The sequence below is a fragment of the Pseudodonghicola sp. genome (assembly GCF_048268305.1).
Lineage (GTDB): Bacteria > Pseudomonadota > Alphaproteobacteria > Rhodobacterales > Rhodobacteraceae > Pseudodonghicola.
On sequence record NZ_JBLWVT010000003.1, the window covers coordinates 113,524 to 220,849 of the forward strand.

Consider the following 107,326-nt stretch of genomic DNA (forward strand, 5'->3'; position numbering starts at 1 on the left):
GGTGGCGCTGGTCTCTCTCGGCACTTTCGCGCTGGGGGTGGGGGCGGCCTGGTTGGTGACGATGACGCGGTTTCCCGGCGTCCGGGTGCTGGAGGTGGCGCTGGTGCTGCCGATGGCCTTCCCCTCCTATGTGCTGGCCTATGCCTATACCTATATCCTCGATTACCCGGGAATCGTGCAGGCGAGCCTGCGCGAGGTGACTGGCTGGGGCGCGCGTGATTATTGGTTCCCCGAGATCCGCTCGACCGGCGGTGCGGCGACCATGCTGATCCTGGTGCTTTATCCTTACGTCTATCTTCTGGCGCGGGCGGCCTTCCTGCAGCAAAGCTCGGGCGCCTTTCTGGCGGCGCGGACGCTGGGGCATAGCGCCTGGTCGGCCTTCTGGCGGGTCAGCCTGCCGATGGCGCGGCCGGCGATCGCCGGCGGCGTGCTCTTGGCGGTGATGGAAACGATCGCGGATTTCGGCACCTCGGCCTATTTCGGGGTGCAGACCTTCGCCACCGGGATTTACACCAGCTGGTTCACCATGGCCGACCGGGCGGCGGCGGCGCAACTGGCGCTGTGCCTGCTGGCCTTTGCCCTGGCTCTGGCGGTGGCCGAACGCAGCAGCCGCGGCGCGGCACGCTATCACGGCGCCGGCAAGCGGCACATGAAGATGCCGCCGGAACCGCTGCGCGGCCTGCGCGCGGTGCTGGCCTTCGGGCTCTGTGCTCTGCCGGTGCTGCTGGGCTTTGCCCTGCCGGCGGTGGTGCTGGCGGTGATGGGGCTCGACGGGCAGCAGGATTTGCTGAGCCATCGCTATCTGCGCTTCATCCATAATTCGCTGACCTTGGCGGGGGTGGCGGCGGCGGTGACGGTCTGCGCGGCGATCGTCGTCGGGTTCTATCAGCGGCTCAAGCCGGGGCGGTGGTCGACTGCGACGGTCTATCTGGCGCGGCTGGGATATGCGGTGCCGGGCGGGGTGATCGCGGTGGGGCTGATGGTGCCCTTCGCCGCCTTCGACAACACGCTCGACGCCTGGATGCGCGAAACCTTCGATATCTCCACCGGGCTGCTGGTCACCGGCTCGATCTGGCTGCTGATCGCGGCCTATATGGTGCGGTTCCTGGCCGGGGCGCTCAGCGCCTATGAGGGCGGGCAGAGCACGGTGCACGCCAATATGGACGCCGCCGCCCGCTCGCTGGGGGAAACGCCGCTGGGCACGCTCAGGCGGATCCATCTGCCGATCCTGACGCCGAGTCTGTTGACGGCGCTGCTGATCGTCTTTGTCGATGTGATGAAGGAACTTCCGGCGACGCTGATCATGCGGCCATTCAATTACGACACGCTGGCGGTGCAGGCCTATCGGCTGGCCTCGGACGAACGGCTGGAGGGCGCCGCGGTGCCCTCGCTGGTGATCGCGGCGATCGGGCTGCTGCCGGTGATCCTGATCTGTCGCCAGGTCGGTCGGCGGAGCTGATCCGAGCTGGGCTGGGGGCGCTGCCCCCCGGCCTGCGGCCTCCCCCCGGAGTATTTTTGCAAAGAAGAAGGGCGGCGGCAGGCCGCTTGTCCGGGTGATGTCTTCTTCTCTGTCAAAATACTCTCGCCGAAGGCATGAGGCGCCGCCCGTTTCGGGGCGGCGCCTCAATCAGGTCCGATTATTGGCAGGGATTACTTCCAGCCGACTTCGTCGAAGATTTTCTGCGCCTCGGGGATCTGCTTGGCCACGACCGAGAGGTCGATGTCGTCGGGCTTGAAGAAGCCGAGCGCGGCGACGCTGGGCGGCAGGCCGACGCCGGGCACCGCCGGGTATTCGTCATTGCCGGCCGAGAAGTATTTCTGCGCCGAATCGCTGGCCAGATATTCCAGGAACTTGATCGCATTCTCGCGGTTCGGGGCGTTCACCGCGACGCCGGCGCCGGAGAGGTTCATATGCGCGCCATAGCTGTTCTGGTTCGGGAAGACCCAGCCGATCACATCGAGATGGTCGCTGACGCCCTCGACATTGGTGCGGATGGTGCGCGCGAAGTAATAGGTATTGGCCACCGCGATTTCGCATTCGCCCGAGGCCAGGCCGCGGAGCTGGTCGGTGTCGCCGCCCTGGGGCGCACGCGCCATGTTGTCGACCACGCCCTGGGCCCATTCCTTGGCCTTCTCGGGGCCGTCATGGGTGATGATCGCCGCCAGCAGCGTCTGGTTGTAGGTGCTGGTCGAGGAGCGGATGCAGACCATGCCCTTGTATTTCGGATCGGCCAGATCCTCATAGGTCTGGGGCGGCTCGGTCACGTCCTTCTTGTTGTAGAAGATCACCCGGGCGCGCTGGGTGAAGCCGAACCATTCGTTGTCCTTGTCCTGCAGATAGCCGGGGATTCGCGCCTCGAGCAGGGGGCTGTCGATCGGTTGCAGGACACCGGCATCCTTGGCGCGTTCCAGCCGCGAGGTGTCGACCGTCAGAATCACGTCGGCGGGGGAATTGCGCCCCTCTGCCTTGATTCTGGCGATCAGCTCGTCCGCCTTGCCCTCGATGCGGTTGACGGTGATGCCGGTGGCCGCTTCGAAATCGGAATAGAGCCGTTCGTCGGTGTCATAGTGGCGCGAGGAATAGATGTTCACGTCGCCGCCAGCGATGACGGCGGGGGCCGTTGCCGCCAATAGGGCGGTGGCGGCGCAGGTCAGGGAAAGTTTTTTCATGTCAGAGAGCCTCCTTCTTCCGAATCCGGGGGGCTGGCCCGGTTCCGACAGAAATAAGTGATTCTGACGCGGCGGCAATGCAAACTTGAGTGTTTTTATCGGAAAACTTGACTGTCGGCTGGGAATCGCCGGCGCCAAAACAAAACCGCGCCCGAAGGGGCGCGGTTTCGAATGGATCGTGATCGTCCTGCGTCGTCGCTCAGCCCTGACGGGCTTTATAGCGACGCTGGGTTTTGTTGATCACATAAACCCGGCCTTTGCGACGCACGACCCGGCAATCGCGATGCCGGTTTTTCAGCGAGCGGAGCGAGTTCTTGACCTTCATGGCCTGTCTCCTGTCCTGCGGCGCGGGCCAGCGCCAGTGATTACGGGGCCCCAGTTTCCCGAGACGATGAATTCATGGTGGGCGGTACAAGGTTCGAACTTGTGACCCCTACGATGTCAACGTAGTGCTCTACCGCTGAGCTAACCGCCCATGAATGCCTGCGCTTGTCGTTGTCCCCACTTTCATATGGTGTCCCATAATCAAATGGGGCGCGGAAATCCGCGCCGGTAGCGGGTCTATAATCAGACTCGTCGGGGTGATCAAGGGCTTTTGACAAAGGATTCTGCAAGCTATGTTTCCCGGAGTGAGGAACATTGATGTCGAACCCTGCTTTTTTTCTGTTTCCGCCGGCCCGGCTCCTGTCCAGCGTCGTTTTCGCCTCGCCTCACAGCGGTAGTGAATACCCCGAGGGATTCTTGCGCGCCTCGGTGCTGGACCGACAGGCGATCCGATCATCCGAGGATGCTTTCGTCGACAGGCTGTTCGATTGCGTTCCCGATTTCGGCGCACCGCTGCTTTGCGCGCGGGTGCCGCGGGCCTTTGTCGATCTGAATCGCAGCCCTGACGAGCTTGATCCGGCGCTGATCGACGGGGTGCGGCGGCACGGCCACAATCCGCGTGTGGCCTCCGGGCTCGGGGTGATTCCACGGGTGGTGTCGAACGGGCGGGCGATCTATCGCGGGAAATTGCCGATGAGCGAGGCGCGCTCGCGGCTCGAGATGTATTGGCGCCCCTATCACGCGGCGCTGCAGGATTTGCTGGATCAGGCGCATCATCGGTTCGGCGAGGCGATTCTGGTTGATTGCCATTCGATGCCGCATGAGGCGATGGATGGAATCGCACGCAGTGGCGGCGGCCGGCCCGAGATCGTTCTGGGTGACCGCTTCGGTGCCGCCGCCGATCCGCAGATCGTGGAGCGGGTCGAGGCCGCCTTTGCCGCGGCCGGTCTGGTGGTGTCGCGCAACACGCCCTTCGCTGGCGCCTATGTCACCCAGGCCTATGGCCGGCCGTCGCGGCGGCAGCATGCCATTCAGATCGAGATCGACCGTTCGCTTTACATGGACGAGCGGCGAATCGAGCCGAACGCGAATTTTGATGCGTTCCGGGCATTGCTGCGCGGGGTTGCCGCCGAGATCGCGGCGATTGGTTGTCAGGATTTGCCCCTGGCCGCCGAATAGCGGCTCAGCGCAGGGCGCGGCCCTTGCGAATCGCATCCTTGCCGAAGCGGCGGCGAATCTCGTCGGTGGCGCGTTCGGCATTGCTGCGCTGGGTGGCGGCCGGATCCAGCAGATCGCCTGACAGGGCAGCGCGCGACTCCGGGCAGAGTTCGGCGATGCCGACGCCCAGCAGGCGATAGGGGGCGGCGTCGCCGCGATGGTCGAACAGGTCGCGGGCGGTGCGATAGATGGTGTCGGCCATCTGGGTGGGTTCGAACAGGGCATGACGGCGGGTCAGCAGCGAATGGTTGGCGCGTTTCAGCTTCAGCACCACCACGCGCCCGGCGAGCCCCTTGGCCTTGGCCCGGTCCGAGACCTTTTCGGACAGCCGCCAGAGGTGGCCGTCGAGGATATCGGGATCGGCGGTGTCTTCGTCGAAGGTGGTTTCGCTTGAAATCGACTTGATCGGCGCATGGGCGATGACGCGGCGGCGGTCATCGCCGCGCGCCAGGTGATAGAGCCGGTCGCCCATGGCGCCGAATCGAGCATGCAAGTCGCGCTGATCCCAGCGCAGCAGGTCGGCGAAGCTGCGGATGCCGGCGCGGTCGAGCGAGGCCTGGGCAGCGGGGCCGATGCCCCAGATCAGCCGCACCGGCTTGTCGCGGAGGAAATCCGCCGTCTCGGCCTTGCCGATCACCGAAAACCCGCGCGGTTTGTCGAGATCGGAGGCCACCTTGGCCAGGAATTTGTTGTGGCTGAGACCGATCGAGCCGGAGATTCCCAGCTCGTCCCGCATGCGCTTGATCAACCTGGCCAGCATCACCGCCGGCGGCGCCCCGTGCAGCTTCGTGGTGCCGGAGAGATCCATGAAGGCCTCGTCCAGCGACAGCGGTTCGACGTCGGGCGTCAGTTCTTCCATCATCGCACGGATGCCGCGGGAGACTTCGGCATAGACCTCCATCCGGGGGTGGATCACCACCGCCTCGGGGCAGAGCTTGAGCGCCTGGAACATCGGCATGGCCGAGCGCACGCCGCGGATGCGCGCCACATAGCAGGCGGTTGAGACCACGCCGCGCTTGCCGCCGCCGATGATCACCGGCTTGTCGGCCAGCGCCGGATTGTCGCGTTTTTCGACGCTGGCATAGAAGGCATCGCAATCCATATGGGCGATGGTCAGGTCGAACAGTTCGGGGTGCGCGACCACGCGGCGGCTGCCGCAGGCGGGGCAGCGCGGGCCGGTGTCGAACCGGGTCAGGCAATCACGGCAGAGCGAGGGCATGGGGCAAGGGCTGGCGAAAGGGGGCAGAGCTGCATATCTAGTCTGTGAGACAATGAGCAGAATAGGGCGGAAGGGAGCGACAGTCATCATGACAAACCAGGATGCGCCCCTGTTCGGCGGTTTTGCGGGATCGAAACTGGCGCTGTTTCTCGGCTCCGACCTGTTGGTGATCCTGCGCGACGACAAGCCTGACATTCCCTGGCCCGGCTATTGGGATCTGCCGGGAGGCGGCCGCGAGGGGGAGGAAACCCCGATCGACTGCGCCCTGCGCGAGACGCAGGAAGAGGTCGGGCTGAGTCTGGCGCCCGAAGACGTGACCTGGGGCACCAGCTATCTCAGGCCGAACGGGCGGGTCTGGTTCTTTGCCGCGCATCTGCCCGCCCTTCGGGTCGACCAGGTGCGGCTTGGCGACGAGGGACAGGAGTGGCGGCTGATGGCGCCGCGCGACTATTGCGCCCATCCGCTGGCGGTGCCGCATTTCGCAGAGCAGCTCTCTCACTATCTCGCGCTTGGGAGGGGGTGACCCGGGGTTTTCCACCCCCTGGTCGGAAAGACCCCCCGCTGCTGAGGCGGGGGGAGGTAACGAACCACAGGAAGAAGACGGTTCGTCGGGGAGTGTCTCGGGATTTAGACTCGCTCAAGATCGGCGATCTGGGAAGTGTGGAAACTCACATATTGAAAACAGATGTTTAACATGTGCTTTTTGGGGCACATCCAGAAGCTGAGCTGCCGTCACGGAAGCTCAGCCGATAGCCGGAAAGGGCGCGCGGCTTAGAGCGTGGCCAATTCGTCGACGATGGCCTGGGCGGCAGCGCGCGGGTCGGGAGCCTGCCAGATCGGGCGGCCGACCACGATATGATCGGCGCCGGCGGAAACCGCGCTGGCGGGGGTGGCGACACGCTTTTGATCGCCAAGGGCGGCTCCGGTCGGGCGCACACCGGGGGTGACGATCAGCCGGCCTGCCGCCTCGGGCAGGGCGCGGATCATCGCGGCTTCCTGCGGGCTGGCGATGACGCCATCTGCCCCGGCGTCAAAAGCGCGGGCGGCGCGTTCGGCCACCAGTTCGGGAATGTCGCCGGCGCGGATCAGCCCCTCGTCAAGGTCGGCGCGGTCGAGCGAGGTCAGGATGGTGACAGCGAGGATCTTCAGATCCTTGCCGGCAGCGCCTTCCTTGGCGGCGCGCACCACATGCGGATCGCCGTGGACGGTGAGGAAATCCAGATCGAATTGCGCAAGGCCCCGTACCGCGGCCTCGACCGTGGCGCCGATGTCGAACAGTTTCATGTCCAGAAAGACGCGCTTGCCCTGTTCGGCGATCAGCTCGTTGGCAAGCCCGAGCCCGCCGCCGGTCAGCATCCCCAGCCCGATCTTGTAGAAGCTGACGGCGTCGCCCAGCTTTTCGGTCAGTGCCAGGGCCTGTAGGGCGTTCGGCACGTCAAGGGCGACAATCAGGCGGTCGTCGGACATCGGGGCTCTCCTTTGCGGCTGCGCGGCCTCTCTATGCCGCGCAGGCCCTTGGGACAAGAGCCGCGAGAGTGCCCGAGACGCTGCCCGTGCCGGTTCCGCGATCAGGCGGCGAGTGGGAGGGGGTTGGCGAGCGGCGGGAGTTCGAAGTGGGCCTGGCCACTGCGGAATTCCGGCATCCGGCGCAGCTGGCGCAGCGCGTCGTAGGTCAGCGCGAAATCGCGGTCTTCGTCACCGGCGCCGCCGGGCAGGGCGGCGGAGCAGAACAGAACGACAAAGCGGTCGGCGAAGGCGATCCCGACATTGGCGGTGTGCAGGCCGCGGGCGGCGTCAAAGGACAGGCATGAAATCTCGATATCGGTGATCTGCATCGCTTTGCCTCGGAGATTCAGAGTTTGACTGTTATGATGGTGTCGCCATCCTCGTGCCTAAATCGAGCGAGAATATGGCAAGGTGCGGGGTTTCTCGGGGCAGTCCGATAACTGGTTGGCAGGATAGTCAAAATCCTTGTTCACGAGGTCTTGAACTGCTGTCGGGGCATCCCAAATTGGAGGGCAAGGCCCAATAGATGGCGTGCCGCGAAGCGGGCGCCGACACCACGGGCGCTTGAAAAAGGAGAGATTCATGGACTTGAACAAGTTCACTGAGCGTGCACGCGGTTTTGTGCAGGCAGCGCAGACGATCGCGATGCGCGAAGGGCACCAGCGGCTGGTGCCGGAACATCTGCTCAAAGCATTGATGGATGATGATCAGGGGCTGGCAAGCAATCTGATCGCCCGCGCCGGTGGGGAACCTGCCCGCGTGGTCGAATCTGTCGAAGCTGCGCTGAAGAAGATGCCGAAGGTCAGCGGTGACGCCGGCCAGGTCTATCTTGACGGCCAGACCGCCAAGGTGCTGGACGAGGCCGAGCAGATCGCCAAGAAGGCCGGCGACAGCTATGTGCCGGTCGAACGGGTGCTGATGGCGCTCTGCATGGTGAAATCCGCCGCCAAGGAGGCGCTGGACGCCGGCGGGGTGACCGCGCAGAAGCTGAACGAGGCGATCAACGATATTCGCAAGGGCCGCACCGCCGATACCGCCAATGCGGAAGAAGGCTATGAGGCGCTGAAGAAATATGCCCGCGACCTGACCGAGGCCGCCGAACAGGGCAAGATCGACCCGATCATCGGCCGGGACGAGGAAATCCGCCGCTCGATGCAGGTGCTGTCGCGCCGCACCAAGAACAACCCGGTGCTGATCGGGGAGCCGGGTGTCGGTAAGACCGCTATCGCCGAGGGGCTCGCGCTGCGCATCGTCAACGGTGACGTGCCGGAATCGCTGCGCAACAAGAAGCTGCTGGCGCTGGACATGGGGGCGCTGATCGCCGGGGCGAAGTACCGCGGTGAGTTCGAGGAACGGCTGAAAGCCATCCTGAGCGAAATCGAGGCTGCCGCCGGTCAGGTCATCCTGTTCATCGACGAGATGCACACGCTGGTCGGTGCCGGGAAAAGCGATGGCGCGATGGACGCGGCCAACCTGATCAAGCCTGCGCTTGCCCGGGGGGAGCTGCACTGTATCGGTGCCACCACGCTCGACGAATACCGCAAATATGTCGAAAAGGACGCGGCCCTTGCCCGCCGGTTCCAGCCGGTGATGGTCGAGGAACCGACGGTCGAGGACACCATTTCGATCCTGCGCGGCATCAAGGAGAAATACGAACTCCACCACGGGGTGCGGATTTCCGACTCGGCGCTGGTGGCGGCGGCGACGCTGTCGCATCGCTATATCACCGACCGGTTCCTGCCGGACAAGGCCATCGACCTGGTGGACGAGGCGGCCAGCCGTCTGCGGATGGAAGTCGACAGCAAGCCCGAAGAGCTGGACCAGATCGACCGGCATATCCTGCAGCTTCAGATCGAAGCCGAGGCGCTGAAGAAGGAAGACGATACCGCCTCGAAGGACCGGCTTGAACGGCTCGAGAAGGAGCTGTCGGACCTGCAGGAGCGTTCGGCCGGGCTGACCGCGCAATGGCAGGCGGAACGTGACAAGCTGGCCTCCTCGCGTGAGCTGAAGGAACAGCTTGACCGTGCCCGCGCCGATCTGGATATCGCCAAACGGAACGGTGATCTCGCCAAGGCGGGGGAACTCTCCTATGGGGTCATCCCGCAGCTTGAAAAGCAGCTGTCCGAGACCGATGGCGTCGAGGGTGACGGCAAGATGGTCGAAGAGGCCGTGCGGCCGGAACAGATCGCCGCTGTGGTCGAACGCTGGACCGGGATCCCGACCTCGAAGATGCTTGAGGGCGAGCGTGAAAAGCTCCTCAAGATGGAAGAGGAACTGCACAAGCGCGTCATCGGTCAGGATGCCGCCGTTCGGGCCGTCGCCAATGCGGTGCGCCGGGCGCGGGCCGGTCTGAACGACGAAAGCCGGCCGCTGGGCTCCTTCCTGTTCCTCGGGCCGACCGGCGTCGGTAAGACCGAGCTGACCAAGGCGGTGGCCGAATATCTCTTTGACGACGACACCGCGATGGTCCGCATCGACATGTCGGAGTTCATGGAGAAACACGCGGTCGCCCGTCTGATCGGCGCGCCTCCGGGCTATGTCGGTTATGACGAAGGCGGTGTGCTGACCGAAGCGGTGCGGCGCCGGCCCTATCAGGTCGTGCTGTTCGACGAGGTTGAAAAGGCCCATCCGGATGTTTTCAACGTGCTGTTGCAGGTGCTTGATGACGGGGTGCTGACCGATGGTCAGGGCCGCAAGGTCGACTTCAAGCAGACGCTGATCGTGTTGACCTCGAACCTCGGCTCGCAGGCGCTGAGCATGCTGCCCGAAGGGGCCAGCAGCGAAGAGGCCAAGGTCGATGTGATGGACGCGGTGCGGGCGCATTTCCGTCCCGAGTTCCTGAACCGTCTGGACGAGACGATCATCTTCGATCGGTTGAGCCGGGCGAATATGGACGGCATCGTCAGCATCCAGCTCTTGCGGCTGCAGAAACGCTTGGCGGCGCGGAAGATCTCGCTGCAGCTGGACGAGTCGGCGAAAACCTGGCTGGCGGACGAAGGCTATGATCCGGTGTTCGGCGCGCGGCCGCTGAAACGGGTGATCCAGAACGCCTTGCAGAACCCGCTGGCCGAGTTGCTGCTGTCGGGCGAGGTAATGGATGGCGACACCATCCCGGTCACCGCCGGCCCCGCCGGGCTGATCATCGGCGATCGGCTGAGCGGCGGCAGCGCCGCCAAGCCCGAGGACGTCGTGCTGCACTAAGGACCTGGATGGTCTGAACATTTCGGAAAGGCCCGTCAGAGATGGCGGGCCTTTTCTGTTCGAGGGGGCACAGCAGAGATTGACGCCTTTCCGGGGGCAGTCCCTGATCGCGAGCGGCTCAGCCGAGGCGTTGCAGCCCTTTGGCGGCGCGAATCTGGCCGACCTCGATGTCCCTGCGGTTCAGCAGCAGCGGCGACATCCGTTTGATCGCCGCCGGATGGCCGGGGTCGAGCACGCCAAGCGTCACCAGAAGCGTCGCAATCGCCGCCTCGCTGGCGCGGCTGGCGCCGTCGATGATTTTCAGGGCGACACCCAGCTTCTTTTCCGGGACAATGGCGACAAAGACGCCTTCGGCCCCGGTCTTGACCGCAACCCGGCCCTCCATCGCGCGCATCAGCTCGGTGCAGGCCCGGCCCTCGCCGGCGACCAGATCGGGGTGCGCCATCATCGCCGCGACCAGTTGCTGCGCCGCCTGGCTTTGGGTGTCGTTGCGGTCCTGGGCCGAGGCGAACCAGGCCATGGCGCGGGCCAGCCCCACAAGCGTGGTCTGGAAATTCGGGGCGGAACAGCCGTCAATCCCATAGCCGGGGCTGGTGGCGCCGGTCACCTCTTCGAAAGCCTCGCGCACGGCGCGCTGCACCGGGTGGTCGATCTCGACATACTCCGGGCCGGCGCGCAGATGCTGCGACAGGGTCAGGAACCCGCAATGCTTGCCGGAACAGTTGTTGTGATACTGGCAGGGCGCGTCATAGCCGCGAATCAGCGCATAGCGCGCCTCCTGGTCGTCGGGCATCTGCGGGCCGCAGCGGAAGTCATCGTCGCCCAGCTCCAGATCCCTGAGCCAGGCGCGGACCCGGCTGGTGTGGATCTCGGCCCCGTTGTGCGAGGCGCAGGCAAGCGCAAGCCGCTCGGAACTCAGCCCATAGGCCGCGGCGGCGCCAGAGGTCACCAGCGGCAGGGCCTGGATCATCTTGCAGGAACTGCGGGGATAGATCAGCGCCTCGGGATCGCCCCAGGCCTGCACGATCTGGCCGCTGTCATCGCAGATCACCGCATGCCCCAGGTGCAGGCTTTCGAGCAGATCGGCGCGCCAGATTTCTGCCATGGGAACTGGGTTGATCATGTGACGCTCCGCCAAAATGTAACTTTTTGCTTGGGAATACGGCGAATTTCTGCCAATCGCCCTTTCGCACGTGGCGCAAGTTACGTTACTGTGCCTAAGTCGGCAAGCAATGGCTGCGCGTGGGATAGACGGTTCAAAAGGCCGCGGGCGCGCCAGAGCAATTGAGGTAAAAGGACAGTCTGGAGGCTGGACAAATGGGATCGAAACACGCCCGTATCATCGCGGGTCTGTTCTTGGCCACAATGGCCACATTCGCTGGAACACTGCCCGCCGCCGCGCAGGATCAAAGCACCAATCGGGTCGCCGCCAAGACCGATTGGAGTGTTTTCGTCGAGAAAGACCCGAAAGAATGCTGGAGCGTTTCGGCGCCCAAGGAAACGGTCAACACGCGGGATGGCCGCGTGGTTGCGGCGCGGCGTGGTGATATTCTGCTGTTCGTGTTCTTCCGCCCCGCGGCGGGTGTGACGGGGCAGGTGACCTTCACCGGCGGCTATCCCTTTGCTCAGGGATCGACCGTGAACCTGACCGTTGGCGATGAGCAGTTCGAACTGTTCACCGAAGGCGAATGGGCCTGGCCGGCGAGCGAGGCGGATGATGCCAAGATCATCGCGGCGATGAAGCGCGGCGCCAATGCGGTGCTGACGGCGCGGTCGGGACGTGGCACGCAGACCAAGGATACCTTCTCGTTGCAGGGGTTCACCGCTGCGCTCGAGGATGCTCAGGGGCGCTGCAAGTAAGCCCTGCGGGCGGATCGGCGACATGGGGCGCTCGTGCAATTGCGCGGGCGAAATCTTTTTGATTCTGGCGTAAAACCCTATATAGGGGCGATCTGCCCGGAAAATCCGTTCCCGTAACCGCGAAAGCCGTGTCCATGTCCTCTGTTTCCCCATCCGCAAGCGCGCCGATCACCCAGGACGTGATGACCATCCCCCGCAAGCTGCCGGAGGCCGGTCTGACCAATCTGGTGGGGATGACCCGCGATCAGATGCGTGTCGCCCTGATCGAGGCCGGCACGCCGGAGAAGCAGGCGAAGATGCGGGTCGGCCAGATCTGGCAATGGATTTATCAATGGGGCGTGCGCGATTTCGCGCAGATGACCAATCTGGCCAAGCCCTACCGCGCCCTGCTGGCGGAAAATTTCACCATCGAGATCCCCGAGGTCGTCAGCCGCCAGGTCAGCCAGGACGGTACCCGCAAATATCTGGTGCGCATCGCCGGCGGGCACGAGGTCGAGGTGGTCTATATCCCGGAAGAGGATCGCGGCACCCTCTGCGTCTCGTCTCAGGTGGGCTGCACGCTGACCTGTTCCTTCTGCCATACCGGCACGCAAAAGCTGGTGCGCAACCTGACCGCCGGCGAGATCATCGGCCAGGTGATGATGGCGCGCGACGATCTGGGCGAATGGCCGGTGCCCGGCGCGCCCAAGGATGAAACGCGGCTGCTCTCCAATATCGTGCTGATGGGGATGGGCGAGCCGCTCTATAACTTCGACAACGTGCGCGACGCGATGAAGATCGCGATGGATCCGGAGGGCATTCAGCTGTCCCGCCGGCGCATCACCCTGTCGACATCCGGCGTCGTCCCCGAGATCGCCCGCACGGCAGAGGAAATCGGCTGTCAGCTTGCCATTTCCTTCCACGCCACGACCGACGAGACCCGCGACGTTCTGGTCCCGATCAACAAGCGCTGGAAGATCGACGAACTTTTGAACGCGCTGGCGACCTATCCCAAGGTGTCCAATTCGGAACGGATCACCTTCGAATACGTGATGCTGAACGGGGTGAACGATACTGACGAGGACGCGCATCGGCTGATCAAGCTGATCAAGGATCACGGGATTCCGGCCAAGATCAACCTGATCCCCTTCAACGAATGGCCGGGCGCGCCTTACAAGCGGTCATCGAACAATCGCATCCGGGCCTTTGCCGACATCATCTACAAGGCTGGCTATGCCAGCCCGATTCGCACGCCGCGGGGCGAGGACATCATGGCCGCCTGCGGTCAGCTCAAATCGGCGACCGAACGCGCCCGCAAGTCGCGAAAGCAGATCGAGGCTGAGGCCGGGATCGCCAAGTAGGCCCTGGTATTGCCGTGCCTTCGGGGACGATCCCGAAGGCTGCCCCCAAAATTCCCCATTCTCGGTGCAATTAAGCCGCCATCAACAATCAGTTTCCATACTGCAAACAGTAGCAAGCGTAGAGGAAACGATTATGGCACAGGTTATTTGCCGCATGACCCCGGTCGAGGCCCCGGTTCTGGAGCTTTTGATGCGGGAACGCGAAAAGGCTTTGAGCCCGCGGGAATGGAAATTCCGGCTGATGGGCTATGGCTATGCGATCACCGATGTGGCGGGGCGCCAGATGGTGACCAAGCTGCCGCAGAACACCGAGCTGGGCTTTCTGCCGACGCAGCTTCACTGAGGCCACGTCGGCCGATCCGGGGCAGAGGCTTGGGGCTCAGCTCCGCCCGGGGATTTCGCTGCGCGCCGGCGCCGGTTCCCAGCTCTCGATCAGTTCGGCGGCTTCGGCCGCAGTGTCGACAAAGCGGAAAAGGCTTAGATCCTGGGGCGAAATGGTGCCGGCGTCGGCCAGCGCCTCCCAGTTGATGACCTTTTCCCAGAAGGCGCGGCCGAACAGCAGGAAGGGCACGCGCTCCATCCGGCCGGTCTGGATCAGGGTCAGAGATTCGAACATCTCATCCAGGGTGCCGAAGCCGCCGGGGAAGATGCAGATCGCCCGCGCCCGCATCAGGAAGTGCATCTTGCGGATCGCGAAATAGTGGAAATTGAAGGTCAGCTCGGGCGTAACGTACTGATTGGGCGCCTGTTCGTGCGGCAACACGATGCCGAGCCCGACAGAGATGCCGCCGGCGTCGGCGGCACCGCGATTGCCGGCCTCCATCACGCCGGGGCCGCCGCCGGTGGTCACCACGAATTCGCGGTTCTTCGTGGCGATGGATTTCAGGGTCATCAGCCGGGCGAATTCGCGCGCCTCGTCATAGAACGCCGACAGCTCGGCCAGGGTCTTGGTCCGGGCGGTGTGCTTTTGCGCCGGTTCCGGAATCCGGGCGCCGCCGAACAGCACGATGGTGCTTTCGATCTGGCGTTCGGTCAGCAGCAGTTCGGGCTTCAGCAGTTCGAGCTGCAGCCGCACCGGGCGCAGTTCGTCGCGAAGCAGAAAGTCGTCATCGGCAAAGGCCAGGCGGTAGGACGGCGACCGGCTTTGCGCGGTATCGGGGATCTGCTGGGTGGTGGTCCGGTCGCTGTTGGCGTCGCGGAATACGCTGATGCGGTCTTCGCTCATAAACTTGTCCAATATGGAAAAACGCCCAAGGATTAGCCGTTTCGCGACCCGAACGCCAGTGGCGGCGCCGGGCGCACCGGGGGCGGCGCTGGTCTGTGGCGGCAATATCGTGCCGGACCTGCCGGGCTGGGCGATGCGAAATCCGGTTCACCCCGGCCCGCTCTGGCGGTAGAAGGCGGGGAACCAATTGTAACGGAGTTTCCCCATGACCGCCCCCAAACCCGTTGTGCTGTGTATTCTGGATGGCTGGGGTCTTTCTGACGAGGTCGAAAACAATGCGCCGGCCCAGGCCCGGACGCCCAATTTCGACGCGATCATGTCGAAGGGGCCGCATGCGACGCTGATCACCTATGGCCCCGATGTGGGCCTGCCGACCGGTCAGATGGGCAATTCGGAAGTGGGCCACACCAATATCGGCGCCGGCCGGGTGGTGGCGATGGACCTGGGGCAGATCGACCTGTCGATCGAGGATGGCTCGTTCTTCGAGAACGACGCGCTTCTGGCCTTCATCGCCAAGCTGAAGGCCACCGGGGGCACCGCGCATCTGATGGGGCTGGTGTCGGATGGTGGGGTGCACGGGCACCTGAACCATATCGCCGCCGCCGCTCGCACCATTGCCGCCAATGGCGTGCCGGTGGCGCTGCATGCGGTGACCGATGGCCGCGACGTGGCGCCGAAATCGGCCTTTGAGTACATGCGTGAGCTTGAGGAGCATCTGCCCGAGGGGGCCCGTATCGTCACGGTGATCGGGCGGTATTATGCGATGGACCGCGATAATCGCTGGGGCCGGGTCTCCGAGGCCTATAACGCCATGGTCAAGGGCGAGGGGCGGCATGCCGCCTCGGCCCATACGGCGATTGACCAGGCCTATGAACATGGCGAGACCGATGAATTCATCGGCGCCACGGTGGTGGGCGATTACCAGGGGGCCAAGGATGGCGACGGCTTCTTCTGCCTGAACTTCCGCGCCGACCGCGCCCGCGAGATCCTGCGCGCCATCGGCGAGCCGGGCTTTGCCGAATTCGACACCGGCGTGCGGCCGAAGTGGGCGGCGCTGCTGGGCATGGTCGAATATTCGCTGCAGCATAATGCCTATTTCGATACGGTTTTCCCCAAGCGCGACATCGTCAACACGCTGGGTTCTTGGGTGGCGCAGCAGGGGTTGCGCCAGTTCCGCCTGGCCGAGACCGAGAAATATCCGCATGTCACCTTCTTCCTGAACGGTGGCACCGAGGCACCCGAAGAGGGCGAGGATCGCTTCATGCCGAAATCGCCCGATGTGGCGACCTATGATCTCAAGCCCGAGATGTCTTCGGTCGAGGTGACCGACAAGCTGGTCGAGGCGATCGGGGAGGGCTATGATCTGATCGTGGTGAACTATGCCAACCCGGATATGGTCGGTCACACCGGCGATCTGCAGGCGGCGATCAAGGCCTGCGAGGCGGTCGACACCGGCCTGGGGCGGGCGATTGCGGCATTGGAAAAGGCCGGCGGCGCGATGATCGTGACGGCCGACCACGGCAATTGCGAACAGATGTGGGATCCCGAGACCAAGGGGCCGCATACCGCCCATACGCTGAACCTGGTGCCGGTGGCCCTGGTCGGTGGGCCGGTGGGGGCCAAGCTGCATAACGGCCGGCTGGCGGATCTGGCGCCCACCCTGCTTGAGCTGATGGGCCTGCCGCAACCCGCAGAGATGACTGGGAAAAGCCTGCTGGAATGAGATTGCTCCGCCGCCTCAGCGCCACTGCCTTCGCCGCTGCCCTCTGGGCCGGCGTGGCCGTGGCCGGGGGGGCGGAGGATCCGGCCGCCGCGGCGCGCGCGGCCTCGGAGCAGTTGCAGAAGGCGGCGCTGGCGCTGCAAGGGGCGGTTGACGCCCGCGACCGGGTCAAGGCGCTGACCGATACGGTGCGCGCCTATGAGGCGGGGCTTGAGGCGATGCGCGACGGGCTGCGCCGCGCCGCCATCCGCGAGGCGCAGCTGAGCCGGCGACTGCAGGCGCGCGAGGGCGATATCGCCCAGCTCATGGGCGTGCTGCTGACCATCGAAACATCGCCGCCGCCGGTGCTGATGCTGCATCCGCAGGGCCCCGTGGGCAGCGCCCGCTCGGCCATGATCCTGGCCGAGGTAACGCCCGAGCTAAACACCCAGGCGCAGATCCTGCGCCAGGATCTGGAAGAGGTGCAGACCCTGCGCGTGCTGCAGCAAAGCGCCGCTAAGACCCTGGAGCAGGGGTTGTCCGGGGTGCAGCAGGCCCGGGCCGAGCTGAGCCAGGCGATCGCCGATCGCACCGATCTGCCGCGCCGCTTCACCGCCGATCCGATCCGCACCGCGATCCTGATCTCCTCGACCGAAACGCTCGACGGTTTCGCCAGCGGGCTGTCAGAGATGTCGGACAAGCCGATTGCCGAAAGCGACAGCGATATCTCGGATCAGAAGGGCGATCTGCCGATGCCGGTGCTGGGGGTGATCCTGCATAAGGCCGGAACTCCCGACGCCGCCGGCATCAAGCGGCCGGGCATCGTGGTCGGCACCCGCCCGCGCGCGCTGGTGACCAGCCCGGCGGCGGCGACGATTCGCTATCGCGGCCCCTTGCTCGACCTCGGCAATGTGGTGATTCTGGAGCCTCAGCCCGATATGCTGATCATCCTTTCCGGCCTGGCCGAGGTCTATGGCGAGGCGGGGCAGGTGATCCCGGCGGGAACCCCTGTCGGGCTGATGGGCGGCGCGGTCCCCGAAATCGGGGGGATTTTGTCACTAAGCGGTGATGGCTCTGGCGCTGAGCGTTCGGAAACGCTCTATATAGAGGTCAGAGAGGGCGGTAGCCCGGTGGATCCTGAAACATGGTTCCGGACCGACAAGGATGGATGACTGCATATGAGAAAGTTCGTGATGGCCGCGCTGGGCGGCACGGTGGCCGGCATCGTCGCGACCACGCAGGTGGCCGGGCCGCTGCTGGCCGAGGAAAGCGCGCGCAGCTCGAACGTCTACGAACAGCTCGATCTGTTCGGTGACATTTTCGAACGCATCCGCTCGCAATATGTCGAGCCGGTGGATGATACCAAGCTGATCGAGGCGGCGATCAACGGCATGCTGACCTCGCTCGATCCGCATTCGAGCTATCTATCGCCAGATGATGCCGCCGCGATGCGGGTGCAGACCCGCGGCGAATTCGGCGGTTTGGGCATCGAGGTCACCCAGCAAGACGGCTACGTCAAGGTGGTCTCGCCGATGGATGGCACCCCGGCGGCCCAGGCCGGCATCGAGGCTGGCGATTTCATCACCCATGTGAACGGTGAAAGCGTGCTGGGGCTGACGCTGGACCAGGCGGTCGAGATGATGCGCGGGCCGGTCGGCTCGGAAATCGTCATCACCGTGGTCCGCGAGGGCGAGGAAGAACCCTTCGATGTCACCATCACCCGCGATACCATCAAGCTGACCGCCGTGCGCGCCCGGACCGAGGGCAGTTCGGTGGTTCTGCGCGTGACCACCTTCAACGATCAGACCACGCCGAACCTGGAATCCGGGCTGGCCGAGCAGATCAAGGCCGCCGGTGGCATCGACAAGATCAACGGCATCGTGCTCGACCTGCGCAACAACCCCGGCGGGCTGTTGAACCAGGCGATCAAGGTGTCGGATTCCTTCCTCGACAGCGGTGAGATCGTCTCGACCCGCGGTCGCAACCCTGCGGATGGCGAACGGTTCAATGCCACGCCCGGCGATCTGGCCGAGGGCAAGCCGATCGTGGTGCTGATCAACGGCGGCTCTGCCTCGGCTTCGGAAATCGTCGCCGGCGCGCTGCAGGATCATCACCGCGCCATCGTGGTGGGCACCAAGAGCTTCGGCAAGGGGTCGGTGCAGACCGTGATGCCGCTGAGGGGCGACGGGGCCATGCGGCTGACCACGGCGCGCTATTACACCCCCTCGGGGCGGTCGATTCAGGCCCTGGGCGTGTCGCCCGATATCGTGGTCGAACAGCCCCGCCGCGCCGCCGAACCCGCGACCGAGGATCCGACCCGGCCCCGCGCCCGGTCCGAGGCCGATCTGCGTGGCCGGCTGACCAACGACAGCCTGACCGAGGATGAGATCCGCCAGATCGAAGCCGATCGCGCCAAGGCCGAGGCCGCCGCACGGCTGCGCGACGAGGATTACCAGCTCGCCTATGCGATCGACATCCTCAAGGGGCTGTCGGTGATCTCGACCGAAAACACGGGTCAGTGATCTGCGGGCGGCGCGACTGATCCGCGCGGCGCTGGTTTCGTCCTGCGCCGCCTGTCTCTTCGCCACCGCAGCGGTGGCGGAGGTGATCGCCGTGCCGGGCCCCGCGGGCCCGTTGCGCGGGGAGGCGTTGCTGCCCGACAATCCGCGGGCCGCGGTGGTGATCATCCCGGGATCGGGACCGGTTGATCGCGATGGCAACAGCCCGCAGGGGGTGCGCTCCGACAGTTACCGGCTGCTGGCCGAGGCGCTGGGGGCGCAGGGCATCAGCACCGTGCGCATTGACAAGCGTGGCATGTTTGACAGCGCCGCCGCGCTGCCGGATGCCGACTCGGCGACCATCGCCGGCTATGCCGAGGATGCCGGCAAATGGGCCGGGGCCCTGGCCGCACGCAGCGGCCAGTCCTGTTCCTGGCTTGCCGGCCACAGCGAAGGCGGGCTGGTGGCCCTGGTGGCCGCCGCCGCGGATGATGCGGCCGAGGCGGTGACCCCGGTCTGCGGGCTGATCCTATTGGCGACACCGGGGCGGCCGATCGGCGTCCTGATGCGCGAACAGATACGCGCCAACCCCGCCAATGCGCCCTTCGAGGTCGAGCTGGACAGCGCCATCGGCGTGCTGGAGCAGGGGGCGATGATCGACCCCGAAACGCTCAGCCCGCCGCTCAGGCCGCTGTTCCGGGCCGGGCTGCAAAGCTACATGATCCAGCTTTTCGCCTATGATCCGGCCAAGCTGGCCCAGAGGGTGCAATTGCCGGTGCTGATCGTGCAGGGCGGGCGCGACCTGCAGGTGGGCGCGGTCGATGCCGATGCGCTGGCGCAGGCGATGCCGCAGGCCAACCGGCTCGATCTGCCGCAGATGACGCACATGCTGAAGACCGATCAGCCGGACCAGCCGTTCGCCACCTATACCGATCCCAGCCTGCCGCTGGTGCCAGAGGTGGCGGCGGCGATCAGCGATTTCATCGCCATTCCGCGGGACTGATCACATCGTTTCAAGACAATGGCGGCGGAAGGCGCGTTTGAGCATATCAAGCTCGGCGCGCAGCAGCTCCACCTCGGCGCGCAGATCGTCGGTGGCGATCTCGCCGGCGATCAGGGTGAAGTCGCCCAGTTTCACGTCGGTGGCGCCGTCACGGATCAGCACGGTATGGACGCCATCGGCCACCGCCTCCTCGGGGACCGGCACGATCAGATCCCAGCTTCCGGGCGCCTCGCTCTCACGCAGCTCGATCCCGTCGACCGGGCGGTCCAGATAGGTGACCCGCACGTCGGGGCGGGCACCGCTGGCCTTGGCGCCGGTCAGCCGGCCTTCCCAGCGGCGGTTGCGCATGCTGATCTTGGTCAGGGTCAGATCGCTCATCGCTCGCGCTCCTAAATCGCGGCCCGGCGGCGCCGGGAGAATGTCAGATCGCGGATCACCACTTGGTTCATCTCGGGGGCCTCGAAGATCAGGTCGAGCCAGATTTTTTCGATCCGTTTTTCGTTCAGCCGGGAATAGGCAAGGTCGAATTCCACCTTCACCTCCTCCTCGTTCAGCGGCAATTCCCGCACGATCTGTTCGGTATTGGGCCCGTGCTTGATGTTCAGCCGGGCGAAGATCTCCAGCGGTTTCTCGGCTTCGATGATGGCGCCGACCCGCAGGATGTGATCGCGCGTCAGCCCGAGGGTGGCCTCGGTCGGCAGGTCCATCACCAGCGACAGGAAGGACCCGTCGAAGCTGAACACATCGAGCCGGAGCCCATAGGCCGCGAGATCCGCCTCCCGCGTGTTGCGCAATTGGCGCAGGGTCAGTTCGGAATAGCTGCAATCGTGAAACAGCGTCACCTCGCTGCCCAGCATCGACTGGCTTTTGACCGAACTCAGCCCCGGCACCGGCAGCGGGCCGCGCCAGAGTTCGGGCCGCCAGGCCCAGTCGGTGCCATGCGGGCGGGGGAAATAGGAGGTGCCGATATGTGGCAGCGCCAGCCGGCCGTCGGCAACATGGATCAGCCGGTCCAGATGCGTGCGCAATTCGCGCGCGCGGTTGCGCTCAAGCCGGAGCTGGGGCAGCGGCATATCCTGAGCGTCGCGCGCGGCATGTCGCCAGCGGCGCAGGAGGCGCGCAAAACCCATCCGATCCAGCAGTCTGCCCATGTCCGGTTCCCTTGCCCGGTATATGTCGGGCCTACTCGTCATTGGTGCTAGTTTATCGAAAGGCACGGATCGAAATAAACCGGCAATTGTCTCTGACACCGAAATAATTTTTAGCCCGGAGGTTGCTTCCGGCGCTTGGCCGCGGCCGGGGCGGCGGTCTTCTCGACCGGCGCGCGGCTCCTTGGTCGCAGCGGCGCGGGGCGGGGTTTCGTCGGCGAGGCTGGCGCCGCGGCTGAGGGGCTGGCAGCGCGGGTGCGGTTGGCGACGGAGGCCAGAAGATCGGCGGCTTCATGTCCCAGCGGCGGGGCGGTGCTGGGAACATAGATCGCCAGCGCCACCAGTTGGCCGTTCAGCGCAAAGGCACCGCGCCAATGTTCTCCGGCCAGTGCCGAGGCGGCGCCGGGATCCTCGGCCAACCGGACAAGCGACAGGTTCCCATCGCGCCGGGTCTCGATCACCTTGGAGGGGGCGACCGACTGGCGCAGATCGGCCAGCGTCGGCGGGGTGTCGTCCGCGCCCATCGGCGCCGTGGTCACGGTGATCAGCGCCAGCCTGCGGTTCGAGAAGAGCCCATGCACCCCGAGCGTGTCACAGCGCGCCATCAGGGCAAAGCCGCCGCGGGGGGTGTTCCTGAGCGATTTGCGATCAATGCAATAGCCCGGCGGTGCGGTCGCCTGAACCTTGCCTTGCGGCCCCTGTGCGAGGGTGGCGCTGGACAGCTCGGTCGAGCCGCCGGTCGGGGGCAGCCCATCGGTGCAGCCGACCAGGACCCCCAGCACCAGGGCCGTCAGCGTGGCCTTGTACCGCGTCCGGCTCATGTACCCTGGTCACCGCGGCGGCGCCCGCAGGCGAGAGGATCGGACCGCGGGGGGAACCGGCGGCCGGAGGCGATCGACCTGTCGAACGGGCGGTGGCGCATTGCATTCCTTTCAGGAAAGGGACGCAATGGGGATAGCCTCGCCATCCGCGTGGGACAAGTCCGAACCGAACCGCCCGGTTTCCGCGGAGCCTTGTCATCTTGGGCGCCAATGCGTACCGTCACACGACGCGCGGTGCCCGGGGCTGCCCGCAGCGTGAGCGACGTACTGGTGCCCCTGGGGCACATCGGGCACAAGGGCCGGGTGATGGAACCCAACCTGTTTTCATTTATCTGGAAGTACTCCAAACGCCAGCAGCTTTGGCTTCTGGTGCTGACGCTGGTGTCGTTTCCCTTCCTCTATCTCTCGCTGGAGATCCCGAAGAAGATCATCAACGACGCCATTGGTGCGCAAGCCGAGCAAATTGATCTCTACGGCTTTTCGTTCAGCCAGGTGGAATATCTGCTGCTGCTGTGTTTCGCCTTCTTCGCTGCGGTGCTGGTCGGCGGGTTGATGAAGATGCACATCAACACTCTGAAGGGCGTTCTGGCCGAACGGATGCTGCGACGGCTGCGGTATCAGTTGATCAGCCGGATGCTGCGTTTTCCCAAGCCCTATTTCCGCACCACCAGCCAGGGCGAGCTGGTGTCGATGATCACCTCGGAGGCTGAGCCGATGGGGGGGCTGATGGGGGACGCCATGGCCCAACCCGTGTTCCAGTTCGGTCAGATGATGACGATCATCTTCTTCCTGTTCATGCAGAGCTTCTGGTTCGGCATTGCCTCGGTCGCGCTGATCCCCCTGCAGGCCTGGCTGATCCCGATGCTGCAGCGGCAGATCAACCTGATGAACAAGGAACGCATCGTGCAGGTGCGCAAGCTGTCGACCGAGATCGGCGAAACCGCCGCCGGCATCACCGACCTGCGTGTCAACGGTGGCTGGCGCTATCGGCTGGCGCTGTTCACCGAACGGTTGGGCAAGCTGTTCGAGATCCGGTTCCGGATCTATCAGAAAAAGTACTTCATGAAGTTCCTCAACAACATGATCGGCCATCTGACGCCCTTCATGTATTATTCCGCCGGCGGTTATCTGGCGATCCAGGGGCAGATCACCGTGGGGGCGCTGGTGGCGGCCCTGTCGGCCTACAAGGATCTGTCCAGCCCGTGGAAGGAACTGCTGGACTACTACAATTCGGTGCAGGACATGTCGCTGCGCTGGGAGGTGGTGACCGAACGCTTCGCGCCGAAGAACATGATCCCGGAGGATCTGTTCGAGGGCGAGCCCTCCTCGATCCCGCATCTCTACGGCACTATCGAACTGCGCGATGTCACGGTTCGAGACCCGGACGGCAATATCGTGCTGGAGAATATCAGCCTGACCATCCCGCCGAAATCGCGGGTGGCGATTCAATGTGCCAAGCCGACCGAGCGGACCGCCCTGGCCGAGCTCTTGCTGCGCGAGACCCTGCCGTCGAGCGGGGAGGTCGTCATCGCCGGTCACCCGCTCAATACGCTGCATCAGGCGGTGATCGCGGCGCGGATCGGCTATGCCAATTCACATCCCTATCTGTTCGACGGCACCCTGGGCGACAATCTGCTGATGCCGCTCAGGACGCGGCCGCATCTGCCGCCACATGCCGGCCTGTCCCGCGCGATGGTCGAGGCGGGGCGGGCTGGCAACAGCACTGATCCGCTGGATGCCGATTGGGTCGATCCCGAGATCGCCGGGCTGTCCGACGGGGCCGAGGTGCGCGACTGGTGGTTCAAGCTGGTCGAGGCGATGGGGGTCGACGAATCGATGTTCCGCCGCACGCTGCGATCCAGTTTCGATCCGATGCAGCACCCGACGCTTGCCCATGAGATCGTGGCGCTGCGCCCCGAGATCGCGGCGCGGCTGCGGGAAAAGGGGCTGGACGAGGCAGTGTTCCGATTTGACCCCGATCAGTTCAATCCGGCGATGCCGCTGGCCGGCAACCTGCTGTTTGCCGCGCCGGTCCATGACGTCACCCCCGAGGCGCTGGCCCATGACGCCCGCTTCCTGCAGATGCTGGATGACGAGGGGCTGACCGAAGCGGCCATCGCGATCTCGATCGGGGTGATCGACACGCTGAACCGGACCTTCGGGCGCGATGGCACCCATCACCCGCTGTTCCGCCGTCTGGGCCTGGACGAAGAGCTTTATCACCGGGTGTCGGACATCGCGGCGCGGCGCAATTCGCGGCGGGGCAAGCGGCTGTCGCAGCAGGATCGCGCCATGCTGCTGATCGTGCCCTTCATGCTGACAGCGGAACAGATCGGCCCGGATTTCCCCGAGGAGTACAAGGAAAAGCTGTTGGCGATCCGCCGGGCCCGAGGCGCGGAACTGCGTGAGAAGCTTAGCGACCGCTTCACTCCGGTGGCTCCGGATCGTTATCTGCCGCGGCTCACGGTGACCGAGAACGCGATCTATGGCCGGATGTCGCTGATGGCCGGTGCCCGCCGCGACGAGATCGAGGATGTTGTCGCCGAGGTCCTGAGCGAACATAATCTGCGCCACAAGATCTCTGCCATCATCTATGATCTTCAGGCCGGTCTGGGCGGCACCAATCTGGCGCCGGTGTTTCAGGAGCGTACCGCCTTCACCCGCGCCGGCATCAAGCGGCCCGATATCCTGATCATGGATAATGTCCTGGCCAGCCACAATTCCGCCAGCCGGTTGCGCACCCGCCAGCATCTGCGCGAATTGCTGCCCGGTTCGACCATACTGTTCATGGAGACGAGGTTCGAAAACCCCTCGGCCTATGATCTGTTCGTCGAGATTCGCAACGGTCGGATCGACGGTGCTGCCCGGGCGGTCGTCGCGGCGGGAGAGGGGGCCGGCGACGATCTGAGCCGCAAGATGGCCATCCTGTCGACCAATGATCTGCTGGCGCGGCTCAACCTGCGCAACCGGCGTCTGCTGGCCTTTTCCGCGCAATGGTACGACGCCGCCGCCGGGCAGGTGGTGTTTTCCCACAATCAGAAGGCGGATGCGGTCTATCTCTGCTTGGAAGGGCTGGCCGAACTGCGTTGGCCCGGCGCCGATCGCGACCGGGTGGCGCCGGTTTCCTCGGTGCGGCCGGGGCGGTTGATCGGCGATCTCGCCGTGATCACCCAGGACAAGCGGTTTCTCGATCTGGTGGCGGTGGAGCCGACCAAGTTCCTGCGCATCGGGGCCGAGGAATTCCGCGCGGTGATCGAAAACGACGCCTCGGTGGCCTTGGCGCTGCTCGAGGCGGTGGCGGCGCATCTGACCGGGGCCACCGAATTGTTGCAACGGGCCAAGCTCAACCTGGCCGACTATGCCGGCCCGCCGGCTGGGCCATTGTCGCCGGCGAAGATGAACGAGTATTTCGATGACTGAACGATTCTCGCCGCCGGCCTATGCCGCGCATGACCGGCTGGTCGCCCCGGTCCGCCCCCGGTCCGAACTCTGGCGGCTGTTGCTGGGCGTGGTGCTGATCACCATGATCATCTTCGGGCTGAACACGGTTCTGCACAGCCTGGTGCGCGCGCTGGCCCCGGCGGCCTGGTATGCCGATCTGTTCTCGGGCCACCGGCCCGGGCCGACCCTGCTGTTGCTGGCGAGCTTCGGCTTCATGACACTGGCGACGATGGCAACCGTCAGCCTGTTGCAGCAACGCCCGCCGCTCGCCGTGCTGGGGCCGCTCGGCCTGGTCGTGCGGCAGTTCTGGCAGGTGCTGCGGCTGTTGCTGATCCTGGGATTGGCGATGCTGCTGCTGCCACCCTATGACGTCGGCGCGCCGCTGATTCCCAATCTGTCCCTTGGCCATTGGCTGCTGCTGCTGCCCCTGTCGCTGTTGGCCATCCTGATCCAGACCAGCGCCGAAGAGGTTTTGTTCCGCGGCTATCTGCAGCAGAGCCTGGCGGCACGGTTCTCTAGCCCGCTGATCTGGATGGTGATCCCCTCGGCGCTTTTCGCCCTGGGTCACTACACACCGACCGAAGCCGGGGCGAATGCCGGGCTGATCGTGCTTTGGGCGGCGGTGTTTGGTCTGCTGATGGCGGATCTGACGGCGCGGGCGGGCTCTCTCGGTCCGGCGATCGCGGTGCATTTCTTCAACAACATCACCGCGCTGCTGTTTACCGCCTCGCCCGAGGCGCTGAACGGGCTGGCGCTTTACCTGCTGCCCTTCTCGATGAGCGGCACCGATCTGGCCCGCGGTTGGCTGGCGGTGGACTTCGCGATGCTCTTTATCTCATGGCTGGTGGCGCGGCTCGCGATCAGGCGTTGATTGCATTTGCCGCTCGGCGGGCTTATCTCAGGCCGCGAAACCGCATTTGCGGTTGCTGATGCGCATACTTCCCTGCGAGAGAGGCCCGACATGAACTGGATCACCAATTACGTCCGCCCCCGGATCAATTCGATCTTCTCGCGCCGGGAGATGCCGGAAAATCTCTGGCAGAAGTGCGATGAATGCGGAACCATGCTGTTCCACCGCGAACTCTCGGACAACCTGAATGTCTGCACCAATTGCGGTCACCACATGGCGATCAGCCCGCGGGCCCGGTTCAAGGCGCTGTTCGACGGCGGCATCTTCACCGAGATCGCAGTGCCCGAACCGGTTGCCGACCCGCTGCAATTCCGCGACCAGAAGAAATATCCCGACCGCATGAAGGCGGCGCAACGCGCCACTGGCGAGAAGGAGGCGATGCTGGTCGCCAAGGGCGAGATCGGCCGCACCCCGATCATCGCGGCCGGGCAGGATTTCGCCTTCATGGCCGGTTCGATGGGGATGTATGTCGGCAATGCGATCATCGCCGCCGCCGAGACGGCAGTAAAATTGAAATGCCCGCTGATCCTGTTTTCCGCCGCCGGTGGGGCACGGATGCAGGAAGGTATCCTCAGCCTGATGCAGATGCCGCGCACCACCGTGGCGGTACAGATGCTGAAGGAAGCCGGGCTGCCCTATATCGTGGTGCTGACCCATCCGACCACCGGCGGGGTGACCGCCTCTTACGCCATGCTGGGCGATGTCCAGATCGCCGAGCCGAATGCGCTGATCTGTTTTGCCGGCCCGCGGGTGATCGAACAGACCATCCGTGAAAAGCTGCCCGAAGGGTTCCAGCGCGCCGAATACCTGCTTGATCACGGTATGCTCGACCGGGTCACCCCGCGCACCGAGCTGCGCGAGGAGCTGATCTCGATCACCCGGATGCTGCTGGGTCTGCCGCCGGTGATCCGCGGCGATCTGCCCGCCCCCACCGAAGAGGACAAGGCGCCGGCCGGTGCCAAGGCCGCGGCGGAGAAATCCGGGAAGGCCGGCGCAAAGGCCGACAAACCCGCCAAGGCCGCGAAGTCCAAATAACGCCCGCGAAGCGACCCGATCTGCCGGGGCGTCCCGCGCCCGGCGCCAACAGGAGACGTGAGAATGGCCTACACCCTTGTGCAATTCGACTTTCCCTATGCCGGCCCCTGGGGCGCCGATATGACGGCCGCCATGGGTGATCTGGCCCAGGACATCGCCGGCGAAGACGGGCTGGTCTGGAAGATCTGGACCGAGAACCAGGCCACCGGCCGCGCTGGCGGCATCTATGTCTTCGAAACCCCCGAGGCCGCCGCAGCCTATACCGAGAAACACTCGGCCCGGCTGGGCGCCTTCGGCATCACCGGCATCAACGCGCTGAGCTTCGATGTGAACGACGCGCTTTCCGCAATCACCCGCGCGCCGTTCTGAGGCGCCTTCAGGCCAACGACAATGCAATCCCAGAACCGGGCCCAAGACCGGGCGACATCTGATGTCATCCTTGACCGGATGATGGCGCTGCATCCGAAGATCATCGACCTGACGCTCGACCGCGTCTGGCGGCTACTGGCCGCGCTCGACAATCCGCAGGATCGACTGCCGCCGGTGATCCATGTCGCCGGCACCAACGGCAAGGGCTCGACCCAGGCGATGATCCGCGCCGGGCTGGAGGGGGCGGGGCTGGTGGCCCATGCCTATACCTCGCCGCATCTGGCGCGGTTCCACGAACGCATCCGCGTCGCCGGAGAACTGATCTCGGAGCCGGCGCTGAGCGCGGTGCTGGACGAATGCTATGCCGCCAACGATGGTGGCAGCATTACCTATTTCGAAATCACCACCTGCGCGGCGCTCTTGGCCTTCGCCCGCACGCCGGCCGATTACACCCTGCTCGAGGTCGGTCTGGGCGGGCGGCTTGACGCTACCAATGTGATCGCCAAGCCGGCGCTGACCATCATCACCCCGGTGTCGATCGACCACGAGGCCTTTCTGGGCGATACGCTCGCCAAGATCGCCTTTGAAAAGGCCGGGATCCTCAAGCGTGGCGTGCCCTGCGTCGTCGGCCCGCAGGAGGAGGAGGCGATGGAGGTGATCGAGGCGCAGGCGGCCAGGCTCGGCGCGCCGCTGATCGCCCATGGCCAGCACTGGCATGTCCAGCGCGAAGGCGACCGGCTGATCTATCAGGACGAACGGGGGCTGCTGGATCTGCCGCTGCCGAACCTGCCCGGGGCGCATCAGCTGCAGAACGCCGGTGCGGCGCTGGCGGCGCTGCGCCATCTGGGGCTGGGGGAAGAGGCCTGCGAGGCTGCGGTAACCCGCGCCTATTGGCCGGCGCGGCTGCAGCGGCTGAAGACCGGCCCGCTGGTCGAGGCGGCGCCGGGGGCGGAGCTCTGGCTCGACGGCGGCCATAACCCGGCGGCCGGGATCGTGCTCGGCGCGCATCTGCAAAACCTGCCGAAACGACCGACGCATCTGATCTGCGGCATGCTCAACACCAAGGACGTGAAGGGCTATCTGCGCCCGCTGGCGGGCCAGGCGCAAACGCTGACCGCGGTGTCCATCCCGGGTGAGGCCAACACGCTTTCGGCCGAGGAGACCGCCGCCGCCGCCAATGCCGTGGGGCTGGAGGCCGGAACCGCGCCGAGCGTGCTCGATGCGGTGGAACGGATCGTCGCGGCGGAACCGCAGGCGCGTATCCTGATCTGTGGCTCGCTCTATCTCGCCGGCAACATCCTGCGCGAAAACGGCTAGGCGGCTTCTGCCGCTCTTCGCCAGAGGCTCATCGCGCTAGGGCCTTGTTCTTTGCTGAAATGTTCCCGCCAGAGGCCACGCCCGCAGGGCGCCTCCGGCGCGATCACCGCGGCCAGGGCGGTGATGGAAAGGCCGGGGCTCAGTCCAGCGTCTGGCCCCAGTCCTTGTCCTGCATCTCGCGCAGCCGGCTGGCGGTGCGTTCGAATTCGAAGACGCCCTCACCCTCGACATAGAGCATCTCGGGCTCGGCGGCGGCCGAGCAGATCAGCTTCACATGCGCCTCGTAAAGCGCGTCGATCAGGGTGACGAATCGCTTCGCCTCGTTGAAATTTGACCGCGACAGCAGCGGGATGTCTTCGAGGATCAGCAGCTTCACCGCCTGGGCGATGGCCAGATAGTCGCCGGGGCCCAGGTAATGGGCACAGAGATCATAGAACCGCGCCCGGGCGATGCCGTTGCTATAGGCCGGCAGCTTGACCTCGCGCCCCTTGACCTCAAGCACCAGCTCGGCGCCGGGGCCGCCGGCCAGATCGTCCCAGATCGCCTGGATGGCGGCATGGGCTTCGGTGCCGTTCGGAGTGAAATAGACCGGCGATCCGGCCAGCCGGTTCTGCCGGTAATCCTTGGGGCTGACCAGCTCGTGCACCACCATCTTGTCCTTGATGATGGCGATGAAGGGCAGGAACAGCTGCCGGTTCAGCCCGTTCTTGTAAAGATCATCCGGAAGCCGGTTCGAGGTGGTGACGATCACCACCCCGGCATCGAACAGCATCTGGAACAGGCGCCCGACCACCATGGCGTCGGTGATATCGGTGATCTGCATCTCGTCGAAGGCCAGCACCTTGACGCTGTCGATCACCGCCTGGGCCGCCGGCGCCAGCGCGTCGGCGATTTCCTTCTTGCGCGCCTCGTGCATGGCGGCGTGGATTTCCTGCATGAAGGCATGGAAATGCACCCGCCGCACCGGCACATCGCCGAGTGATTCGACGAAGAGATCCATCAGCATCGACTTGCCGCGCCCGACGCCCCCCCAGAGGTAGAGCCCCTTGGGCGGCGGCGGTGCCTTGCGGAACAGCCCCCGCTTGACCGGCTTCGCCAGCGCGGCGCGGATGCGTTCGAATTCGGGCAGGACGGCCTCCTGCGCGCTGTCGTGGTGCAGCGAGCCTTCGGCGATGCGGGACTGGTAGAGGGCAAAGATATCGGACATGGCCCGAGCCATAGCGCGGCGCTGCGGCATTGAAAAGCGCCGAGACGGTCGTGAAGGGGATGGACGCTGCGATGGTATCAGCGCTGGTGATGCCACGTCTCACATTTCCTCGATTGAACTCGATGCGGCGATGGCTAATCTGCCCGAACTCTTGCAGGAGGAGATCTCATGACCCGCCGCTTTGACGGTCTGACCCCGGTTCTGGTGGTCAGTTGTATCATCATCACCGTCAGTTTCGCGGTGCGTGCCTCTTTCGGGGTGTTCCAAATCCCGGTGGCCGAGGAATTCGGCTGGGCCCGGTCCGAGTTTTCGCTGGCCATCGCCATCCAGAACCTGGCCTGGGGGATCGGCCAGCCGATCTTCGGCGCCATCGCCGAGAAGATCGGCGACCGCAAGGCGATCTTCATGGGTGCCCTGATCTATGCCGCCGGCATGGTGCTGACCGCCGGGTCGACCACGCCGATCGAACATCAGCTCTATGCCTGGCTGGTCGGCTTCGGCATCGCCGGCACCGGCTTCGGGGTGATCCTGGCGGTGGTGGGGCGTGCCGCGCCCGACGACAAGCGGTCGATGGCTCTGGCGATCGCCACGGCGGCGGGCAGCTTTGGCCAGATGGTCGGCGCCCCGGTGGCGGAATGGTTGCTGAGCTTCCTGAGCTGGCAGTCCACCTTTGTCGTCTTCGCGGCGGCGATCGTGGCGCTGGTGCTGGCCTTGCCCTTCCTGCACGCGCCCGTCGCCGGGCATGGCGCCGGGGCAGAGGAGAGCATGGGGGCGATCCTGATGAAGGCGCTGCGCGATCCCTCCTATACGCTGATCTTTCTGGGCTTCTTCAGCTGTGGCTATCAGCTGGGCTTCATCACCGCCCATTTCCCCGCCTTCGTGACCGAACTGTGCGGCCCGATCGCGCCGGGCGGGCTGCTGCACGGGCTTGGCATCACCTCGACCTCGGCGCTTGGCGCGGTGGCGATTTCGCTGATCGGCGCCGCCAATGTGGGCGGCACTCTGCTGGCCGGCTGGGCGGGCAAGTATTACTCCAAGAAATACCTGCTGTCGGCGATCTATCTGGGGCGGACCATCGTGTCGGCCGCCTTCATCCTGTCGCCGATCACCCCGGGGTCGGTTCTGCTGTTCTCGGTGGCGATGGGGGCGATGTGGCTGGCGACCGTGCCGCTGACCTCGGGTCTGATCGCCCATATCTACGGGCTCAGATACATGGGGACGCTCTATGGCATCGTCTTCTTCAGCCATCAGCTCGGCAGCTTCCTGGGCGTCTGGCTGGGCGGGCGGATGTATGACGTCTTCGGCGATTACACCTTTGTCTGGTGGATCGGTGTCGGCGTCGGCGCCTTCAGCGCGCTGGTGCATCTGCCGGTGAAGGAGCGCCCCTTGGAGCTGCGCGCGCTGGCCTGAGGCAAAAGCAACTAGGGCGGACCGAGGCCCGCCCTACGTTCTGCTAAGCTACAGGCGCGGTTATCGCGCCGCTTCCCAGCGATCGAGGATATAGCGGCTGGTCATCAGATCCAGATGCGCGCCACCGCCGTTCTTGAACAGGGTGATCTCGTCTTCCTTGCCCTGCTCGAAGGCGTCGAGCTGGTAGAAATCGGCCAGGATATCGGCCTCGGTGATCACGCCCTCGTCCAGTGGGGTCTGGATCTCGCCGATATGGCCGATGGTGGTGTCGCGGCTGTCGACATAGATTTTCGCCCGCCGCAACGCCTCGTCATCGGTTTCGCGCATGTCGGGGCGATAGGCGCCGATCAGGTTCAGGTGCTGCCCCGGGCGCAGCCATTCGCCCCGGATCATGGGCTCCGACGACATGGTTGCCGAGACGATGATATCGGCGCCGCGCACCCCGGCTTCGAGATCGGGGGCCAGATCGACGGTGCCGATCTGCTTGGCCAGGGCCTCGGCCTTTGCAAGCGTCCGGTTCCAGACCGAAATCTTCGCATCCGGAAAAGCCTCGGCGAAGGCATCGCAAAGCGACCGGCCGACGGTGCCGGCGCCGCAGATCAGGATGCGTTCACTGTCGGGTCGGGCCAGGCGCCGCGCCGCCAGCAGGCTGTCGCCGGCGGTCTTCCATTTGGTGACCAGATGGAAGTCCACCAGCGCCTCGAGCTGGCCGTCGAGATCCGAGAACAGCGTCACCGCCCCATTGACCATCGGCGTGCCGTGGTCGGGATTGCGGGGAAAGACCGTGGCGGTCTTGACCAGGCTGCCAAGCCCGTCGATCCAGGCCGCCCGCGACAACAGCGTATCGGGGTCGCGATAGAGAAAGGTATCGCCGATCTCGGCCTTGGGCAGGGTGTGGCCATCGGCCAGCGCCTGCGTCAGCTCCAGCCAGTCCAGCAGCTTTTCGCCCTCGTCAAAGGGGATGATGGGGATATTCGTGCTCATTGCGCCTCCTCCTCGGTCAGCAAGCCGGTCGCGACAAGCCGATCCGCCCAGCCGTCGGGCCCGGTGAAAAGATGGGTCTGCCAGCCGCGCGCCTCGGCCGCGGCGATATTGTCGGGCCGGTCATCGGTGAACAGCAGCGCCCCGGCTGCCACGCCGCAATCGTCCTCGACCATCTGATAGATCTGCGGATCGGGTTTGATCACCCCCATGTGACCCGAGATATAGGGGCGGTCGAATTCCAGCAGGAAGGGATAATGCGTGGCGGCATAGTCAAAGCTCTGAATCCCGAAGTTGGTGAGCGAGAAGACCGGCACCCCCTTGGCCCTGAGCGCCCTGAGCAGCCGCACCGACCGGTCGATCGCCGGAGTGGCGAGTTCGATCCAATGATCATGCCACATGCGGATTTCATCGCGCCACTCCGGATAGGCCTCGGCGGTGGCATAGATGGTTTCGGTGAAATGATGGCCCATGTCGACCTTGTCGTTCATGCCATGCAGATCGACCGCGGCGAACATCGCGCGGCGGCGATCCTCGCCGATCGCCGCGTCATAGAAACGTTCCGGTTGCCATTCGATCAGCACATTGCCGATGTCGAAAATCACGGCCTGAGGTTGCATTCTTGCGGTCCCTTCCCGCCGGGAAAATTCTGAATTTTCCCGGCAAATTCCCTCGAAGAAATCTGCGGCCTAGGACGGACGCCCGGCCGCTCTGATCTCCCGTTCCAGCGCGTCCAGAAAACGGGAGCGGTCGGCCTTTGTAAAGCCGCGCCCGCCACCGCCCGCGCCCAGCGGATTGGCGGCGCGCAGATCCGCCATCAGATCGCGCATGGCCAGTTGCTGGCCGATATTCGCCTCGGTGAAGGCCTCGCCATTATGGCGCAGCACCCGGGCCCCGGCGGCGACGCATTTGGCCGCCAGCGGGATGTCCCCGGTCACCACCACATCGCCCGGACCGCAGCGGTCGGCAATCCATTTGTCCGCCTCATCGGCGCCTTCGGCCACGATCACCGTCTCGACCAGCGGATTTTGCGGCGGTCGCAATCCACCGTTCGACACCAGATACATCTTCACCCGGTGCCGGGTCGCCACGCGCTCGGCCTCGGTCTTCACCGGGCAGGCATCGGCGTCGATGTAGAGCGCGGTCATCGCCGGTCAGGCCCAGAGCGCGCTGGCGTGGAAGGTCACGTGATCCTCCATGAAGGAGGAGACGAAGAAATAGCTGTGATCATAGCCCTTCTGCATGCGGAAGGTGGCCTCCTGCCGGCGCGCGGCGAGCGCCTCGGCCAGCGTTTCGGGCTTGAGCAGATCGAGGAACTGATCGCTCCCCCCCTGGTCGATCAGCACCGGCCCGTCAAAGCCTGTCTCGCGCATCATCAGGCTGGCGTCATGACCCGCCCAGGCGGTTTCGTCGGCCCCCAGATAGGCCGTCAGCTGCTTGCGGCCCCAGTCCGACCCGGCGGGATGGGCGATCGGCGCGAAGGCCGAGACCGAGCGGAACCGGCCCGGCAGCGCCATCGCCAGGGTCAGGGCGCCATGGCCGCCCATCGAATGGCCGGTGATCGCCTGCCGCTCGGGGTCGATGGCGAAATTGGCGTCGATCAGCCGCGGCAGCTCTTCGGCCACATAGTCCCACATGCGGAAATGCGGCGCCCAGGGCGCTTGCGTGGCATTGACATAGAACCCCGCGCCCTGGCCCAGATCATAGGCCGGATCGTCGGCCACTCCCTCACCGCGCGGCGAGGTGTCGGGAAAGACCAGCGCGATGCCCTGTTCGGCGGCCCAGCCCTGGGCGCCGGCCTTGGTCATGGCGTTCTCATGGGTGCAGGTCAGCCCGGAGAGATACCAGAGCACCGGCACCGGGCCGTCCTGCGCCTCCTGCGGCAGGAAAAGGCCAAAGGTCATGTCGCAGTCGCAGGCCTCGGACCTGTGCCTGTAGACGCCTTGCACGCCACCGAAGGCGGTATTCTCGGACAGGGTTTCCATGGTCGTTCGCTCCCGTATCGGTTTGTCTCTGGCTATCGGTCGGGGAGGCTTGCGTAAAGGGCGGGCGTCATTTTTCGCGTCTCCTGCCCCGGCCTCTTCTTCTCGGCAAAAATACGGCGGGGTCCGGGGCAGCGCCCCGGTCCGGCAGGGGACACACTCGCGGCGCCCCGGGCCTCAGCCGGTGATCAGCGAAATCACCACGGGGACCGAGACGATGCTGACAAGGGTCGAAATCAGGATCGCGGCCGAGGCACGATGCGGCGCGGCGTTATAGTGCTGGGCAATCATATAGACGTTGCTGGCCACCGGCAGGGCGGCGGCGGTGATCACCACGGTGGCGGCGAAAGGGTCGAGCGGGAAGATCACCAGCACTGCCAGTGCCACGGCGGCCGGGTGCAGCACCAGCTTGCAGAAGGACAGCCAGCCAGCGATCTGCAGCCGTTCGGCGGATTTCCCGGCAAGCGAGGCACCGATGGCGAAGAGCGCGCCCGGGGTGGCGGCGCCACCGAGGATCGACAGGAAATCGTTCAACGGCTGGGGCACCGGCAGCGCCTGCGCCGACCAGATCATGCCGGCGACCATCGAGACGATCATCGGATTGCGCAGCAGTCCCAGCCCCATCGCCTTGAGGGTCGACAGCTTCACCCGCCCGTCGCGGGCGCCGTTGATCAGCATCACCACCAGCGAGGAGAAGACCAGAAAATCAACGATCAGCACCAGCATCAGCGGCCCGACGGCGCCGGGCCCCAGCAGCATGGTCAGCATCGGCAGGCCGAGAAAGCCGGTATTGCCGATCACCGCGCATTGCGCCTCGATCGCGGTGGTGGGGAGGTCCTGACGGCGCAGCAGCGCGACCAGGGTGGCCAGCAGATAGATCGCCGCGGTGCCGCAGAAATAGCCGAGCATCAGCCTGAGGTCGAGAATTTCGGCCAGCGGCAAGTTGGCGACGACCCGGAAGATCAGCGCCGAGAGCGGAAAGAAGAAAATGAACTTGGTCAGATAGGCGGTCGCGTCCTGGCTGATGAAGCGGCTCCGCCCGGCCCAATAGCCAAGGCCGATAATGGCGAAAAAGGGCAGGGTTCTGAGGAAGATATCGACCATGTCCAATCGGTAGCGATTGACGGGCGGGGCCGCAAGCGGCTCAGCCGCTGCCGATCAGGATGCCAGCCCCCAGAACCAATGCGCCGCCCAGCACGACCTGGATTGCCGCCCGGAAGAACGGCGTCTCCATATAGCGTTTCTGGATCCAGGCGATCGCCCAGAGTTCGCAGAAGACCACGGTGAAGGCGATGATGGTGGCGGTCCAGAAATGCGGGATCAGATAGGGCATGGCATGGCCCAGCCCCCCCACCGCCGTCATCACGCCAGAGGCAAGCCCGCGTTTCAGCGGCGAGCCGCGGCCCGAAAGCTGGCCATCGTCCGAAGCGGCTTCGGTGAAGCCCATGGAGATCCCCGCCCCGACCGAGGCGGCGAGACCGACCAGGAAGGTCGTGGTGGTGCTCTGGGTGGCGAAGGCGGTGGCGAAGATCGGCGCGAGCGTCGAGACCGAGCCGTCCATCAGCCCCGCCAGCCCGGGTTGCACCCAGGTCAGCACGAATTGGCGGTGGGAGACGATTTCCTCGTCATGGCGACTATCGTCGTCGAGATATTCCTCGGCCAGCTTGCCGGCCAGCGCCTCGTGCTTGGCCTCGGCGGCGGCGAGATCGCCCAGAAGCTTGCGGGTCGAGGCGTCGGTGCAGCGCTTGGCGGCGTTGACATAGAAGGTCTCGGCCTCCTGTTCCATCATCACCGTCTCTTCGCGGATCCGCTCGATGCCCAGATTTTCAACAAGCCAGATCGGACGTCGCGTATAATATCCCGCCACATGTTCGCGCCGGATCAGCGGGATGGTGTCGCCGAAGCGTTCCTTGTGCAGCGCGATCAGCCGTTGCCGATGGCCGTCCTCTTCCTTGGCCATGCCGTCGAACATCTTGGCCGAGGCGGGGTATTCGGCGCGCAAACGCTCGGCATAGCCACGATAGATGCGTGCATCGTCCTCTTCCGAGGAAATCGCCAAGGCCAGAATTTCCTGTTCGCTCAGATCTCGGAACCGTTTTCGAGAGAAGAACTGCATCTGCCTGCCTCTGATTTAGATTGATTCTAACTACTGTCTGTAGAAGAGCTTCGCAAGTTGCGGAATTCACGTCCCTGTTGCGTGTGAACCGGTCGGTTTATATCACTGAACAGGGTGATGAGGGAGTAGATGATGAGCGATGCCTCCGAAGTTGTGCGGACCGGCCGAAAATTCGATCAGGTTCTGGCCGGCGCGCGCGAGGTCTTCATGGCCGACGGTTTCGAAGGGGCGAGCGTCGATGACATCGCCCGGGTGGCCGGCGTGTCGAAGGCGACGCTTTACAGCTATTTCCCCGACAAGCGGTTGCTGTTCATGGAGGTGGTGACCAATGAATGCAACCTGATGGCACAGCGGGCGCTGGACCATCTGGACACCTCGCGCCCCCCGCGCGAAATCCTGGCCACCGCGGCGCTGCATATCGTGAAGTCGCTGCTGTCGGAATTCTCTCAACGGGTGTTTCGCATCTGTCTGGCCGAACGCGACCGGTTCCCGGAGCTGGGCAGCGCCTTTTATGCCTGCGGCCCCGAAATGGGGGTCAAGCGGTTGAGCGATTATCTGGCCCAGGCGGTGGAGCATGGTACGCTGGTGATCGACAACGTGTCGATGGCGGCCGAGCAGTTCACCGAGCTTTGCAAGTCACGGCTCTGGGCGCGGGCGATGTTCGGGGTGCAGACCGACTTCTCCGATGCCGAGATCGAAGAGGTGGTCGCCGGCGCCGTCGACATGTTCATGGCCCGATACGGCGCCTGAGCGCGGCGGTCAGTCGATCCGCCGCACCAGAAGCTGATTGCCCTCGCCTGCCTTGGTCTCGAAACGCTTCAGTTCCTTGATCAGGTCCGAGAGCTTTCTCTTGCCATAGCTGCGGGTATCGAAATCCGGATTGGCGGCCGCGATGTACTGGCCGATCTGGCCTAGCGAAAACCATTCGTCCTCCTGGTCGATCGCATCCATGGCACGGGTCACCAGCTTGGTGGGATCCTCAAGCTCGGCGGGCGCCTCGCTGCTGGTTTGCGGCTCGGTCGGGAGCGGGGCGACATCGCGGGGCGAACTGGGTTTGGCCGGCTTCGGTTTGGGTTTCGCGGCCTCGGGCAACAGGTTCTCGACATAGATGAACCGCTTGCAGGCCTTGACGAAGGCGGCGGGCGTCTTGCGCATGCCCATGCCATAGACGTCCAACCCCTGTTCGCGGACGCGGCTGGCCAGCCGGGTGAAATCGCTGTCCGAGGAAATCAGCACGAAACCGTCGAACCGGCCCGAATGCAGGATGTCCATGGCGTCGATCACCAACGCGATATCGCTGGAATTCTTGCCGGTGGTATTGGCGAATTGCTGATGCGGGATGATCGCGAACGAGGCCAGCTTGTCCTTGCTCCAGCCCTGTGGGCCGCCGCCGGAGAAATCGCCATAGATGCGCCGGATGCTGGCCTCGCCGAAGGAGGCGATCTCGTCGAACATCACCTCGGCATATTTGGCCGAGATATTGTCGGCATCAATCAGTACCGCCAGAAGCGGCGTGTCGCGTTTCTGTGTCATGGGCGGAGCCCTTTCTTTTCGGCCGACTCTGACCCAAGCCGCCGCCTGGTGCAATGTCAAAGCCGGCGGAACATCACCAGCGCGTCGACATGGCCCTCGGTCGGATGCAGGAAGGCGCCCGGCAGTCGGCCAACGGTTTCAAACCCGGCGCGGCTCCAGGTGTCCACCGCACGGCTATTGGTCGAGACCACGAAATTGTACTGCATCGCTCGAAAGCCGCGCTGCTTCGCCTCTGCCAGCGAATGGCTCAGCAACGCGCGGGCCACCCCCTTGCCGCGTGCCTCTGGCGCCGTGCAATAGCCGGCGTTGCAGACATGGGCACCGCCGCCCTTCTGGTTTGGCTTGAGATAGGAGGTGCCCACGACTTTCCCGTCCAGCTCGGCAACGAAGTTGACCGCCCCGGGCGCACGCCAATAGGCGAATGCGCCCTCTCGGCCGCCATCGCGTTCAGCGGTAAAGGTTTCCCCTGCTTCGATCGCCGGTTTCAGTATGGCCCAGATCGCATCGTCATCATCCGGCGTCGCCGGGCGGATCGTCACATCAGTCATCGTCTTGTCCACAAGAAGGCGCCGGCCTGGATCGGCCGGCGCGGGGGGTCAATATTCGATCACGGCACGGATCGACTTGCCTTCGTGCATCAGCTCGAAGCCGTGGTTGATCTCCTCGAGCTTGAGCTTGTGGGTGATCATCGGGTCGATCTCGATCTTGCCGTTCATGTACCAGTCGACGAACTTCGGCACATCGGTGCGGCCCTTGGCGCCGCCAAAGGCGGTGCCCTTCCACACCCGGCCGGTGACCAGCTGGAACGGACGGGTGCCGATCTCGGCCCCCGAGGGGGCCACGCCGATGATCACCGACACGCCCCAGCCGCGGTGCGAGCATTCCAGCGCGTCGCGCATCACCTGCACGTTGCCGGTGGCGTCGAAGGAATAATCCACCCCGCCGATCTGATCGGCGCCGCGCTTGGTCAGCTCGACGATCTGCTGCACCACCGGCACATCCGACTTCGAGGGGTTGACGAAATGGGTCATGCCGAATTTCTTCGCCATCTCCGCCTTGGAGTCGTTCAGGTCGACGCCGATGATCATGTCGGCCCCGGCCATGCGCAGACCCTGGATCACGTTCAGCCCGATACCGCCCAGACCGAAGACCGCTGCGGTCGAACCGATCTCGACCCCGGCGGTATTGATCACCGCGCCGATGCCGGTGGTGACGCCGCAACCGATATAGCAGATCTTGTCGAAGGGCGCGTCCTCGCGCACCTTGGCGAGCGCGATTTCCGGCATCACCGTGTGATTGGCGAAGGTCGAACAGCCCATGTAGTGATAGATCGGCGTGCCGTCGAGCATCGAGAAGCGGGTGGTGCCGTCCGGCATCAGCCCCTGACCTTGGGTGTTGCGGATCGCGGTGCAGAGGTTGGTCTTGCCGCTGAGGCAGGACGGGCATTCGCGGCACTCGGGCGTATAGAGCGGGATCACGTGATCGCCGGGTTTCAGCGTGGTCACGCCCTCGCCGACCTCAAGGACGATGCCGGCGCCCTCATGGCCGAGGATACAGGGGAAGATGCCTTCGGGGTCGGCGCCCGAGCGGGTGAATTCATCGGTATGGCACAGGCCGGTGGCCTTGATCTCGACCAGAACCTCGCCCTTCTTCGGGCCATCGAGGTTCACCTCCATGATTTCAAGCGGTTTTCCAGCCTCAAGGGCGACGGCGGCGCGGGTACGCATCGGGCATGTCCTTTCTTCGGTTTCCCGGACCCTGCGACAAAGCGGGCCGATTTTCAACGCCCATTCGGCCGCGGTTCGGGGCCGGCGCGGTCGCCTGCCGCGATCCGGCGGAGTTTGAGTATTTGGGCAGAGAAGAAGGGCAGGGCGCCGCTGCTTCTTCTCTGTCAAAAATACTCCCGCCGGAGGCTTCCGTCGGTCGCGGCCGGGCGCGCCGCGTCGAAAGGCTTGATTTGGCATGGGGAAAGCGCAACTCTGATCGTCATGAACATGCAGACACCCAGCGGTTATTCCGAGACTGCCCAGCCCGAGCAGGTCGCCTTCGACCGGCGCGAGCTGTCGGACATCCTGCGGCTCTACGGCATGATGGTGGCGGCAGGGGAATGGCGCGATTACGGCATTTCCTGCCTGCGCGAGGTGGCGGTATTCTCGGTGTTCCGCCGCACCGCCGAATTCCCGCTCTATCGGATCGAAAAACGCCCGCGCCTGCGCAACCGGCAGGGGCAATATGCGGTGCTTGGCATCGACGGGCAGATCCTCAAGCGCGGCCATGACCTGCGCACCGTGTTGCGGGTGCTGGAGCGCAAGCTGATCCGCGCGGTGGAGTGATCAGACCCGCTTGTGCGCGGTGACCGGCCCGCCGCCTTGGGCGAGGATGCGGGCGAGGGCGGCGTCGATCGGTTCATAGGCCACGGCCATGTGATGGGCATTGGCATGGATCAGGGTCCGGTCGTCGACCGCCAGCGCCACATGGCCTTTCCAGAAGAACAGATCGCCGCGCTGTGCGGGCGTGTTGGCGGGCAGCGGCTGGCCCAGTTCCGCCTGCTGCTGGTCGCTGTCGCCGGGGCAGGGGAGGCCACAGGCAAGGCGCGCGGCCTGGATCAGCCCCGAACAGTCGATCCCGAAGGAGGAATTGCCGCCCCAGAGGTAAGGCGTGCCGAGATAGAGCCGCGCCACCTCGACCGGGTCGGGTGCGGTCTGGGCCAGCGGCGCCAGATGCGTCGAGGCAATCCACAGGGCGCGTGGCCCGTTGCCGGCATCGAGGGTTTCGATCCGGCTCCAGCCGTTCTGGCTGCCGCTGACGGTGACGCGGGCACCATGCGACAGCCAGAGCGCCTCGTCCCGCGTCTTCAACTCGGGGGTCAGCTTGGCATAGCTGTGGCGGGCGGCGATCCGATGGGTCGCGGCGGGGGCACCCCCCCAGAGCGCCGCGCTTTCGATCCAGCCGACATAGCCGTCGCGGGCGGCAAAGCCGAAGGTCATCGGCCCGCGTCGTTCCAGCGCGGTGAAGCGCTCTCCCATGAGCAGTTCGCGATCCCGCGCGCCACCCTCGGGGCTGGCAAAAAGCGTCGCGCGCGGCGGCACCACGCCACAGTCTTCGCCGGCGGTGAAGCGGGCGGCCTCGATCTGGCCGCGGAGGCTCTCATGCGCCACGCGGCCGTTGAAGCGGAGCTGGCGGCGGTCGGTCACAGCGACAACATCGCGGGCAGCGCGTCGAACAGCGCGCGGGCGCCTTGCACCACCGCGCCCTTGGGCCGCGCCGGGGTGCTGGTCTGGCTCCAGGCGTAGATGTCGAAATGGACATAGCGGCCGGGTCCGGCGAAGCGGCGCAGGAACAGCGCGGCGGTGATCGCCCCGGCGAAGCCGCCGCCCGGCGCGTTGTCGAGATCGGCAATCCCCGGTTCGATCTTCAGCTCGTAGGGGGCATGGAACGGCAGCCGCCAGACCGGATCGGCGATCCGGGGGCCGGCATGCGCCAGCGCGGCGGCAGCGGTTTCGTCATCGGTGAAGAAGGGCGCGATATCGGCACCGACGGCGACCCGCGCGGCACCGGTCAGGGTCGCCATGGAGACGATCAGATCGGGCTGATCCTCGGCCGCCAGGGCCAGCGCATCGGCCAGCACCAGCCGGCCTTCGGCATCGGTATTGTTGATCTCGACCGTCAGCCCCTTGCGCGAGGTCAGGATATCGCCGGGCCGGAAGGCATTGCCGGAGACCGCGTTTTCGACCGCCGGGATCAGCACGCGCAGTTGCAGCGGCAGCCCCAGCGCCATGATCGACCGCGCCAGCCCCAGCACGGTGGCGGCGCCGCCCATGTCCTTTTTCATCAGCGCCATGCTGGCTGCGGGTTTCAGGTCGAGCCCGCCGGTATCGAAGCAGACCCCCTTGCCGACCAGTGTCAGCTTGGGGCCGGTGTCGCCCCAGTGCAGGTCGATCAGCCGCGGCGCCCGGGTCGAGGCGCGACCGACGGCGTGGATCATCGGGAAGTTCTGCGCCAGCAGCGCCTCGCCCTCGATCACCGCAATCTCTGCGCCGAACTCCTCAGCAAGGGCGCGGGCGGCGCCCTCAAGCTCTGCCGGGCCCATGTCGGAGGAAGGGGTGTTGATCAGGTCGCGGGTCAGGCATTCGGCGGCGGCCAGCGTCTCGATCCGGGCGGTGTCGATACCGTTGGGGGCGACGAGGGCGCGCGGCTCTGCCGCCGGTTTGTCGCGATAGCGGTCGAAGCCGTAGCCGGCGATCAGCCAGCCGAAGCATTCGTTGGCCAGCGCCTGTCCTTCGAGGCCGGAGGCGATGGCATAGGTGCCCGCCGGCAGGTGCTGGGCGGCGGCGGCCAGGACGTGGCGATGACGGGCGCGCTGGGCGGCGCTGGCGTAACCGGCCAGCGCCATCTCGGGCGCGCCATCCGGCCCGGGGATCAAGAGCGCCTGTCCCTTGGCGCCGGTGAACCCGTTGACCGCGACCCAGCGGCGGACATGATCCGCCTGCCCGTCGAGCCAGGCGGCGAGCGCCTCGGCCTCGATCACATGCAGGGGGATGGCGGCGCTGTCGGCGGGGGCGAAACGCGGGGTCATGCTGGCGGGGGTCATTTGGGGCGGCGTCCTTGCGGTGATTTGTCGCCAGACTATCGCTCAGGCGCGCGGCCGCAAGGGGGTGTCAGACCACCACGCCGCGCAGGCGCCAGACGGCGCGCAGCGAGGCGCGGCCGACCCGCTGCAGCCGGGCCTGTGTCGCCGCCACGGCGATCGGGTCGCGTTGATCGGCGGCGATGGTGACATCGCGGGCGACCCGGGCCAGGTCCCCCATGCCGATCTGTTCGGCGATGGCGATGATCGAACGGGCGCATTTCCGCGCCGCGCCCCAATCCTCCAGCCGCCACAGCCGGTCGCAGCGCATCAGCCGGGCGGCCAGTTCGCGGCAGGCCCGGGTGATCACCGTCTCGGCCCCGGTGTCGCCCATCTGTCTGTAAAGCATCTGCAACCGACCCCGATCCAGATGCACCGTCTCTGTCCGCATCAGGGAACATAGAAGTGCCACGGCCCTCTCCCGGTTTCGTTATCTCGCCCGGGCCCCATCATCCCGGGGACAGGTTTGCAAAAGGTTTCGACCAGATGCGCTTAATCTCTCGAATTTTGCCGGAATCAAGACTATTTGCTGCCGTGACGTAACCAAGCGAGGGAAGTTGCATGCAGTTCGCCAAACCTCTGCCGAGCTATCTGGTGCACCGCTATCAGGGCTGGAAGGCAACGACTTATTCGGAAAACGAGAGCTGGTACCGACGCCTTGCCAGTGACGGGCAACATCCCCGGGCCATGGTGATTTCCTGCTGCGACAGCCGGGTTCACGTGACTTCGATTTTCGGGGCCGATCAGGGCGAATTCTTCATTCACCGCAATATCGCCAACCTGGTGCCGCCCTATGAGCCGGACGGCGACCACCACGGCACCTCGGCCACCATCGAATATGCGGTCACCGCGCTGAAGGTGGCGCATCTGATGGTGCTGGGCCATTCGCAATGCGGCGGCGTGCAGGGCTGCATCGACATGTGCAAGGGCCATGCGCCGGAGCTGGAGAAGAAGGAAAGCTTCGTCGGCCGCTGGATGGACATCCTGCGCCCGAAATTCGATCTGGTCGCCGATATCGAGGACGAACAGCAACAGGCCCGTGCGCTGGAGCGGCAATCGGTGCTGGCGTCGCTGTCCAACCTGATGACCTTTCCCTTCGTGCGCGAGGCGGTGGAAAAGGGCGAGCTGACCCTGCATGGCCTCTGGACCGATATCGGCGAGGGCGGGTTGGAATATTACGATTCCAAACTGGGCAAGTTCCTTCAGATCTGATGTGCTCCTACGAGCTGCGCCTCAGTGCAGCTCGTATCCCTCCGGCCAGCTCAGCTTGCGGTCGAGCCGGATGGCTTGGGCCGCGCCGGGGGCCAGATCAAGCTGCCATTCCAGCAGGCCGCGCTGATCGTCGACCTCTTGCAGATCGGGCATCGGCGTGGCGGTCCAGCCGATCTTCAAATCCTCCTGCTCCGAATAGGGCACCCGGGCGCGGAGCCGCACCGGCCAGTCGGTTTCGGTCAGGTTGCTGACGCGGTATTCCTCGGTCTCGGTCATCTGGTTCGATTTGCTCAACATGCCGCGATCGCCCTGGGCACGGCCCAGCAGGGCATAGTCCAGCCGCAGCCCCTCGACGGGGCCAAAGCCCAGCTCCGCCGCCTGGCCGCCGGCGATCATCGGCAGGTCGCCGACCCCGGCGAAATGCCCGTCGATATAAAGCTGGACGTCGTCGGAAGGCAGCAGAACCTCGTCGGTTTCATTGGTGAAGGCGGCGGTGACATAGGCGGTCTGGTCGAATTCCGGCGTCGCGCGGGCGAAGACCTCGGCCGACAGGACGATCTGGTCGAGCGGCAGGCGCAGCATCTCCCCCCCCGACAGGACGGTCGCCGGCAGCGGGTAATCATAGGTGACGCTGATCCCGTCGAGCACCGTGGGCGCGGCGGCCACCACAGGTGCGGCCAGGGCCCCGCCGGCGGCATCCATCAACCGCATCGGCGCCGGTGGCTGGGGTTTCTCGATCCAGCGCTGCTCGGGATAGAGAAAGGTCGGGTCGGTGCGCCCGCTGGGCATCGCGGTCGACAGTTTCAGCGCCACGCCGGTCCAGGGCTCTCCGGTCTGTTGTGCCACCCAGGCCACCCGGGACAGCCGCAGTTCGGCCTGTTCGCCCCGGCTCAGCTGCGCCTCATAGCCGGGCGACCATTGCGCCTCCGAGGTGATGTAGCTGAGCGTCACCAGCCCTTCCACCGGCGCGTCGGCGGTGACGGCGAGGGTGTATTCCGCCTGATCGTCCTCTGCCGGGGCGAGGGCGGCAAGGCGGGCGCGGGCGGCGGTCAGCGCCTTTTCCTGATCGGCCAGCGGCTGGTCATAGGCGCGGGTGGCGGTTTCGGCCTGCTGCCGGGCGGTACGGGCGGCGATGCCTTCCTCGGCGATCATGCGGGACAGATCGCGCAGCACCGCCACGCCCTGGCCGCCCAGACCCTGCGCCGCGCCCAGACCATCGAGAAAGCCGATCTGCGCGCCGGCGGCCTCGGCCTTGGCTTGTTCCGCCGCCCGCTCGTCGCGGGTGGCGGCAAGCTCGGCCTCCAGCCGCGTGACCTCGGCCCGGGCCGCCTTGACCGCCTCGCTCTCCGCGATCTCGCGCAGGGGCAGGGCGCCGGTGCGGGCGGTCACGGTTTCCAGCGTCGCGCCGTCAAGCGTGACCCGCAGGTCGGACAGCGGCACATGCGGATCGGCGCCGCGCAGGATCAGCCGGTGCTGGCCGGCAGGGATCGAGAATGGCACATGTCGTTCGATGTTGGCGCCCGAGGGGAAGAGCGTGACAGCGGTCACCGGGGCGGGCAGGACGAAATCCTCGGCCAGGGCGGCGGAAGGCAGGCAGATCGCCAGGCAAAGCAAAGCGCGCATCGGGAAACACCTTTGGACACAATCGTCCGCAACATTGCCCGGCCTGGCCGAAAGGACAAGAGGGCGCCCCGGTATGCTCCGGGGCGCCCTCGAATTAAGCTTTCGGAAGAGGTGGCGATCAGCCCTTCTTCAGAACCTCGCGGCCCAGCAGTTCGGCGATCTGAACCGCGTTCAGCGCCGCGCCCTTGCGCAGGTTGTCCGAGACGCACCACAGGTTCAGGCCGTTGTCGATGGTCGAATCCTGACGGATCCGGCTGATGAAGGTGGCGAAATCGCCGACGCATTCCACCGGGGTGACGTAGCCGCCGTCCTCGCGCTTGTCGATCACCATGATGCCCGGCGCCTCGCGCAGGATATCGCGGGCCTCGTCCTCGTCGAGGAACTCCTCGAATTCGATGTTGATCGCTTCAGAATGGCCGACGAAGACCGGCACTCGCACGCAGGTCGCGGTGACCTTGATCGAGGTGTCGACGATCTTCTTGGTTTCGGCGACCATCTTCCATTCTTCCTTGGTCGAACCGTCATCCAGGAAGACGTCGATATGCGGAATCACGTTGAAGGCGATCTGCTTGGTGAATTTCTTGCGGGTGATGTCGGCGGTGGGGTTATAGACGGCCTTGGTCTGATCCCAGAGCTCATCCATGCCTTCCTTGCCGGCGCCCGACACCGACTGATAGGTCGAGACGACGACGCGCTTGATCTTGGCGCGGTCATGCAGCGGCTTCAGGGCCACCACCATCTGCGCGGTCGAGCAGTTGGGGTTGGCGATGATGTTCTTCTTGGAATAGCCGTGCACCGCCTGCGGGTTCACTTCCGGCACGATCAGCGGCACGTCCGGGTCGTAGCGGTAGAGCGAGCTGTTGTCGATCACGACGCAGCCGGCCGCCGCGGCCTTCGGCGCGTATTCCTTGGTCGGGCCCGAGCCCACGGCAAAGAGCGCGATGTCCCAGCCGGTGAAATCGAAAGTGTCCAAATCCTGGGTCTTGATAGTCTTGTCGCCGAAGCTCACCTCAGTGCCGAGAGATTTGCGGCTGGCCAGAGCGGCAATCTCATCCACCGGGAACTGGCGCTCGGCCAGGATATTCAGCATTTCGCGACCCACGTTGCCCGTGGCGCCTGCGACGACGACGCGATAACCCATGTTGTCCTCTCATTCGGTTTCTGTCGACCAAGGGCCGACGCGGCCTTCTACAGGTATTGCGCCAAAGAAAAAAGGGGCTCTAATCCACGCTGTCCCGGCTGAAGAGGTAAATCGCGGTGCCGAGCGCGGTGGTCAGGCCCAGAAACAGGAAGATCGCGACATAGGGGGCCGTCGCCGCCTGTCCCGACATTCTGCCATAGACCTCTCCGGTGGCGAATTGCATCACGCCGACGCCGCCGATGCTGAAGAGATTCAGCAAGGTCACGCCGCGCCCGACCAGATGGGACGGCACAAAGGCGCGCCCATGGGCGATGATCACCGGATAATAGCCGCCGAAAAAGCCGATCAGCGCGATCAGCGCGATCGCCAGCGGCGCGCTGATCCCGGTCCAGCCCCCCAGCATCGCCAGCGCCAGAACGGTGCCGACGCCGCCCGCCGCGATCGGCCACTTGCGGGTGCCCAGAAGCCGATCGAGCGGCCCATAGACCAGCGTGCCCAGGATCATCGCCACCCCCATCGCCAGCGTCGCCTGCCCGATCTGCCCGGGCGACATCTGGAACACGTCGTTCAGATAGGGGCCGATCCACAGACCGCGCAGGGTGCCCGAAGGGGCATAGCTGATCGCCGCCATCGGCAGAATCAGCCACATCACCGGCATCTTCAGCAGATCGAGCACCGATCCCTTCAGCGCGGTCTCATGCGGGGCGGGGTCGCGGACGGAAAAGAAGATCCCGACGGCCGCTGCCGCCGCGATCAGCGCCATCGCCGCCAAGGTGGCGCGCCAGCCGATCACCTCGGCCGCCAGCGTGGTGGGATAGGAGGCGGCGAGATTGCCCATGGTCCCGATCCCCAGCATCAGCGCCGCCAGAGTGGCGAAGCGCGCCGGCGGGTATTCGCGGGCGAAGATGTAATAGGACCCCATCAGCGCCGGCGAACAGCCGACCCCGATCAGCCCCATGGCGATGTTGATATGCAGCGGCGTCTGAGCCAGCGCGAAAAGCGCCGCGCCCCCGGCACCGCCGATCAGCAACAGGACAGACGCGGTGCGGCGCGGCCCGATCTTGTCCAGCGCCCAGCCAACCGGCAATTGCATCACCGCGAAGATCAGGAACCACATCCCCGAGGCGGCGGCGAGATCCTGCGCCGTCGCGCCCAGATCGCGTTCCAGAAAGGTGCTGAGCACCGCCAGGAACGAACGGAAGAATTGGCTCATGACATAGGCCAGGCCCAGCCAGATCAGACCCATCATCAGAACGCGCCTCCCTTCGCGTCTTGTTGCAGGACGGCACTGGGTCGCATGTTCCCGTGTCGGGAGCAAGCGCCGGCTGTGGCGTCGGGGCAGGGCGCCTTGCGATCGGGCGGCTGTGGCGCTGTGGCGTTCCGGTCGTATAGAAAGGGGGGCATGCCGCCTGCGCGGTATCACCCCCGCTTCTGGAGCCGCTTCCCGGTCTGTATCCGCCCATGCCCGCCATTCCCTTGCCCTTTATCGTCTCCGGCGCGCTTGTCCTGCTGCTTCTCTCGCTGCTGAGGCGTCAGAGCCATGCGCGCTGGTTCATCTTGTTCCTGGCCGCCTGTGCCGCGCAGTCGGCGCTGGTGGGGATGCGCTGGAGCCTGGGGCTTGGGGAGCTGAGATTTGTTCAGCCGGTGCTGGCGGCTTGCCTGCCGGTGCTCGCCCTGACGGCCTTCGCCTCTCTCGGGGCAGGGCGGCCGTCGCTCTGGCATGCGGTCTGGCCGGTCGCGATCCTTGCCCTGTGGGGGCTGTTTCCGGCCGCGATCGATCCGCTTCTGGTGGTGGAGTTCATGCTCTACGGCGTGCTGATCTGGCGCTTTCCCCTGCCGGAGGAGGGATTGGCCCGGGTCAGGATCGGCAGCGAAGGGGTGATCGTCAGGGCGCGCGCCGGGGTGGCCGGGCTTCTGGGGCTCAGCGCGCTGTCCGACGCGGTCATCTCCCTCGCCCTGTTGGGGGGAGAGCCGCGGCTGGCGGCGGCGGCCGTTGCGGCGGTGATGAGCGTGCTGCTGGTCGGGCTGGCCGGTGGGGTGCTGGCGCAGGGGGCTGCCGCCCTGCCGGAGGGGCCGGACGAGAGGCCGGCGGAGGAGCCCGCGCCGGTTGACATGGGCGAGGAGGCCGAGGCGTTCCCGGCGATCCTCGCCACAGTCGAGGCCGTGCTGGCGCAGGGCCTCTATCGCGATTACGATCTGACGCTTCAGCGCCTGGCGCGGCGGGTCAAGATCCCGGCCCGCAAGATTTCGCGCGCGGTGAACGACAGGCGCGGATGCAGCGTCAGCGATCTGGTCAACGGTTATCGCGTGCGGGAGGCGATGCGGCTGTTGCGCGATAGCGATCTGCCGGTGACCCAGGTGATGCTCGAGGCCGGATTTCAGACCAAATCGAACTTCAATCGCGTTTTCAAAGAGACTGCAGGCGTGACACCAAGCGCGTATCGGAGCGCAGGAAATTGATCACCGTCCGGGCGATGTCCCGGTGCAGTTCGGCGCGCGGCACGGTTTCGCCCTGGCAGACATAGGCGTCATCCCCCAACAGCGCCTCGGCCCCCGGCTTGCACAGGCTCATGAAAGAGAAATGGGTGGCGCCGATCACCTCGGCATAGCGGCTGGTCGCCGGCGGCAACAGGGCGCTTTGCGCGCGCCCCTCCCAACCCAGCGGCAGGCCCGGATCCTCGACCCCCGAGACCAGGGCCAGAACCGGGACGGGCAGGCCGGCAAGGCTGTCGGGGGCAAAGGCGCGAATGCCTTCCATGTCCAGCAGGACGATGGCGGTGACACGTGGATCGCGGGCCGATACCGGCGGTTGCGACGGGGCGAGGCCACCGGTGCGATAGAGGGTACAGACGATCTTGTCGGAGCTGTCGCCGCAGGCGTCGAACAGGCGGGCGGGATCGAAGACCGCCCCTGCCAGGAACAGCGCGGTCGAGCCGCCCAAGGAATGGCCGATCACCGAGATATGGGCGTGATCGACCCGCGCGCCAAATGTGGCATCGGCCAGAAGCGTGTCGAGCACCTGCGACACTTGTTGCGGACGGCGGACAAGATGCGCCGCCCAGTCCGGATCCATATTGCCGAAACTGGTGCCGGGATGATCGAAGGCGATGGCGATATATCCGGCCTGCGCCAGGGCCTCGGCCAGCCAGGCCTGATTGCGCCACAGGCCGCTATAGCCGTGGGAGAGCAAGGCCACGGGATGAAGCCCCTCGGCGGCGGGGGCATCTTCAACCACCGGCACGCCGACGAAGACGGGGTTTTCCGCGAGGCGGATGATCGGGGCGGTGCTGGTGGTCGGATACCAGACCTTGGCCTCGAGCCCGGAGGCGTTGAGCGTCCGGAACCCGACGGGCGGGGCGGTATCGGCAAGCGCCCCGGTGGCGAGGCAAAGGTACAGGATCAGAAGAGCAAGGATGCGCATGGGAACCTCAGAGTGTTTCGATGCTCTCCAACTCGGGGGTATCGCGGCGATTCGAGACCTCGAACGTGATAAAGGACTCGCAAACCCGTCGTAGGGAACGAGGGGGCGGGGGCTGGACCCTGGGGGCCGAGGCATTACCTCTGTCAGACAGCGGAGGACGATCGCGATGGAACTGGATCGAGACGGGTTTTACGGGCGGATCGCGCCACAGGCCGATTTCGCCGCGATGCTGAGCGAAGACAGTTTCACGCCCGTGCCGGACGATTGGCTGGTGGGGGCGGCGGATATCGTCCAGTCCACCGCCGAGATCGCGGCGGGGCGCTACAAGATCGTCAACATGATCGGCGCCGCGGTGATCGCGGCGATGGCGAACGGCATGGGGGCGCGCGCCTTTCCCTTTGTCTTCGAGGGCGACGGCGCGCTGTTCGCCCTGCCGCCCGAGGATGCCGATATCGCGCGTCAGGCCCTGGCGGCGCTGCGTCGCTGGGCCGAGGAGGAGTTCGATATTTCCTTACGTGCCGCGCTGGTTCCGGTCGCCGATATCCGCGCCGCCGGGCTTGATCTGAAAGTGGCCCGCTTCGCGCCGGCGCAGGGCGTCGATTACGCCATGTTCTCGGGCGGCGGGCTGGCCTGGGCCGAGGCGCAGATGAAGGCGGGGCGTTATATGGTGGCGCCGGCGCCCGTGGGCACGCATCCCGATCTGACGGGGCTGTCCTGTCGCTGGGCCAACCTCAAGTCCCGAAACGGGCTGATCCTGTCGCTCGTGGTGCGGCCGGTGCCGGGGGCCGATCCGGCGGGGTTTCGCGATGTCGCCGCCCAGGTGGTCGATATCGCCGGCCATCTGTCGCGCGCCGGCCATCCGGTTCCGCTGCAGGGGCCGCGGCCGCGATGGCATCCTGAAACGCTCGATTTCGAAGCCCGCGCGGGGGGCCAAGACCGCCCGCTCTGGCGGCGACGGCTCAGGCTTTCCATCGGCCATCTGGTCATCGCGACGATGATGCGCCTGCGTCTGCGGCTGGGCCGGTTCGATCCGGCGCATTACCTGGCCCGGATCAGCCTGAATGCCGATTTCCGCAAGTTCGACGATGGGTTGAAGATGACGCTTGATTGCGACCCGGCCAGCCGCGACCGGATCGAGGCGGTGCTGCACACGGGAGAGGAGGCCGGGCTGATCCGCTATGGGCTGGCCGAGCAGGAAGAGGCGTTGATCACCTGTTTCGTGCCCTCGGCGATGCGCGACGATCACGTGCATTTCGTCGATGGCGCTGCGGGCGGCTATACCAGTGCCGCCCGCAGCCTTGAGGCTGGGCTCAGCGCCCCGATCTGAGCCGGCCGACAATGCCGGTCGGGAAGAAATAGACGCTGAGGATGAACAGCACGCCCAGCCACAGAAGCCAGCGATCGGCGTTGAGAAGCTGCGGCAGCACCGGCAACCCCTCGACCAGGCCCGAGGCGGTGCCCATCAGCGATTGCAGATAGTTCTGCGCGATCACGAAGAGCGTGGCACCGATCACCGCGCCATACATCGTGCCCATGCCGCCGATCACCACCATCAGCAGAATGTCGATCATCAGCTCCATCGACAGGGTGGTGTCGGGCCCGACATAGCGCAGCCAGATCGCATAGAGCGATCCCGCCAAGGCCGCCGCCGCCGCCGACAGGCAGGTCGCCGCCACCCGGTAATAGACCACGCGATAGCCGATCGCCTCGGCCCGGAAGTCATTCTCGCGGATCGCCTGCAGCACCCGCCCGAAGGGGGAGTTGACGATGCGCAGCAGCAGCAGGAACAGGATCAGCGCGCCGGCGAAGACCAGGTAATAGGCCAGCAGCTTGCCGTTCAGGGGGACGCCGAAGATTTCGCCTCCGAACATCTCCTGGCCGAACTTGAAGGCCGGCCCCAGTTCGCGCGGCAGCTTGAAGGTCAGCCCGTCCTCGCCGCCGGTCAGCCCCGACAGTTGGCTGGCCAGCACGGCGACGGCGGAGGCCACCGCAAGGGTGATCATGGCGAAGAAGATCGCCCGCACCCGCAAGCTGAACAGACCGATCAGCAGCGCCAGGATGGCCGCCGCCACCGCGCCCGCGACGGTGCCCAGCAGGATCGAGCCGAAACTGCGTTCAAGATGGGTCAGCGCCAGCGCCACACCATAGGCGCCGATGCCGAAGAACATGGTATGGGCGAAGCTGACGATGCCGCCATAGCCCAACAGCAGGTCATAGCTGGCGACCAGGGCGATGAAGACGCAGATCCGCGCGGCGGTGTCGATGCTGCGCACGCCGGGGAACAGGAAGGGCGCCAGCGCCAGGCAGACGAAGATCACCACCAGCAGGATCGACAGCACGACGGATCGCGGCATGTCGCCGGAAAGAATGGAACGGAACATCGTCATTTCGCCTTCACCACGGGGATCATCCCCATCGGGCGCCACATCAGGATCAACACCATCAGGGCGATATTGGAAATCAGCGCCGCTTTGGGCTCGATATAGGCGACATAGTTCTGCAACAGCCCCACCAGCAGCGCGCCGATGAAACACCCCTCGACCGAGCCGAGGCCGCCGATGATCACCACGATGAAGATCAGGATCATCGCGTCATTGCCCATATGGGCGGTGATCACCTCCTGATAGAGGCCCCACATCACCCCGCCGAGACCGGCGAGCGCCGATCCGGCGATGAAGACGCCGACGAAGACCCGACGCAGCCGGTATCCCAGCGCCTCGACCATCTCGCCGTTCTGCACGCCCGCGCGCACGATCAGCCCGATCTTGGTGCGGCGCAGCACGAAGCGCATGGCGGCGAAGACGATGAGCCCGACCACAACGGCGACCAGCCGGTATTTCTCCAGCGCGGCGCCGGCGAAGGTGATCGCGCCCTTCAGGCTTTCGGGGCGGGTGATATAAATCTCTTCCGGCCCCCAGAGGACGATGATCAGCTGTTCGATCACGATCAGCCCGCCCATGGTCACCAGGATCTGTTTCAGGTGATGGCCATAGACCGGCATCACGATCACCTTCTCGAAGGCCCAGCCGACCACGCCGGTGGCGGCCATGGCGCCGATCACCGCCAGCATCAGCGCGATCAGGTTCAGCCCCAGCGAGGGCGCGCCGCTCATCTGCCCCAGCATCAGCAGGACCGAGACGCCGACGAAGGCGCCGATCGAGACAAAGGCGCCATGGCCGAAGTTGATCACATCCATCAGCCCGAAGACCAGCGTCAGACCCGAGGCCATGATGAAGATCATCATCCCCATCGCCAGGCCCGACACCGTCAGTGTCAGCCAGCTTGAGGTTTCGGGGATCGCCAGCGCCCCCAGCACCACCAGGGCCGGCACCAGCAGCAGCGGCATCCAGGGGGCCAGCCGCTGGCCCAGGCTCAGTTCCGCCATCTTGGGCGTATGTTTCGGCGCTGCCGTCGTCATTGCCGCCCCTCCCGCATGATCATCATGTCCTGCGCCTCTTCCCTTGCCGGAAGCCCGGGGCCGTGCGCGGCGCCCTGCGGCTTCGTCTCTGTCCAAATGTTCAAATCCGCCATCGACCGTCCCGCCTCAGTGGTGGGCATCGAGGCTCAGCCCCATCAGCCGCTCCTGCAGCGTGGCATCGCCGGCCAGTTCCGCCATGGCGCCCGACCAGATCACCCGCCCGTCGTCCATCACGTTGGCGGTATCCCCCAGGGCGCGTGCGACGGCGAAGTTCTGTTCCACCAGCAGGATCGAGGCGCCCTGTTCCTTCAGGTCCTTCAGCGCCCGCGCCATGGTCGACACGATCGCCGGGGCGAGCCCCTTGGTCGGCTCGTCGATCAGATAGAGCTTGCGTTCCTCCACCATGGCCCGCGCGATCGACAGCATCTGCTTCTGTCCGCCGGAGAGGTTGCCCGCCTCGGATTTCCAGAAGGTCTTGAGCGGCGGGAAGGCGGCGAAGATCCAGTCGAGCCGGGCGCTGTTGATGGGCCCTGAGACCGCGGCCAGCACCATGTTCTCCTCGACCGTGAGGTCGGAGAAGATGCCCATGTCCTCGGGCACGAAGCCCAGACCGGCGCGGGCGATCAGGGGCGTCGGCAGGGCGGTGATATCCTCGCCATCGAACAGAACGCGACCCTTGTGGGCGCGCCAGTGGCCGATCACCGTCCTCAGCGTGGTGGTCTTGCCGACGCCGTTGCGGCCAAGGAGCATGGTCACCGCGCCCTTCGGCACCTCGAGATCGACGCCCTGCAGGATGTGATACTGGGCGATGTTGGTATAGACGCCCTCAAGTCTCAGGATCGGCTCAGACATCTTCCAGTTCCTTGCCCATATAGGCCTCTTGCACCACGTCCGAGGCCATCACCTCGGCCGGCGCCCCGTCGGCGGCGAGCGCGCCGTTGTGCAGCACGATGATCCGGTCGGCGAGCGTGCGGATCACGTCCATCTTGTGTTCGACCAGCAGGATGGTGCGGTCGGTCTGGGATTTCAGCTCGGCGATCAGGTCCAGCACCACCGGCGCCTCATCGACGCTCATCCCGGCGGTGGGTTCGTCGAACATGTAGACGGCGGGATCGAGCGCGATCAGCAGCGCCACCTCGAGCTTGCGCTGATTGCCGTGGGACAGTTCCGAGACCACCTGTTGGCGCTGGTCGATCAGCCGCACGCGCTTCAGGATCGCCTCGGCCGCCTCGACCATTTCCTGATGTTTCGCGGCCATCGACCACATGTTGAACCCCTGACCCGAGTGCGATTGCACCACCAGGCGGACGTTTTCGAGCACGGTCAGATCGGGAAACAGATTGGTCAGCTGGAAGGCCCGGCCGATGCCGGCCTTGGTGCGCTGTGATACGCCCTGACCCGAGATGTCGCGCCCGCGCAGGAAGACCTTGCCGGAGGTCGCGGGGATCTGGCCCGAGATCAGGTTGAAATAGGTGGTCTTGCCGGCGCCGTTGGGGCCGACGATGGCGGTCAGCTCTCCGGCCTGAAAGGCGCAGGAGACGGCATCAACCGCCACATGGCCGCCGAAGCGGACGGTCAGGTCCTGGGTTCTGAGGATGGGGTCTGTCACTCTGCTCGGTCCTTTTGGGGCGTCGCGGGGGGCGGCGCGGGGCGCCGGGGTCGTCAAATGGACGACGGGGGCGGGCCGGTCCAGCCGATCCGCCCCCGCCGCTGGGTTACCGGATCACTTGTTACGGATCGGGATCGGCAGATCCTCGATGGTCAGCTCGCGCACCAGCTCGGGGATCGCCCATTCAACGTTCGGGTCGACCTTGATCTTGAAGTGATACATGGATTGCAGCGCCTGGTGATCCTCGGGGCGGAACACCATCTTGCCCTTGGGGGTCTCCCACTCCATGCCTTCCATCGCGCTGATCAGCTCCTCGGTATCGGTGGAGCCGGCCTTCTTGATCGCCTCGACCACCGCGATGCCGGCCGCCATGCCGCCGGCGGTGAAGAAGTCGGGCGGGGTGCCAAAGCGGGCCTCGTGTTCCTTGACCAGCCAGTCGTTCACCGGGTTCTTCGGGATCTCGTAGTAATAGTAGGTGGCGCCTTCCATGCCGGGGAAGTCCTTATAGGCCTTCATCGCTGCAAGGATATTGCCGCCGGTGGCGATCTGGATGCCGAACCGGCTGGGATCCATCGCGTTGATCTTGCTCATCGGGTTGCCGCCGCCGGCCCAGATGATGAAGAGCTTCTTCTCGCCGTCCAGATCCTTCATCGCGTTGAAGATACGCTCGGCCGCGGCGGTGAAATCGGTGGTGTCGGTGGGAACGTATTCCTCGTAATCGACCTTGCTGCCGACGGTCTCCAGCGCCTCCTTGAAGGCGGAGATGCCGTCACGGCCAAAGGCGTAATCCTGCGCCAGCGTGGCGATATGCACGTTGGGGCCGGCCAGCGCGATGGCGTTGGCCACAGCATCTTGGGACGAATTGCGCCCGGTGCGGAAGATATAGCGGTTCCAGTTTTCACCGGTGATCGAATCCGCCACCGCGGGTTCAACGATCAGCAGCTTTTCGTATTCCTCGGCGACCGGCAGCATCGCCAGCGCCACGCCCGAGCTGACGGGGCCGACGGCCAGGTCGACATCATCGTCGCCATAGGCCTCTTCCAGCAGGGCCTTGCCGTTCTCGGGCTTGAGCTGGGTGTCCTTCTCGATCACGACGATCTTCTCGCCGTTGATTTCCATGGTGCCGCCGGTGGCATATTCCAGCCCCAGCATCAGCCCGTCATGCGATTGCTTGGCATAGGCCTCGAGCGGGCCGGTCTTGCCATAGACGTGGGCGATCTTGATTTCGGCGGAAGCGGCGGAAGCGGCGGTGGCCAGCGCAAGCGCAGACACCATTGCCGCAGCAAATGTGCGTTTCACGTTCTCTCTCCCTCGTGTGCGCCACGATTTCGGCGCAAGTCGTTCTGGTCCGCGAAGGCTAACGTCTGGATCACGTTTGGGTCAATTGCGTGTAAATACGCACGAAGATGACACCGGCCCGCCGTCGTAACGAGCGGGCCGGGACGAGGTCAGGCCGATTTCCAGCGGGCCGACAGTTTGCGCGCGCCCTGCGCCAGCACCAGAACGTCGATGCCGACGGCGAGGAACTGTGCCCCCATGTCGGAAAAGGCCTGGATCGATTCCTCGGTGGTGCCGAGGATGCCGGGGGCCTTGCCCGCCGCGCGGATGCGGGAAAAGGCATCGGCGATGGCGGCGCGAACCTCGGGCGCGGTATTGTCGCCCTTGTACCCCATGTCGGTCGACAGATCCGCCGGACCGATGAAGACCCCGTCCACCCCTTCGACCGACAGGATGTCGTCGAGCGCGGCGAGACCTGCGCGGCTTTCCACCTGCACCAGCAGGCAGATCTGGTCGTTGGCGGTGGCGATGTAATCGGGGATCGACCCGAACATGGTGGCGCGGCCACCGGCGGCGCCGACCCCGCGCATGCCCTCGGGCGGATAGCGGCAGGCGCGCACCAGATCGCGCGCCTGATCGCCGGTTTCGACCATCGGCACCAGCACGGTCTGGGCGCCGGCATCCAGCACCTGCTTGATCATCCAGGCCTCGCCGATCGGCACCCGTACCACCGGGTGGCTGTCGCTGGCGGCAAGCGCGATCAGCTGATCGCGGATCGACCGCAGATCATTCGGCGCGTGTTCGCCGTCGACCACCAGCCAATCGAAGCCGGCGGTGCCCATGATCTCGGCCACCGGGCCTTCGGCAAAGCTCATCCAGCAGCCGATCAGCTTCTGGCCATCGGCCAGCGCCTGTTTGAAGGTATTCGTGGGGGCGGTCATGGAAACCTCTCTTATGCGAAAGTGACGTCGACCGATCCGAAGGGCCCGAAATCGGCGTGGATACGCGATCCCGGCGGCGCCTCGATCGGGCGGATGAAGGAACCTGAGAGGATGATATCCCCAGCTTCGATCGTTTGGCCATACTCCGCCATCCGCCGCGCCAACCAGAGAACCGAGGTCACCGGATCGTTCAGCACCCCGGCGCCCAGGCCGGTTTCCTCGACGATATCGTCGCGCGCGACGATGGCGCCAGTCCAGCGCAGATCGACGGTGTCGGGGGCATGGCGCGCGGCGCCCAGCACCAGGCCGGCATTGGCGGCATTGTCGCTGATGGTATCGACGATCACCCGCGCCTTGCCGGTGGCGGGATCGGCGCGCAGCACGCGGGTATCGAGGATTTCCAGCGCGGGGGAAACATAGTCGGTCGCGGCCAGCACGTCGTGGCGGCTGCAGTCGGCACCCGAGAGCGGCGCCTTCATGACAAAGGCGATCTCGGCCTCGATCCGGGGCTGGATGAACCGGCCGGCGGGCACCGTGGCGCCGGTGGCGAAGAGCATGTCATCAAGCAGCACACCGCTGTCCGGAGTGTCGATCTTCAGCGCGTCCTGCATCGCCCGGCTGGTCAGTCCGATCTTCCAGCCGATCTTCTTGCGCCCGGCGGCCAGCTTGCGGGCGATCAGCCGCGACTGGACGGCATAGGCATCGTCCAGCGTCATGCCCGGATAACGGAGCGAAAGCAGGCCGCATTGCCGGCCGGTCTGCTCTGCGGTGAACAGGGCCTCGGCGGCCTCATCGTAGTGATCGGGGGTCATTCGTCCTCCACCCTGTTTGTCAGCTTGCCGATGCCTTCGGCCTCGACCTCGACCACATCGCCGGGGACAAGGTATTTCGGCGGATCGAAGCGGGCGCCGGCGCCGGTGGGGGTGCCGGTGACGATGATGTCGCCCGGCACCAGCGTGGTGAAGGTCGAGATATATTCGATCTGCCGCCGGATCGGGAACAGCATGCGGCTGGTGCGGTCGTCCTGCCGCAGCTCTCCGTTCACGCGGGTGGTCAGCCGCACGTCGTCAAGCTGCGCCGGCGAGGTGAAGGGGACGAGCCAGGGCCCCAGGGCGCCGGAGCTGTCCCAGTTCTTGCCCTGTGTCACGTTGAACTTGGCATGCCGCACCCAGTCGCGCAGCGTGCCCTCGTTGCAAAGGGTCAGGGCGGCGATGTGGTCATAGGCGTCCGCCTGCGAGATCCGCCGGCCACCCTTGCCGATCACCACGGCGATTTCGCCCTCGTAATCCAGTTGCGGCGTTTCCGGCGGGCGGATCAGCGGCCGGTCATGGCCGGTGAAGCTGCGCGGGAAGCGGATGAACAGCGACATGTTCGGGGGCGCCTCCTGCCCGTCCTTGTATTCGGCATTGCGGTCGGGGAAGTTGACGCCGACGCAGATGATCTTTTCCGGCGCGGGGATCGGAATGCCGTAGTCGAACGTCCCCGTCGGATGGGTGACCTCGCGCCCGCGCGCGGCGAGCCAGAGATCATGCAGCGCGCCCGCCGCGATCACCTCGCGCAGGGTGGGGTATTGCGGAAACTCGGGCGACAGGGCGATCATCCCCCGATCGGTGGCCAGGCCATAAAAGCTCTGCCCGCCGGCGGTGTAGCTCGCAAAGCCCTTCATCCGAGCGTTCCGGCGATGTCGGTGATCACGTCATAGGCCATCATCACATCCTCTTCGGTGGTTTCGAATTGCCCGGCCTGAAAGCGGATGGCGATCCGCCCGTCGACCCGGGTCTGGGTCAGGTAGATCCGCCCGTCATCGTTGATCGCATTGACCAGGCGGATGTTGAGATCGTCGAGGTCGGCGGCCCCCTCGGGCGCATAGCGGAAGGAGAACAGCGACCACATCGGTTTGGTCACGATCTCGATCTGCGGGTGGGTGGCGAGCTTGTCGTGAAGCTGGCCCGACCATTTCACATGGTTGCGCAACCGTTCCCGCAGCCCTTCGAGCCCATAGGCGCGGATCAGGAACCAGAGCTTGAGCGCGCGGAAGCGGCGGCCCAGCGGTACCGACCATTCGGAATAGTTGATGATGCCCTCGGCGCCGTGGGTCTTGAGGTACTCCGGGCTGATGGCGAGGGTTTTCACCAGATCGTCGGGGTTCTTCAGGAAATGCGCCGAACAGTCGAATTGCGCGCCAAGCCATTTGTGCGGGTTGAAGACGATGCTGTCGGCGTCTTCGATGCCCGCCCAGTAATGGCGGAACTCCGGGCAGATCATGGCGCTGCCGGCCCAGGCGGCATCGACATGGGTATAGAGATTGTATTTCTTCGCCACCGCCAGACAGGCGGCAATCGGATCGGTGGCCCCCACGCCGGTGCCGCCGACGCAGAGGATCAGCCCCGCAGGGGTCAGCCCCGCGGCCAGATCGGATTTGATCGCCGCCTCCAGCGCCTCAGGGTCCATGCCGCGCCAGTCGCCCTCGGTGGGGATGCGGACAAGGTTCTGTTGGCCGATGCCGGAAATCCAGATCGCCCGGTCGATCGAGGTGTGAACCTCTGACGTCGCATAGATGCGCAAGGGGGTTTGCCCCGGCAGCCCGGCGATATTGCCCTGCCAGTTCAGGGCGCGTTCGCGCATGGTCAGCACGGCGGCCAGGGTGGCGGTCGAGGCGCTGTCCTGGATCACCCCGGCAAAGCCATCAGGCAGACCCAGCGCCTGGCGCAGCCAGTCCATCATCCGGGTTTCCATCTCGGTCGCCGCCGGAGAGGTCTGCCACAGCATGCATTGCGGCGCGATGGCGGCGACGAGGAATTCCGCCAGGACCGAGGGGGCGGCGGCATTCGAGGCGAAATAGGCGAAGAACCGGGGGTGCTGCCAATGGGTGATCCCGGGCATCACGATGTCCTCGAAATCGCGGAACACCTGCTCCATGTCCTCGGGCGTCTCCGGCGGGGTGGCGGGCAGGGCGTTCAGCACCTCGCCCGGCTTGGTCTGCGCCCGCACCGGGCGGTCGCCCACGGTCAGGTGATAGTCCTGCGCCCAGTCGGCCACGCGGCGGCCCCAGCCGGCGAATTCAGTCCATTTCATATATCGACTCCTTCGTCGCTTTTGGGGAACCCTGAACTGATGTCCCGCCCGGCGGCAATGCCGGGCTGCGCCTGCCTGCCCCCTTGGCAGGCGCAGCCGCGCCCGCCCAGGCAGGCGCAGCCCTCGTTTCCCTGGAACTGCGGGGGACGCGACATGGGGGTCTTTCTCACGGCGCAATGATCGGCTGGGCATTCAGCCGGGCCGGCACCGGCGCCTGCCCCTCGAACAGGCTGCCTTCCTCGAACCACGATCGTGGCGCCGGCGCGCCCCAAAGGGTCTGGCGCTGCGGATCCTTCAGATCCCATTTGATCGGCTCCAGATCCGGATCGACGGTCTGATAGTCGGAACAATAGATCTCGATCCGGTGCCCATCCGGGTCGCGGATATAGAGGAAGAAGGCGTTGGAAATCCCGTGCCGCCCCGGTCCGCGTTCGATGTTGTCGACCCAGCCGGTGGTCGACATCAGGTCCAAGAGGTCGATGATGTTCAGCGGCGTCGGCACCCAGAAGGCGGTGTGATGCAGCCGCGGCCCGGTGCCGTTGGTAAAGGCCAGATCGTGCACGCCGCCCTTGCGATGGGTCCAGGCGGCCCAGAGCCGGCCGCTTTCCTCATCCTCGGTATATTCGGTCACCCGAAAGCCGATCTCGTTATAAAAGGCGACGCTGGCGTCGACGTCGGGCGAGAAGCAGTTGAAATGGTCGATCCTGAGCGGCTTGACCCCGCGATAGAGCGCGTATTTCTGGTGGATCGGCGGTAGCCTGTCCATCTGAGCGTAGAATTCCAAGGGGATGCCCAGGGGATCGCGGGTGCGGAAGCTGCGCGACTGATAGGGGCGCTCGACCCAATCCACCGGCAGGTCGCGGGACTGGAAGAAGGCGGCGGCGCGATCCAGATCCTCCTCGCTGAAGAGCTTGAAGCCCAGATCGCGGGCGCAGGGCGCATCCGCCTTGCGCAGCACGATGCAGTGATGGCCACGTTCCTCCATCGCGCGCAGATAGATCGCCTCACCATCCTCGTCGGTGACCTGCAGGCCCAACGTGTCGACATAGAAGGCACGGGATCTGGGCAGATCGGTGACCGCCAGTTCCACATGGCTGAGGCGCACGATGTTGAAGGGCGGATAGAGGTTCGGGGCGGGAATGGGCATCTGTCTGGTCCTTGTCGGAGCGGGCGCCGAAATCCTGCGTGATTTCCGCTCTCCCGGGAAGGGCGTTACTGGATCGGAAAGATCACATTGGTCTGGCCGGTGCCGGAGGAAGGGAAATAGGGCGTCACCACCTCGCATTTCGCGTCGTAGCGATCCCAGCCGAGCGCGCCGTAGAGCATGGCGGTGTCGTGCATCGCCCCCTCGCCACAGCAGTGATGCGCATAGTCTGGTAGCATCCTGAGGAAGCTGGCGTGATCGCCGGCCTTCCACATCTCGAGCACATGCAGATCCATCTGCCGGTTGAACTCGGAACTGATGGTGAAGGTACCGTTGTTGGCGGCATAGTCCCGGTTCGCCCAGATCTTGTGGGAGAGCGAGCCGGAGGCCACCAGCAACACCTTGCTGTCGCTTTCCTCCACCGCCTTGCGGATCGCCTGGCCCACCACGCGGCTTTCCTGATGGTCGTGCACCGTGCACCAGGCGGCGATGGAAACCACCTTCATCTCATGCTCGCGGGCCATGAAACGCATCGGCACCAGGGTGCCGTATTCCAGCTCCAGACTGTCGAGATGATGCGACAGCGTATGCACGCCCAGATCGCAGGCCGCCTTGGCGATGGCGTCGCCCAATTCGGGATTGCCCTGATAGTCATAGGGCAAATCCTGGATGAACTGCGGGAATTCGTTCGAGGTGAACAGCCCCTTGAAGCGGCTGTTGGCGTTGATGTGAAAGCCCGCGTTGATCACCCAATGGGTGTCGCAGATCACCACCGTATCCGCCCCCAGCGCCCTGGCGCGCCGTGCGATCTCCCGGTGGCCGTCGATGGCGGGCTGGCGCTTGCCTTCGACGGGGCCGGGCTGTTCCGACATCAGCATGGTCGGAACGTGGGTGCATTTGGCGGCAAGAACGATTTCGCCCATGGTCTCCTCCTCCTGAAACCTCGCGCGTTTCCCTAGGGGCGATTATGCCCCCAGACGGGGGATCTTGTGTTGTCCCAGAGCAAAGCCGATGTGTTTTTGCTCCATGTAGAAGTCGAACGACCAGTCGCCGCCGTCCCGCCCGATGCCGCTGGCCTTGACCCCGCCGAAGGGGGTGGGCAGGTGGCGGACGTTTTCCGAATTCACCCAGATCATCCCGGCCTCGAGCGCGTCGGTAAAGCGCAGCGCGCGGGTCAGATCGTTGGTCCAGACATAGGCCGTCAGCCCGTATTGGGTGTCATTGGCGATCTGCAGCGCCTCGGCCTCGGTCGAGAAGCGGATCGAGGTGAGCACCGGGCCGAAGATCTCCTCCTGCGCGATGGTCATGTCGGAGTTGGCCCCCGTGAAGAGCGTGGGGTGCACGAACCAACCCTGATCGCCCACCCGGCAGCCGCCGGCGGCGATGGTGGCGCCATCCTGTTTCGCGGTGTCGAAATAGGATGTCACCTTGTCGAAATGCACCTTGTGGATCAGCGGGCCGACCTCGGTTTCCGGATCGAGCGGATGGCCAACCTTGATGCGATTGACCCGTTCGATCAACTTCGCCTCGAAATCGTCGGCAATCGTCTCCTGCACCAAGAGGCGGGAAGAGGAGGTGCAGCGTTCGCCGTTCAGCGAATAGATCATGAAGATCGCGGCATCGAGCGCACGGTCGAGATCGGCGTCGTCAAAGACCACGACGGGGTTCTTGCCGCCCAGTTCGAAATGCACCCGCTTCAGCGTGTCGGCGCCCTGTTTCATGATCATCGAACCGGTTTTCGACTCGCCGACAAAGGCGATGGCCTTGATCGCCGGGTGTTCGGTGAGGGCTCGGCCGGCATCCTCGCCCAGCCCGTTGACCAGGTTCCAGACGCCATCGGGCAGCCCGGCCTCCTGCGCGATCTCGGCCAGGATGCGGGCGGTCAGCGGGCTGAATTCGGCCGGTTTATGCACCACGGTGCAGCCGGCGGCGAGCGCGGGGGCGATCTTCCAGGTCGACAGCATGAAGGGGGTGTTCCACGGCGTGATCACCCCCACCGGGCCGATCGGCACCCGCGTCGTCACGTTCATCAGCGTGGGGGACCGCAGGTTTTGCCCGTCGCGGGCGGCGGCGACCTTGTCGGCGAAAAAGCGGAAGTTCGCGGCCCCGCGCAGCGCCGCCTTGGACATGAAGCGCAGCGCCTGGCCGGTATCCCAGCATTCGCAAAGCGCGATTTCTTCCGCCCGCGCCTCGATCAGTTCGGCGATGCGGATCAGGATCTTCTTGCGTTCGGCCGCCGGCATGTCGCGCCAGGCCGGAAAGGCGGCTGCGGCGGCCTTGGCGGCGGCGTCGATATCCTCGGCCCCGCCACGGGCGACCGGGCAGATCACGCTTTCATCGACAGGCGAGCTGGTGTCGAAGACCGCACCCGAGGCGGCGGGGCGGGTTTCCCCGCCGATCAGGTTCTGGATGCCATGCGGGCGGAAGCGGGCGAGATAGCCGTCGAGCTTGGTCAGATTGTCGGTCAAGGCGGTCATGGGCTCAGGCCTTTTTCAGGTGGTCGCGGATGGTGCCGGTCTTCGGCGAAAGCTCCGGGTCGATGTCGCGCATCTCCAGCGACAGGGCGAGCGAGCGGGTTTCCATCACCGGTTTCAGGAAGGCCTCGGCGGCGGCGAAGATCAGGGCGGTCGCCGCCTTGCGGGTGTCCAGATCGCGGCCGCCGCGCAGCCGGACCGAGATGTCGATATAGCCGTGATCGGGGGCGCCATCGGCGATCGAGACGTGGTCGGCCCGCATCGCTCGGACCCGGATGCCGGGCATCGGCAGCGCGCCGGTTTCAATCGCGGCGACGCGCAGGGCGTCGCAGAAACCGGCCATGTCGACCCAGTCTTCGACATTGGCGGAATAGTCCACCATCAGATGCGCCATGACGTTCCTCCCTCCGCCTGAGCCTCATTGTGATTAACATGTTTACTAAATTTCGGAGGGTTCGTCAACCCTGACGACATTCTCGCATTGCGCGGGGGGCGCCGGATTGGCAAGACTGCCGCATGACACGCAAGCTGCCCTCGACCGCCCGTTCCTTACCGATCGCACTTTTGCGCGCGCGAGAGGAGGTCATGGGGCCGATCCGCGCCATGCTGTCGGATGTCGGCATCACCGAACAGCAATGGCGGGTGCTCAGGGTGCTGGACGAGGTCGGCGCGATGGAGCCGACCCGGATCGCCGAGGAGGCCTGTCTGCTGCTGCCGAGCCTGACGCGTATTCTGCAGAAGCTGGAAGAGCGCGGGCTGATCGCGCGACGCCGCGACGAGGAAGACAAGCGCCGGCAGATCGTCGAGATCACGCCGGCCGGGGAAGAGGTGATCGCGGCCAATCTGGAGACCAGCATCGCGTTGAACCAGGCGGTGCGCGACCGGCTGGGGGCGCAGCATTACGAACTTCTGCTCGACCTGCTGAACGAGCTGGCGCCGGATGGCGGCGGCGCGGCCGACCTCTCGGAGGGCTGACCGCGCCTTGAGCCGTGCCGGTCAGGCCGGCTTGCAGCGATCGGGGAAGGCCGCGGCAAAGGCCGGATGGGCGTTGCAGGCGGTCTCGATGGCGCAGAGCCGTGCGAGATCCGAGACATCGACGTTCCAGCGATGCGCGTTATAAAGCTGCGGCATGATGCAGATATCGACCAGCCCGGGTTTGTCACCGCAGGCATAGGGGGCCTGTTCGAAGCCCGCCAGCAGCTCTTCGACCGCGACGAGGCCGGGGCGAATGAACCGCTGCATCCAGTCTTCCTTGACGTTCTCGCGGTTGCCGGTGATCTCGGCGGCATAGTTGATGACCTGCAGGTTGCAGACCGGGTGGATATCCATGGCGATGGCATAGGCGATCGCCAGTTCACGGGCGCGGGTGGCCGGATCCCTGGACAGCAGCCCCATGTCGCGGGTGGTGTCGAGGTAATCGAGGATCGCCAGCGACTGGGTCAGCATATGCCCGTCGATTTCCATCGCCGGCACCAGGCCCTGCGGATTGCGGGCAAGGTGTTCGGGCGTCTTTTGTTGTTTGGCGGTCAGATCGACCGAGACGGAGGTATAGCTGATCCCGGCAAGGTTCAGCGCGATCCGCAGCCGATAGGCGGCGGACGACCGCCAGTAATCATAGAGCACAACCTCGCTCATTCCCGTTCTCCTGCTTCGGGTTTCGGTGTCGCGGACGTTATCCGCATCGCCCGGGGGCGGCCATATTGATTGCGGCCGGCGATCGACGCCGGCCCCATGCGCCCGGTCAGAGCGATCAGACCTCGCTCAATTCCTTGGCGTGCAGCCATTCGGCGTGCTTGGGCGCTCTTTTGGTCTTCGACCATTCTTCGAGCATGTCCCATTTCACCGCGTCGAGCTTGGCGAGCATCGCCTCTTCCTCCGGATCCGGGCAGGCCAGTTCGACCCGGTGACCGTTCGGGTCGAAGAAATAGATCGAGTGGAAGATCGAATGGTCGGTGACGCCCAGCACCTCGACGCCATTGGCCTCGAGATGCTCCTTGAACTTCAGCAGCTCGTCGCGGTCCTTCACCTTGAAGGCGATATGCTGAACCCAGGCGGGGGTATTCGGGTCACGGCCCATTTCCGGCTTGGTCGGCAGTTCGAAAAAGGCCAGGACGTTGCCGTCGCCGGCATCCAGGAACAGATGCATGTAGGGATCGGGTTCATGGGTCGAGGGCACGTGATCTTCGGCGATGGCCAGGATGAAATCCATGTTCAGCATCTTGCCATACCATTCGACCGTCTCCTTCGCGTCCTTGCAGCGATAGGCGACGTGGTGGATTTTCTCGATTTTCATGGGTTAGTCCTCCTCATTCAGGGTGGCGGCGCGCAGGGCGGCGGACAGCGCCTCGCGGTCACCGATGTGATTGGCCAGGATCAGCACGAGCCTTGCGTTCAGCTTGTGGCTCTCCTCGGTGCTCAGCCCCTGGTGGGTGCTGAGCAGCTCGGCATAGAAGTCGTCCGCGGCGGGGATGTTCGGGGTCAGGATCAGAGCGGCCATGGCGATTACTCCTTGCCGGTGGCGCGGCGGATGGCTGCGCGGAACTGGGTTTCGTCAAAGCTGGCAAGCCGTGCCGCGACATGCTGGTCGGGTCGGATCAGATAGACGGCCGAGGGCGCATCGCCCAGATAGCGCGCCTTCAGTGCGCCGCTGGGATCGTCCTTGACCGAAAGCGCGAGGCGGGTGACCTGGACCCCATCCTCTTCCAGCGTCTCCGGCGCCTCGGCGTCGATGGTCATCAGCGTAAAGCCATCGCCCAGTTTCGACAGCAGGAACCCGTCGCCCAGCGGTACGTCGGGGCAGGGCGATCCAGGCCGGGTGCGGGCGGGGCCGGCCAACGCGTCGGCGGAATTGAGCGGCGAGCCGTCATAGGTGCAGGGCACGCTGAGCCGGCCGGAGTTCACCAGCGGACGGGCGAATTCGTATTTCTCGCTCAGATCCAGAACCGCATCGCGCAGCATCCGCGACATCTCCGATTTCGGCGTGATGAAATCGGTGGAGCGCGACGAGTTCAGGATATTCTCATCCGCACCATGGACCCGTTCGACATCGTAGCTGTCGAGCAGGCTTTCGGGTGCCTTGCCCTCCATCACCAGTTTCAGCTTCCAGATCAGGTTGTCGGTGTCCTGCAGGCCCGAATTTGCACCGCGCGCCCCGAAGGGGCTGACCTGATGCGCCGCGTCGCCGGCGAAAAGCACCCGGCCATGGCGGAACTGCTCCATCCGGCGGCACTGGAAGGTATAGATGCTGACCCATTCCAGTTCGAAATCGACATCCTCGCCCAGCATGGCCTTGAGGCGCGGAATGACGTTCTCGGGGCGCTTTTCGCGGTCCTTGTCGATGTCCCAGCCCAGTTGCAGGTCGATCCGCCAGACGCCATCGGGCTGCTTGTGCAACAGCGCCGATTGGCCACGGTTGAACGGCGGGTCGAACCAGAACCAGCGTTCGGTGGGGAAATCGGCCTCCATCACCACATCGGCGATCAGGAAGTTGTCTTCGAACACCCGGCCGACGAAATCGAGCCCCAGCATCACGCGGGTCGGTGATCCGGCGCCGTCGCAGGCGATCAGCCAGTCGGCCTCGATGTTATAGCTGCCCTCGGGGGTCTCGACCTCGAGTGTGACGTGATCGGGGTGGGTGCCGATGGCCGAGACCTTGTTGCGGCCACGGATCTCGATCGGCGCGCCCTCGGCTTGCAGCTCCTGCACCCGTTCGACCAGGAACTGTTCGAAGTAATACTGTTGCAGGTTGATGAAGGCCGGGCGCTGGTGGCCCTCTTCCGGCAGCAGGTTGAAGTCATAGACCTTGCGGTCGTCGAAGAAGACTTTCCCGAGGTTCCAGACCACCCCCTTGTCGACCATCGGCTGGCCGCAGCCGAGCCGGTCGAGGATTTCCAGCGGGCGCTTGGCGAAGCAGATGGCGCGACTGCCGAAGCTGACCTTGTCGTTTTCGTCGAGCACCACGACCTCGATGCCCTGCTGGGCCAGGTCGATGGCGGCGGCCAGGCCGACAGGGCCGGCACCGATCACCACGACCTTGTGGCGCGCGGGAAAGCCTGCATCCTGATCGTCGTGCCGGGCATAGGGGTAAAGGGGGACTTCGAATATCTTCTTTGCTGGTTTTGTCGCGGCGTCGCTCACAGGTGTCTCCTCCCATTTGGGTGCTCGGGGCACATATCCTCCGCCTCCCGGCGCGGGGGGGCGCCGGGAGCTTGTTTTATTGTCTCAGTCTTCAGGATGGGGCGGTAGGATCTGGATCAAACCGGCCCCGGGAACTTTGGGCGGGCTATGGGGGTGGTAATCTGCCCTCCGCCCTGACGGGCGGAGAGCTTGACTGACCGATCCCCGGGCGCGCCTTACCCCTGCAGCTGTTCCCACATCTCCAGATCGCGCTGGGCGGTCCAGATGCGCGGGGTGTCGATGCCGCGGGCCTCGTCATAGGCGCGGGCGACGTTGAACGGCAGGCAATGTTCATAGATCGCGTAATCTGCGAACTTCGGATCGCATTCGGCGCGCACCGCGTCCCAGGCCTCTTTCAGGCTGCCGCCGCGCGCTGCCACCTTCGCCGCCGGGCGATAGGTGCTTTCGACGAAGTCGCGGGTGTTCTCGATCGCGTCGTTGACCATGTCCTGACCGACCAGCGCGTCGCCCCGGCCCGGTGCGATGGCGTCGACCTCGAACCACTTGATCGCGTCGAGCGTATCGCCCCAGTCGGAGAAATGGCCGTCGCCGCAATAGCAGGCCGAGTGGTATTCGACGATGTCGCCGGTGAACATCACGTTCTGGTCCGGCACGTGGATCACGATGTCGCCAGCGGTATGGGCGCGGCCCAGGTGCATCAGATTGACCTGGCGCTTGCCCAGATAGATGGTCATCGAGTCGCTGAAGGTGGTGGTCGGATAGGTCAGGCCGGGGATGCTCTCATGCCCTTCGAAGAGCCGCGGGAAGCGCTGGAATTCGCTGTCCCAGTCCTCTTGCCCACGTTCCACCACCATGGCGCGGGCGGTATCGCCCATGATGATCTGCTGCGCGCCGAAGGCGCTGGCGCCCAGCACGCGGACAGCGTGGTAATGGGTCAGCGCCACATGGGTGATCGGCTTGTCGGTGACCGAGCGCACGCATTCGATGACCTTGTTGGCCAGCCGCGGCGTCGCCTGTGCCTCGACGATCATCACAGAGTCGTCGCCGATGATCACGCCCGAGTTCGGATCCCCCTCTGCGGTGAAGGCATAGAGCCCCTCGCCCACCTCGGTGAACGAGATTTTCTTTTCCGTCATGTCTCCTTGAGACGCGAATGCTTTCGCCATGTCTCTGCTCCCTTTGTGCTTTTCAATGGACGACGCCGAGGCGCCGTGTTTGTTTCGCGCCATGAAGATTTCTCAGCGCATGTTTCCCGTTCTCGTGGCGGTGGCCATCGTGGTGGCCTCCGGTCTGACCCTCTGGTTGATGGGGCGCAATCTGATCTGCCCCTGCGGTCATGTGTCGATCTGGTACAGCCCCGGCGACCCGGAGCCGAGCAGCCAGTCGCTGATGGACTGGTACACCCCCAGCCATGTCATTCACGGCATCCTGTTCTATGGCGCCCTCTGGCTGATGGCGCGGCGAATGCCGGTCAATTGGCGGCTGGTCATCGCCCTGATCGTCGAATGCGCCTGGGAGGTGATCGAGAATACCCCCTGGGTGATCGAACGTTATCGCAGCGCCACCGTTTCGGTCGATTACAATGGCGATTCGGTGATCAACTCCACCGTCGACGTGCTGGCGATGGTGCTGGGTTTCGCCCTGGCGCGCCGGCTGCCGGTCTGGGTCAGCGTGGCGGTGATCATCGGCTTCGAGCTGTTCACCACCTGGCTGATCCGCGACGGGCTGGCGCTGAACATCCTGATGCTGTTCTGGCCGCTGCAATCCGTACTGGACTGGCAGGCCGGCGCCTGAACCGCAAAGGATATCCAGCGCCGGCCCCATGGATCAGCCCCGCGCGTAGGGGTCGGCCAGCGCCGGCACCACCTTGCCGACGCAGTCGCCGAACCCAATGGTATAGCCGTCGCCCTTGGCCGCGCCCTTCAGCGTCAACGTGTCGTTGTCGGCGATGAAGCTGCGGGTGCTGCCGTCGGGCAGGGTGATCGGCTCCTGGCCGCCCCAGCTGATCTCAAGCAACGAACCGCGGCTGTCCTTGGTCGGCCCCGAGATTGTGCCAGAGCCCAGCAGGTCGCCCGCGTTCATCGGCGATCCGGCGGTGGTGTGATGCGCCAGCTGCTGCGCGGCGGAATAGTACATCTCCTTGTAGTTGGTGTGGGAGATGGTGGTTGCCGCGCCGCCCTCGGGCTGCAGCGTCACTTCGAGGTCGATGTTGTAGAGCATCGGGCCGCAATCCTTCAGATGCGGCAGCAGTTCGACCTCACGCGGGGGCGTGTCGGTGCGGAACGGCTCCAGCGCGGCCTTGGTCACGATCCAGGGGCTGATGGTGGTGGCGGTCGCCTTGGCCTGGAACGGGCCCAGCGGCTGGTATTCCCAGGCCTGGATATCGCGCGCCGACCAGTCGTTCAGCAGCACATAGCCGAAAATGTGATCGTCGGCTTCCTGCACCGTGATCGGCCCTTCCGAGGGGGTGCCGACGATGGCGCCCATTTCCAGCTCGATATCGAAGCGGGCGCAGGGGGCAAAGCGCGGTGCCGGATCGTTCGGGCCCTTGAGCTGACCCCAGGGCCGGCGCACCTCGGTGCCCGAGACCACGACGGAAGAGGCGCGGCCATTATAGCCGATCGGGATATGCAGCCAGTTCGGCGGCAGCGCGTTCTCCGGGCCACGGAACAGCGAGCCGACGTTGAAGGCGTGGTTCTTGCCGGCATAGAAGTCGGTGTATTCGCTGACGACGAAGGGCATGTGCAGCTCTGCCTCGGCCATCGGCACCAGGAGGGGCTCCACCTTTGCCTGCTCGGCCGAGCCGGCAGCAAGCAGCGAGATCAGCCGTTCGCGCAGCGCCGCCCAGACGGCGGGGCCCTCTTCCATCAGCTCGTTCCAGAACGGAACGTCAAAGAGCGGGACGTCGACCAGCGTGATCAGCCCTTCGGCTTCGGCGGCGGTGACATCGAGGATCTTGTCGCCGATCGCCACGCCGCAATGCGGGTCGTTGTCATCGGTGGAAAAGACGCCATAGGGCAGGTTGTTCAGGGGAAAGGGGCAGTCGGCCGAATTGGCGCTTTCTACCCAGCTTTTCATCAGGGGCATTTGGTCTTCCTTGTCCGGTGCGGCGGGGGGAGCCCCGCCCTACGAGAATGGGTAGGGCGGGCCGAAGCCCGCCATCACCGTTTACTTATTTCTTGCCGGGGGTGCCGTCGAACTTCTTTTCGATATCGGCCCAGCAGTCGATATAATCATCCTGCAGCGGCGCTTCCTTGGCGGCGAAGGCCGTCAGGTGCTGCGGGAAACGGGTTTCGAACATGAAGGACATGGTGTTGTCCAGCTTCTCGGGCTTCAGTTCGGCATTCGAGGCGCCTTCGAAGGCGTTCTTGTCCGGCCCGTGCGGCAGCATCATGTTGTGCAGGCTCATGCCGCCGGGGACGAAGCCCTTGGGCTTGGCGTCATACTGGCCATAGATGTTGCCCATCAGCTCGGACATGATGTTCTTGTGATACCACGGAGGGCGGAAGGTGTTTTCCATCACCATCCAGCGTTCGCGGAACAGCACGAAGTCGATGTTCGCGGTGCCCGGCACGCCCGACGGCGCGGTCAGCACGGTGAAGATCGAGGGATCCGGATGGTCGAACAGGATCGAGCCGACCGGGCAGTAATTGCGCAGATCATATTTCACCGGCGCATAGTTGCCGTGCCACGCGACCACGTCCAGCGGGCTGTGGTCGATATGGGTGACGTGGAACTGGCCGCACCATTTGATCGTCACGGTCGAGGGGGCATCGCGATCCTCGAAAGCGGCGACGGGGGTCTTGAAGTCGCGACGGTTGGCCATGCAATTGGCGCCGATCGGGCCGCGGCCCGGCAGTTCGAACTTCTGCCCGTAGTTTTCGCAGACGAAGCCGCGGGCGGGGCCCTCCAGCACCTCGACCCGATAGACCAGGCCGCGCGGGATGATGGCGATCTCCTTCGGCTCGAGGTCGATGATCCCCAGTTCGGTGGCAAACCGCAGCCGGCCTTCCTGCGGCACGATCAGCAGTTCGGAATCCGCCGAGAAGAAATAATCGTCGGTCATCGACTGGGTGACCAGATAGACATGGCTCGCCATGCCGACCTGGGTGTTCACGTCGCCGGCGGTGGTCATGGTGCGCATGCCGGTCAGCCAGGTCAGCGGCTGATCCGTCGTCGGCACCGGATCCCAACGGTATTGGCCCAGGCTCACCACGTCGTCGACGACATGGGGGGCGGATTTCCAATAGGGCAGGTCGATCTTTTCATAACGGTGCGAATGCTTGACCGACGGCCGGATGCGATAGCACCAGGTGCGTTCGTTCTGATGGCTCGGCGCGGTGAAGGCGGTGCCGCTGAGCTGTTCGCCGTAAAGACCGTAATTGCACTTCTGCGGGCTGTTCATGCCCTGCGGCAGGGCGCCGGGCAGCGCCTCGGTTTCGAAGTCGTTGCCGAAGCCGGGCATATAGCCCTCGGTGGTGCCGAAGGGCGTGGCCGCCTGCACCATCTTGTGAGGATTTGTAGGACGATTCATCGCGCGTTCCTCCTTTCGTCGCTTGCTGCCTATTAGTTGATTTTGTAACTAACAATATCCGAAGGAGGAAAATTTGACAAAGCAAGACGTGGAAGCGGAAGAATTCGATCTGGCGAATTTCCTGCCCTACCTGCTCAACCAGGCGGCGGAGGCCAGCTCGTTGGAGTTCCAGCGCGTCTATAAGGGGCGCTATGGCATGCTGCGCACGGAATGGCGGTTGCTGTTCCATCTGGGCATGTACGGCCGCCAGACCGCGACCGAGATCGGCACCCGCGCCCGAATGCACAAGACCAAGATCAGCCGTGCCGTCCAGCGGCTGGAGGAACGCCGGTTCCTGACCCGCACCCGGGACGAAAGCGATCGGCGTGCCGAACATCTGGAACTGACCCAGGCCGGCATGGTGGCCTATCGCGACCTGCGCGAAGTGGCGCGCGCCTATGACGCCCGGCTGACCCGCCAGTTCTCGGCCGAGCAATCAGAGCTGCTGCGCAGCATGCTGCGGCAACTGGCGGGCATGGCCTGATGGGGTGTGTTCGGCGGTGCTGTGCGATTTTTTGCGCGCGGCGCTGTTTCGGGCCTGTTTTCAGGTCTATATGCTGTTGAGATTCCCGACCGTTGCGCGCAAAGGCCCCGGATGCCCGATCACGATTTTTCTTATCCCCCCGCTGCCGAGCTTTCCGCTTGGCTGGTGGCGCGCGGCCTCGACGGTACGGCGCGCGAGGATTTGTTGACCGGTTATTGCGACAGGCTGGTTGGTTTCGGCGTGCCGCTGTTGCGCCTGCATGTGGCGCAGCGGGCGCTGCACCCGCGGTTCGGTGGTATCGGTTTCGACTGGCTGCGCGATGGTGGCGGTGTGTCGCTGGAGCGCTATGTCCACAGCGCCGAACCGCCGCTGCAATGGCTGCAAAGCCCGCTCTATCACCTGCTCGCCTCGGGTGAGATGGAATATCGCGTGCGGTTGGACGACAGCGTCGATCCCAGCCGTTTTCCCATGCTGGCCGAATTGCGCGACAAGGGCGCGACCGACTATTTTGCCACCGGCCTGTTCTTTGAAAAGGCGCCCGATCCTTCCGAGATCGACCTCAACAACACGCCGCAGGGCATGTTGACCTCCTATACCACGGATGCGCCGCAAGGGTTTTCCGAGTCCGATCTCAGGTTGATTCGCTGTACCTTGCCGCCGCTGGGGCTGGCGTTGAAGTCCACGGCCAACCGGCGGATGGCGCAGGATCTGCTGCAGGCCTATCTGGGCCGCGACGCCGGTCAAAGGGTGCTGTCGGGCGAGATCGAACTCGGCTCGGTCGAGGAGCTGAACGCGGTGATCTGCCTGTTCGATCTCTCGGGCTTCACCAGCCTGGCCGAACAGATCCCTGGCCCCGAGATGATCGCCATGCTCAACGCCTATCACGGGCTGGCGGTGGCGGCGATCCAGGAGCGCGGCGGCAATGTGCTGAAGTTCATGGGCGACGGGCTGCTGGCGATGTTCGATCAGCCCGATCCGGAACAGGCCGCCTGTGCCGCGCTCGACATGGTGATCGAACTCAGCGACCGGGTGGCGGCGACCAACCGGGCCCGCGAACGCGACGGGCTGCCGGTGGCGCGCTGCACCTTCGCGTTGCATGCGGGAAAGATCTATTACGGCAATATCGGTGCCGAGAACCGGCTGGATTTCACCGTGATCGGCCCGGCGGTCAATCTGACCGCGCGGATCGCCGACATGCACCGGGCGCTGGGCCGGCGGGTGATCCTGACCCAGCCGGTGTTCGACGCCGCCCGCAAAGGCTCGCATGATCTGGTCTCGCTCGGCCGCTATGTGCTGCGCGGGGTGTCGCAGCCGCAGGAGCTTTATACCATCTGGCCCGATACCTGGGTCTGAGCCGCCGGGATCAGAACTTGATCTCGACCCCGGGCAGTTTCAGCGCTTTCATCATGTCGCGCAGTTCCTGCCGGGCGGCGATGTTCGAGATATTGAGCTGGCGCACGCCGATATCCTTCAGATCCAGCAGGGTCAGCCCGCGCGGGAACAATTCGCGGAAGATCACCCGTTCGGAAAAGCCCGGGGCGACGCGGAAGCCGATGCGGTTCGACAGCATCTTGACGGCGCGCTCCATCTTTTCCTTGTTGACCATCCGCTGGGTGCCGATGCGGTTGCGGATGACCACCCAGTCGATCGGCTTCAACCCGGCCTGGGCGCGAAGCTGGCGCGCGTTCCAGACCATTTCGGAATAGACCGAGGGGCCGAGGATCTTCTCGCCGCTCTCGTCGGTGCGGGCCAGAAGGTCGAAATCGATGAAGCTGTCGTTCAGCGGGGTGATCAGCGTATCGGCCAGAGAATGGGCCACCTGGCTCAGCCGGGTATGCGAACCGGGGCAGTCGATCAGGATGAAATCGGCATCCCCCTCCAGCCCGGAAATCGCCGCCGACAGCCGGTGGTCATAGACGTTTTCGCCCGGGGTCAGCTTTGCCGGGTCGATCTCGGGCAGGGCGTGCAGCCGGAAGGTCGGCAGGTCCAGTCCGGATTTCTGCAGGAATTCATCCCGGTTTTCGACATAGCGGCCCAGCGTGCGCTGGCGCAGGTCCAGATCCAGCACGCTGACCTTCTTGTCCAACCGCGCCAGCGCGGTTGCCACATGCATCGAGACGGTGGATTTTCCCGCGCCGCCCTTTTCATTTCCAACTACGATAATATGCGCCATCGTTCCGTCCCTGGGGCCCTTGCTAGGCTCTGATTTCCCTTAGGAGATACAATATATTGGGGCGGTGACAAGAAAAACCCCCAAACCTCCCGGGAAAGTTGCTCCCTCCGGCGGGCGCCGCATTTCGCAGCTTCTTCTCTGGAGAAATACTCCGGGGGCATTGCCGCGGGCGAAGCGGGCCGCATCCTCCCCGGGCCCGCCATGCAAAAACGCCGCCGCTGAGCCTCAGCGACGGCGTCGTCATTTGCCCGAAGGGCGGCTGGATCAGAAGCCCAGGCCTTCGTATTTTTTCTTGAACTTCGACACGCGGCCGCCGGCGTCCATCAGGCGCGAGGAGCCACCGGTCCAGGCCGGGTGCACGGTCGGGTCAATATCCAGCGACATCTGGTCGCCTTCGGAACCCCAGGTGGATTTCATCTGGATGATGGTCCCGTCGGTCATCTTGACGTCGATGATGTGATAATCGGGGTGAATGCCTTTTTTCATCGCTCCGCTCCTTACGCCTCGGCGTCAGCCGATTTGGGTTTGTAGTTCGACACTTCCGCGATCCGGGCCGATTTGCCGCGACGCGAGCGCAGATAGTACAGTTTGGCGCGACGAACGCGGCCACGGCGGACCACTTCGATGCTGTCGATGTTGGTCGAATAGAGCGGGAACATACGTTCCACGCCTTCGCCGAAGGAAATCTTGCGAACGGTGAACGACCCGGCGATGCCGACGCCGTTCTTGCGGCTGATGCAGACGCCTTCATACATCTGCACACGGCTGCGGGTGCCTTCAGTCACCTTGAAGCCGACGCGCAGGGTGTCGCCGGCCTTGAAGTCGGGGATGGTTTTCCCCAGGGCGGCGATTTGTTCCGCCTCGAGTTGTGCGATCAGATCCATCGCATGTTCTCCTGATATGCTCGTGGTTGGTCCACGAAGGTTTGCGTGCCCTCAGAGCTCTTGGTCTTCACCGGGTCCGCCATGCTCCGAACAATCGGGGCGCCCGCCAGAGATCAGGTCGATTTTCTTGCATCCAGTCAGGAGAGCCGACATGGGCGTCGAAGACACGCCCGGATCAATACCCAACTGGTCCGCAGGCCGAATCCGACCGCGAACGGGCGGTGTATAGGGCTATCGCCTCTGTGGATCAAGGCCTGTCTCAGGCTTGAGCCAGAGCGCGAGAAAGGGGGCCAGGCGGGTCGCGAGCGGGATCGTCTCGTGCAGGGCGCAGAAGTTCAGGGCCATCGCCTGCGCCATGAAGGCCTGGACCCCCTCGGCCAGCAGGAGCGGGTCGGCATCGCGGCGAAAATCGCCTGCAGCGATCCAGCCCGCGATCTGCCGGACCAGCCGGTCCAGCGCCAGGGCGATCGGGCCGATCTCTTGCCGTGCGGCGGCGCCGGAATGGCGCAGGATCACGTCGAAGACATAGCGCTCGCCGGTCATGAAGGTCATGAGCGGCATGAGGGTGTGGATGAGCGTTTCGGTATCCTGCGGCGCTGGGCCGGTTTCTAACGTATCGAGACGGCGATCCATCTCGGCGGCGATCAGCAGCTCCATCAGCGCATCCTTGTCCTTGAAATGCGCAAAGAAGGTGCCCTTGGCGACACCGGCGCGCCGCACCACCTCTTCCACCCTCAGGGCGGTATAGCCGGTTTCGGCGATCACCGCGCGGGCGGTGTCCTGAAGACGTGTGCGTGTCTTGATCGCGCGGGGCTGGACGGGGTCATTCATTGAGAAAGTATCGCACATAATTCGACCATGGTCAAATTTGGATTGACCGCGGTCAATTTTGTCGCGATGCAAAATGACTTCGGTCACTTTTGCGGCCAATTCAAGGAGAGCCCAATGACAGCAAAGCGGATACTGGTTCTAAACGGACATCCCGCCGAAACCTCGATCTCGCGACAGATCGTCCTGGCCTATGCACAGGCGGCCGGAAAGGCGGGGCACGATCTGCGCCTGCTGCATCTGGCCGATCTCGATTTCGACCCCGATTTCGGATTTGGCGGCTATCAGCGACAAAAGCCGCTGGAGCCGCAACTCGAGGCGTTTCTTGCGGATCTCGCCTGGTGCGATCATTTCGTTCTGGCGGCGCCGATGTGGTGGGGCGGTCTGCCGGCAAAACTGAAGGGGTTGATCGACCGCACCTTCCTGCCGGGTCGCACCTTCGACACACGCGGGCGGCTGCCGAAGCCGCTGCTCAAGGGGCGGGGGGCGCGGGTGATCCTCACCTCGGACAGCCCGTGGTGGTACTTTCGCCTGCTGCATCGGCCGCTCTACTGGCAGCTCAAACGGCAAATTCTGGGATTCGTGGGGCTGAAGCCGGTGCAGGTGACGCATTTCGCGCCAGCCAGTCATCCGCAGCCGGCGCAGGTTGAGGCCTGGCTGTCCAAGGTGCGCAGGCTGGGGGCCCTGGGGGCTTAGGCGTCTCTGCGCCCCTCCGGGTGGCCCCGCCGCGGCCCCTGTCCGGGGCGGCGGCGTTGCCAGACTGGCCTATTCGGTCAGATCGACCACCTCTGCTTCCGGTGCGTTCTTCTTGACGGATTCGATGCCATTGTCGCGACCGGCTTCACTTTCATAGCTTTCGCTGGTGCCGATCACCTGGCCGTTGGTGGCCTTGAGGTTGAACATGAACTTGCCGGCCTTGGTGTCCTTGCGTTCATAGCGCGCATCCTCGGGGGCGTTCTTCTTGACCGAGTCGATGCCGTTCTCGGCGCTGGCGCGCTGCTTGTAGCCTTCGCTGGCCAGGATGATCTGCCCGTTGCCCGCCTTCAGGCGAAAGCGGAACTCGCCCGCCTTGTCCTTGTAGAGTTCGAATTTGCCAGCCATTGCCCAACCTCCAAAAAAACCAGCTTTAGTGCTTCGCTAACTATTCCCGAGGATTGTCCGCACCGCAATGTTTCGCTGCGACGATTATTCCCCGTCCTTGCGGTAGGCCGCCCAAAGATCGGGGCGGCGGGCGCGGGTGATCTCTTCGGACATCTGGTGGCGCCACTCGGCGATGCGGCCATGATGGCCGGACATCAGCACCTCGGGGATCGGACGGTCGTGCCACTCGGCCGGGCGGGTATATTGCGGGTGTTCCAGCAGGCCGGCGGAAAAGCTTTCCTCTTCGGTTGAGGCCTGGTTGCCCAGCACCCCCGGCAGCAGTCGCACGGTGGCGTCGATCAGCGCCTGGGCGGCGATTTCCCCGCCGGTCATGACGAAATCGCCGAGCGAAACCTCTTGCACCCCGTAATGTTCCAGCACCCGTTCGTCGACGCCCTCGAAGCGGCCGCAGATCAGCGTCACCCCCTCGGCCCGGGCAAGGCCGCGCATCATCGCCTGATCCATCCGCCGGCCGCGCGGCGACAGATAGATCAGCGGCCAGTTGGGGCCGGTGCCGGCCATGGCGGTTTCGATCGCCGGGCCCAGCGCATCGGCGCGCAGCACCATGCCGGCGCCGCCGCCGGCCGGCGTGTCGTCGACGTTGCGGTGCTTGCCGATGCCCCAGCGGCGCAGATCCAGCGTCTCGAGCTGCCAGAGCCCCTCTTGCAGCGCCTTGCCGGTCAGGCTTTCGCCCAGCACGCCGGGAAAGGCGGCGGGGAAGAGGGTGATGATCTTGGCCTTCCAGACCCCGTGCAGGTCGGGGACGGGGGTGATCAGCTCGCGCGGTTTCAGCGAGGGGCGGATCGCCATCCGGCCCAGCGATCTGCTGGGGGTCTTGCGGTCCTCTTCGGGCATCCCTTCGGGGGTATCGTCAGTCACGGGCTTTCTCCTGCGCGGCTTTGAGGATGGCGCGCTTGGCGGCCTGGCGCGCGTCGCGGTCGGTGTAATCGCGGTTGGCGGCCAGAAGTGCAAGCAGAACCGCATCATCGGCGCGGCTATTGGCGCGTGGCACCGGTTTCAGCCCGGTCTGCACCGCCGCTGGCACCCCGCAGAGGTCAAGCAGCGGCCCCGCCGGCCCCAGCGGCTGGTCGGCGCAGTCTTCCAGCCAGATGCGGCTGACCGGGCAGGGCAGGGCGGCGGCCACCCGATCCGCCGCTGCCGCCAGATCGGCGCCGGGGCGGGTGGCGGTGGCGAAGCTCTCCCAATCGCGGGTGAGAGAGGAGGATTTCACATGTTCCCAATAGGCGCTTCTCAGCCAGCTGTCCGGCTGGCGCAGGGTCAGGACGAACCGCAGCGGCACGCCCGGCAGCAGCTCGGTCACGATGCGGGCCATTTCGGCGGCAAGCACCGGGGCGGCGCGGTAATCCGGGATGCCCTCGCGGCCGGGCAGATGGCCCGAAAGTTCTTCGGCCGAAAGGCAGAGCAGGCGGCGCGGCATGCCGGTCAGCCCCGCCATCAGCGCGCGGAACCGGTGGGCGAACTTGTCGAGGGTGAAGGGGTCGCGCCAGGTCGAATAGCCGCGCGCGGCATGCAGCAGCTCGGGCATCTGCGGCCCCAGCATCGCGCGCAGATGGGGCTTCAGCGCGGCGCGGTTCTGCCGCAGCACCTGTTGCAGGGTCGAGGTTCCGGTCTTGTGAAACCCGGCGTGGATGACGATGGCGCGCGGCATCAGGCGCGTCCCGCCAGCAGCGCCTGCTTGGCGGCATGGGCGGCGGCATCGTCCAGATCGCCGCGGTTGATCTCCAGCAGCCGGGCGGCGCAATCGGGGGCGCGGTTGGCGGCGGGCACCGGCACCAGCGCGGCGCGGACCTCTTCGGGCAGGGGGAGAAGGTCGAGCAGCGGCGCCAGCGGGCCGAGCGGGCGGCGAGCGCTGTCCTCAAGCCGGGCGGAGTGGACGGGGAGGGGGGCGAGCGTGGCGGCGATTTCCGCCACCACCGCGTCCAGATCTGCGGCGCCGCGATAGCGGGCGGCGAAACTAGCAGCGTCCAGTGTCATCCGGCTGGCGCGCAGGGCCTGGACATGCAGGCTTGCCAGCCAGCTGTCGGGGGCGCGGGTGGAAAAGAACAGCTCGGGGTCCACCCCGGGCCAGAGCGCGCGCAGGGTGTCGATCAGCGCCCGCATCAGCTCTGGCGCGGCGGCATAGCTCTCGACCCCGTCGCGGCCGGGCATATGGCCCGCCAGATCCTCGCAGGACAGGATCAGCGGCCGGGGATCGACGGGGTCGACCTCCGCCAGCGCCTCGGCCAGCTCATAGCGCAAAAGCGCCAGCTCCAGCGGATCGCGCCGGGCGGAAAAGGCGCGGGCGGCGCGGCCGGCGGGGCGCAGCGTGGCGCGCGGGATCAGCCGCAGATGCGGCGCCAGCGTCCTGGCGTTGCGCTCCAGCGCCTTTTGCAGCGTGGTGGTCCCGGTCTTGTGAAATCCGGGGTGGAGGATTGCCCTCATGCCTCGGGCTCCGCCGCGGCCTCTTGCGCCTGGGCCACTCGGGCGATGAGCGGGATCAGCGCGGGCTGGGCATCGGCCTGCCGACGCAAGGCCTCGGGCGTGGGCAGGGCGCTCGCCGGAGCGCCTTCGTCCAGCAGCGTCCCGATCAGCTCGGGCAGTTCGGCCTGCACCTCGGGGTCGCTGCTTTGCAGCAGCAGCTCGAAGGCAAAGGGCAGATCGGCGCCGTCGGCGACCAGCCGGTGGCGGATCGGCGGGCGCAGCAGATAGCGGATCATGGCGCGATCGACCGCCGGGTCGCCTTCGCCGATGGCCGCCAGCAGCAGCGGAAAGGCGCGCGGGCCGGTCTGATCCTCCAGCGTCTGCACGATTTCATCCAGCCGTGTCTCCGGAGCCTTGGCGGGCAGCGCCCAGAGCGCGGCCACCGCGCGGGCGGTGGCCTCGGCCACCTCGGGATCGGGGCGCTGGTCGTCATCGGCGTCGAAGGGAAAGGAGGGCTCGATCGTCTCCAGCGCCTCGTCCAGCAGATCAATCGTCTCGTCCTGCCCGGCATCAATCGGATGGCGCAGGATCAGCAGTGCCGCCCCCAGCCCGGTCAGCGCCAGCGGCAACCAGAGCGGCAGCGGCAGGGCGCCGCCGATCCAGGCCAGGCCAAGGCCCGCGGCATAGAGCGCCAGCACAACGAGGATCTGGGTCAGCGCCAGGGCCAGCAGCGCCAGCGTCAGCCGCATCTCCTTCCGTCCGGCCAGGCTGCCGGCCATGATCCGGGCCAGGAAGAACAGCATCGCCAGCACCGCGGCCACGCCCCAGGGCGTTTCCGCCCAGCCGGCCAGTACCGGCCCCGCATACAGCGGCGCAGCCATCAGGGCGGCGGCCCCGCGGCTGTATGGCCGGGTCATCAGAGCAGCCCCTCGGGCGGATCGGCGATGATCCGGCCGGCGTCGAGATCGACGGTCGGCACATGGGCGCGGGTGAAGGGCAGCAGCACGGTGGCGGTCTGCCCCGGCGTCTGGATTTCCAGCAGGTCGCCGGCGCCATGGTTCTGCACGTCCTTGACCCGGCCCAGCAGGGTGCCGCCGGTGTCCAGCACCTCGAGCCCGATCAGATCGGTGTAATAGAATTCATCGTCCGGCAGCGCCGGCAGCCGGTCGCGCGGCGCGAAAAGCTGGACGCCCCGCAGCGCGTCGGCCTCTTCCTTGGTCTCTACCCCGCCCAGCCGGGCGGCAAAGCCGTTCTTGACCGACCGGGTCAGCACCACCGGAAAGCTCTGGCTTCCGTCCTCGGTGCTCAGCGGGCTGTAGATTTCGATATCCTCGGGATTGGCGCAAAAGCTTTTCAGCCGCACCTCGCCCCGGACGCCGAAGGAGCCGGCGATGGTGCCGACACAGATACGTTCCTCAGCAGGCGATGTTGTCATGGGGCCTCAGCGTGTTTCGATGGGCAGGTCGGCGGCGCGGTGCTCCCAGCCCTGTTCTTCCAGTTCTGGTGTCTCTGATACAGCTTCGGGATGGCCGAGGCAAAAATATCCGATCAGCCGCCAGCTTTCCGGCACGTCGAATGCGCGGTTCAGCGCCGCCGGGTCAAGCACGGAGACCCAGCCGAGCCCCAGCCCCTCGGCGCGAAGCCGCAGCCAGAACAGGGTGAGCGCGGTCACCACCGAATAGCGGCGCATCTCGGGCATGGTGGCGGCGCCCAACCCGTGGCCCTTTTCCGTCGTCTCGTCGCAATAAAGCGCGAATTGCACCGGGGCGTCTTCCATCCCCGACAGCTTCAGACGGCTGTAGAGCGCGGCGCGGTCGCCGTCATAGCCGGCGAGGGCGCGGGTGTTGGCGGTCTTGAAATTCTGTAGCGCGGCGGCGCGTGCGGTGTCGCTTTCGATCCGCAGGATGCGCCAGGGTTCGCTCAGCCCTACCGAGGGGGCGAGACGAAAGGCGGCAAGGCAGCGCGACAGCACCGCCTCGTCCACCGGATCGGTGCGGAACCGGCGCACGTCGCGCCGGAACCGCATCAACAGATCGAGCTGGCCGCGAAACTCGGCAGAAAACTCCGGGTCCCGCGGGGCCATGATCTTACTCTTCTGCCGGAGCGGCAGCAGCTTCGGCGGCCTTGGCGGCCTTCTCTTCGGCGCGAGCCTGGGCTTTCTTGCCCGGGAGGGCGCGCTGCGGGTTGCTGCGGGTCTTCTTTTCCAGAACGCCGGCAGCTTCCAGCATGCGGGCAACGCGGTCGGTCGGCTGGGCGCCCTTGGCGAGCCAGGTCTTGATGGCTTCGATGTCCATCTTCACGCGATCTTCGCTGTCTTTCGGCAGCAGCGGGTTGTAGGTGCCCAGCTTTTCGATGAAGCGGCCATCGCGCGCCATGCGCGAGTCAGCGGCGACGATGCGGTAGAAGGGGCGCTTTTTCGACCCACCGCGGGCCAGACGGATTTTCATTGCCATTGTGGTTTCTCCTTTGATGGCTTTGACCGGAGAGCTTCCGGTTATTCCTGGTGTTTCTTATGGTGGCGGATGACTTCCTCAATGATGAAATTGAGGAAAGCCTTGGCGAATTCTGGGTCCAGATCGGCCTTGATCGCCAGGTCTTCAAGCCGTGCGATCTGCTGCGCCTCGCGCGCGGGATCGGACGGGGGAAGGTCGTGTTCGGCCTTGAGCTTGCCGACGGATTGGGTGTGCTTGAACCGCTCGCCCAGGGTATAGACGAGGATCGCATCGAGCCGGTCGATGCTTTCGCGGTGCTCTTTCAGCAGGGCGGCGGCGCGGGTGGCGTCGGTCTGGGCGGCGTCAGTCAATGGGCCATCCTTTCGGTTTGAACAGCGGGTCGGCGTAATGGCCGATCTCCATTTCGATCCCATGGGCAAGCTGGCTGCCTGCCAGCGTGGCGGGGGAGGGGTGGCGATAGACCACGTCATTGCCGTCGACCGGGGTGGCCTCGGCATCCTTCACCGCGCCCAACCGTTCGGCCAGGCGGATCGAATCGAGGTTCTTGGGGTCGATATAGCTGACAGCCGTGTCCCAGCCGAGCGCGCCATAAAGGTATCCGCGCACCGCGTGGGTCGCCTCCAGCGCGATGCCGCGGCCTTCCTTGCCAGGCCAGATCACCCAGGCGATCTCGGCCTCGGGCCACATCGCGGGTTTCCAGCCGCCGGCCATGCCGCAGGTCTCGTCGGTGTCGCGGTCGTGGATCATCCACATGCCATAGCCGCGGATCTGCCAATGCCCGATCTCGGCGGCATAGAGCATCCAGGATTCGTAAGGATTCAACGGCCCGCCCATGAAACGGGCGCGATAGCTGGTGAAGGTCGCCTTGAAGTTCGGGTAATCCTGCGGCTCGGGCCCGCGCAGGATCAGGCGGCGGGTCTCGATCACCGGGATGGTGGAGGGGGCGAAGGACAGGGGCATCAGAGCGTCCCCAACTTCGGATGGCGCCAGACTTGGCAAGGGTGGCCCATGACTTCGCCGTCGCGCTCGACCTCGGCGCCCAGACGGGCGGCGAGCGCCTGCGAGCGTGCGTTGGCCGGGTCGATATAGGAGATCACCCCGTCGAGCCCGAACTGTGCCGCACCATAGGCGCGCGCCGCCAGCGCCGCCTCATGGGCCACACCCTTGCCTTCGGCGGCGGGGTAAACATGCCAACCCAGTTCCGGTTCGTCCCAGCCATAGGCGTTGATGAAGCCGACCCGGCCCAGCGGGCTGTCGTCGGTCTTGTCGGCGACCAGCCACATGCCATAGCCGCGCAGCGCCCAATGGCCGAGCGACGCGCTGAAGCCGCGCCAGGCAAAGGCGGGCTCTTGCGGGCCACCGATGAAACGGCTGCGGTCCGAGGCCATCAGCGCGGCATGGGCGGGAAAATCGCTTTCGCGCGGGGCGCGCAGGATCAGCCGGTCGGTCTCGATCACCGGGATGGGCAGGGTGAAGCCGGTCATGCGTAGGCCTCCATGCCGCCGTCGGTCAGCTCGTCCGGGCCGGGATGGCGCCAGATCTGCATCGGCCCGTGGCGTTCATGCACGAAATCGCCGTCATGCCGGGCGCCAAGCCGTTGCGCCACCTTGGCAGAGCCGACATTGGCGGGTTTCACCAGGCTGATCACCGTCGTCAGGCCCAGCACCGTATAGGCATAGCTGCGCGCCGCGGCGCCGGCCTCGGTGGCATAGCCCTTGCCTTCGTGGCCGTTGAACAGATCCCAGCCGATTTCCGTCTCGGGCCAGCCCTCGGGGTCGAACAGACCCACCATGCCGACCGCCTCGTCGCTGTCCTTCGTGGTCACGATCCAGCGACCGAAGCCCTTGAGCGTCCAATGGCCGATCTCCATCGCCAGCATGCGCCAGGCGCCTTCCGCCGTCAGCGGGCCACCGACGAAATCGGCGCGCGGGCTGGCGTAGAAGGCGGCGAAGGGGGCGATGTCCTGCGGGCCCGGCGCGCGCAGGATCAGCCGTTCGGTCTCGAGCGTCGGGATGGTCAGGCTATAGCTCATGCCAGCCCCCGCAAGTCATGGACGATCACCACATCGCCCGGATCCTCCCCCACGCCCTCGGGGTCGATCACGCCACCCAGGCGAAGGCCGAGCGCGATGGAGCGGTCATTGTTCGGGTCGATGATATTGGTGATCTGATCCCAGCCGAAGTTGCGGCGGGCCCAGAGCATGACGGCACGGGCAGCCTCGAGCGCGATGCCGCGGCCCTCGGCCTCGGGCACCACGAACCAGCCCAGTTCCGGGCCGGGATAGCCATCGGGTTCATAGATGCCGATCTCGCCCAGATAGGCGCCGGTTTCGCGGTCGTCGATGCCGAAGGGGCCATAGCCGCGCAGGTGCCAGATCGCCACGTCCGAGGCCCAGACCCGCCAGGCGGCGTCGCGCGACATGATCCCGCGTTCATAGCGGGCGCGTTCGGTGGCGAAGAATTCGGCCCAGCGTTCGAAGTCGGAAAGCTTCGGCGCGCGCAGGATCAGCCGATCGGTTTCCAGCGTCGGGATGGTGAAGGCGGTCATGCGCGCGCTCCCATCCGGGGCGCGCAAGCGTCCCGGTTCGCGCCCGACCCGCCCCCCAGGGCGGGCGCGAAATGCGCCCACCCTCGGGCCGGGCGCGACCCTGCGGTGTGCAGGATGCGCGCCAGGGCGTCGGGATCGCGGAAGAGAGCGGAAGACCGGGGCATCGTTACTTCTTCTTACCGAAACCGCTCAGCCCCGAGGGCAGGCCCATGCCGCCGCCAAGGCCCGGCAGTCCACCCGGCAGCTTGCCGCCAAGCTGTTTGGCCGCCGCTTCCAGCGCCTGCGGGTCCATCTGCGACGGGTCCATGCCGGCCGGCATGCCGCCCTTGCCGAACATGCCCGACAGCGCCTGTTTCAGCATCTTGCCTTTGCCCATCTTGCCGATCTTCTTCATCATGTCGCTCATCTGGCGATGCATCTTCAGAAGCTTGTTCAGATCGCTGACATCCATGCCGGCACCGGCGGCGATGCGTTTCTTGCGGCTGGCCTGCAGGATCTGCGGATTGGCGCGTTCCTTCTTGGTCATCGACTGGATCAGCGCGATCTGCCGCTTGATCACCTTGTCGTCGAAGCCGGCCTCTTCCACCTGCTTGGCCATCTTGGACATGCCGGGCATCATCGACATCATGCCTTCCATGCCGCCCATCTTGAGCATCTGCTCGAGCTGCATCTTCAGGTCGTTCATGCTGAACTGACCCTTGGCCATGCGGCGCATCATCTTTTCGGCCTGCTCGGCCTCGATGGTCTCCTGCGCCTTCTCGACCAGGGCGACGATATCGCCCATGCCGAGGATCCGGCCGGCGATCCGGTCGGGCTCGAAGGTTTCGAGCGCGTCCATCTTCTCGCCGAGACCCACGAAGCGGATCGGCTTGCCGGTGACCGCACGCATCGACAGGGCCGCGCCGCCGCGGCCGTCGCCGTCCATCCGGGTCAGCACGACGCCGGTGACGCCGATCTTGTCATCGAATTCGGTGGCGACATTGACCGCGTCCTGGCCGGTCAGACCATCGACGACCAGCAGGGTTTCGCGCGGCTTGACCACGTCGCGCACATCGGCGGCCTGCTGGATCAGCTCCTGATCAATGTGCAGCCGGCCCGCGGTGTCGAGCATATAGACATCATAGCCGCCAAGGCTCGCCTGGGTCTTGGCGCGTCTGGCGATGGCGACCGGATCCTCGCCCTTGACGATCGGCAGGGTGTCGACACCGATCTGGGCGCCGAGAATCTGCAACTGCTCCATGGCCGCCGGGCGGTTGGTGTCGAGCGAGGCCATCAGCACCCGCTTGCCCTCGCGATCCTTCAGCCGCTTGGCGAGCTTGGCGGTGGTGGTCGTCTTGCCCGAGCCCTGCAGACCGACCATCAGGATCGGCGCCGGCGGGGTGTCGATCTTCAGCTTGCCGGGATCACCCTCGCCGCGCAGCACGTCGACCAGCGCGTCATGGACGATCTTGACCACCTGCTGGCCGGGGGTGACGGATTTGGTCACCGCCTGGCCGGTGGCCTGGTCCTGCACCTTTTTGACGAAATCGCGGGCCACCGGCAGTGAGACGTCGGCCTCAAGCAGGGCGACGCGCACCTCGCGCAGGGCAGTCTTGACGTCCTCTTCGGAAAGCGCGCCCTGTTTGGTGAGCCGGTCGAAGACGCCGGAGAGGCGTTCGGATAGATTTTCAAACATGCCCTCGGCCTCCTATGCCGGTTTCCATGTGTCGCCCCCAAGGTAGGAGGTGACGGCTCGATTCACAAACACCCCGGGGATGGGGCAGGGACAATCCCAAACGATTTTGCCCCCACGGGCGACACTCGCTGGTGGGGGGCGATCCCGGCATGTGACCGGGACCGGAAGGCTTGTTGCTTCCGGATTTGGGTCAGGCGTTACGCGGTTTGCGGCGCTGAGTCAAGTTTTGCTGGGCAAAAGCTGGCCCCGGCACGATGGCCTCGTTGCCGGGAACGAAAATGGCGCGCCCCCGCAAGGAGGGCGCGCCGGTGTCGGGTCGCGGAGTGGTGGCGGGAGAGGCGCCCGACGGATCAGGGTCAGGCGGCCAGCGCGTCGACCTGGGCCTCGGCGGCCTTCAGCGTTGCCTCGGTGTCGAACACCAGTTGATCGGCATTGACGAATTGCACGTCGGTGATGCCGAAGAAGCCCAGCATGTGGCGCACCCAGCCCGAGGCGAAGTCGATCTCGGAGCCGAATTGGGTGCCGTCCGAGGTGAAGACGACGATGGCGCGCTTGCCCTTCAGCAGGCCTTCGGGGCCGGCTTCGGTGTATTGGAAGGTCTCGCCCTTGCGGGCCAGATGGTCGAACCACGACTTGAGCTGGCCCGGCACGCCGAAGTTATAGACCGGCAGGCCGATCAGCAGGACATCGGCGGCGCGGACTTCGGCCAGCAGCGCGTCGGAATAGGCAGCGATTTCGGACTGCGCGGCGTCGCGGCTTTCGGCCGGGGTGAAGATGGCGCCGATCCAGCTGCCGTCGATCGCCGGCACGCCGGCGGACAGATCGCGGGTCACGACTTCGGCGTCGGGATGGGCGGCGGTCAGTTTCGCCTGGGTCCGGTCCAGCAGCTTTTGCGAAACCGAAGCCTCGCCTTTGATCGAGCTGTCGATGCGAAGAATATTGGTCATTTCCGAAACTCCGGTTGGGCTGTGTTGGTTGCTTGCGACAGAGAGATACGCCTTGCGCCCGCGAACACAATTGAAGAGATTGAACAGGAATTGTGATCTGGTGCACACATGAAACTCGACAATTGGGATGAGATCCGGACTGCCTATCAGGTGGCCCGGATGGGGACCGTCAGCGGCGCGGCGGAGGTTCTGGGCGTTCATCACGCCACGGTGATCCGCCATATCGACGCGCTGGAAACCCGGCTGGGCGTCAAGCTGTTCCAGCGTCATGCCCGTGGCTATACCCCGACCGAGGCGGGGCAGGACCTGTTGCGGGTGGCGCAGGCCACCGACGACCAGTTCAGCCAGCTCATCGGTCGGCTCAAGGGGCATGGCGACGAGGTGACGGGGGAGCTGGTGGTGACCTCGCTCGCCTCGCTGTCGCCGCTGCTGGTGCCGGTGATGACGGAGTTCCAGCAGGCCCACCCCGGGCTGATCGTCCGGTTCCTGACCGGCGAACGCCTGTTCCGCCTGGAATATGGCGAGGCGCATGTCGCGGTGCGCGCCGGATCGGCGCCGAACCAGCCGGACAACGTGGTGCAGCGCTTTGCCGATCTGCCGATCGCGGTCTATGCCAGCAAATCCTATATCGCCGCCCACGGCCGGCCCGAAACGGTCGAGGATTTCGCCCACCACCGCTTTGTCGGCGATGATGACCCCGACACCCGGGCGCCCTTCTCGAAATGGATGCAGGCGCATATCCCGGCCGAGGCGGTGACCTTCCGCTGCAACAGCGGCGACGCGCTGCAAGAGGCGATCCTGGCCGGTGCCGGTATCGGTTTCATGGCGGTCTGGGAGGCCTCGCGCCATCCCGAGCTGGTGCAGGTGATGCCGCCGCAGCCGGATTGGTCCGGGGCGCTCTGGCTGGTGACCCATGTGGACCTGCATCGCACCAACAAGGTGCAGGCCTTCCTGCGGTTTCTCAAGGAGCATGCCCAGGGCTGGTGCCCGGAATGATCCGCCGGGCAGGGGTGCCGTCGCTGGCGCATCTGAGCCCGCGGGCCCAGGGTCATCTGGCGATGCTGACCTTCTCGGCGCTGGTGGCGGGGTCGTTCTCGCTCGGGTCGCAGGTGGCCAACCAGATCGCGCCGGCGGCGCTGAACGCGGCCCGCTTCGCCATCGCGGCGGTGGTGATCGGCACGCTTGCCGCCGCCACCGGCAAGCTGCGCCGCGAGGCCTTCGCGGCCCCCTGGCGCTATCTGCTGCTGGGCGGGTTGTTCGCCGCCTATTTCGTGCTGATGTTCGAGGGGCTGAAGACCGCCGCGCCGATCAGCGCCGCCGCCGTCTTCACCCTGACGCCGATCCTGGCCGGGCTGTTCGGCTGGTGGCTGTTGCGGCAGGTGACCACGCCGCGCATGGCGCTGGCGCTGGCCATCGGTGCCGCCGGGGCGCTCTGGGTGATCTTCGATGGTGACTGGCAGGTGGCGCAACGGTTCCACATCGGCAGGGGCGAGGCTATCTATTTCCTCGGCTGCATCGCCCATGCCGCCTATACGCCGATGGTGCGCAAGCTGAACCGGGGCGAGCCGGCGGTGATGTTTACCTTCGGCATGCTGTTGGCGGGCTTCCTGCTGCTGACGCTCTATGGCTGGTCGGATATCCGGGCCACGGATTGGGGCGCGCTGCAGCCGATCGTCTGGATCGGGCTGTTCTACCTGGCGATCTTCGCCAGCGCCGCCACTTTCGTGCTGCTGCAATTCGCGACGCTCAGGCTGCCCTCGGCCAAGGTGATGGCCTATACCTATCTCACCCCCTCCTGGGTGATCCTGTGGGAAATCGCCCTGGGCCATGGCGCGCCGAGCGGGCTGGTGCTGGTCGGTATCGTGCTGACGGTGGTGGCGCTGGTCCTGTTGCTGGAGCAGGACGGCTAGGCTCCGCGCGTCTCTTCCTTATCAAGGGGCTCCGATCCCGACAGTTCGATCTGCAGAAACCGTTCGAAGGCCTCCAGATTGACCGGTTCGAACTGGCCGAAGCTCTGCATCCAGACGCTGGCGGCGCGCAGCGCATCGGGTTCCAGCTTGCACCATTTCACCCGGCCGCGCCGCTCCTGGCTGATCAGCCCGGCGCGGGTCAGGATGGTCAGATGCTTGGAGATCGCCGCCAGCGACATCTCGAAGGGCTCGGCCACATCGGTCACCGCCATGTCGTCTTCCAGAAGCATGGTCAGGATCGCCCGCCGGGTCGGGTCGGCGAGGGCGGCAAAGACGGTGTCGAGAGGATCGGCCATGGGGCCCCCTAGCTGCGGCCGACGGCAATCGTCAACCTTTCGGTTGAATATGCCCTTTCGACCGATTTCGCGCCAGAGCCGGCAATGCCGCGCCGCGTCTCTATCTCTCTTCCCAAGAAAATACTTTATATAACATAGTGTTATGCGGTGATCTCCCGGGGGATTCTTGCGATTGACTCCTGCCCCCTCAGCCCTTAGCACCATCGCAACGACAGCGTGGGGACCATCGGTGACCGAGGACGACCAAAAGCAGCGCCTCGCGCGGCTTGAGGCGCGGCTCGCCGAGGCTCGGAAGGCTCAGGCGCCAAAGCCCCGCGTGGATGAACATTATTCCCAGGCGAACCTTGCCTGGCGGATGGTGATCGAACTTGTGGCCGGTCTCGGGATCGGTTTCAGCATCGGCTATGGGCTGGACAGCCTGTTCGGGACCATCCCGATCCTGCTGGTGACATTTACATTGCTGGGTCTGGCCGCGGGCGTGAAGACGATGCTGCGCAGCGCCAAGGAGATCCAGGAGAAGATCGAGGCCGAAGAGGTCTCGCGACAGACGAATGGGGCCGATAAGGCCGCGCGAGAGGACGAGAGGGACTGAACGTGGCAACCGAAGCGAATGGTGCAGAACACGCCGCCGAGACCGGCGGCCTGGTATTCCATCCGATGGATCAGTTCATCGTGAAGCCGCTGTTCGGTGGCGACACGATTGCCTGGTACACGCCGACCAACGTGACCCTGTGGATGGCGATCGCCGTCCTGGTGATCTTCGGCCTGCTGGTGATGGGCCCCTCGCGCCGCGCCATCGTTCCGACCCGGATGCAGTCGATCGCCGAGATGACCTATGGCTTCATCCACAAGATGGTCGAGGATATCTGCGGCAAGGAAGGGCTTAAGTTCTTCCCCTATGTGATGACGCTCTTCATGTTCATCGTCACCGCAAACTTTCTCGGGCTGGTCCCGATGTCCTTCACCCTGACCTCGCATTTCGCCGTCACCGTGGTGTTGGCGCTGCTTGTCTTCCTGACCGTGACGATCTACGGGTTCATCAAGAACGGCCCGGCCTTCCTGGGTCTCTTCTGGGTGTCGAGCGCGCCGCTTGGCCTGCGCCCCATCCTCGCCGTGATCGAGCTGATTTCCTACTTCGTCCGGCCCGTCAGCCACTCCATTCGTCTTGCCGGCAACCTGATGGCCGGTCACGCGGTGATCAAGGTCTTCGCCGGCTTCGCCGCCCTGACCCTGGTCAGCCCGGTGTCCATCCTGGCGATCACCGCGATGTACGGGCTGGAACTGCTGGTGGCCTTCGTTCAGGCCTATGTCTTCACCATTCTGACCTGCGTCTACCTCAAGGATGCGCTGCATCCGTCGCACTGACGCAGACCCGAACTTCATCCAAAGACTGACACACTTTCCATCGTAAGGAGATATCAAATGGAAGGCGATCTCGCACACATCGGCGCTGGCCTGGCTGGCATGGGTTCTGGCATCGCGGCTCTGGGTGTCGGCAACGTTGCTGCCAACTTCCTGGCTGGCGCGCTGCGCAACCCCTCGGCAGCGGCTTCGCAAACCGCCACCCTGTTCATCGGTATCGCATTCGCGGAAGCTCTGGGCATTTTCTCGTTCCTGGTTGCCCTGCTGCTGATGTTCGCCGTCTAACCCAACTTCGGAACATCTGATCCTTACGGTCGGGCGGTGCGGGGACGGAACCCGGCGCTGCCCGAGATGTAGGCTAAGTTCCTAAGGAGGACGACATGGCAACTGAGACACACGACGCTGCTGCCGACATGGCCCATGGCGCCGCTTCCGGCGCGACCGGCATGCCGCAGCTCGATTTTTCGAGCTTTCCGAACCAGATCTTCTGGCTGGCTGTCACGCTTGTCGTGATCTACCTTGTCCTGTCGCGGGTCGCGCTGCCCCGGATCGGCGGCATTCTTGCCGAACGGACCGGGACGATCACCAACGATCTGGCCGCGGCGGAAGACCTCAAGGCAAAGGCCGTCGAGGCCGAAGATGCATATAACAAGGCGCTGAACGAAGCGCGGGCCGAAGCGCAGCGGATCGCTGCCGAGGCGCGGGCCGAGATTCAGGTCGATCTGGATAACGCCATCGCCAAGGCCGATGCCGAAATCGCCGCCAAGACCGCCGAGTCGGAAAAGGCGATTTCCGAAATCCGTGCCGGTGCGATCGAGAGCATCCAGGCTGTCGCCAAGGATACCACCGCCGAGATCGTGACCGCACTGGGCTTCCAGGCCGATGCGGCCGCGGTTACCGAGGCTGTCACCGACCGGATGAAAGGATAAGAGGATGCGCAACCTTTCCGCTCTCATCCTGATGCTGGCAGGGACGAGCCCGGCTCTGGCGGCTTCCGGCCCGTTCATTTCGCTGCATAACACCAACTTCGTGGTGCTGGTGGCCTTCATCGTCTTCCTGGCGATCCTGGCCTACTTCAAGGTGCCGGCGATGATCGGCGGCCTGCTGGACAAGCGGGCCGAAGGGATCAAGGCCGAGCTTGATGAAGCCCGCGCCCTGCGCGAAGAGGCGCAGACGCTGCTGGCCTCTTACGAGCGCAAGCAGAAGGAAGTGCAGGCGCAGGCCGAACGGATCGTCGCCAATGCCCGTACCGACGCGATCGCTGCGGCAGAGCAGGCAAAGCTCGATCTGGAGAAATCCATCGCCCGCCGCATGATCACGGCCCGTGAGCAGATCGCTTCGGCCGAGGCCGCCGCGATCAAAGAGGTGCGCGATCAGGCGGTCACCATCGCCGTCGCCGCGGCTGATACGGTGATCCGCAAGCAGATGAGCGCTGCCGAAGCCAATGCGCTGATCGACGCCGCCATCGCCGACGTGGACGCCAAGCTGCACTGAGCCTCTGACACGGGGCCATGAAATCAGAGAACCCGGCCATCGTGCCGGGTTTTTTCATGTTCGGTCGGGCGGGGGCGCTGCCCCCATCGCCTGCGGCGATTCCCCCGGGATATTTTCAGCTAGAAAAAGGCCCATTCGCGGGGCGTGATGCGCGCGCCGCGATCAGCCCTTGCGGCTTTGATGGTCCAGCCGCAGCCGTGCGACGGCTTCGTTGCGATCGGCGCGGCGTTGGGTCGCCAGCGCTTCTTGCACATAGTCGAGATGCGCCTCGATCGCGGCGCGGGCGGCGTCGGGGGCGCGGGCCTGCAGGGCGTCGTTGATGGCGCGGTGCTGGTCGAGCAGGGCGGCGCGTGAAGTGCGCTGGCTGAACATCACCTTGCGATTGTAGAACACGCCCTGGCGCAGCAGGTCATACATCGAGCGCATCATGTGCAGCATCACCACATTATGGCTGGCGTCGATGATGGCAGAGTGGAACTGGGCGTCGAGTTGGGCCTCTTCCTCGGTGGCATTGGCGCGCGCCTGCGCTTGCTGCATGCGGTCGAAGATGGTCTGGATCACCCGCAGGTCGCTGTCCGATCCGAAGCGGGCGGCACGTTCGGCCGCCAGCCCTTCCATATCGCGGCGGAAGGACAGATAGTCGAAGACCGCCTCGTCATGAGTGGCGAAGAGCCGGGTCAGCGCCGGGGAGAAGGCAGAGCCGAGCACATCGGCCACGAAGATGCCCGAGCCGGCCTTGGTGGTCAGCAGCCCCTGGTCCTGCAGCTCGGCCACCGCCTCGCGCAGCGAGGGGCGCGACACGCCGAGCCGCGCGGCCAGATCGCGCTCCGCCGGCAAGCGTTCGCCAGGGCGCAGGATGCCACGCAGGATCAGCCCTTCGATCTGACGCACGACGGAGGAGGAGAGCTTTTCGGGCTGGACTTTCTGGAACGGCATGTGGCCTCTCCGGCAGGTTGTAGCGGTTATAGGGCGGGGGCGCGGGGGGCTCAACCGGGAACCCTCGGCGCGCGGCGTCACACAATATCTTGTTAACCTTGAGATGGCAGGCTGGTGCGATGAAACCCTGGCTGCCGATCCTTGTGCTGATGCTGGCGGGCTGCAACAGCCCCTCGCTCTATTTCCGCGGGGTGCCGGCGGCGCGGATTGCGGTCGATGGCTCGGTTTTCGATGTGCGGATCCGGGGAACATTGGCAGAGGCGATCCGGATCAATCCGCAATATGCGCCGCGCTTCGGGCCGATCCGGGCGCGGGCCGGGCTGGCGATGGAACTGATCAGTGGCTGCCCGGTCACGCGGGTATTGGGCGATCAGGCGCAGGCGACCGGCAAACTGGCCTGCCCGAAACCGCCGCAGCGCCCGGCGCGCGAGATTTGCCGGCGGCTGGGCATGGTTACCGGGCGCGATGGCTGGCGCTATCCGGCCTATGACTGCGGGCTGGGCCGGTCGAGCCAGGTGATCCAGGGTGGGAAGCCGTCAATATATTGGGGATAACCCGAAGCTCCCCGCCAGATGCAGCGGTGAGATGGTTGACTTGGCCAGGCCTGAGGGCGCAAATTTCCAGCTCAACGGAATCACGGTGGGCTGTTCTTGCGTTTTACCCGTCTCAGACTGACCGGCTTCAAAAGCTTCGTCGATCCGACCGACCTGGTCATTGCAGAAGGGCTGACCGGGGTGGTTGGGCCGAATGGTTGCGGCAAGTCGAACCTGCTTGAGGCGTTGCGCTGGGTGATGGGCGAAACCCGCGCCAAGGCGATGCGCGGCGAGGGAATGGAAGACGTGATCTTCGCCGGCGCCTCGTCGCGCCCGGCGCGGAACTTTGCCGAGGTGGCGCTGACCATCGACAATGCCGACCGGCTGGCGCCTTCGGGGTTCAACGATGCCGATTCGCTGGATGTGGTGCGACGGATCACCCGCGATGTCGGCTCGGCCTATAAGGCCAATGGCAAGGATGTGCGGGCGCGCGATATCCAGATGCTGTTCGCTGATGCCTCGACCGGGGCGCATTCGCCCTCGCTGGTGCGGCAGGGGCAGATTTCCGAACTGATCAACGCAAAGCCCACCGCGCGGCGGCGCATCCTGGAAGAGGCGGCGGGGATCTCCGGTCTCTATCAGCGCCGGCACGAGGCCGAGCTGAAGCTGCGTGGGGCGGAAACCAACCTGACCCGGGTCGACGACGTGCTGGAGCAGCTGGGCGGCCAGCTTGGCCAGCTTGCGCGCCAGGCGCGTCAGGCGGCGCGCTATCGCGAGATTGGCACGCAGCTGCGGCTGGCGGAGGGCATGTTGCTCTATCGGCGCTGGCGCGAGGCGGATGAGGCGCGGATTGCGGCCGAGGCGGTGCTGCGCGAGCGGGTGACCGGGGCGGCGCGGGCCGAGGCCGCGGCCGGGCAGGCCATTCGCGCCCGGGCCGAGGCGGATGAGGCGATGCCGCCGCTGCGCGAGGAAGAGGCGATCGCCGCGGCGGTGTTGCAGCGGCTGCAAGTGGAGCGCGATGCGCTGAACGATCAGGAGGCGCGGGCGCGCAAGACGATTGAAACCCTGGTGGCGCGGATCGACCAGCTTTCCCGCGACATCGAGCGCGAGGCCGGGCTGAACCGTGATGCCGGCGAGACGATCGAACGGCTGGACTGGGAACAGCGCGAGCTGGCCAAGGCCAGCGAAGGCCAGGCGGAGCGGCTGGCCGAGGCCTCGGAACTGGCGCATGAGGCCGCCTCGGTCCTGCAGGAGCGCGAGGAAAGCCTGGCGCAGATGACCGAGGACGTGGCCCGGTTGGCGGCGCGGCACCAGTCGGCGCAGCGTCTGCTGGATGACAGCCGCAAGACCTTGGCGCGGTCGGAGGCCGAGGAAGCGCGGGCGACCGAGGCGGTCGAGGCCGCCGAGGAGGCGGTGGAACAGGCGGAAGAGGCCTTTGACGCCGCCCGCGAAGCCGAGGAGGAGGCGCGCGAGGCCGCCGAAGCCGCCGAGGAGGCGCTGAACGCCGCCGAGGATCTGCGCGGCGAGACCCAGACGCGTGAAGCCGAGGCCCGCGCCCATCGCTCCGAGGCCGAGGGGGAGGCCGGGGGGCTCAGGGCCGAGACGGCGGCGCTGGCCAAGCTGGTGGCGCGCGATAGCGCCGAAGGCGGCCAGGTGATGGATCTGCTGCGGGTGACGCCCGGCTATGAAAAGGCGCTTGGCGCCGCGCTGGCCGATGATCTGCGGGCGCCGGTGGTGGGGGCAGATGGCCCCTCAGGTTGGACCCAATTGCCGGGCTATGATCAGGCCCAACCCTTGCCCCAGGGGGTTGCCGGCCTCTCTGATTATGTCACCGTGCCGGAAGTTCTGGCCCGCCGCATTGCCCAGATCGGGGTGATCAAGGCGGAGGAGGCGCCGCGGCTGCAGCCGTTGCTGAAGCCGGGCCAGCGGCTGGTGACGGTGGCGGGTGATCTCTGGCGCTGGGACGGGTTCCGCGCCTGGGCCGAGGATGCGCCCTCTGCCGCCGCGCTGCGGCTGGAGCAGTTGAACCGGCTCGAGGCGCTGCAGGAGGAGCTGGAGCAGCTTACCGCCCGGGCCGAGGCTGCGCGCGCGACCCATGAGGACCTGAGCCGCAAGCTGGCCGATGTGACCGAGGCCGACAAAGCCGCCCGCGCCGCCCGCCGTGCCGCCGATCAGCGGGTGGCTGACACCGCCCGCGCGCTGAGCCGGGCAGAGGCCGACAGGAACCTGTCTCGCGGCAAGCTGGAAAACCTCGGGCTGGCGGTGACCCGCCACAGGGAAGAGGCGATGGCCGCCCGTGCCCGGCTGCGCGAGGCCGAGGCCGGGATGGCTGAGCTGGGCGATCTCGACACTGCCCGCACCGGGGTGGAGGCGATCCGTCAGACGGTGGAGGCGGCGCGGATCACCATGCTGACCCGCCGGTCGTCGCATGACGAGCTGCGCCGCGAGGGCGAGGCGCGCACCCGCCGCTCGCAGGAGGTGGCCAAGGAGCTGAGCGGTTGGCGTCACCGGCTGGAGACCGCCGGCCGCCGCATCGCCGAGCTGGAGGAGCGCAAGGAAAGTTCGGAAGAGGAGCTGTTCGAGGCCCGCGCGGTGCCGGAACAGATCGCCGAGCGGCGCGAGGAACTGGCCGAACAGACCGAGAAGGCCGAGGAGCGCCGGGCGCGTGCGGCGGATGCGCTGGCGGCGGGCGAGGCGCGTCAGCGTGCGGCCATTCAGGCCGAACGCGATGCGGAACGCCATGCCTCCGACGCGCGGGAGGCCCGCGCCGCCGCCGAGGCACGCACCGAGGCGGCGCGGGAAACCGTCGCCGCCACCGCCGAGCGGATCGCGGAAGAGCTGGAGCAGACGCCCGAGCAGCTTGTCGCCAGTCTTGATGTGGCGCCTGACGAGATGCCGGCCGCCGACGTGCTCGAGGCGGATGTGAACCGCTACAAGCGCCAGCGCGAGGCGCTTGGCGCGGTCAACCTGCGGGCCGAGGAAGACGCCCGCGAGGTGCAGGAAGAATACGATACGCTGCTCACCGAAAAGACCGATCTGGAAGAGGCGATCAAGGCGCTGCGCGGCGGGATTGCCGGGCTGAACCGCGAGGGGCGCGAACGGTTGCTGACCGCCTTCGAGCAGGTGAACAGCAACTTCGCCCTGCTCTTCACCCATCTCTTCGGCGGGGGGGAGGCCAATCTGGTCATGGTCGAAAGCGACGATCCGCTGGAGGCCGGGCTTGAGATCATGTGCCAACCGCCGGGCAAGAAGCTGTCGACCCTGTCGCTGTTGTCGGGGGGCGAACAGACCCTGACCGCGCTGGCGCTGATCTTCGCCGTCTTCCTGGCGAACCCGGCACCGATCTGCGTGCTGGACGAGGTCGATGCGCCGCTCGACGATGCCAACGTGACCCGGTTCTGCGACCTGCTGGACGAGATGTGCCGCCGCACCGAAACCCGGTTCCTGATCATCACCCACCACGCCGTGACGATGAGCCGAATGGACCGGCTGTTCGGGGTGACCATGCAGGAGCAGGGGGTGAGCCAGTTGGTCTCGGTCGATCTGAAAAAGGCCGAACAACTGGTGGCGTGATCTGCCGCAGGATCAAGTTTTCGCTCGAATCTCCGCAGGTTATGGCGCTTTGATAGATCATGAACCGAAATCTTCTGGCGCTGTGTCTTGGCCTTTGCCTGTTGCCCGCGTGCCTTTCCGCGCAGGGCTGGGGGCTTGGGGGGCAGGCGCCCTGGCCCCTGACCTCTCCGATGCTGCCGCCCCTGCGGTTCTATGATCCGGAAAAGCCTTATATTGCACCCGACGGATCGGTGCGGCGCGGCTATGAGACCGAGGGGCTGATCTATGATGGGCGGACAGACTTCGGGTTTTTCGCACTGCGTCCTGGCGGCAAGATTTGCGTCGATCTTGGTGGCGTGAGCCAAGGCTGCGATGTCTATCTGCAGGGTGGGCAGATGCGCATGTTGCTGAGCGACGGGCAGGGCAGGCTGCCCTTCCGGTTTGAGTTGGGCGTCGGGAATTGAGCTTTTCCTGGGCCGTGGCGTAGTGCGCCGGTTTATGTCGGGTTAACCCTGTCTCATCTACCGTTCTCCGGTCGCGACATCTCGCGGCGGAAGGAGGTGAGGATCCTGACAGAAAACACCTATCGGAAGTGGATGGTGGTGATTGCGGTCGTGACCGTGGTGCTGACCGCCATTCGCCTCTGGCTCGACCATTGAGATCTGGCAAGAGAAAGGCCCTGCGGAGTGGCATCTCCGCAGGGCCAACTTTGGTGGTGGGTTTCTGACAGAAACCTATCGGATGTCCAGAATAGTGGGGATTCCTTCCCGAAAAGTAAAGTCTGCCGCCTCAAAGCCGGTTCAACAAGGCTGCCGTGGGCCAGGCATCGGCCGGCAGGCCCAGACGTTTCTGCTCCGCCTGAACCGCCGCGCGGGTGCCGGAGCCGAGGATGCCGTCGATCTTGCCGACGTCATAGCCGCGCGCCGCCAGCTTTTGTTGCAGCAGTTTCATCTGCGGCCCGTCGAGCCCCGGTTCCGGGGAGCCCGGATCATAGACCGCCGCGCCTTCCAGCCGATTGGCGAAATAGGCCGCCGTCAGAACATAGGTAAAGCTCTGGTTCCATTCGAAATAGACGTTGAAGTTCGGATAGGCGATGAAGGCCGGCCCCTTGCGCCCCTGCGGCAGGATGATCGAGGCGGGCAGGCTGCCCTGTGCCAGCTTGCCTTCGCGCGCGCGTACCCCGCGCTTGGCCCAGTCGGCCACCGTCAGGCTCTGGTCCGGGCCGGTCAGCGACCAGTCGAGATCGCCGGGCACGGAAACTTCCTGCAACCAGGGTTCCCCGGCGCGCCAGCCCAGATGCGACAGCATCTTGGCGCCCGACATCAGCGCGTCGGGGGCCGAGGTCTTCAGCCGCACGTGACCGTCGCCATCGCCGTCGACGCCGTTGATCAGGATGTCGCGTGGCAGCATCTGCACCATGCCGATCTCTCCCGCCCAGGCGCCGGTGGTGCGGGCGGGGTCGAAATCGCCATGTTCATAAAGGGTGAGCGCGGCGAAGATCTGCGGCCGGAACAGTTCGGGCCGGCGGCAGTCATGCGCCAGGGTGGTCAGCGCGTTCAGCGTGTTGAAGTCGCCCTGGAAGCCACCGAAGTCGGTCTCGAAGGCCCAGAAGGCCAATAGCACCCCGCGCGACACGCCATAGTCGCGTTCGATCCGCTTGAAGGTGGCATCGTATGTCCGCGCCATCTCGCGCCCCTTGTCGAGCCGCTGTTTCGAGATCAGCCGACGTGAGAAGTCAATGAAGGGCTTCTGGAACACCCCCTGCGCCCGGTCGGCCTGCAGCACCTTCGGATCCTGTTTGACGCTGCGGAAAAAGGCGTCGACGGTGGCCCTGTTGTGGCCGGCGGCGACGGCTTCGGTCTTCAGCCCCTCGACAAAGGCGGGAAACGATCCGCCGCATTGCGCATGGGCAGCCGGGACGCTCAGGCCAAGGGCGAAGAGGGCGAAGAGAAAACGCATGAAATCAATATCCTTTGTGACACGGGCTTAGAATAGCGGCAGCACCAGCGCGCAGGCAATCACAAGGCCGAGAGTGCCCAGCCACACCCGCCACAGCAGCCCCACGGCGGCGTCGATCTGGGCCGGAACGATCTGGTGACGGCCCTGGCCATTGACCCAGGGCAGATCGCGCAACGCACCGTGATAGCTGCGCGGTCCGGCCAGCGCCACGTTCAGCGCGCGGGCCATCGCGGCTTCGGGCCAGCCGGCGTTGGGGGATTTGTGGCGCCGGGCGTCATCGGCGATCTCGGACCAGCGCGACAGCTGTCCGGTCAGCGCCGCGATCAGCAGCCCGGTCAGCCGCGCCGGGATCAGGTTCAGCAGATCGTCGGCCCGGGCCGCGACCTTGCCGAATTCCTCGTACCGGGTATTGCGATAGCCGATCATGCTGTCGGCGGTGTTGATCGCCTTGTAGAGCATCAGGCCCGGCAGCCCGAGAAGCAGGAACCAGAAGGCCGGGGCGATCACCCCGTCGGAAAGGTTCTCGGCGGCGCTCTCGATGGCGGCGCGGGCGACCTGGGTTTCGCTCATCTGCGCGGTGTCGCGGCTGACGATGCGGGCGACCGTGGCGCGGCCCTGCGGCAGCGACAGCCGCAGCCCGCGGGCGACGGCGGCGACGTGATCGGCGAGCGACCGTTGCGCCAGAAGGATGGCGGCACCGAGGATCTCGACGACCCAGCCCAGCCGGCTCAGCATCTCGCCTAGGGTCAGCGCGCCGAGCGCGAGGATGGCGGCGGCCAGCGCCCCCTTCAGCACCTTCGCGCCGCCCCGGTTCAGCAGCCGGTCAAGGAACGAGACCGCGCGCCCCATCAGCACGGCCGGGTGCGGCAGCCGGGACCAGAGCCAGTTCGGTTCGCCCAGAAAGGCGTCGATCACCATGGCAAAGGCGAGCATCGCGGCGGTGCTCACAGCGCCGACTCCAGCTGATCCCAGCGATCCGCAGGGGGGAGGCCAAGGCGGAGATAGGTGTCTGAATAGGGAAAAATGCGGCTCCAGACATGGGCGCGGGCCAGCCGGTCCTGCCAGCGGGCGGCATGATCGACGTGGTAGAGGCGGAAGAGGTCCGTGCCCCCCGCGACCTCGGCGCCGCGCGCCCGCATCAGCATATCGAGCCGCCGCGCAGCCGCCGCCAGCCGGGCGCGGGTGGCGTTGGCCCAGTCCTGATCGTCCAGCGCCAGGGCGCCGACCCGCAGCGCCGGGCCGGAGACCGCCCATGGTCCGGTCAGCTCGGTAAGCCGGGCGATGGTTTCGGGCTGGGCGATGGCGAAGCCCAGCCGGAGGCCGGCCAACCCCCAGAACTTGCCAAAGCTTTTCAGCACCACCCGCCCGGGTTGGTCGGTGAGGGAGATCAGGCTCTGTTCCGGGCAGATGTCGCAGAAACTCTCGTCGATCACGGTCAGCGGGGCCTCCGCCTCCGCCGCTTGCCACAGTCGCCCGTCGGGGTTGTTCGGATGCACGATCACCCGGGCTTCGGCCGGCCCAGCTTGGACCACCTGCCAGCCCTGCGCGGCGAAGGCGGCGGCATGTTCGTTATAGGTGGGCGGGGCGATCCGCACCCGGCCGGGTGTGGCCAGCGCCGGCATCCGCGCGATCAGGACAGAGGCGCCGGGCGCCGGCAGCACGGCGGCCCCGTCGGGCACCTGCCAGAACCGGCGGGCGGCGGCGATCAGCCGGTCTTGCGCGCCACGGTCGGGCAGGGCGGCCCAGTCTTCCGGCGTGAAGCCGGGCAGCGGGTAGGGCGTGGGGTTGATGCCGGTCGACAGGTCGATCCAGTCGCGTCGCGCCCCGCCGTATTGCGCGATGGCGGCATCCAGTCCACCGCCGTGATCGCGGGGCGGGGCTGAGGGCGAAGAGGAATAGGACATGTCAGTCGGCCAATGTCAGAAGCGGTTCAGCCCGCTTGAACCGGATCTGAGAGGGCGACACAAGCACCCGCCGTACCACAACCGTTGGGCGACTTGGAGCTGGCCGAGAAACTTGATAGGGTATCAGTATTGACCTACGGTGTGGATTGTTGCGCAATTCTTGACAATAGAGGCGTGCCGGGCAGGACATGAGGATATTGATCGTCGAAAGCGATCCGGAGCTGGGTCAGCTCTGGGCGCGACACTTGCAAAGGCAGGGCGGGGAGCTTCGCCGGGTGGCGACGCAGGAGGCTGCGATTCTCGAATTGCAGAGCCGGCATTTCGATATCATCGTGCTCGACCTGGTGCTGGAGGGCGGCAGCGCTCTGGCCGTGGCCGATTTCGCCAGTTTCCGCAGCCCGGAGACGCGGGTGATCTTTGTCACCGACACCACGTTCTTTTCGGACGGGTCGATCTTTGCCCATAGCGCCAATGCCTGCGCCTATGTCCAGAGCAATACCCCGCCCGAGGATCTGGCGGCCATCGTGGAACATTACGCCGGCGCGCGGTGAGGAGGGGCGCTATCCCCGCCCGTGCGCTGCCCCGAAGTCCGGCGTCGTCAGGACCGGGATGATCCGGTTCGGATTGATGGTCGGATGGCTATAGTAATAGTGGCGCACGATATGGTTGATCCCCACCGTTTCCGCCACGCCCGGCCATTGGAACAGCTCGCGCGTATAGGCCCAGAGGTTGGGGTGATCGGCGATCCGCGCCCGGCTGCATTTGAAATGGTGGTGATAGACCATGTCGAACCGCACCAGGGTGGTGAACAGCCGCCAGTCGGCCTCGGTCACCTGCTCGCCCATCAGATAGCGGTTGCGGCTCAGCCGGTCTTCCAGCCAGGCCAGGCTGTCGAACAACGGTGCCTCGGCGGCCTCATAGGCGTCTTGTGTGGTGGCGAAACCACATTTGTAGACGCCGTTGTTCACCGTGTCATAGATGCGCGCGTTGACCGCCTCGATCTCCTCCCGCCGGGCTTCGGGCCAGTAGTCATCGGTATTGCCGGTGATCCCGTCGAAGGCGGAATTGAACATGCGGATGATCTCGGAGCTTTCGTTCGAGACGATGGTGTCTGTCTTCTTGTCCCAGAGGATCGGCACCGTCACCCGGCCGCTGTAATCGGGCTTGGCGCGGGTATAGAGTTGATGCGCGTAGTCGAGCCCATGGAGCCGGTCACCGGTGGCGCCGTGATCGTCGGTCTCGAAGCTCCAGCCCTGGCCCAGCATGTCGGGATGCACCACCGAGACGTCGATGTGGTCCGCCAGCCCCTTCAGCGCGCGGAAGATCAGGGTGCGGTGGGCCCAGGGGCAGGCCAGGCTGACATAAAGGTGATAGCGCCCCGATTCGGCGGCGAAGCCACCACGGCCCGATGGGCCGGCGCTGCCGTCCGGGGTGATCCAGTTGCGAAAGGCGGCGGCAGAGCGTTCGAACCGCCCGCCGGTGGTTTTGGTGTCGTACCAGACATCGCTCCAGACGCCGTCGATCAGCATACCCATCGTGTTCCCCTTCCTCTATGCATCGACACCTAGAGGCTGCAGGCGTGCGGGCCTAGAAAAACCTGCGCGCAGGCCCTCTGCACCGCTGCACAACTGGCCGGAAACCGGCGGTCGGGCAGCGGCGATTTTACGTCACACTTCTGCCGAAACTTTGGGCTAGGCTTGATTTTATGCCGAGTTGGCGCAGGCTTAGACACAGAGCATCCCGGGAGGAGCAGACCATGACGACCTATCTGTCGAAAGAGCTGAGCGAAGGGCTGGCCGCCGCGCGTCTGGCCGGTCTGAAAAAGGCGAGCCGCCTGCGGGTTCTGGCGGATGACAGCTTTTATCCGGTGCTGCGGATGTGGAAGGACGGGTTTTCCGTCGAGGCGTCAGAGGCCGCGCATCTGCGTGGGCTGGTCGATCTCTATGAAGGGTCGCGCCATCTCTATCAGTGTCTGATCGTCGCCGCCGAGGAAGAGGGCGGCGAGATGCGGTTCGACTTCAAGCGCCACACCGCGGCAAGCGAGACGCCGCCGCTGGTCGATTACAGTCGAGAGCCCGACGCGCCCGCCGCGCTTCTGGTGCGGCCGGAGTGATTGCGGCCGGCGCGCGCTGTCCTTATCGCGTCGCGAGCAAGGGGCTGACGGTGTCGAGAATGATGTCGAGGGCCTTGCGGTTCTCGACCTCGGATTGCGAGGCTTCGAATTCGGCCAGTTCGACTCCGGCGATTTGCTGCGGCGGCAGGGCGCCCAGAATGGCCTTGATCTGCGTCGGCAGCAGCCCGTCGGGCACCTTGTAGGCAGCGGGGACGAAATCGGGCTCCAGCACGTCCCAGTCGATATGGATCCAGACAGGGGCACTGCCGACCGCTTTCAGCACGGCTTCGGCGGTTGCCTCGGCCGGGGGGATGACCCTGACACCGGCCTGCCGCAACAGCTCTTGCTCGGCCGGGTCGATATCGTGCGCGCCGATCAGGATGACCTGATCCGGGTGCACCCCGGCGCCGTGCCCGCTGTCCCAAAGGCCACAGGCGGCCGCCAGCACCATGCCGCCGAGATATCCGGACGCGGTGGTCTCGGGCGTGTTGAAATCGCCGTGGGCGTCGATCCACAAGACGATGGCGTCGGGGTGTCGCCCCGCGGCGACGGGGAGGGAGGCCAGGCTGGCCGAACAGGTATTCGCCACCATCAGCGGGACGAGGTTCCGCTCAAGGCAGTCGGCGATCGCCGCGCGCAGGCCGGACAGGGTCGTTTGCGCCTGCGGCAGGCTTACGCTCCAGTCGTCAGTGGCGGCGTCGGCCGGCTCTCCGACGATGCGGGCGGCGCCGATCCGGTCTTCCAGTGCCGCGGCGGTCAGGGCCGCGCCTTGGATCGCGCCCGGTGTCCGGTCGGCGATGCGGCCCTGGGAAAGGATCAGGTCGAACACTGGCGACTGCGGGGGCGTTTTCTGAATCATGGGACGATATTCTCCTGCCGCCTGGGCGGCGTGCTGGGCCGGCCGCGCCGGCGAGGGGCGCCAGATCCGTCGCAGGGACGGGCATGGCGCCTTTGCCTTTGGGGCGGTTACTGCAGATCGGCGAAGGCCGCTTTCAGCCGGTCGCAGGCCTCGGCGATGCGGGCGCGTTGGGTGCCCAGGTTGAACCGCAGGAAGTCGTCGCCGCCCAGCCCGAAGCTCGGTCCGTGGTTGGCGGCGATCTTCGCGTCCTTCTCGACCCGGGCGGTGAATTCCTCCCGGCTCATCCCGGTGCCGGAGAAATCGACCCAGGCGAGGAAAGTGCCTTCGAGCGGCATGGATTGCAGCCCGGGAATGGCATTGACCGCAGCGTCGAACAGGGTCCGGTTACCGTCGAGATAGGCCATCAGATCGTCGACCCAGGCCGCACCCTCGGGCGAATAGGCGGCGATCGCCACCGCCTGGCCGACCGAGTTGGGCGACAGGTGCAGCGCCTCCATCCGGTCAGCGAAGGGGGCGCGCAGGCCGGCGTCGGGGATGATCACATTGCCGGTATGCAGCCCCGCGACGTTGAAGGTCTTGGACGGCGCGGTCAGCATGATCACCCGGTCATTGGCGGCAGGGTCCACCGCCGCCATCGGGATGTGCTTTTGCCCGGGATAGATCAGGTCGTGATGAATCTCGTCCGAGACCAGCAGAAGATCATGCCGCTTGCAGAAGTCGATCACCCCCTGCAGCTCGGCCCGGGTCCAGACCCGGCCGCCCGGGTTGTGCGGTGAGCAGAAGACCACCATCCGGGCCTTGTCGGTCACCAGCTTGTCCCAGGCGTCGAAATCCAGGTCGTAATGCCCGTTGTCGTTCACCATCGGGCATTCCACCACCTTGCGGCCGGCGGCATGGATCACCTTGGCGAAGGCGTGATAGACCGGCGTGAACAGCAGGATCTCATCGCCGGCCTCGGTATAGGCGTCCAGGCACATGCCCACGGCATTCACCAATCCGGTGGTGGTGAAGATCGCCTCGGCCTCGATCTCCCAGTCATGGCGGGTCTTCATCCACCAGCGGATCGCGTCGGTATAGGGCTTGCTGTAGTCGACATAGCCGAAAACGCCGTGGGCGACCATTTCGCTGATCTTGTTCAGGATCACATCGGGCGCCTTGAAGTCGGTGTCGGCCACCCACATCGGGATCCCCTCGTCGGGAGAGACGCCAAAGATCGTCTCCATCCGGTCCCATTTGGCGCAATCCGTGCCGCGCCGGTCAACAATCTCGTCGAAATTCATCGGGGTGGTCATCAGCTGTCTCCGTCTGCTTGCGCGCGAGGCTAGCGGGAATGACACCGGGTGCAAGGGGGGCGTTGCGAAGACGCGGGTCATCGCCTAAATCAGGGCCATGAAACGTTCGATCATTATTCACCCCGACCCACGCCTCAAGAAGGTTTGCGCCCCCGTCGCCGATCTGTCGGACGATCTGCGCAAGCTGGCGGATGACATGCTGGAAACCATGTATGACGCGCCGGGCGTAGGTCTGGCCGCGCCACAGGTGGGGGTGCTCGACCGGTTGATCGTGCTCGACTGCGTCAAGGACAAGGGCGATGCGCCGCATCCGCTGATCATGTTCAATCCCAAGGTGATCGCCTCTTCGGACGAGTTGAACACCTATGAGGAGGGCTGTCTGTCGATCCCCGAGCAATATGCCGAGGTGACCCGCCCCAAGGTGGTGGATGTCACCTGGATCGACCGTGACGGCAAGGAGCGGAAGGAAACCTTCGACGGGCTCTGGGCGACCTGCGTGCAGCACGAGATCGACCATCTGAACGGCAAGCTCTTCATTGATTATCTCGGGCCGATGAAACGGCAGATGATCACCCGCAAGATGCAGAAGCTGAAGCGCGACAGGGCGCGGGTCTGACATGGTGTCGTTGCCGATCCTGAAATGGCCCGATCCGCGGCTGGCGCAGCGGTGTGCCCCCGTCGGGGCGGGAGAGGATCTCTCCGCTCTGATCTCCGAGATGTTCGCCACCATGTATGACGCGCCCGGCCGTGGCCTCGCCGCGCCGCAGGTGGGGGTGATGAAGCGCTTCTTCGTCATGG

Annotated in this window: 116 protein-coding genes and 1 tRNA gene (2 of these 117 running past the window's edge); 42 read left to right on the forward strand and 75 right to left on the reverse strand. The window is 65.5% G+C overall.

The window, feature by feature from the left end:
- Window positions 1-1,459, forward strand: partial view of an ABC transporter permease gene (locus ACN0V4_RS06240; RefSeq protein WP_417674117.1) — the 3' portion only. It extends 227 nt beyond the left edge of the window; the window shows 1,459 of its 1,686 coding nt (coding positions 228-1,686); its start codon lies off the left edge, out of view; the stop codon is at window positions 1,457-1,459.
- Window positions 1,460-1,650: 191 nt separating this feature from the next.
- Here ACN0V4_RS06240 and ACN0V4_RS06245 read toward each other — a convergent pair whose 3' ends face one another.
- The 3 genes from ACN0V4_RS06245 to ACN0V4_RS06255 form a co-directional block, all read right to left on the reverse strand.
- Window positions 1,651-2,670 (reverse strand): Fe(3+) ABC transporter substrate-binding protein, encoded by a 1,020-nt coding sequence (locus ACN0V4_RS06245; RefSeq protein ID WP_417674119.1) that lies wholly within the window; start codon window positions 2,668-2,670, stop codon window positions 1,651-1,653.
- Between the two features lie 199 nt (window positions 2,671-2,869).
- Window positions 2,870-2,995 (reverse strand): type B 50S ribosomal protein L36, encoded by a 126-nt coding sequence (gene ykgO / locus ACN0V4_RS06250; RefSeq protein ID WP_109464916.1) that lies wholly within the window; start codon window positions 2,993-2,995, stop codon window positions 2,870-2,872.
- Between the two features lie 75 nt (window positions 2,996-3,070).
- Window positions 3,071-3,145 (reverse strand) — tRNA-Val (locus tag ACN0V4_RS06255).
- A 167-nt stretch (window positions 3,146-3,312) separates the two neighbouring features.
- Between ACN0V4_RS06255 and ACN0V4_RS06260 the strand changes: the two genes are divergently transcribed.
- Window positions 3,313-4,173 carry an N-formylglutamate amidohydrolase gene (locus ACN0V4_RS06260; RefSeq protein WP_417674121.1) on the forward strand — a complete coding sequence of 287 codons (861 nt, stop codon included), beginning with the start codon at window positions 3,313-3,315 and terminating at the stop codon, window positions 4,171-4,173.
- A 4-nt stretch (window positions 4,174-4,177) separates the two neighbouring features.
- Here ACN0V4_RS06260 and ACN0V4_RS06265 read toward each other — a convergent pair whose 3' ends face one another.
- Window positions 4,178-5,431: a DNA polymerase IV gene (locus ACN0V4_RS06265; protein WP_417674123.1), complete on the reverse strand. Its 1,254-nt coding sequence runs from the start codon at window positions 5,429-5,431 to the stop codon at window positions 4,178-4,180.
- Between the two features lie 88 nt (window positions 5,432-5,519).
- Between ACN0V4_RS06265 and ACN0V4_RS06270 the strand changes: the two genes are divergently transcribed.
- Window positions 5,520-5,954: an NUDIX hydrolase gene (locus ACN0V4_RS06270; RefSeq protein ID WP_417674125.1), complete on the forward strand. Its 435-nt coding sequence runs from the start codon at window positions 5,520-5,522 to the stop codon at window positions 5,952-5,954.
- Between the two features lie 248 nt (window positions 5,955-6,202).
- On the opposite strand, the gene pyrF is transcribed toward ACN0V4_RS06270, so the two are convergent.
- Window positions 6,203-6,898, reverse strand: a complete 696-nt coding sequence (gene pyrF, locus ACN0V4_RS06275; RefSeq protein WP_417674127.1) for an orotidine-5'-phosphate decarboxylase — start codon at window positions 6,896-6,898, stop codon at window positions 6,203-6,205.
- A 101-nt stretch (window positions 6,899-6,999) separates the two neighbouring features.
- Complete coding sequence (locus ACN0V4_RS06280; protein ID WP_417674129.1) at window positions 7,000-7,266, reverse strand: hypothetical protein; 267 nt, start codon at window positions 7,264-7,266, stop codon at window positions 7,000-7,002.
- 253 nt (window positions 7,267-7,519) lie between these two features.
- On the opposite strand from ACN0V4_RS06280, the gene clpB reads away from it, so the two are divergent.
- Window positions 7,520-10,138, forward strand: a complete 2,619-nt coding sequence (gene clpB, locus ACN0V4_RS06285) for an ATP-dependent chaperone ClpB (protein ID WP_417674131.1) — start codon at window positions 7,520-7,522, stop codon at window positions 10,136-10,138.
- Window positions 10,139-10,256: 118 nt separating this feature from the next.
- Here the strand turns inward: clpB and ACN0V4_RS06290 are convergent, their stop codons facing one another.
- Complete coding sequence (locus tag ACN0V4_RS06290) at window positions 10,257-11,261, reverse strand: asparaginase (protein ID WP_417674133.1); 1,005 nt, start codon at window positions 11,259-11,261, stop codon at window positions 10,257-10,259.
- A gap of 194 nt (window positions 11,262-11,455) precedes the next feature.
- On the opposite strand from ACN0V4_RS06290, the gene ACN0V4_RS06295 reads away from it, so the two are divergent.
- The 3 genes from ACN0V4_RS06295 (at window position 11,456) to ACN0V4_RS06305 (ending at window position 13,681) form a co-directional block, all read left to right on the forward strand.
- A complete protein-coding gene (locus ACN0V4_RS06295; RefSeq protein ID WP_417674135.1) occupies window positions 11,456-11,998 on the forward strand; it encodes an invasion associated locus B family protein in 543 nt (180 codons plus the stop codon).
- Window positions 11,999-12,132: 134 nt separating this feature from the next.
- Window positions 12,133-13,338 (forward strand): 23S rRNA (adenine(2503)-C(2))-methyltransferase RlmN, encoded by a 1,206-nt coding sequence (gene rlmN, locus ACN0V4_RS06300; RefSeq protein WP_417674137.1) that lies wholly within the window; start codon window positions 12,133-12,135, stop codon window positions 13,336-13,338.
- Between the two features lie 133 nt (window positions 13,339-13,471).
- Entirely contained in the window at window positions 13,472-13,681 is a 210-nt protein-coding gene (locus ACN0V4_RS06305) for a hypothetical protein (protein ID WP_417674139.1), read from the forward strand.
- 36 nt (window positions 13,682-13,717) lie between these two features.
- On the opposite strand, the gene ACN0V4_RS06310 is transcribed toward ACN0V4_RS06305, so the two are convergent.
- Window positions 13,718-14,563, reverse strand: coding sequence for an LOG family protein (locus ACN0V4_RS06310; protein WP_417674141.1), 846 nt, complete (start codon window positions 14,561-14,563; stop codon window positions 13,718-13,720).
- Window positions 14,564-14,768: 205 nt separating this feature from the next.
- Between ACN0V4_RS06310 and gpmI the strand changes: the two genes are divergently transcribed.
- The 4 genes from gpmI (at window position 14,769) to ACN0V4_RS06330 (ending at window position 19,763) form a co-directional block, all read left to right on the forward strand.
- On the forward strand, window positions 14,769-16,286 hold the full coding sequence (gene gpmI / locus ACN0V4_RS06315; RefSeq protein WP_417674143.1) for a 2,3-bisphosphoglycerate-independent phosphoglycerate mutase: 1,518 nt from the start codon (window positions 14,769-14,771) through the stop codon (window positions 16,284-16,286).
- A complete protein-coding gene (locus ACN0V4_RS06320; protein WP_417674145.1) occupies window positions 16,283-17,434 on the forward strand; it encodes a murein hydrolase activator EnvC family protein in 1,152 nt (383 codons plus the stop codon). Before gpmI ends, ACN0V4_RS06320 begins: the two co-directional genes overlap by 4 nt.
- Before the next feature lie 6 nt (window positions 17,435-17,440).
- On the forward strand, window positions 17,441-18,784 hold the full coding sequence (locus ACN0V4_RS06325; RefSeq protein ID WP_417674147.1) for a S41 family peptidase: 1,344 nt from the start codon (window positions 17,441-17,443) through the stop codon (window positions 18,782-18,784).
- 91 nt (window positions 18,785-18,875) lie between these two features.
- Window positions 18,876-19,763: an alpha/beta hydrolase gene (locus ACN0V4_RS06330; RefSeq protein ID WP_417674149.1), complete on the forward strand. Its 888-nt coding sequence runs from the start codon at window positions 18,876-18,878 to the stop codon at window positions 19,761-19,763.
- Here the strand turns inward: ACN0V4_RS06330 and ACN0V4_RS06335 are convergent, their stop codons facing one another.
- The 3 genes from ACN0V4_RS06335 to ACN0V4_RS06345 form a co-directional block, all read right to left on the reverse strand.
- Window positions 19,764-20,141 (reverse strand): hypothetical protein, encoded by a 378-nt coding sequence (locus ACN0V4_RS06335; RefSeq protein WP_417674151.1) that lies wholly within the window; start codon window positions 20,139-20,141, stop codon window positions 19,764-19,766. It abuts the gene before it with no gap.
- An 11-nt stretch (window positions 20,142-20,152) separates the two neighbouring features.
- Window positions 20,153-20,914 carry a DUF6478 family protein gene (locus ACN0V4_RS06340; protein ID WP_417674153.1) on the reverse strand — a complete coding sequence of 254 codons (762 nt, stop codon included), beginning with the start codon at window positions 20,912-20,914 and terminating at the stop codon, window positions 20,153-20,155.
- A gap of 110 nt (window positions 20,915-21,024) precedes the next feature.
- A complete protein-coding gene (locus ACN0V4_RS06345; RefSeq protein ID WP_417674155.1) occupies window positions 21,025-21,732 on the reverse strand; it encodes a hypothetical protein in 708 nt (235 codons plus the stop codon).
- Between the two features lie 306 nt (window positions 21,733-22,038).
- Here ACN0V4_RS06345 and ACN0V4_RS06350 point away from each other — a divergent pair, with 306 nt between their 5' ends.
- The 5 genes from ACN0V4_RS06350 to ACN0V4_RS06370 all read left to right on the forward strand — a co-directional run bounded on the left by ACN0V4_RS06350 (window position 22,039) and on the right by ACN0V4_RS06370 (window position 28,804).
- Window positions 22,039-25,152 carry an ABC transporter transmembrane domain-containing protein gene (locus ACN0V4_RS06350; RefSeq protein WP_417674834.1) on the forward strand — a complete coding sequence of 1,038 codons (3,114 nt, stop codon included), beginning with the start codon at window positions 22,039-22,041 and terminating at the stop codon, window positions 25,150-25,152.
- Window positions 25,145-26,044 carry a CPBP family intramembrane glutamic endopeptidase gene (locus ACN0V4_RS06355; RefSeq protein WP_417674157.1) on the forward strand — a complete coding sequence of 300 codons (900 nt, stop codon included), beginning with the start codon at window positions 25,145-25,147 and terminating at the stop codon, window positions 26,042-26,044. The genes ACN0V4_RS06350 and ACN0V4_RS06355 overlap by 8 nt, the downstream gene beginning before the upstream one ends.
- A 90-nt stretch (window positions 26,045-26,134) precedes the next feature.
- Window positions 26,135-27,118, forward strand: coding sequence for an acetyl-CoA carboxylase, carboxyltransferase subunit beta (accD, locus tag ACN0V4_RS06360; RefSeq protein WP_417674159.1), 984 nt, complete (start codon window positions 26,135-26,137; stop codon window positions 27,116-27,118).
- Between the two features lie 63 nt (window positions 27,119-27,181).
- Complete coding sequence (locus ACN0V4_RS06365) at window positions 27,182-27,487, forward strand: monooxygenase (RefSeq protein WP_417674161.1); 306 nt, start codon at window positions 27,182-27,184, stop codon at window positions 27,485-27,487.
- 21 nt (window positions 27,488-27,508) lie between these two features.
- On the forward strand, window positions 27,509-28,804 hold the full coding sequence (locus tag ACN0V4_RS06370) for a bifunctional folylpolyglutamate synthase/dihydrofolate synthase (RefSeq protein ID WP_417674163.1): 1,296 nt from the start codon (window positions 27,509-27,511) through the stop codon (window positions 28,802-28,804).
- 139 nt (window positions 28,805-28,943) lie between these two features.
- On the opposite strand, the gene zapE is transcribed toward ACN0V4_RS06370, so the two are convergent.
- The gene (gene zapE, locus ACN0V4_RS06375) at window positions 28,944-30,011 is read right to left on the reverse strand and encodes a cell division protein ZapE (protein WP_417674165.1); all 1,068 of its coding nucleotides are present in this window, start codon (window positions 30,009-30,011) and stop codon (window positions 28,944-28,946) included.
- On the opposite strand from zapE, the gene ACN0V4_RS06380 reads away from it, so the two are divergent.
- Both ACN0V4_RS06380 and ACN0V4_RS06385 read left to right on the forward strand, forming a co-directional pair.
- Window positions 30,010-30,183 (forward strand): hypothetical protein, encoded by a 174-nt coding sequence (locus ACN0V4_RS06380; RefSeq protein ID WP_417674167.1) that lies wholly within the window; start codon window positions 30,010-30,012, stop codon window positions 30,181-30,183. The genes zapE and ACN0V4_RS06380 overlap by 2 nt on opposite strands.
- Window positions 30,180-31,421 (forward strand): MFS transporter, encoded by a 1,242-nt coding sequence (locus tag ACN0V4_RS06385; protein WP_417674169.1) that lies wholly within the window; start codon window positions 30,180-30,182, stop codon window positions 31,419-31,421. The genes ACN0V4_RS06380 and ACN0V4_RS06385 overlap by 4 nt, the downstream gene beginning before the upstream one ends.
- Window positions 31,422-31,481: 60 nt before the next feature.
- Here ACN0V4_RS06385 and ACN0V4_RS06390 read toward each other — a convergent pair whose 3' ends face one another.
- The 6 genes from ACN0V4_RS06390 to mbfA form a co-directional block, all read right to left on the reverse strand.
- Window positions 31,482-32,405: an ornithine cyclodeaminase family protein gene (locus tag ACN0V4_RS06390; protein ID WP_417674171.1), complete on the reverse strand. Its 924-nt coding sequence runs from the start codon at window positions 32,403-32,405 to the stop codon at window positions 31,482-31,484.
- Window positions 32,402-33,022, reverse strand: coding sequence for an HAD family hydrolase (locus tag ACN0V4_RS06395; protein WP_417674173.1), 621 nt, complete (start codon window positions 33,020-33,022; stop codon window positions 32,402-32,404). Before ACN0V4_RS06395 ends, ACN0V4_RS06390 begins: the two co-directional genes overlap by 4 nt.
- A gap of 69 nt (window positions 33,023-33,091) precedes the next feature.
- A complete protein-coding gene (locus ACN0V4_RS06400; protein WP_417674175.1) occupies window positions 33,092-33,550 on the reverse strand; it encodes a YaiI/YqxD family protein in 459 nt (152 codons plus the stop codon).
- 6 nt (window positions 33,551-33,556) lie between these two features.
- A complete protein-coding gene (fghA, locus tag ACN0V4_RS06405; protein WP_417674177.1) occupies window positions 33,557-34,387 on the reverse strand; it encodes an S-formylglutathione hydrolase in 831 nt (276 codons plus the stop codon).
- 174 nt (window positions 34,388-34,561) lie between these two features.
- Complete coding sequence (locus ACN0V4_RS06410; protein ID WP_417674179.1) at window positions 34,562-35,488, reverse strand: AEC family transporter; 927 nt, start codon at window positions 35,486-35,488, stop codon at window positions 34,562-34,564.
- A 40-nt stretch (window positions 35,489-35,528) separates the two neighbouring features.
- Entirely contained in the window at window positions 35,529-36,500 is a 972-nt protein-coding gene (gene mbfA, locus ACN0V4_RS06415) for an iron exporter MbfA (RefSeq protein WP_417674181.1), read from the reverse strand.
- Between the two features lie 132 nt (window positions 36,501-36,632).
- Between mbfA and ACN0V4_RS06420 the strand changes: the two genes are divergently transcribed.
- The gene (locus ACN0V4_RS06420) at window positions 36,633-37,250 is read left to right on the forward strand and encodes a TetR/AcrR family transcriptional regulator (RefSeq protein ID WP_417674183.1); all 618 of its coding nucleotides are present in this window, start codon (window positions 36,633-36,635) and stop codon (window positions 37,248-37,250) included.
- Window positions 37,251-37,259: 9 nt separating this feature from the next.
- On the opposite strand, the gene ACN0V4_RS06425 is transcribed toward ACN0V4_RS06420, so the two are convergent.
- The 3 genes from ACN0V4_RS06425 to ACN0V4_RS06435 are packed head-to-tail and all read right to left on the reverse strand — an operon-like array spanning window position 37,260 to window position 39,760.
- A complete protein-coding gene (locus ACN0V4_RS06425) occupies window positions 37,260-38,033 on the reverse strand; it encodes an NYN domain-containing protein (RefSeq protein WP_417674185.1) in 774 nt (257 codons plus the stop codon).
- Between the two features lie 56 nt (window positions 38,034-38,089).
- Window positions 38,090-38,581, reverse strand: a complete 492-nt coding sequence (locus tag ACN0V4_RS06430) for a GNAT family N-acetyltransferase (protein WP_417674187.1) — start codon at window positions 38,579-38,581, stop codon at window positions 38,090-38,092.
- 48 nt (window positions 38,582-38,629) lie between these two features.
- A complete protein-coding gene (locus ACN0V4_RS06435) occupies window positions 38,630-39,760 on the reverse strand; it encodes an S-(hydroxymethyl)glutathione dehydrogenase/class III alcohol dehydrogenase (RefSeq protein WP_417674189.1) in 1,131 nt (376 codons plus the stop codon).
- Window positions 39,761-40,021: 261 nt separating this feature from the next.
- Between ACN0V4_RS06435 and ACN0V4_RS06440 the strand changes: the two genes are divergently transcribed.
- Window positions 40,022-40,366 carry a DUF2794 domain-containing protein gene (locus ACN0V4_RS06440; protein ID WP_417674191.1) on the forward strand — a complete coding sequence of 115 codons (345 nt, stop codon included), beginning with the start codon at window positions 40,022-40,024 and terminating at the stop codon, window positions 40,364-40,366.
- On the opposite strand, the gene ACN0V4_RS06445 is transcribed toward ACN0V4_RS06440, so the two are convergent.
- From ACN0V4_RS06445 to ACN0V4_RS06455, 3 genes are all read right to left on the reverse strand, one after another.
- Entirely contained in the window at window positions 40,367-41,227 is an 861-nt protein-coding gene (locus ACN0V4_RS06445; RefSeq protein ID WP_417674193.1) for an NlpC/P60 family protein, read from the reverse strand.
- Window positions 41,224-42,609 carry a leucyl aminopeptidase family protein gene (locus ACN0V4_RS06450; RefSeq protein ID WP_417674836.1) on the reverse strand — a complete coding sequence of 462 codons (1,386 nt, stop codon included), beginning with the start codon at window positions 42,607-42,609 and terminating at the stop codon, window positions 41,224-41,226. The genes ACN0V4_RS06445 and ACN0V4_RS06450 overlap by 4 nt, the downstream gene beginning before the upstream one ends.
- An 82-nt stretch (window positions 42,610-42,691) precedes the next feature.
- Window positions 42,692-43,009 (reverse strand): hypothetical protein, encoded by a 318-nt coding sequence (locus tag ACN0V4_RS06455; protein ID WP_417674195.1) that lies wholly within the window; start codon window positions 43,007-43,009, stop codon window positions 42,692-42,694.
- 212 nt (window positions 43,010-43,221) lie between these two features.
- On the opposite strand from ACN0V4_RS06455, the gene ACN0V4_RS06460 reads away from it, so the two are divergent.
- Window positions 43,222-43,872: a carbonic anhydrase gene (locus ACN0V4_RS06460; RefSeq protein WP_417674197.1), complete on the forward strand. Its 651-nt coding sequence runs from the start codon at window positions 43,222-43,224 to the stop codon at window positions 43,870-43,872.
- A 21-nt stretch (window positions 43,873-43,893) separates the two neighbouring features.
- On the opposite strand, the gene ACN0V4_RS06465 is transcribed toward ACN0V4_RS06460, so the two are convergent.
- From ACN0V4_RS06465 to ACN0V4_RS06475, 3 genes are all read right to left on the reverse strand, one after another.
- Complete coding sequence (locus ACN0V4_RS06465; protein ID WP_417674199.1) at window positions 43,894-45,495, reverse strand: DUF4139 domain-containing protein; 1,602 nt, start codon at window positions 45,493-45,495, stop codon at window positions 43,894-43,896.
- 118 nt (window positions 45,496-45,613) lie between these two features.
- The gene (locus tag ACN0V4_RS06470; protein WP_417674201.1) at window positions 45,614-46,636 is read right to left on the reverse strand and encodes an aspartate-semialdehyde dehydrogenase; all 1,023 of its coding nucleotides are present in this window, start codon (window positions 46,634-46,636) and stop codon (window positions 45,614-45,616) included.
- Window positions 46,637-46,715: 79 nt separating this feature from the next.
- Window positions 46,716-47,888, reverse strand: coding sequence for an MFS transporter (locus ACN0V4_RS06475; RefSeq protein WP_417674838.1), 1,173 nt, complete (start codon window positions 47,886-47,888; stop codon window positions 46,716-46,718).
- Between the two features lie 209 nt (window positions 47,889-48,097).
- Between ACN0V4_RS06475 and ACN0V4_RS06480 the strand changes: the two genes are divergently transcribed.
- The gene (locus tag ACN0V4_RS06480) at window positions 48,098-49,096 is read left to right on the forward strand and encodes a helix-turn-helix domain-containing protein (RefSeq protein WP_417674203.1); all 999 of its coding nucleotides are present in this window, start codon (window positions 48,098-48,100) and stop codon (window positions 49,094-49,096) included.
- Here ACN0V4_RS06480 and ACN0V4_RS06485 read toward each other — a convergent pair.
- Window positions 49,044-50,057: an alpha/beta hydrolase family protein gene (locus tag ACN0V4_RS06485; RefSeq protein ID WP_417674205.1), complete on the reverse strand. Its 1,014-nt coding sequence runs from the start codon at window positions 50,055-50,057 to the stop codon at window positions 49,044-49,046. The genes ACN0V4_RS06480 and ACN0V4_RS06485 overlap by 53 nt on opposite strands.
- A 166-nt stretch (window positions 50,058-50,223) precedes the next feature.
- On the opposite strand from ACN0V4_RS06485, the gene ACN0V4_RS06490 reads away from it, so the two are divergent.
- Window positions 50,224-51,384 carry a DUF3095 domain-containing protein gene (locus ACN0V4_RS06490; protein WP_417674207.1) on the forward strand — a complete coding sequence of 387 codons (1,161 nt, stop codon included), beginning with the start codon at window positions 50,224-50,226 and terminating at the stop codon, window positions 51,382-51,384.
- Here the strand turns inward: ACN0V4_RS06490 and ACN0V4_RS06495 are convergent.
- The 13 genes from ACN0V4_RS06495 to ACN0V4_RS06555 form a co-directional block, all read right to left on the reverse strand.
- Window positions 51,368-52,438: a branched-chain amino acid ABC transporter permease gene (locus ACN0V4_RS06495; protein WP_417674209.1), complete on the reverse strand. Its 1,071-nt coding sequence runs from the start codon at window positions 52,436-52,438 to the stop codon at window positions 51,368-51,370. The two genes, ACN0V4_RS06490 and ACN0V4_RS06495, sit on opposite strands and share 17 nt — an antisense overlap.
- Window positions 52,439-52,440: 2 nt before the next feature.
- The gene (locus ACN0V4_RS06500) at window positions 52,441-53,475 is read right to left on the reverse strand and encodes a branched-chain amino acid ABC transporter permease (protein WP_417674211.1); all 1,035 of its coding nucleotides are present in this window, start codon (window positions 53,473-53,475) and stop codon (window positions 52,441-52,443) included.
- Window positions 53,476-53,601: 126 nt separating this feature from the next.
- A complete protein-coding gene (locus ACN0V4_RS06505) occupies window positions 53,602-54,327 on the reverse strand; it encodes an ABC transporter ATP-binding protein (RefSeq protein WP_417674213.1) in 726 nt (241 codons plus the stop codon).
- Entirely contained in the window at window positions 54,320-55,084 is a 765-nt protein-coding gene (locus ACN0V4_RS06510) for an ABC transporter ATP-binding protein (protein ID WP_417674215.1), read from the reverse strand. The genes ACN0V4_RS06505 and ACN0V4_RS06510 overlap by 8 nt, the downstream gene beginning before the upstream one ends.
- A 114-nt stretch (window positions 55,085-55,198) precedes the next feature.
- Complete coding sequence (locus ACN0V4_RS06515; RefSeq protein ID WP_417674217.1) at window positions 55,199-56,383, reverse strand: substrate-binding domain-containing protein; 1,185 nt, start codon at window positions 56,381-56,383, stop codon at window positions 55,199-55,201.
- 149 nt (window positions 56,384-56,532) lie between these two features.
- Window positions 56,533-57,303, reverse strand: coding sequence for an HpcH/HpaI aldolase family protein (locus ACN0V4_RS06520; protein WP_417674219.1), 771 nt, complete (start codon window positions 57,301-57,303; stop codon window positions 56,533-56,535).
- An 11-nt stretch (window positions 57,304-57,314) separates the two neighbouring features.
- Window positions 57,315-58,115, reverse strand: a complete 801-nt coding sequence (gene hpaH / locus ACN0V4_RS06525; protein WP_417674221.1) for a 2-oxo-hept-4-ene-1,7-dioate hydratase — start codon at window positions 58,113-58,115, stop codon at window positions 57,315-57,317.
- A complete protein-coding gene (locus tag ACN0V4_RS06530) occupies window positions 58,112-58,969 on the reverse strand; it encodes a fumarylacetoacetate hydrolase family protein (RefSeq protein WP_417674223.1) in 858 nt (285 codons plus the stop codon). Before ACN0V4_RS06530 ends, hpaH begins: the two co-directional genes overlap by 4 nt.
- Entirely contained in the window at window positions 58,966-60,378 is a 1,413-nt protein-coding gene (locus ACN0V4_RS06535; RefSeq protein ID WP_417674225.1) for a pyridoxal phosphate-dependent decarboxylase family protein, read from the reverse strand. Before ACN0V4_RS06535 ends, ACN0V4_RS06530 begins: the two co-directional genes overlap by 4 nt.
- Before the next feature lie 166 nt (window positions 60,379-60,544).
- Window positions 60,545-61,525, reverse strand: coding sequence for a 3,4-dihydroxyphenylacetate 2,3-dioxygenase (hpaD, locus tag ACN0V4_RS06540; protein WP_417674227.1), 981 nt, complete (start codon window positions 61,523-61,525; stop codon window positions 60,545-60,547).
- Window positions 61,526-61,590: 65 nt separating this feature from the next.
- Window positions 61,591-62,445 (reverse strand): 3,4-dihydroxyphenylacetate 2,3-dioxygenase, encoded by an 855-nt coding sequence (hpaD, locus tag ACN0V4_RS06545; RefSeq protein WP_417674229.1) that lies wholly within the window; start codon window positions 62,443-62,445, stop codon window positions 61,591-61,593.
- Between the two features lie 42 nt (window positions 62,446-62,487).
- Window positions 62,488-63,999 carry a 5-carboxymethyl-2-hydroxymuconate semialdehyde dehydrogenase gene (gene hpaE, locus ACN0V4_RS06550; protein ID WP_417674231.1) on the reverse strand — a complete coding sequence of 504 codons (1,512 nt, stop codon included), beginning with the start codon at window positions 63,997-63,999 and terminating at the stop codon, window positions 62,488-62,490.
- Window positions 64,000-64,003: 4 nt separating this feature from the next.
- Window positions 64,004-64,390: a 5-carboxymethyl-2-hydroxymuconate isomerase gene (locus tag ACN0V4_RS06555; RefSeq protein ID WP_417674233.1), complete on the reverse strand. Its 387-nt coding sequence runs from the start codon at window positions 64,388-64,390 to the stop codon at window positions 64,004-64,006.
- Between the two features lie 122 nt (window positions 64,391-64,512).
- Between ACN0V4_RS06555 and hpaR the strand changes: the two genes are divergently transcribed.
- Window positions 64,513-64,971 carry a homoprotocatechuate degradation operon regulator HpaR gene (gene hpaR / locus ACN0V4_RS06560; RefSeq protein ID WP_417674235.1) on the forward strand — a complete coding sequence of 153 codons (459 nt, stop codon included), beginning with the start codon at window positions 64,513-64,515 and terminating at the stop codon, window positions 64,969-64,971.
- Window positions 64,972-64,992: 21 nt separating this feature from the next.
- On the opposite strand, the gene maiA is transcribed toward hpaR, so the two are convergent.
- The 5 genes from maiA to ACN0V4_RS06585 all read right to left on the reverse strand — a co-directional run bounded on the left by maiA (window position 64,993) and on the right by ACN0V4_RS06585 (window position 69,299).
- Window positions 64,993-65,631, reverse strand: a complete 639-nt coding sequence (gene maiA / locus ACN0V4_RS06565; protein WP_417674237.1) for a maleylacetoacetate isomerase — start codon at window positions 65,629-65,631, stop codon at window positions 64,993-64,995.
- Window positions 65,632-65,746: 115 nt separating this feature from the next.
- Window positions 65,747-66,289 carry a VOC family protein gene (locus tag ACN0V4_RS06570; RefSeq protein WP_417674239.1) on the reverse strand — a complete coding sequence of 181 codons (543 nt, stop codon included), beginning with the start codon at window positions 66,287-66,289 and terminating at the stop codon, window positions 65,747-65,749.
- A 3-nt stretch (window positions 66,290-66,292) separates the two neighbouring features.
- The gene (locus ACN0V4_RS06575; RefSeq protein ID WP_417674241.1) at window positions 66,293-66,493 is read right to left on the reverse strand and encodes a DUF2783 domain-containing protein; all 201 of its coding nucleotides are present in this window, start codon (window positions 66,491-66,493) and stop codon (window positions 66,293-66,295) included.
- A gap of 5 nt (window positions 66,494-66,498) precedes the next feature.
- A complete protein-coding gene (locus ACN0V4_RS06580) occupies window positions 66,499-68,133 on the reverse strand; it encodes an FAD-dependent oxidoreductase (protein ID WP_417674243.1) in 1,635 nt (544 codons plus the stop codon).
- A gap of 215 nt (window positions 68,134-68,348) precedes the next feature.
- Window positions 68,349-69,299 (reverse strand): MBL fold metallo-hydrolase, encoded by a 951-nt coding sequence (locus ACN0V4_RS06585; RefSeq protein ID WP_417674245.1) that lies wholly within the window; start codon window positions 69,297-69,299, stop codon window positions 68,349-68,351.
- Between the two features lie 79 nt (window positions 69,300-69,378).
- Between ACN0V4_RS06585 and ACN0V4_RS06590 the strand changes: the two genes are divergently transcribed.
- Complete coding sequence (locus ACN0V4_RS06590) at window positions 69,379-69,927, forward strand: DUF2585 family protein (protein ID WP_417674247.1); 549 nt, start codon at window positions 69,379-69,381, stop codon at window positions 69,925-69,927.
- A 33-nt stretch (window positions 69,928-69,960) separates the two neighbouring features.
- On the opposite strand, the gene fahA is transcribed toward ACN0V4_RS06590, so the two are convergent.
- Window positions 69,961-71,220 carry a fumarylacetoacetase gene (gene fahA / locus ACN0V4_RS06595; protein WP_417674249.1) on the reverse strand — a complete coding sequence of 420 codons (1,260 nt, stop codon included), beginning with the start codon at window positions 71,218-71,220 and terminating at the stop codon, window positions 69,961-69,963.
- An 85-nt stretch (window positions 71,221-71,305) separates the two neighbouring features.
- Window positions 71,306-72,667, reverse strand: a complete 1,362-nt coding sequence (gene hmgA / locus ACN0V4_RS06600) for a homogentisate 1,2-dioxygenase (RefSeq protein WP_417674251.1) — start codon at window positions 72,665-72,667, stop codon at window positions 71,306-71,308.
- Between the two features lie 73 nt (window positions 72,668-72,740).
- Here hmgA and ACN0V4_RS06605 point away from each other — a divergent pair, with 73 nt between their 5' ends.
- Together ACN0V4_RS06605 and ACN0V4_RS06610 are read left to right on the forward strand one after the other, a co-directional pair.
- Window positions 72,741-73,190, forward strand: coding sequence for a MarR family winged helix-turn-helix transcriptional regulator (locus tag ACN0V4_RS06605; protein WP_417674253.1), 450 nt, complete (start codon window positions 72,741-72,743; stop codon window positions 73,188-73,190).
- Window positions 73,191-73,301: 111 nt separating this feature from the next.
- A complete protein-coding gene (locus ACN0V4_RS06610; protein WP_417674255.1) occupies window positions 73,302-74,543 on the forward strand; it encodes an adenylate/guanylate cyclase domain-containing protein in 1,242 nt (413 codons plus the stop codon).
- A gap of 10 nt (window positions 74,544-74,553) precedes the next feature.
- On the opposite strand, the gene ACN0V4_RS06615 is transcribed toward ACN0V4_RS06610, so the two are convergent.
- From ACN0V4_RS06615 to ACN0V4_RS06630, 4 genes are all read right to left on the reverse strand, one after another.
- The gene (locus ACN0V4_RS06615; RefSeq protein ID WP_417674257.1) at window positions 74,554-75,363 is read right to left on the reverse strand and encodes a division plane positioning ATPase MipZ; all 810 of its coding nucleotides are present in this window, start codon (window positions 75,361-75,363) and stop codon (window positions 74,554-74,556) included.
- Between the two features lie 264 nt (window positions 75,364-75,627).
- Window positions 75,628-75,849: a 50S ribosomal protein L31 gene (rpmE, locus tag ACN0V4_RS06620; RefSeq protein ID WP_417674259.1), complete on the reverse strand. Its 222-nt coding sequence runs from the start codon at window positions 75,847-75,849 to the stop codon at window positions 75,628-75,630.
- A gap of 11 nt (window positions 75,850-75,860) precedes the next feature.
- Window positions 75,861-76,247, reverse strand: coding sequence for a 50S ribosomal protein L19 (gene rplS / locus ACN0V4_RS06625; RefSeq protein WP_417674261.1), 387 nt, complete (start codon window positions 76,245-76,247; stop codon window positions 75,861-75,863).
- A gap of 231 nt (window positions 76,248-76,478) precedes the next feature.
- On the reverse strand, window positions 76,479-77,078 hold the full coding sequence (locus ACN0V4_RS06630; RefSeq protein ID WP_417674263.1) for a TetR/AcrR family transcriptional regulator: 600 nt from the start codon (window positions 77,076-77,078) through the stop codon (window positions 76,479-76,481).
- A gap of 114 nt (window positions 77,079-77,192) precedes the next feature.
- Here ACN0V4_RS06630 and ACN0V4_RS06635 point away from each other — a divergent pair, with 114 nt between their 5' ends.
- Complete coding sequence (locus ACN0V4_RS06635; RefSeq protein WP_417674265.1) at window positions 77,193-77,771, forward strand: NAD(P)H-dependent oxidoreductase; 579 nt, start codon at window positions 77,193-77,195, stop codon at window positions 77,769-77,771.
- A 69-nt stretch (window positions 77,772-77,840) separates the two neighbouring features.
- Here the strand turns inward: ACN0V4_RS06635 and ACN0V4_RS06640 are convergent, their stop codons facing one another.
- The 15 genes from ACN0V4_RS06640 to ACN0V4_RS06710 all read right to left on the reverse strand — a co-directional run bounded on the left by ACN0V4_RS06640 (window position 77,841) and on the right by ACN0V4_RS06710 (window position 88,258).
- Window positions 77,841-78,176, reverse strand: coding sequence for a YegP family protein (locus ACN0V4_RS06640; RefSeq protein WP_417674267.1), 336 nt, complete (start codon window positions 78,174-78,176; stop codon window positions 77,841-77,843).
- 84 nt (window positions 78,177-78,260) lie between these two features.
- Window positions 78,261-79,070 carry a tRNA (guanosine(37)-N1)-methyltransferase TrmD gene (gene trmD / locus ACN0V4_RS06645; RefSeq protein ID WP_417674840.1) on the reverse strand — a complete coding sequence of 270 codons (810 nt, stop codon included), beginning with the start codon at window positions 79,068-79,070 and terminating at the stop codon, window positions 78,261-78,263.
- Between the two features lie 16 nt (window positions 79,071-79,086).
- Window positions 79,087-79,884: a hypothetical protein gene (locus tag ACN0V4_RS06650; RefSeq protein WP_417674269.1), complete on the reverse strand. Its 798-nt coding sequence runs from the start codon at window positions 79,882-79,884 to the stop codon at window positions 79,087-79,089.
- A complete protein-coding gene (locus ACN0V4_RS06655) occupies window positions 79,884-80,657 on the reverse strand; it encodes a hypothetical protein (protein ID WP_417674271.1) in 774 nt (257 codons plus the stop codon). Before ACN0V4_RS06655 ends, ACN0V4_RS06650 begins: the two co-directional genes overlap by 1 nt.
- A complete protein-coding gene (locus ACN0V4_RS06660; protein ID WP_417674273.1) occupies window positions 80,654-81,553 on the reverse strand; it encodes a hypothetical protein in 900 nt (299 codons plus the stop codon). Before ACN0V4_RS06660 ends, ACN0V4_RS06655 begins: the two co-directional genes overlap by 4 nt.
- Window positions 81,553-82,071: a ribosome maturation factor RimM gene (gene rimM, locus ACN0V4_RS06665; protein WP_417674275.1), complete on the reverse strand. Its 519-nt coding sequence runs from the start codon at window positions 82,069-82,071 to the stop codon at window positions 81,553-81,555. The genes ACN0V4_RS06660 and rimM overlap by 1 nt, the downstream gene beginning before the upstream one ends.
- A gap of 6 nt (window positions 82,072-82,077) precedes the next feature.
- Complete coding sequence (gene bluB, locus ACN0V4_RS06670) at window positions 82,078-82,719, reverse strand: 5,6-dimethylbenzimidazole synthase (protein WP_417674277.1); 642 nt, start codon at window positions 82,717-82,719, stop codon at window positions 82,078-82,080.
- A gap of 4 nt (window positions 82,720-82,723) precedes the next feature.
- Window positions 82,724-83,089 carry a 30S ribosomal protein S16 gene (gene rpsP / locus ACN0V4_RS06675; protein WP_417674279.1) on the reverse strand — a complete coding sequence of 122 codons (366 nt, stop codon included), beginning with the start codon at window positions 83,087-83,089 and terminating at the stop codon, window positions 82,724-82,726.
- A 41-nt stretch (window positions 83,090-83,130) separates the two neighbouring features.
- Entirely contained in the window at window positions 83,131-83,439 is a 309-nt protein-coding gene (locus tag ACN0V4_RS06680) for a chorismate mutase (RefSeq protein ID WP_417674281.1), read from the reverse strand.
- On the reverse strand, window positions 83,432-84,049 hold the full coding sequence (locus tag ACN0V4_RS06685; RefSeq protein WP_417674283.1) for a GNAT family N-acetyltransferase: 618 nt from the start codon (window positions 84,047-84,049) through the stop codon (window positions 83,432-83,434). Before ACN0V4_RS06685 ends, ACN0V4_RS06680 begins: the two co-directional genes overlap by 8 nt.
- Window positions 84,049-84,573 carry a GNAT family N-acetyltransferase gene (locus ACN0V4_RS06690; protein WP_417674285.1) on the reverse strand — a complete coding sequence of 175 codons (525 nt, stop codon included), beginning with the start codon at window positions 84,571-84,573 and terminating at the stop codon, window positions 84,049-84,051. The genes ACN0V4_RS06685 and ACN0V4_RS06690 overlap by 1 nt, the downstream gene beginning before the upstream one ends.
- Window positions 84,570-85,121 (reverse strand): GNAT family N-acetyltransferase, encoded by a 552-nt coding sequence (locus ACN0V4_RS06695; protein ID WP_417674287.1) that lies wholly within the window; start codon window positions 85,119-85,121, stop codon window positions 84,570-84,572. The genes ACN0V4_RS06690 and ACN0V4_RS06695 overlap by 4 nt, the downstream gene beginning before the upstream one ends.
- Complete coding sequence (locus ACN0V4_RS06700) at window positions 85,118-85,636, reverse strand: GNAT family N-acetyltransferase (RefSeq protein ID WP_417674289.1); 519 nt, start codon at window positions 85,634-85,636, stop codon at window positions 85,118-85,120. Before ACN0V4_RS06700 ends, ACN0V4_RS06695 begins: the two co-directional genes overlap by 4 nt.
- 166 nt (window positions 85,637-85,802) lie before the next feature.
- Entirely contained in the window at window positions 85,803-87,311 is a 1,509-nt protein-coding gene (gene ffh, locus ACN0V4_RS06705; RefSeq protein ID WP_417674291.1) for a signal recognition particle protein, read from the reverse strand.
- A gap of 356 nt (window positions 87,312-87,667) precedes the next feature.
- On the reverse strand, window positions 87,668-88,258 hold the full coding sequence (locus tag ACN0V4_RS06710) for an FMN-dependent NADH-azoreductase (RefSeq protein ID WP_417674293.1): 591 nt from the start codon (window positions 88,256-88,258) through the stop codon (window positions 87,668-87,670).
- Between the two features lie 108 nt (window positions 88,259-88,366).
- Between ACN0V4_RS06710 and ACN0V4_RS06715 the strand changes: the two genes are divergently transcribed.
- Window positions 88,367-89,254 carry a LysR family transcriptional regulator gene (locus ACN0V4_RS06715; protein WP_417674295.1) on the forward strand — a complete coding sequence of 296 codons (888 nt, stop codon included), beginning with the start codon at window positions 88,367-88,369 and terminating at the stop codon, window positions 89,252-89,254.
- Entirely contained in the window at window positions 89,251-90,168 is a 918-nt protein-coding gene (locus ACN0V4_RS06720) for a DMT family transporter (RefSeq protein ID WP_417674297.1), read from the forward strand. Before ACN0V4_RS06715 ends, ACN0V4_RS06720 begins: the two co-directional genes overlap by 4 nt.
- On the opposite strand, the gene ACN0V4_RS06725 is transcribed toward ACN0V4_RS06720, so the two are convergent.
- Window positions 90,165-90,524 carry an ArsR/SmtB family transcription factor gene (locus ACN0V4_RS06725; RefSeq protein WP_417674299.1) on the reverse strand — a complete coding sequence of 120 codons (360 nt, stop codon included), beginning with the start codon at window positions 90,522-90,524 and terminating at the stop codon, window positions 90,165-90,167. The genes ACN0V4_RS06720 and ACN0V4_RS06725 overlap by 4 nt on opposite strands.
- Before the next feature lie 229 nt (window positions 90,525-90,753).
- Here ACN0V4_RS06725 and ACN0V4_RS06730 point away from each other — a divergent pair, with 229 nt between their 5' ends.
- The 5 genes from ACN0V4_RS06730 to ACN0V4_RS06750 all read left to right on the forward strand — a co-directional run bounded on the left by ACN0V4_RS06730 (window position 90,754) and on the right by ACN0V4_RS06750 (window position 93,380).
- Complete coding sequence (locus ACN0V4_RS06730) at window positions 90,754-91,116, forward strand: AtpZ/AtpI family protein (RefSeq protein WP_417674301.1); 363 nt, start codon at window positions 90,754-90,756, stop codon at window positions 91,114-91,116.
- Between the two features lie 65 nt (window positions 91,117-91,181).
- Complete coding sequence (locus ACN0V4_RS06735; protein WP_417674842.1) at window positions 91,182-91,889, forward strand: F0F1 ATP synthase subunit A; 708 nt, start codon at window positions 91,182-91,184, stop codon at window positions 91,887-91,889.
- Window positions 91,890-91,946: 57 nt separating this feature from the next.
- Window positions 91,947-92,171, forward strand: a complete 225-nt coding sequence (locus ACN0V4_RS06740; RefSeq protein ID WP_417674303.1) for a F0F1 ATP synthase subunit C — start codon at window positions 91,947-91,949, stop codon at window positions 92,169-92,171.
- A 95-nt stretch (window positions 92,172-92,266) separates the two neighbouring features.
- Entirely contained in the window at window positions 92,267-92,815 is a 549-nt protein-coding gene (locus tag ACN0V4_RS06745; RefSeq protein ID WP_417674305.1) for a F0F1 ATP synthase subunit B', read from the forward strand.
- 4 nt (window positions 92,816-92,819) lie between these two features.
- Complete coding sequence (locus ACN0V4_RS06750) at window positions 92,820-93,380, forward strand: F0F1 ATP synthase subunit B (protein ID WP_417674307.1); 561 nt, start codon at window positions 92,820-92,822, stop codon at window positions 93,378-93,380.
- 162 nt (window positions 93,381-93,542) lie between these two features.
- Here ACN0V4_RS06750 and ACN0V4_RS06755 read toward each other — a convergent pair whose 3' ends face one another.
- Window positions 93,543-94,316 carry a FadR/GntR family transcriptional regulator gene (locus ACN0V4_RS06755; protein ID WP_417674309.1) on the reverse strand — a complete coding sequence of 258 codons (774 nt, stop codon included), beginning with the start codon at window positions 94,314-94,316 and terminating at the stop codon, window positions 93,543-93,545.
- A 119-nt stretch (window positions 94,317-94,435) separates the two neighbouring features.
- Between ACN0V4_RS06755 and ACN0V4_RS06760 the strand changes: the two genes are divergently transcribed.
- The 3 genes from ACN0V4_RS06760 (at window position 94,436) to ACN0V4_RS06770 (ending at window position 98,865) form a co-directional block, all read left to right on the forward strand.
- A complete protein-coding gene (locus ACN0V4_RS06760; protein ID WP_417674311.1) occupies window positions 94,436-94,870 on the forward strand; it encodes a hypothetical protein in 435 nt (144 codons plus the stop codon).
- A 96-nt stretch (window positions 94,871-94,966) separates the two neighbouring features.
- On the forward strand, window positions 94,967-98,422 hold the full coding sequence (gene smc / locus ACN0V4_RS06765) for a chromosome segregation protein SMC (RefSeq protein ID WP_417674312.1): 3,456 nt from the start codon (window positions 94,967-94,969) through the stop codon (window positions 98,420-98,422).
- Between the two features lie 170 nt (window positions 98,423-98,592).
- Window positions 98,593-98,865, forward strand: a complete 273-nt coding sequence (locus tag ACN0V4_RS06770; RefSeq protein WP_417674314.1) for a hypothetical protein — start codon at window positions 98,593-98,595, stop codon at window positions 98,863-98,865.
- Window positions 98,866-99,190: 325 nt separating this feature from the next.
- Here ACN0V4_RS06770 and ACN0V4_RS06775 read toward each other — a convergent pair whose 3' ends face one another.
- From ACN0V4_RS06775 to cobD, 3 genes are read right to left on the reverse strand one after another with little or no spacing between them, the layout of a single operon-like run.
- Window positions 99,191-100,360: a lytic murein transglycosylase gene (locus ACN0V4_RS06775; RefSeq protein ID WP_417674316.1), complete on the reverse strand. Its 1,170-nt coding sequence runs from the start codon at window positions 100,358-100,360 to the stop codon at window positions 99,191-99,193.
- Between the two features lie 27 nt (window positions 100,361-100,387).
- Window positions 100,388-101,308: an adenosylcobinamide-phosphate synthase CbiB gene (gene cbiB, locus ACN0V4_RS06780; RefSeq protein ID WP_417674318.1), complete on the reverse strand. Its 921-nt coding sequence runs from the start codon at window positions 101,306-101,308 to the stop codon at window positions 100,388-100,390.
- Window positions 101,305-102,264 (reverse strand): threonine-phosphate decarboxylase CobD, encoded by a 960-nt coding sequence (gene cobD, locus ACN0V4_RS06785; protein ID WP_417674320.1) that lies wholly within the window; start codon window positions 102,262-102,264, stop codon window positions 101,305-101,307. The genes cbiB and cobD overlap by 4 nt, the downstream gene beginning before the upstream one ends.
- A 188-nt stretch (window positions 102,265-102,452) precedes the next feature.
- Here cobD and ACN0V4_RS06790 point away from each other — a divergent pair, with 188 nt between their 5' ends.
- A complete protein-coding gene (locus tag ACN0V4_RS06790) occupies window positions 102,453-102,815 on the forward strand; it encodes a response regulator transcription factor (protein WP_417674322.1) in 363 nt (120 codons plus the stop codon).
- 9 nt (window positions 102,816-102,824) lie between these two features.
- Here the strand turns inward: ACN0V4_RS06790 and ACN0V4_RS06795 are convergent, their stop codons facing one another.
- A complete protein-coding gene (locus ACN0V4_RS06795) occupies window positions 102,825-103,799 on the reverse strand; it encodes a glutathione S-transferase family protein (RefSeq protein ID WP_417674324.1) in 975 nt (324 codons plus the stop codon).
- Between the two features lie 221 nt (window positions 103,800-104,020).
- Between ACN0V4_RS06795 and ACN0V4_RS06800 the strand changes: the two genes are divergently transcribed.
- Complete coding sequence (locus ACN0V4_RS06800; protein ID WP_417674326.1) at window positions 104,021-104,377, forward strand: hypothetical protein; 357 nt, start codon at window positions 104,021-104,023, stop codon at window positions 104,375-104,377.
- Window positions 104,378-104,399: 22 nt separating this feature from the next.
- Here the strand turns inward: ACN0V4_RS06800 and ACN0V4_RS06805 are convergent, their stop codons facing one another.
- Both ACN0V4_RS06805 and ACN0V4_RS06810 read right to left on the reverse strand, forming a co-directional pair.
- On the reverse strand, window positions 104,400-105,236 hold the full coding sequence (locus tag ACN0V4_RS06805) for an arginase family protein (protein ID WP_417674328.1): 837 nt from the start codon (window positions 105,234-105,236) through the stop codon (window positions 104,400-104,402).
- 107 nt (window positions 105,237-105,343) lie between these two features.
- Window positions 105,344-106,516, reverse strand: a complete 1,173-nt coding sequence (locus ACN0V4_RS06810) for a MalY/PatB family protein (protein WP_417674844.1) — start codon at window positions 106,514-106,516, stop codon at window positions 105,344-105,346.
- Window positions 106,517-106,625: 109 nt separating this feature from the next.
- Between ACN0V4_RS06810 and def (ACN0V4_RS06815) the strand changes: the two genes are divergently transcribed.
- On the forward strand, window positions 106,626-107,144 hold the full coding sequence (def, locus tag ACN0V4_RS06815) for a peptide deformylase (protein WP_417674330.1): 519 nt from the start codon (window positions 106,626-106,628) through the stop codon (window positions 107,142-107,144).
- Between the two features lies 1 nt (window position 107,145).
- Window positions 107,146-107,326, forward strand: partial view of a peptide deformylase gene (gene def / locus ACN0V4_RS06820; RefSeq protein WP_417674332.1) — the start only. 323 nt of this gene lie beyond the right edge of the window; 181 of the gene's 504 nt are visible here — the first part of the coding sequence; its start codon is at window positions 107,146-107,148; its stop codon lies off the right edge, out of view.

What these genes read in the sequence shown, in the direction of transcription:
- ACN0V4_RS06470 (WP_417674201.1), bottom strand. Translation starts at nt 46,636, where the DNA reads ATGGGTTATCGCGTCGTCGTCGCAGGCGCCACGGGCAACGTGGGTCGC.
- ACN0V4_RS06325 (WP_417674147.1), top strand. Translation starts at nt 17,441, where the DNA reads ATGAGAAAGTTCGTGATGGCCGCGCTGGGCGGCACGGTGGCCGGCATC.
- ACN0V4_RS06740 (WP_417674303.1), top strand. Translation starts at nt 91,947, where the DNA reads ATGGAAGGCGATCTCGCACACATCGGCGCTGGCCTGGCTGGCATGGGT.
- ACN0V4_RS06800 (WP_417674326.1), top strand. Translation starts at nt 104,021, where the DNA reads ATGACGACCTATCTGTCGAAAGAGCTGAGCGAAGGGCTGGCCGCCGCG.
- ACN0V4_RS06530 (WP_417674223.1), bottom strand. Translation starts at nt 58,969, where the DNA reads ATGAAGGGCTTTGCGAGCTACACCGCCGGCGGGCAGAGCTTTTATGGC.
- ACN0V4_RS06380 (WP_417674167.1), top strand. Translation starts at nt 30,010, where the DNA reads ATGGCCCGAGCCATAGCGCGGCGCTGCGGCATTGAAAAGCGCCGAGAC.
- ACN0V4_RS06425 (WP_417674185.1), bottom strand. Translation starts at nt 38,033, where the DNA reads ATGACACAGAAACGCGACACGCCGCTTCTGGCGGTACTGATTGATGCC.
- ACN0V4_RS06260 (WP_417674121.1), top strand. Translation starts at nt 3,313, where the DNA reads ATGTCGAACCCTGCTTTTTTTCTGTTTCCGCCGGCCCGGCTCCTGTCC.
- ACN0V4_RS06440 (WP_417674191.1), top strand. Translation starts at nt 40,022, where the DNA reads ATGAACATGCAGACACCCAGCGGTTATTCCGAGACTGCCCAGCCCGAG.
- hpaH (WP_417674221.1), bottom strand. Translation starts at nt 58,115, where the DNA reads ATGACCCCCGATCACTACGATGAGGCCGCCGAGGCCCTGTTCACCGCA.
- fghA (WP_417674177.1), bottom strand. Translation starts at nt 34,387, where the DNA reads ATGGAAACCCTGTCCGAGAATACCGCCTTCGGTGGCGTGCAAGGCGTC.
- ACN0V4_RS06640 (WP_417674267.1), bottom strand. Translation starts at nt 78,176, where the DNA reads ATGGCTGGCAAATTCGAACTCTACAAGGACAAGGCGGGCGAGTTCCGC.
- ACN0V4_RS06505 (WP_417674213.1), bottom strand. Translation starts at nt 54,327, where the DNA reads ATGTCTGAGCCGATCCTGAGACTTGAGGGCGTCTATACCAACATCGCC.
- rplS (WP_417674261.1), bottom strand. Translation starts at nt 76,247, where the DNA reads ATGGATCTGATCGCACAACTCGAGGCGGAACAAATCGCCGCCCTGGGG.
- hpaR (WP_417674235.1), top strand. Translation starts at nt 64,513, where the DNA reads ATGACACGCAAGCTGCCCTCGACCGCCCGTTCCTTACCGATCGCACTT.
- ACN0V4_RS06700 (WP_417674289.1), bottom strand. Translation starts at nt 85,636, where the DNA reads ATGACCGCCTTCACCATCCCGACGCTGGAAACCGATCGGCTGATCCTG.
- ACN0V4_RS06295 (WP_417674135.1), top strand. Translation starts at nt 11,456, where the DNA reads ATGGGATCGAAACACGCCCGTATCATCGCGGGTCTGTTCTTGGCCACA.
- ffh (WP_417674291.1), bottom strand. Translation starts at nt 87,311, where the DNA reads ATGTTTGAAAATCTATCCGAACGCCTCTCCGGCGTCTTCGACCGGCTC.
- ACN0V4_RS06335 (WP_417674151.1), bottom strand. Translation starts at nt 20,141, where the DNA reads ATGAGCGATCTGACCCTGACCAAGATCAGCATGCGCAACCGCCGCTGG.
- ACN0V4_RS06810 (WP_417674844.1), bottom strand. Translation starts at nt 106,516, where the DNA reads ATGAATTTCGACGAGATTGTTGACCGGCGCGGCACGGATTGCGCCAAA.
- ACN0V4_RS06750 (WP_417674307.1), top strand. Translation starts at nt 92,820, where the DNA reads ATGCGCAACCTTTCCGCTCTCATCCTGATGCTGGCAGGGACGAGCCCG.
- ACN0V4_RS06455 (WP_417674195.1), bottom strand. Translation starts at nt 43,009, where the DNA reads ATGCTTTACAGACAGATGGGCGACACCGGGGCCGAGACGGTGATCACC.
- hpaD (WP_417674227.1), bottom strand. Translation starts at nt 61,525, where the DNA reads ATGCCCATTCCCGCCCCGAACCTCTATCCGCCCTTCAACATCGTGCGC.
- ACN0V4_RS06460 (WP_417674197.1), top strand. Translation starts at nt 43,222, where the DNA reads ATGCAGTTCGCCAAACCTCTGCCGAGCTATCTGGTGCACCGCTATCAG.
- ACN0V4_RS06585 (WP_417674245.1), bottom strand. Translation starts at nt 69,299, where the DNA reads ATGGCGAAAGCATTCGCGTCTCAAGGAGACATGACGGAAAAGAAAATC.
- ACN0V4_RS06520 (WP_417674219.1), bottom strand. Translation starts at nt 57,303, where the DNA reads ATGACCGCCCCCACGAATACCTTCAAACAGGCGCTGGCCGATGGCCAG.
- zapE (WP_417674165.1), bottom strand. Translation starts at nt 30,011, where the DNA reads ATGTCCGATATCTTTGCCCTCTACCAGTCCCGCATCGCCGAAGGCTCG.
- ACN0V4_RS06450 (WP_417674836.1), bottom strand. Translation starts at nt 42,609, where the DNA reads ATGACCCCGCGTTTCGCCCCCGCCGACAGCGCCGCCATCCCCCTGCAT.
- ACN0V4_RS06755 (WP_417674309.1), bottom strand. Translation starts at nt 94,316, where the DNA reads ATGCCGTTCCAGAAAGTCCAGCCCGAAAAGCTCTCCTCCTCCGTCGTG.
- ACN0V4_RS06575 (WP_417674241.1), bottom strand. Translation starts at nt 66,493, where the DNA reads ATGGCCGCTCTGATCCTGACCCCGAACATCCCCGCCGCGGACGACTTC.
- trmD (WP_417674840.1), bottom strand. Translation starts at nt 79,070, where the DNA reads ATGCCCGAAGAGGACCGCAAGACCCCCAGCAGATCGCTGGGCCGGATG.
- ACN0V4_RS06715 (WP_417674295.1), top strand. Translation starts at nt 88,367, where the DNA reads ATGAAACTCGACAATTGGGATGAGATCCGGACTGCCTATCAGGTGGCC.
- ACN0V4_RS06660 (WP_417674273.1), bottom strand. Translation starts at nt 81,553, where the DNA reads ATGACCCGGCCATACAGCCGCGGGGCCGCCGCCCTGATGGCTGCGCCG.
- ACN0V4_RS06365 (WP_417674161.1), top strand. Translation starts at nt 27,182, where the DNA reads ATGGCCTACACCCTTGTGCAATTCGACTTTCCCTATGCCGGCCCCTGG.
- ACN0V4_RS06655 (WP_417674271.1), bottom strand. Translation starts at nt 80,657, where the DNA reads ATGAGGGCAATCCTCCACCCCGGATTTCACAAGACCGGGACCACCACG.
- pyrF (WP_417674127.1), bottom strand. Translation starts at nt 6,898, where the DNA reads ATGTCCGACGACCGCCTGATTGTCGCCCTTGACGTGCCGAACGCCCTA.
- ACN0V4_RS06610 (WP_417674255.1), top strand. Translation starts at nt 73,302, where the DNA reads ATGCCCGATCACGATTTTTCTTATCCCCCCGCTGCCGAGCTTTCCGCT.
- ACN0V4_RS06590 (WP_417674247.1), top strand. Translation starts at nt 69,379, where the DNA reads ATGTTTCCCGTTCTCGTGGCGGTGGCCATCGTGGTGGCCTCCGGTCTG.
- ACN0V4_RS06535 (WP_417674225.1), bottom strand. Translation starts at nt 60,378, where the DNA reads ATGAAATGGACTGAATTCGCCGGCTGGGGCCGCCGCGTGGCCGACTGG.
- ACN0V4_RS06775 (WP_417674316.1), bottom strand. Translation starts at nt 100,360, where the DNA reads ATGCGTTTTCTCTTCGCCCTCTTCGCCCTTGGCCTGAGCGTCCCGGCT.
- ACN0V4_RS06355 (WP_417674157.1), top strand. Translation starts at nt 25,145, where the DNA reads ATGACTGAACGATTCTCGCCGCCGGCCTATGCCGCGCATGACCGGCTG.
- ACN0V4_RS06480 (WP_417674203.1), top strand. Translation starts at nt 48,098, where the DNA reads ATGCCCGCCATTCCCTTGCCCTTTATCGTCTCCGGCGCGCTTGTCCTG.
- ACN0V4_RS06390 (WP_417674171.1), bottom strand. Translation starts at nt 32,405, where the DNA reads ATGAGCACGAATATCCCCATCATCCCCTTTGACGAGGGCGAAAAGCTG.
- ACN0V4_RS06490 (WP_417674207.1), top strand. Translation starts at nt 50,224, where the DNA reads ATGGAACTGGATCGAGACGGGTTTTACGGGCGGATCGCGCCACAGGCC.
- ACN0V4_RS06695 (WP_417674287.1), bottom strand. Translation starts at nt 85,121, where the DNA reads ATGAGCTATAGCCTGACCATCCCGACGCTCGAGACCGAACGGCTGATC.
- ACN0V4_RS06570 (WP_417674239.1), bottom strand. Translation starts at nt 66,289, where the DNA reads ATGAAAATCGAGAAAATCCACCACGTCGCCTATCGCTGCAAGGACGCG.
- ACN0V4_RS06745 (WP_417674305.1), top strand. Translation starts at nt 92,267, where the DNA reads ATGGCAACTGAGACACACGACGCTGCTGCCGACATGGCCCATGGCGCC.
- ACN0V4_RS06410 (WP_417674179.1), bottom strand. Translation starts at nt 35,488, where the DNA reads ATGGTCGATATCTTCCTCAGAACCCTGCCCTTTTTCGCCATTATCGGC.
- ACN0V4_RS06435 (WP_417674189.1), bottom strand. Translation starts at nt 39,760, where the DNA reads ATGCGTACCCGCGCCGCCGTCGCCCTTGAGGCTGGAAAACCGCTTGAA.
- ACN0V4_RS06735 (WP_417674842.1), top strand. Translation starts at nt 91,182, where the DNA reads ATGGATCAGTTCATCGTGAAGCCGCTGTTCGGTGGCGACACGATTGCC.
- ACN0V4_RS06805 (WP_417674328.1), bottom strand. Translation starts at nt 105,236, where the DNA reads ATGATTCAGAAAACGCCCCCGCAGTCGCCAGTGTTCGACCTGATCCTT.
- ACN0V4_RS06245 (WP_417674119.1), bottom strand. Translation starts at nt 2,670, where the DNA reads ATGAAAAAACTTTCCCTGACCTGCGCCGCCACCGCCCTATTGGCGGCA.
- ACN0V4_RS06420 (WP_417674183.1), top strand. Translation starts at nt 36,633, where the DNA reads ATGAGCGATGCCTCCGAAGTTGTGCGGACCGGCCGAAAATTCGATCAG.
- ACN0V4_RS06720 (WP_417674297.1), top strand. Translation starts at nt 89,251, where the DNA reads ATGATCCGCCGGGCAGGGGTGCCGTCGCTGGCGCATCTGAGCCCGCGG.
- ykgO (WP_109464916.1), bottom strand. Translation starts at nt 2,995, where the DNA reads ATGAAGGTCAAGAACTCGCTCCGCTCGCTGAAAAACCGGCATCGCGAT.
- ACN0V4_RS06340 (WP_417674153.1), bottom strand. Translation starts at nt 20,914, where the DNA reads ATGGGCAGACTGCTGGATCGGATGGGTTTTGCGCGCCTCCTGCGCCGC.
- ACN0V4_RS06430 (WP_417674187.1), bottom strand. Translation starts at nt 38,581, where the DNA reads ATGACTGATGTGACGATCCGCCCGGCGACGCCGGATGATGACGATGCG.
- hmgA (WP_417674251.1), bottom strand. Translation starts at nt 72,667, where the DNA reads ATGAATCGTCCTACAAATCCTCACAAGATGGTGCAGGCGGCCACGCCC.
- clpB (WP_417674131.1), top strand. Translation starts at nt 7,520, where the DNA reads ATGGACTTGAACAAGTTCACTGAGCGTGCACGCGGTTTTGTGCAGGCA.
- ACN0V4_RS06310 (WP_417674141.1), bottom strand. Translation starts at nt 14,563, where the DNA reads ATGAGCGAAGACCGCATCAGCGTATTCCGCGACGCCAACAGCGACCGG.
- cobD (WP_417674320.1), bottom strand. Translation starts at nt 102,264, where the DNA reads ATGTCCTATTCCTCTTCGCCCTCAGCCCCGCCCCGCGATCACGGCGGT.
- ACN0V4_RS06270 (WP_417674125.1), top strand. Translation starts at nt 5,520, where the DNA reads ATGACAAACCAGGATGCGCCCCTGTTCGGCGGTTTTGCGGGATCGAAA.
- bluB (WP_417674277.1), bottom strand. Translation starts at nt 82,719, where the DNA reads ATGGCCCCGCGGGACCCGGAGTTTTCTGCCGAGTTTCGCGGCCAGCTC.
- ACN0V4_RS06320 (WP_417674145.1), top strand. Translation starts at nt 16,283, where the DNA reads ATGAGATTGCTCCGCCGCCTCAGCGCCACTGCCTTCGCCGCTGCCCTC.
- mbfA (WP_417674181.1), bottom strand. Translation starts at nt 36,500, where the DNA reads ATGCAGTTCTTCTCTCGAAAACGGTTCCGAGATCTGAGCGAACAGGAA.
- ACN0V4_RS06465 (WP_417674199.1), bottom strand. Translation starts at nt 45,495, where the DNA reads ATGCGCGCTTTGCTTTGCCTGGCGATCTGCCTGCCTTCCGCCGCCCTG.
- ACN0V4_RS06555 (WP_417674233.1), bottom strand. Translation starts at nt 64,390, where the DNA reads ATGGCGCATCTGATGGTGGACTATTCCGCCAATGTCGAAGACTGGGTC.
- ACN0V4_RS06710 (WP_417674293.1), bottom strand. Translation starts at nt 88,258, where the DNA reads ATGACCAATATTCTTCGCATCGACAGCTCGATCAAAGGCGAGGCTTCG.
- ACN0V4_RS06760 (WP_417674311.1), top strand. Translation starts at nt 94,436, where the DNA reads ATGAAACCCTGGCTGCCGATCCTTGTGCTGATGCTGGCGGGCTGCAAC.
- ACN0V4_RS06495 (WP_417674209.1), bottom strand. Translation starts at nt 52,438, where the DNA reads ATGTTCCGTTCCATTCTTTCCGGCGACATGCCGCGATCCGTCGTGCTG.
- rimM (WP_417674275.1), bottom strand. Translation starts at nt 82,071, where the DNA reads ATGACAACATCGCCTGCTGAGGAACGTATCTGTGTCGGCACCATCGCC.
- ACN0V4_RS06685 (WP_417674283.1), bottom strand. Translation starts at nt 84,049, where the DNA reads ATGCCCCTGTCCTTCGCCCCCTCCACCATCCCGGTGATCGAGACCCGC.
- def (WP_417674330.1), top strand. Translation starts at nt 106,626, where the DNA reads ATGAAACGTTCGATCATTATTCACCCCGACCCACGCCTCAAGAAGGTT.
- ACN0V4_RS06500 (WP_417674211.1), bottom strand. Translation starts at nt 53,475, where the DNA reads ATGACGACGGCAGCGCCGAAACATACGCCCAAGATGGCGGAACTGAGC.
- ACN0V4_RS06345 (WP_417674155.1), bottom strand. Translation starts at nt 21,732, where the DNA reads ATGAGCCGGACGCGGTACAAGGCCACGCTGACGGCCCTGGTGCTGGGG.
- ACN0V4_RS06615 (WP_417674257.1), bottom strand. Translation starts at nt 75,363, where the DNA reads ATGGCGCATATTATCGTAGTTGGAAATGAAAAGGGCGGCGCGGGAAAA.
- rpsP (WP_417674279.1), bottom strand. Translation starts at nt 83,089, where the DNA reads ATGGCAATGAAAATCCGTCTGGCCCGCGGTGGGTCGAAAAAGCGCCCC.
- gpmI (WP_417674143.1), top strand. Translation starts at nt 14,769, where the DNA reads ATGACCGCCCCCAAACCCGTTGTGCTGTGTATTCTGGATGGCTGGGGT.
- ACN0V4_RS06770 (WP_417674314.1), top strand. Translation starts at nt 98,593, where the DNA reads ATGCTGCCGCCCCTGCGGTTCTATGATCCGGAAAAGCCTTATATTGCA.
- fahA (WP_417674249.1), bottom strand. Translation starts at nt 71,220, where the DNA reads ATGCCCCTGATGAAAAGCTGGGTAGAAAGCGCCAATTCGGCCGACTGC.
- ACN0V4_RS06265 (WP_417674123.1), bottom strand. Translation starts at nt 5,431, where the DNA reads ATGCCCTCGCTCTGCCGTGATTGCCTGACCCGGTTCGACACCGGCCCG.
- ACN0V4_RS06395 (WP_417674173.1), bottom strand. Translation starts at nt 33,022, where the DNA reads ATGCAACCTCAGGCCGTGATTTTCGACATCGGCAATGTGCTGATCGAA.
- ACN0V4_RS06485 (WP_417674205.1), bottom strand. Translation starts at nt 50,057, where the DNA reads ATGCGCATCCTTGCTCTTCTGATCCTGTACCTTTGCCTCGCCACCGGG.
- ACN0V4_RS06305 (WP_417674139.1), top strand. Translation starts at nt 13,472, where the DNA reads ATGGCACAGGTTATTTGCCGCATGACCCCGGTCGAGGCCCCGGTTCTG.
- ACN0V4_RS06400 (WP_417674175.1), bottom strand. Translation starts at nt 33,550, where the DNA reads ATGACCGCGCTCTACATCGACGCCGATGCCTGCCCGGTGAAGACCGAG.
- ACN0V4_RS06790 (WP_417674322.1), top strand. Translation starts at nt 102,453, where the DNA reads ATGAGGATATTGATCGTCGAAAGCGATCCGGAGCTGGGTCAGCTCTGG.
- ACN0V4_RS06795 (WP_417674324.1), bottom strand. Translation starts at nt 103,799, where the DNA reads ATGGGTATGCTGATCGACGGCGTCTGGAGCGATGTCTGGTACGACACC.
- ACN0V4_RS06650 (WP_417674269.1), bottom strand. Translation starts at nt 79,884, where the DNA reads ATGCCGCGCGCCATCGTCATCCACGCCGGGTTTCACAAGACCGGAACC.
- rpmE (WP_417674259.1), bottom strand. Translation starts at nt 75,849, where the DNA reads ATGAAAAAAGGCATTCACCCCGATTATCACATCATCGACGTCAAGATG.
- hpaD (WP_417674229.1), bottom strand. Translation starts at nt 62,445, where the DNA reads ATGGGCGAAATCGTTCTTGCCGCCAAATGCACCCACGTTCCGACCATG.
- ACN0V4_RS06350 (WP_417674834.1), top strand. Translation starts at nt 22,039, where the DNA reads ATGGAACCCAACCTGTTTTCATTTATCTGGAAGTACTCCAAACGCCAG.
- ACN0V4_RS06630 (WP_417674263.1), bottom strand. Translation starts at nt 77,078, where the DNA reads ATGAATGACCCCGTCCAGCCCCGCGCGATCAAGACACGCACACGTCTT.
- rlmN (WP_417674137.1), top strand. Translation starts at nt 12,133, where the DNA reads ATGTCCTCTGTTTCCCCATCCGCAAGCGCGCCGATCACCCAGGACGTG.
- hpaE (WP_417674231.1), bottom strand. Translation starts at nt 63,999, where the DNA reads ATGACCGCCTTGACCGACAATCTGACCAAGCTCGACGGCTATCTCGCC.
- maiA (WP_417674237.1), bottom strand. Translation starts at nt 65,631, where the DNA reads ATGAGCGAGGTTGTGCTCTATGATTACTGGCGGTCGTCCGCCGCCTAT.
- ACN0V4_RS06635 (WP_417674265.1), top strand. Translation starts at nt 77,193, where the DNA reads ATGACAGCAAAGCGGATACTGGTTCTAAACGGACATCCCGCCGAAACC.
- ACN0V4_RS06725 (WP_417674299.1), bottom strand. Translation starts at nt 90,524, where the DNA reads ATGGCCGATCCTCTCGACACCGTCTTTGCCGCCCTCGCCGACCCGACC.
- ACN0V4_RS06370 (WP_417674163.1), top strand. Translation starts at nt 27,509, where the DNA reads ATGCAATCCCAGAACCGGGCCCAAGACCGGGCGACATCTGATGTCATC.
- ACN0V4_RS06280 (WP_417674129.1), bottom strand. Translation starts at nt 7,266, where the DNA reads ATGCAGATCACCGATATCGAGATTTCATGCCTGTCCTTTGACGCCGCC.
- ACN0V4_RS06690 (WP_417674285.1), bottom strand. Translation starts at nt 84,573, where the DNA reads ATGACCGGCTTCACCCTGCCCATCCCGGTGATCGAGACCGACCGGCTG.
- ACN0V4_RS06385 (WP_417674169.1), top strand. Translation starts at nt 30,180, where the DNA reads ATGACCCGCCGCTTTGACGGTCTGACCCCGGTTCTGGTGGTCAGTTGT.
- ACN0V4_RS06290 (WP_417674133.1), bottom strand. Translation starts at nt 11,261, where the DNA reads ATGATCAACCCAGTTCCCATGGCAGAAATCTGGCGCGCCGATCTGCTC.
- accD (WP_417674159.1), top strand. Translation starts at nt 26,135, where the DNA reads ATGAACTGGATCACCAATTACGTCCGCCCCCGGATCAATTCGATCTTC.